Source organism: Ruegeria atlantica, from assembly GCF_947495585.1.
GTDB lineage: Bacteria > Pseudomonadota > Alphaproteobacteria > Rhodobacterales > Rhodobacteraceae > Ruegeria > Ruegeria atlantica_G.
Genome location: NZ_CANLZK010000007.1, coordinates 1 through 115,343, shown reverse-complemented (window position 1 = coordinate 115,343; position 115,343 = coordinate 1). Strand labels below are relative to the sequence as shown.

101 protein-coding genes and 1 tRNA gene (1 of these 102 running past the window's edge) are annotated in these 115,343 nt (G+C 54.9%); 61 read left to right on the top strand and 41 right to left on the bottom strand.

From position 1 onward, the window contains the following. From QMP16_RS13610 to QMP16_RS13580, 7 genes are all read left to right on the top strand, one after another. Positions 1-96: the 3' portion of a hypothetical protein gene (locus QMP16_RS13610; RefSeq protein ID WP_282152821.1), read on the top strand. 783 nt of this gene lie to the left of the window's left edge; 96 of the gene's 879 nt are visible here — the last part of the coding sequence; its start codon lies off the left edge, out of view; its stop codon occupies positions 94-96. Positions 97-105: 9 nt separating this feature from the next. After that, positions 106-276 (top strand): hypothetical protein, encoded by a 171-nt coding sequence (locus QMP16_RS13605; protein ID WP_282152820.1) that lies wholly within the window; start codon positions 106-108, stop codon positions 274-276. Between the two features lie 164 nt (positions 277-440). After that, positions 441-1,031, top strand: a complete 591-nt coding sequence (rimP, locus tag QMP16_RS13600) for a ribosome maturation factor RimP (protein WP_058272983.1) — start codon at positions 441-443, stop codon at positions 1,029-1,031. Beyond that, positions 1,031-2,638, top strand: a complete 1,608-nt coding sequence (gene nusA / locus QMP16_RS13595) for a transcription termination factor NusA (RefSeq protein WP_282152819.1) — start codon at positions 1,031-1,033, stop codon at positions 2,636-2,638. Before rimP ends, nusA begins: the two co-directional genes overlap by 1 nt. A 22-nt stretch (positions 2,639-2,660) precedes the next feature. Next, complete coding sequence (locus QMP16_RS13590; RefSeq protein WP_058272981.1) at positions 2,661-3,284, top strand: RNA-binding protein; 624 nt, start codon at positions 2,661-2,663, stop codon at positions 3,282-3,284. An 8-nt stretch (positions 3,285-3,292) separates the two neighbouring features. Next, positions 3,293-5,776 (top strand): translation initiation factor IF-2, encoded by a 2,484-nt coding sequence (gene infB / locus QMP16_RS13585; RefSeq protein WP_058272980.1) that lies wholly within the window; start codon positions 3,293-3,295, stop codon positions 5,774-5,776. A 270-nt stretch (positions 5,777-6,046) separates the two neighbouring features. After that, positions 6,047-7,384: a metal-dependent hydrolase family protein gene (locus QMP16_RS13580; RefSeq protein ID WP_282152818.1), complete on the top strand. Its 1,338-nt coding sequence runs from the start codon at positions 6,047-6,049 to the stop codon at positions 7,382-7,384. A gap of 154 nt (positions 7,385-7,538) precedes the next feature. On the opposite strand, the gene QMP16_RS13575 is transcribed toward QMP16_RS13580, so the two are convergent. The 5 genes from QMP16_RS13575 to QMP16_RS13555 all read right to left on the bottom strand — a co-directional run bounded on the left by QMP16_RS13575 (position 7,539) and on the right by QMP16_RS13555 (position 12,212). Continuing rightward, positions 7,539-8,366 carry an alpha/beta hydrolase gene (locus QMP16_RS13575; RefSeq protein WP_282152817.1) on the bottom strand — a complete coding sequence of 276 codons (828 nt, stop codon included), beginning with the start codon at positions 8,364-8,366 and terminating at the stop codon, positions 7,539-7,541. A gap of 3 nt (positions 8,367-8,369) precedes the next feature. After that, positions 8,370-9,248, bottom strand: coding sequence for a tryptophan 2,3-dioxygenase (locus QMP16_RS13570; RefSeq protein ID WP_282152816.1), 879 nt, complete (start codon positions 9,246-9,248; stop codon positions 8,370-8,372). Positions 9,249-9,311: 63 nt separating this feature from the next. Then, entirely contained in the window at positions 9,312-10,340 is a 1,029-nt protein-coding gene (gene tdh, locus QMP16_RS13565; RefSeq protein WP_282152898.1) for an L-threonine 3-dehydrogenase, read from the bottom strand. 14 nt (positions 10,341-10,354) lie between these two features. Then, positions 10,355-11,539, bottom strand: coding sequence for a glycine C-acetyltransferase (locus QMP16_RS13560; RefSeq protein ID WP_282152815.1), 1,185 nt, complete (start codon positions 11,537-11,539; stop codon positions 10,355-10,357). Positions 11,540-11,648: 109 nt separating this feature from the next. After that, on the bottom strand, positions 11,649-12,212 hold the full coding sequence (locus QMP16_RS13555; RefSeq protein ID WP_058272976.1) for a helix-turn-helix domain-containing protein: 564 nt from the start codon (positions 12,210-12,212) through the stop codon (positions 11,649-11,651). Between the two features lie 118 nt (positions 12,213-12,330). On the opposite strand from QMP16_RS13555, the gene QMP16_RS13550 reads away from it, so the two are divergent. Then, positions 12,331-13,506 (top strand): acetyl-CoA C-acyltransferase family protein, encoded by a 1,176-nt coding sequence (locus QMP16_RS13550; protein WP_282152814.1) that lies wholly within the window; start codon positions 12,331-12,333, stop codon positions 13,504-13,506. 95 nt (positions 13,507-13,601) lie between these two features. On the opposite strand, the gene ubiB is transcribed toward QMP16_RS13550, so the two are convergent. Both ubiB and ubiE read right to left on the bottom strand, forming a co-directional pair. After that, positions 13,602-15,131, bottom strand: a complete 1,530-nt coding sequence (ubiB, locus tag QMP16_RS13545; RefSeq protein WP_282152813.1) for a 2-polyprenylphenol 6-hydroxylase — start codon at positions 15,129-15,131, stop codon at positions 13,602-13,604. Beyond that, positions 15,131-15,883, bottom strand: coding sequence for a bifunctional demethylmenaquinone methyltransferase/2-methoxy-6-polyprenyl-1,4-benzoquinol methylase UbiE (gene ubiE, locus QMP16_RS13540; protein ID WP_282152812.1), 753 nt, complete (start codon positions 15,881-15,883; stop codon positions 15,131-15,133). Before ubiE ends, ubiB begins: the two co-directional genes overlap by 1 nt. Before the next feature lie 86 nt (positions 15,884-15,969). Between ubiE and mutM the strand changes: the two genes are divergently transcribed. From mutM to recF, 6 genes are all read left to right on the top strand, one after another. Next, positions 15,970-16,821: a bifunctional DNA-formamidopyrimidine glycosylase/DNA-(apurinic or apyrimidinic site) lyase gene (gene mutM, locus QMP16_RS13535; RefSeq protein ID WP_282152811.1), complete on the top strand. Its 852-nt coding sequence runs from the start codon at positions 15,970-15,972 to the stop codon at positions 16,819-16,821. A 66-nt stretch (positions 16,822-16,887) separates the two neighbouring features. Next, positions 16,888-17,664 (top strand): enoyl-CoA hydratase, encoded by a 777-nt coding sequence (locus QMP16_RS13530; protein WP_058276503.1) that lies wholly within the window; start codon positions 16,888-16,890, stop codon positions 17,662-17,664. Positions 17,665-17,896: 232 nt separating this feature from the next. Next, positions 17,897-18,160, top strand: coding sequence for a 30S ribosomal protein S20 (rpsT, locus tag QMP16_RS13525; protein WP_058272970.1), 264 nt, complete (start codon positions 17,897-17,899; stop codon positions 18,158-18,160). Positions 18,161-18,700: 540 nt separating this feature from the next. After that, the gene (dnaA, locus tag QMP16_RS13520) at positions 18,701-20,086 is read left to right on the top strand and encodes a chromosomal replication initiator protein DnaA (protein ID WP_282152810.1); all 1,386 of its coding nucleotides are present in this window, start codon (positions 18,701-18,703) and stop codon (positions 20,084-20,086) included. A gap of 228 nt (positions 20,087-20,314) precedes the next feature. Further along, positions 20,315-21,436 carry a DNA polymerase III subunit beta gene (gene dnaN, locus QMP16_RS13515; RefSeq protein WP_113789128.1) on the top strand — a complete coding sequence of 374 codons (1,122 nt, stop codon included), beginning with the start codon at positions 20,315-20,317 and terminating at the stop codon, positions 21,434-21,436. Between the two features lie 59 nt (positions 21,437-21,495). Further along, entirely contained in the window at positions 21,496-22,593 is a 1,098-nt protein-coding gene (gene recF / locus QMP16_RS13510; protein ID WP_282152809.1) for a DNA replication/repair protein RecF, read from the top strand. Here the strand turns inward: recF and QMP16_RS13505 are convergent. After that, complete coding sequence (locus tag QMP16_RS13505) at positions 22,590-23,156, bottom strand: carboxymuconolactone decarboxylase family protein (protein WP_282152808.1); 567 nt, start codon at positions 23,154-23,156, stop codon at positions 22,590-22,592. The two genes, recF and QMP16_RS13505, sit on opposite strands and share 4 nt — an antisense overlap. Positions 23,157-23,255: 99 nt before the next feature. Between QMP16_RS13505 and QMP16_RS13500 the strand changes: the two genes are divergently transcribed. Further along, positions 23,256-23,828: a TetR/AcrR family transcriptional regulator gene (locus QMP16_RS13500; RefSeq protein WP_282152807.1), complete on the top strand. Its 573-nt coding sequence runs from the start codon at positions 23,256-23,258 to the stop codon at positions 23,826-23,828. 125 nt (positions 23,829-23,953) lie between these two features. Beyond that, the gene (gene gyrB / locus QMP16_RS13495; protein WP_058272964.1) at positions 23,954-26,371 is read left to right on the top strand and encodes a DNA topoisomerase (ATP-hydrolyzing) subunit B; all 2,418 of its coding nucleotides are present in this window, start codon (positions 23,954-23,956) and stop codon (positions 26,369-26,371) included. A 298-nt stretch (positions 26,372-26,669) separates the two neighbouring features. Here gyrB and QMP16_RS13490 read toward each other — a convergent pair whose 3' ends face one another. After that, complete coding sequence (locus tag QMP16_RS13490; RefSeq protein WP_282152806.1) at positions 26,670-27,089, bottom strand: DoxX family protein; 420 nt, start codon at positions 27,087-27,089, stop codon at positions 26,670-26,672. Next, a complete protein-coding gene (locus tag QMP16_RS13485) occupies positions 27,038-28,063 on the bottom strand; it encodes a helix-turn-helix domain-containing protein (protein ID WP_282152805.1) in 1,026 nt (341 codons plus the stop codon). Before QMP16_RS13485 ends, QMP16_RS13490 begins: the two co-directional genes overlap by 52 nt. A 180-nt stretch (positions 28,064-28,243) precedes the next feature. Between QMP16_RS13485 and QMP16_RS13480 the strand changes: the two genes are divergently transcribed. The 7 genes from QMP16_RS13480 to QMP16_RS13450 all read left to right on the top strand — a co-directional run bounded on the left by QMP16_RS13480 (position 28,244) and on the right by QMP16_RS13450 (position 36,519). Further along, positions 28,244-29,635, top strand: coding sequence for a metal-dependent hydrolase family protein (locus QMP16_RS13480; RefSeq protein WP_282152804.1), 1,392 nt, complete (start codon positions 28,244-28,246; stop codon positions 29,633-29,635). A 62-nt stretch (positions 29,636-29,697) separates the two neighbouring features. Next, on the top strand, positions 29,698-31,050 hold the full coding sequence (locus tag QMP16_RS13475) for a metal-dependent hydrolase family protein (protein WP_282152803.1): 1,353 nt from the start codon (positions 29,698-29,700) through the stop codon (positions 31,048-31,050). 72 nt (positions 31,051-31,122) lie between these two features. Then, positions 31,123-31,524: a hypothetical protein gene (locus QMP16_RS13470; protein ID WP_282152802.1), complete on the top strand. Its 402-nt coding sequence runs from the start codon at positions 31,123-31,125 to the stop codon at positions 31,522-31,524. Between the two features lie 62 nt (positions 31,525-31,586). Then, positions 31,587-32,810, top strand: a complete 1,224-nt coding sequence (locus tag QMP16_RS13465; RefSeq protein WP_282152801.1) for a carbohydrate porin — start codon at positions 31,587-31,589, stop codon at positions 32,808-32,810. A 151-nt stretch (positions 32,811-32,961) separates the two neighbouring features. Further along, positions 32,962-34,284, top strand: coding sequence for a mechanosensitive ion channel family protein (locus QMP16_RS13460; RefSeq protein ID WP_282152800.1), 1,323 nt, complete (start codon positions 32,962-32,964; stop codon positions 34,282-34,284). After that, a complete protein-coding gene (locus QMP16_RS13455; RefSeq protein ID WP_282152799.1) occupies positions 34,281-35,894 on the top strand; it encodes a mechanosensitive ion channel family protein in 1,614 nt (537 codons plus the stop codon). The genes QMP16_RS13460 and QMP16_RS13455 overlap by 4 nt, the downstream gene beginning before the upstream one ends. A 148-nt stretch (positions 35,895-36,042) precedes the next feature. After that, entirely contained in the window at positions 36,043-36,519 is a 477-nt protein-coding gene (locus QMP16_RS13450; RefSeq protein ID WP_282152798.1) for a hypothetical protein, read from the top strand. 11 nt (positions 36,520-36,530) lie between these two features. Here the strand turns inward: QMP16_RS13450 and QMP16_RS13445 are convergent, their stop codons facing one another. After that, positions 36,531-39,275 carry an AsmA-like C-terminal region-containing protein gene (locus tag QMP16_RS13445; protein WP_282152797.1) on the bottom strand — a complete coding sequence of 915 codons (2,745 nt, stop codon included), beginning with the start codon at positions 39,273-39,275 and terminating at the stop codon, positions 36,531-36,533. Positions 39,276-39,387: 112 nt separating this feature from the next. Beyond that, positions 39,388-41,013 carry a L,D-transpeptidase family protein gene (locus QMP16_RS13440; protein ID WP_282152796.1) on the bottom strand — a complete coding sequence of 542 codons (1,626 nt, stop codon included), beginning with the start codon at positions 41,011-41,013 and terminating at the stop codon, positions 39,388-39,390. Between the two features lie 228 nt (positions 41,014-41,241). Here QMP16_RS13440 and QMP16_RS13435 point away from each other — a divergent pair, with 228 nt between their 5' ends. Continuing rightward, complete coding sequence (locus tag QMP16_RS13435; protein ID WP_282152795.1) at positions 41,242-41,937, top strand: alpha/beta fold hydrolase; 696 nt, start codon at positions 41,242-41,244, stop codon at positions 41,935-41,937. 969 nt (positions 41,938-42,906) lie between these two features. Here QMP16_RS13435 and QMP16_RS13430 read toward each other — a convergent pair. Next, entirely contained in the window at positions 42,907-44,214 is a 1,308-nt protein-coding gene (locus QMP16_RS13430; RefSeq protein ID WP_282152794.1) for a tetratricopeptide repeat protein, read from the bottom strand. Between the two features lie 211 nt (positions 44,215-44,425). Between QMP16_RS13430 and gntH the strand changes: the two genes are divergently transcribed. From gntH to QMP16_RS13415, 3 genes are all read left to right on the top strand, one after another. Next, positions 44,426-45,754: a guanitoxin biosynthesis MBL fold metallo-hydrolase GntH gene (gene gntH / locus QMP16_RS13425; protein ID WP_282152793.1), complete on the top strand. Its 1,329-nt coding sequence runs from the start codon at positions 44,426-44,428 to the stop codon at positions 45,752-45,754. 127 nt (positions 45,755-45,881) lie between these two features. Continuing rightward, complete coding sequence (locus QMP16_RS13420; RefSeq protein ID WP_282152792.1) at positions 45,882-47,642, top strand: hypothetical protein; 1,761 nt, start codon at positions 45,882-45,884, stop codon at positions 47,640-47,642. Next, the gene (locus QMP16_RS13415; RefSeq protein WP_282152791.1) at positions 47,639-48,886 is read left to right on the top strand and encodes a HupE/UreJ family protein; all 1,248 of its coding nucleotides are present in this window, start codon (positions 47,639-47,641) and stop codon (positions 48,884-48,886) included. Before QMP16_RS13420 ends, QMP16_RS13415 begins: the two co-directional genes overlap by 4 nt. 362 nt (positions 48,887-49,248) lie before the next feature. Here the strand turns inward: QMP16_RS13415 and QMP16_RS13410 are convergent, their stop codons facing one another. Further along, positions 49,249-50,217, bottom strand: a complete 969-nt coding sequence (locus tag QMP16_RS13410; protein WP_282152790.1) for a hypothetical protein — start codon at positions 50,215-50,217, stop codon at positions 49,249-49,251. Between the two features lie 122 nt (positions 50,218-50,339). Between QMP16_RS13410 and QMP16_RS13405 the strand changes: the two genes are divergently transcribed. Beyond that, a complete protein-coding gene (locus QMP16_RS13405) occupies positions 50,340-50,909 on the top strand; it encodes an EamA family transporter (protein ID WP_282152789.1) in 570 nt (189 codons plus the stop codon). Positions 50,910-51,353: 444 nt separating this feature from the next. Here the strand turns inward: QMP16_RS13405 and QMP16_RS13400 are convergent, their stop codons facing one another. Further along, positions 51,354-51,965: a GNAT family N-acetyltransferase gene (locus QMP16_RS13400; RefSeq protein WP_282152788.1), complete on the bottom strand. Its 612-nt coding sequence runs from the start codon at positions 51,963-51,965 to the stop codon at positions 51,354-51,356. Between the two features lie 198 nt (positions 51,966-52,163). Then, positions 52,164-53,042, bottom strand: a complete 879-nt coding sequence (locus tag QMP16_RS13395; RefSeq protein WP_282152787.1) for a LysR substrate-binding domain-containing protein — start codon at positions 53,040-53,042, stop codon at positions 52,164-52,166. A gap of 103 nt (positions 53,043-53,145) precedes the next feature. Between QMP16_RS13395 and QMP16_RS13390 the strand changes: the two genes are divergently transcribed. After that, the gene (locus QMP16_RS13390; protein ID WP_282152786.1) at positions 53,146-53,370 is read left to right on the top strand and encodes a hypothetical protein; all 225 of its coding nucleotides are present in this window, start codon (positions 53,146-53,148) and stop codon (positions 53,368-53,370) included. Between the two features lie 389 nt (positions 53,371-53,759). Beyond that, entirely contained in the window at positions 53,760-54,530 is a 771-nt protein-coding gene (locus QMP16_RS13385) for a lysophospholipid acyltransferase family protein (protein WP_282152785.1), read from the top strand. 155 nt (positions 54,531-54,685) lie between these two features. Here the strand turns inward: QMP16_RS13385 and QMP16_RS13380 are convergent, their stop codons facing one another. Next, positions 54,686-55,579 carry an AraC family transcriptional regulator gene (locus QMP16_RS13380; RefSeq protein ID WP_282152784.1) on the bottom strand — a complete coding sequence of 298 codons (894 nt, stop codon included), beginning with the start codon at positions 55,577-55,579 and terminating at the stop codon, positions 54,686-54,688. A 168-nt stretch (positions 55,580-55,747) separates the two neighbouring features. Here QMP16_RS13380 and QMP16_RS13375 point away from each other — a divergent pair, with 168 nt between their 5' ends. Then, complete coding sequence (locus tag QMP16_RS13375) at positions 55,748-56,701, top strand: SDR family oxidoreductase (protein ID WP_282152783.1); 954 nt, start codon at positions 55,748-55,750, stop codon at positions 56,699-56,701. 222 nt (positions 56,702-56,923) lie between these two features. On the opposite strand, the gene QMP16_RS13370 is transcribed toward QMP16_RS13375, so the two are convergent. Next, positions 56,924-59,296: an autotransporter domain-containing protein gene (locus QMP16_RS13370; RefSeq protein ID WP_282152782.1), complete on the bottom strand. Its 2,373-nt coding sequence runs from the start codon at positions 59,294-59,296 to the stop codon at positions 56,924-56,926. A gap of 559 nt (positions 59,297-59,855) precedes the next feature. Between QMP16_RS13370 and QMP16_RS13365 the strand changes: the two genes are divergently transcribed. Next, positions 59,856-60,824: an SMP-30/gluconolactonase/LRE family protein gene (locus tag QMP16_RS13365; protein ID WP_282152781.1), complete on the top strand. Its 969-nt coding sequence runs from the start codon at positions 59,856-59,858 to the stop codon at positions 60,822-60,824. A gap of 324 nt (positions 60,825-61,148) precedes the next feature. Next, positions 61,149-62,906: an adenylate/guanylate cyclase domain-containing protein gene (locus QMP16_RS13360; RefSeq protein ID WP_282152780.1), complete on the top strand. Its 1,758-nt coding sequence runs from the start codon at positions 61,149-61,151 to the stop codon at positions 62,904-62,906. Between the two features lie 146 nt (positions 62,907-63,052). Here the strand turns inward: QMP16_RS13360 and QMP16_RS13355 are convergent, their stop codons facing one another. Beyond that, on the bottom strand, positions 63,053-63,985 hold the full coding sequence (locus QMP16_RS13355; protein ID WP_282152779.1) for a LysR family transcriptional regulator: 933 nt from the start codon (positions 63,983-63,985) through the stop codon (positions 63,053-63,055). 366 nt (positions 63,986-64,351) lie between these two features. Between QMP16_RS13355 and QMP16_RS13350 the strand changes: the two genes are divergently transcribed. Next, entirely contained in the window at positions 64,352-66,031 is a 1,680-nt protein-coding gene (locus QMP16_RS13350; RefSeq protein WP_282121420.1) for a BCCT family transporter, read from the top strand. Positions 66,032-66,364: 333 nt separating this feature from the next. On the opposite strand, the gene QMP16_RS13345 is transcribed toward QMP16_RS13350, so the two are convergent. Genes QMP16_RS13345 through QMP16_RS13335 form a run of 3 tightly spaced genes read right to left on the bottom strand, consistent with a single transcriptional unit; the run spans position 66,365 to position 69,155 of the window. Further along, positions 66,365-67,042: a GntR family transcriptional regulator gene (locus tag QMP16_RS13345; RefSeq protein WP_282152778.1), complete on the bottom strand. Its 678-nt coding sequence runs from the start codon at positions 67,040-67,042 to the stop codon at positions 66,365-66,367. Further along, positions 67,039-68,070, bottom strand: a complete 1,032-nt coding sequence (locus QMP16_RS13340) for a Gfo/Idh/MocA family protein (RefSeq protein WP_282152777.1) — start codon at positions 68,068-68,070, stop codon at positions 67,039-67,041. The genes QMP16_RS13345 and QMP16_RS13340 overlap by 4 nt, the downstream gene beginning before the upstream one ends. Further along, complete coding sequence (locus QMP16_RS13335; protein WP_282121324.1) at positions 68,067-69,155, bottom strand: isocitrate/isopropylmalate dehydrogenase family protein; 1,089 nt, start codon at positions 69,153-69,155, stop codon at positions 68,067-68,069. Before QMP16_RS13335 ends, QMP16_RS13340 begins: the two co-directional genes overlap by 4 nt. Before the next feature lie 135 nt (positions 69,156-69,290). Here QMP16_RS13335 and QMP16_RS13330 point away from each other — a divergent pair, with 135 nt between their 5' ends. From QMP16_RS13330 to otnC, 7 genes are read left to right on the top strand one after another with little or no spacing between them, the layout of a single operon-like run. Beyond that, entirely contained in the window at positions 69,291-70,298 is a 1,008-nt protein-coding gene (locus tag QMP16_RS13330; RefSeq protein WP_282152776.1) for a Bug family tripartite tricarboxylate transporter substrate binding protein, read from the top strand. A gap of 57 nt (positions 70,299-70,355) precedes the next feature. Then, positions 70,356-71,105 carry a hypothetical protein gene (locus tag QMP16_RS13325; RefSeq protein WP_282152775.1) on the top strand — a complete coding sequence of 250 codons (750 nt, stop codon included), beginning with the start codon at positions 70,356-70,358 and terminating at the stop codon, positions 71,103-71,105. Between the two features lie 4 nt (positions 71,106-71,109). After that, positions 71,110-72,621, top strand: a complete 1,512-nt coding sequence (locus tag QMP16_RS13320) for a tripartite tricarboxylate transporter permease (RefSeq protein ID WP_282152774.1) — start codon at positions 71,110-71,112, stop codon at positions 72,619-72,621. Then, positions 72,621-72,908, top strand: coding sequence for a putative quinol monooxygenase (locus QMP16_RS13315; protein ID WP_282152773.1), 288 nt, complete (start codon positions 72,621-72,623; stop codon positions 72,906-72,908). The genes QMP16_RS13320 and QMP16_RS13315 overlap by 1 nt, the downstream gene beginning before the upstream one ends. Next, the gene (locus QMP16_RS13310) at positions 72,905-73,702 is read left to right on the top strand and encodes an N-acyl homoserine lactonase family protein (protein WP_282152772.1); all 798 of its coding nucleotides are present in this window, start codon (positions 72,905-72,907) and stop codon (positions 73,700-73,702) included. Before QMP16_RS13315 ends, QMP16_RS13310 begins: the two co-directional genes overlap by 4 nt. After that, entirely contained in the window at positions 73,699-74,976 is a 1,278-nt protein-coding gene (gene otnK, locus QMP16_RS13305; RefSeq protein WP_282152771.1) for a 3-oxo-tetronate kinase, read from the top strand. The genes QMP16_RS13310 and otnK overlap by 4 nt, the downstream gene beginning before the upstream one ends. Continuing rightward, positions 74,973-75,614 carry a 3-oxo-tetronate 4-phosphate decarboxylase gene (otnC, locus tag QMP16_RS13300; RefSeq protein ID WP_282152770.1) on the top strand — a complete coding sequence of 214 codons (642 nt, stop codon included), beginning with the start codon at positions 74,973-74,975 and terminating at the stop codon, positions 75,612-75,614. The genes otnK and otnC overlap by 4 nt, the downstream gene beginning before the upstream one ends. Before the next feature lie 533 nt (positions 75,615-76,147). On the opposite strand, the gene QMP16_RS13295 is transcribed toward otnC, so the two are convergent. The 7 genes from QMP16_RS13295 to QMP16_RS13265 form a co-directional block, all read right to left on the bottom strand. Further along, positions 76,148-77,704, bottom strand: coding sequence for an ATP-binding protein (locus QMP16_RS13295; protein WP_282152769.1), 1,557 nt, complete (start codon positions 77,702-77,704; stop codon positions 76,148-76,150). Then, the gene (locus QMP16_RS13290) at positions 77,698-78,381 is read right to left on the bottom strand and encodes a response regulator transcription factor (protein WP_282152768.1); all 684 of its coding nucleotides are present in this window, start codon (positions 78,379-78,381) and stop codon (positions 77,698-77,700) included. Before QMP16_RS13290 ends, QMP16_RS13295 begins: the two co-directional genes overlap by 7 nt. 153 nt (positions 78,382-78,534) lie before the next feature. Then, the gene (locus QMP16_RS13285; RefSeq protein WP_282152767.1) at positions 78,535-80,619 is read right to left on the bottom strand and encodes a VIT and vWA domain-containing protein; all 2,085 of its coding nucleotides are present in this window, start codon (positions 80,617-80,619) and stop codon (positions 78,535-78,537) included. Beyond that, the gene (gene xrtT / locus QMP16_RS13280) at positions 80,616-82,070 is read right to left on the bottom strand and encodes an exosortase T (RefSeq protein WP_282152766.1); all 1,455 of its coding nucleotides are present in this window, start codon (positions 82,068-82,070) and stop codon (positions 80,616-80,618) included. The genes QMP16_RS13285 and xrtT overlap by 4 nt, the downstream gene beginning before the upstream one ends. A 222-nt stretch (positions 82,071-82,292) precedes the next feature. Further along, positions 82,293-83,465 carry a saccharopine dehydrogenase family protein gene (locus QMP16_RS13275; RefSeq protein ID WP_282152765.1) on the bottom strand — a complete coding sequence of 391 codons (1,173 nt, stop codon included), beginning with the start codon at positions 83,463-83,465 and terminating at the stop codon, positions 82,293-82,295. Beyond that, positions 83,462-84,163 (bottom strand): DUF4166 domain-containing protein, encoded by a 702-nt coding sequence (locus tag QMP16_RS13270; protein WP_282152764.1) that lies wholly within the window; start codon positions 84,161-84,163, stop codon positions 83,462-83,464. The genes QMP16_RS13275 and QMP16_RS13270 overlap by 4 nt, the downstream gene beginning before the upstream one ends. Before the next feature lie 40 nt (positions 84,164-84,203). Next, positions 84,204-84,767 (bottom strand): GbsR/MarR family transcriptional regulator, encoded by a 564-nt coding sequence (locus tag QMP16_RS13265; protein WP_113790432.1) that lies wholly within the window; start codon positions 84,765-84,767, stop codon positions 84,204-84,206. A 479-nt stretch (positions 84,768-85,246) separates the two neighbouring features. On the opposite strand from QMP16_RS13265, the gene QMP16_RS13260 reads away from it, so the two are divergent. From QMP16_RS13260 to QMP16_RS13235, 6 genes are all read left to right on the top strand, one after another. Further along, a complete protein-coding gene (locus tag QMP16_RS13260; RefSeq protein WP_282152763.1) occupies positions 85,247-85,423 on the top strand; it encodes a hypothetical protein in 177 nt (58 codons plus the stop codon). 326 nt (positions 85,424-85,749) lie between these two features. Next, positions 85,750-86,673: a hypothetical protein gene (locus QMP16_RS13255; RefSeq protein ID WP_282152762.1), complete on the top strand. Its 924-nt coding sequence runs from the start codon at positions 85,750-85,752 to the stop codon at positions 86,671-86,673. Beyond that, complete coding sequence (locus QMP16_RS13250; protein WP_282152761.1) at positions 86,670-87,545, top strand: ThiF family adenylyltransferase; 876 nt, start codon at positions 86,670-86,672, stop codon at positions 87,543-87,545. The genes QMP16_RS13255 and QMP16_RS13250 overlap by 4 nt, the downstream gene beginning before the upstream one ends. Continuing rightward, complete coding sequence (locus tag QMP16_RS13245; RefSeq protein ID WP_282152760.1) at positions 87,542-88,726, top strand: hypothetical protein; 1,185 nt, start codon at positions 87,542-87,544, stop codon at positions 88,724-88,726. The genes QMP16_RS13250 and QMP16_RS13245 overlap by 4 nt, the downstream gene beginning before the upstream one ends. Next, positions 88,723-89,829: a hypothetical protein gene (locus QMP16_RS13240; RefSeq protein ID WP_282152759.1), complete on the top strand. Its 1,107-nt coding sequence runs from the start codon at positions 88,723-88,725 to the stop codon at positions 89,827-89,829. Before QMP16_RS13245 ends, QMP16_RS13240 begins: the two co-directional genes overlap by 4 nt. Further along, a complete protein-coding gene (locus tag QMP16_RS13235) occupies positions 89,829-90,803 on the top strand; it encodes a hypothetical protein (protein ID WP_282152758.1) in 975 nt (324 codons plus the stop codon). The genes QMP16_RS13240 and QMP16_RS13235 overlap by 1 nt, the downstream gene beginning before the upstream one ends. On the opposite strand, the gene QMP16_RS13230 is transcribed toward QMP16_RS13235, so the two are convergent. Both QMP16_RS13230 and QMP16_RS13225 read right to left on the bottom strand, forming a co-directional pair. After that, positions 90,800-91,090: a YiaA/YiaB family inner membrane protein gene (locus tag QMP16_RS13230; RefSeq protein WP_113790425.1), complete on the bottom strand. Its 291-nt coding sequence runs from the start codon at positions 91,088-91,090 to the stop codon at positions 90,800-90,802. The genes QMP16_RS13235 and QMP16_RS13230 overlap by 4 nt on opposite strands. A gap of 47 nt (positions 91,091-91,137) precedes the next feature. After that, positions 91,138-91,839 carry a PspA/IM30 family protein gene (locus QMP16_RS13225; protein ID WP_282152757.1) on the bottom strand — a complete coding sequence of 234 codons (702 nt, stop codon included), beginning with the start codon at positions 91,837-91,839 and terminating at the stop codon, positions 91,138-91,140. A gap of 113 nt (positions 91,840-91,952) precedes the next feature. Here QMP16_RS13225 and QMP16_RS13220 point away from each other — a divergent pair, with 113 nt between their 5' ends. From QMP16_RS13220 to QMP16_RS13205, 4 genes are all read left to right on the top strand, one after another. Next, on the top strand, positions 91,953-92,546 hold the full coding sequence (locus QMP16_RS13220; RefSeq protein ID WP_282152756.1) for a TetR/AcrR family transcriptional regulator: 594 nt from the start codon (positions 91,953-91,955) through the stop codon (positions 92,544-92,546). Between the two features lie 114 nt (positions 92,547-92,660). Continuing rightward, positions 92,661-93,650: a TRAP transporter substrate-binding protein DctP gene (gene dctP / locus QMP16_RS13215; protein WP_282152755.1), complete on the top strand. Its 990-nt coding sequence runs from the start codon at positions 92,661-92,663 to the stop codon at positions 93,648-93,650. Positions 93,651-93,723: 73 nt separating this feature from the next. Next, positions 93,724-94,242: a TRAP transporter small permease gene (locus QMP16_RS13210; RefSeq protein WP_282152754.1), complete on the top strand. Its 519-nt coding sequence runs from the start codon at positions 93,724-93,726 to the stop codon at positions 94,240-94,242. Positions 94,243-94,245: 3 nt separating this feature from the next. Further along, positions 94,246-95,517, top strand: a complete 1,272-nt coding sequence (locus QMP16_RS13205) for a TRAP transporter large permease (protein ID WP_282152753.1) — start codon at positions 94,246-94,248, stop codon at positions 95,515-95,517. Positions 95,518-95,644: 127 nt separating this feature from the next. Here QMP16_RS13205 and QMP16_RS13200 read toward each other — a convergent pair whose 3' ends face one another. The 3 genes from QMP16_RS13200 to QMP16_RS13190 all read right to left on the bottom strand — a co-directional run bounded on the left by QMP16_RS13200 (position 95,645) and on the right by QMP16_RS13190 (position 98,119). Next, a complete protein-coding gene (locus QMP16_RS13200) occupies positions 95,645-96,010 on the bottom strand; it encodes a cupin (protein ID WP_282152752.1) in 366 nt (121 codons plus the stop codon). A gap of 73 nt (positions 96,011-96,083) precedes the next feature. After that, positions 96,084-97,616, bottom strand: coding sequence for a phospholipase D family protein (locus QMP16_RS13195; protein WP_282152751.1), 1,533 nt, complete (start codon positions 97,614-97,616; stop codon positions 96,084-96,086). Between the two features lie 287 nt (positions 97,617-97,903). After that, positions 97,904-98,119 carry a hypothetical protein gene (locus QMP16_RS13190; RefSeq protein ID WP_282121307.1) on the bottom strand — a complete coding sequence of 72 codons (216 nt, stop codon included), beginning with the start codon at positions 98,117-98,119 and terminating at the stop codon, positions 97,904-97,906. A 241-nt stretch (positions 98,120-98,360) separates the two neighbouring features. On the opposite strand from QMP16_RS13190, the gene QMP16_RS13185 reads away from it, so the two are divergent. Beyond that, the gene (locus QMP16_RS13185) at positions 98,361-99,290 is read left to right on the top strand and encodes an autotransporter domain-containing protein (protein ID WP_282152750.1); all 930 of its coding nucleotides are present in this window, start codon (positions 98,361-98,363) and stop codon (positions 99,288-99,290) included. Positions 99,291-99,357: 67 nt separating this feature from the next. On the opposite strand, the gene QMP16_RS13180 is transcribed toward QMP16_RS13185, so the two are convergent. Next, positions 99,358-100,374: a Fe(3+) ABC transporter substrate-binding protein gene (locus QMP16_RS13180; RefSeq protein ID WP_282152749.1), complete on the bottom strand. Its 1,017-nt coding sequence runs from the start codon at positions 100,372-100,374 to the stop codon at positions 99,358-99,360. 266 nt (positions 100,375-100,640) lie between these two features. On the opposite strand from QMP16_RS13180, the gene QMP16_RS13175 reads away from it, so the two are divergent. The 3 genes from QMP16_RS13175 to QMP16_RS13165 all read left to right on the top strand — a co-directional run bounded on the left by QMP16_RS13175 (position 100,641) and on the right by QMP16_RS13165 (position 103,614). Continuing rightward, the gene (locus QMP16_RS13175) at positions 100,641-101,852 is read left to right on the top strand and encodes a GTP-binding protein (protein WP_282152748.1); all 1,212 of its coding nucleotides are present in this window, start codon (positions 100,641-100,643) and stop codon (positions 101,850-101,852) included. Then, positions 101,849-102,430 carry a DUF1826 domain-containing protein gene (locus QMP16_RS13170; RefSeq protein ID WP_282152747.1) on the top strand — a complete coding sequence of 194 codons (582 nt, stop codon included), beginning with the start codon at positions 101,849-101,851 and terminating at the stop codon, positions 102,428-102,430. Before QMP16_RS13175 ends, QMP16_RS13170 begins: the two co-directional genes overlap by 4 nt. 317 nt (positions 102,431-102,747) lie before the next feature. After that, on the top strand, positions 102,748-103,614 hold the full coding sequence (locus QMP16_RS13165) for a hypothetical protein (protein ID WP_282152746.1): 867 nt from the start codon (positions 102,748-102,750) through the stop codon (positions 103,612-103,614). A gap of 321 nt (positions 103,615-103,935) precedes the next feature. Here the strand turns inward: QMP16_RS13165 and ykgO are convergent, their stop codons facing one another. Next, positions 103,936-104,061, bottom strand: coding sequence for a type B 50S ribosomal protein L36 (ykgO, locus tag QMP16_RS13160; protein ID WP_005648635.1), 126 nt, complete (start codon positions 104,059-104,061; stop codon positions 103,936-103,938). 90 nt (positions 104,062-104,151) lie between these two features. Then, positions 104,152-104,226 (bottom strand) — tRNA-Val (locus QMP16_RS13155). 149 nt (positions 104,227-104,375) lie between these two features. On the opposite strand from QMP16_RS13155, the gene QMP16_RS13150 reads away from it, so the two are divergent. Beyond that, positions 104,376-105,236: an N-formylglutamate amidohydrolase gene (locus QMP16_RS13150; RefSeq protein WP_282152745.1), complete on the top strand. Its 861-nt coding sequence runs from the start codon at positions 104,376-104,378 to the stop codon at positions 105,234-105,236. Positions 105,237-105,238: 2 nt separating this feature from the next. On the opposite strand, the gene QMP16_RS13145 is transcribed toward QMP16_RS13150, so the two are convergent. Beyond that, on the bottom strand, positions 105,239-106,492 hold the full coding sequence (locus QMP16_RS13145) for a DNA polymerase IV (protein WP_282152744.1): 1,254 nt from the start codon (positions 106,490-106,492) through the stop codon (positions 105,239-105,241). 88 nt (positions 106,493-106,580) lie between these two features. On the opposite strand from QMP16_RS13145, the gene QMP16_RS13140 reads away from it, so the two are divergent. Next, positions 106,581-106,988: an NUDIX domain-containing protein gene (locus QMP16_RS13140; protein ID WP_058271371.1), complete on the top strand. Its 408-nt coding sequence runs from the start codon at positions 106,581-106,583 to the stop codon at positions 106,986-106,988. Positions 106,989-107,296: 308 nt separating this feature from the next. Here QMP16_RS13140 and pyrF read toward each other — a convergent pair whose 3' ends face one another. Beyond that, positions 107,297-108,016, bottom strand: a complete 720-nt coding sequence (gene pyrF, locus QMP16_RS13135; protein ID WP_282152743.1) for an orotidine-5'-phosphate decarboxylase — start codon at positions 108,014-108,016, stop codon at positions 107,297-107,299. Positions 108,017-108,162: 146 nt separating this feature from the next. Between pyrF and QMP16_RS13130 the strand changes: the two genes are divergently transcribed. Continuing rightward, the gene (locus tag QMP16_RS13130; protein WP_170564848.1) at positions 108,163-108,483 is read left to right on the top strand and encodes a hypothetical protein; all 321 of its coding nucleotides are present in this window, start codon (positions 108,163-108,165) and stop codon (positions 108,481-108,483) included. Positions 108,484-108,610: 127 nt separating this feature from the next. After that, positions 108,611-111,229, top strand: a complete 2,619-nt coding sequence (clpB, locus tag QMP16_RS13125; RefSeq protein WP_282152742.1) for an ATP-dependent chaperone ClpB — start codon at positions 108,611-108,613, stop codon at positions 111,227-111,229. A gap of 66 nt (positions 111,230-111,295) precedes the next feature. Here clpB and QMP16_RS13120 read toward each other — a convergent pair whose 3' ends face one another. Both QMP16_RS13120 and QMP16_RS13115 read right to left on the bottom strand, forming a co-directional pair. Then, the gene (locus QMP16_RS13120) at positions 111,296-112,222 is read right to left on the bottom strand and encodes a class I SAM-dependent methyltransferase (protein WP_282152741.1); all 927 of its coding nucleotides are present in this window, start codon (positions 112,220-112,222) and stop codon (positions 111,296-111,298) included. A gap of 130 nt (positions 112,223-112,352) precedes the next feature. Then, positions 112,353-113,168, bottom strand: a complete 816-nt coding sequence (locus QMP16_RS13115) for a cyclase family protein (protein WP_282152740.1) — start codon at positions 113,166-113,168, stop codon at positions 112,353-112,355. 336 nt (positions 113,169-113,504) lie between these two features. Between QMP16_RS13115 and msrP the strand changes: the two genes are divergently transcribed. Next, positions 113,505-114,407: a protein-methionine-sulfoxide reductase catalytic subunit MsrP gene (gene msrP, locus QMP16_RS13110; protein ID WP_282152739.1), complete on the top strand. Its 903-nt coding sequence runs from the start codon at positions 113,505-113,507 to the stop codon at positions 114,405-114,407. Between the two features lie 4 nt (positions 114,408-114,411). Continuing rightward, complete coding sequence (msrQ, locus tag QMP16_RS13105) at positions 114,412-115,026, top strand: protein-methionine-sulfoxide reductase heme-binding subunit MsrQ (RefSeq protein WP_282152738.1); 615 nt, start codon at positions 114,412-114,414, stop codon at positions 115,024-115,026. The last annotated feature ends 317 nt before the right edge of the window (positions 115,027-115,343 follow it).

Below are 115,343 nucleotides of genomic sequence, written 5' to 3'. Positions count from 1 at the left end.
GCGGATGCCGAGCGGTTTCAGGGCAGGGGCACTCTGTCGGTGATTATCTACCCGCGCAACACGCAGCCTGCGCTTTTTGCATCTTCGGCGGAATAGGAGCTTTCAATGAAAAAACTTGCTGTTCTGGCTGCCACTATAGCATTTGTGTCCGTCGCTCTGTCAGGCGTGGCACATGCCCAGGGACGTCAATGCCTGTTTGACGGCGAGGTCTACGAAGACGGGGACCGCGTTGGTCCTTACCTGTGTGAAAATGGCGAGTGGATTTTGTCAGACTGATATTGTGATTGCCCATCCTGGCGCTTGGGCTTGCAATCTTGCAGTCGCTTGGCTATATGGCCGTTAACAGCGGCGTGTCGGGCTTCGGTCCGGGGCTCCACCGGAAAAGATCGACGGGCCGCGCGCCCGTTTTTTTGTGCCCGACTGACAGGGTAGAGTACCAGATGACAAATGACCTGATAGCCAAAGCAGCCATCGACCGGCGACTGGCCGAGATCATCACCCCCGTGATCGAGGATCTGGGGTATGAACTTGTGCGTATCCGCCTGATGAGCGGCAAACAAACCACGCTGCAGATCATGGCTGACAAGCCTGATGGCGGTATCGAAGTGGATGATTGCGCCGAGATTTCGAACGCGGTCAGCGCCACGTTGGATGTTGAGGATCCGATCCTTGACGCCTATGCGCTGGAAGTGTCCAGCCCCGGCATCGACCGCCCCCTGACCCGTCTCAAGGATTTTGAGGCGTTCGAAGGATATGAGGCCAAGATCGAAACCGCCGAACTGATCGACGGGCGCCGCCGTTTCAAGGGTGAGCTGGCCGGGATCGAAGGAGATGAGGTCCTGATCAATCTCACCGAGGGGGACGAGACGATCACCATCGGTCTGCAATTCGACTGGCTAAGCGATGCCAAGCTGGTCCTGACCGACGACCTGATCAAGGAAATGCTGCGCCAGCGCAAAGACGCCGGTGCCCTGAACGAAAACGCTTTCGACGAGATTGAGACCGAAGGGTCCGAAGAGGAGACGAACTGATGGCAATCACCTCAGCCAACCAGCTGGAGCTGCTGCAGACCGCCGAGGCCGTGGCCCGCGAAAAGATGATCGACCCCGGTCTGGTTGTCGAAGCGATGGAAGAATCGCTCGCCCGCGCTGCCAAGAGCCGTTACGGCGCCGAAATGGACATCCGCGTTTCCATCGATCGCAAGACCGGCAAAGCGACATTCACCCGCGTACGCACCGTGGTCGAGGATGAAGAGCTGGAAAACTATCAGGCCGAGATGACCGTCGAGCAGGCCAAACAGTATATGGAAACGCCTTCGGTTGGTGATGTCTTCGTTGAAGAAGTGCCGCCGGTTGAAATGGGCCGTATCGCGGCACAATCCGCAAAGCAGGTGATTCTGCAGAAGGTTCGCGAAGCCGAGCGCGACCGTCAGTACGAAGATTTCAAGGATCGGGCAGGCACCATCATCAACGGTGCGGTCAAGCGCGAAGAATTTGGCAACGTCATCGTCGATCTGGGCGGTGCCGAGGCCGTTCTGCGCCGCAATGACAAGATCGGTCGCGAAAGCTATCGTCCGAATGACCGTGTGCGTGCCTATATCAAGGAAGTGCGCCGCGAAGTTCGTGGCCACCAGATCTTCCTGTCGCGCACCGCGCCGGAATTCATGGCCGAGCTGTTCAAGATGGAAGTGCCGGAAATCTATGACGGCATTATCGAGGTCAAGGCCGTGGCCCGTGACCCCGGTTCGCGCGCCAAGATCGCCGTGATTTCCTATGACGGTTCGATTGATCCCGTTGGTGCTTGCGTTGGTATGCGCGGAAGCCGCGTGCAGGCCGTTGTGAACGAGCTGCAGGGCGAAAAAATCGACATTATTCCGTGGAACGAAGATCAACCGACCTTCCTGGTGAATGCGCTGCAGCCTGCTGAGGTTTCCAAGGTGGTTCTGGACGAAGAAGCCGGCAAAATCGAGGTTGTGGTTCCCGAGGAACAGCTTTCGCTGGCCATCGGTCGCCGCGGTCAGAACGTGCGTCTGGCCAGCCAGCTTACCAATCTGGATATCGACATCATGACCGAGGCCGAAGAATCGGCGCGTCGTCAGAAAGAATTCGAAGCCCGCACCCAGCTGTTCATGGACAGCCTGGATCTGGATGAGTTCTTTGCCCAGTTGCTGGTGTCCGAAGGCTTCACCAACCTCGAAGAGGTAGCCTATGTGGAAATCGAAGAACTGCTGGTGATCGACGGCGTTGACGAAGGCACCGCGCAAGAGTTGCAAACACGGGCGCGCGAATATCTGGAAGCAAAGGCAAAGGCAGCTTTGGAAAGCGCCCGCGCGTTGGGTGCCGAAGACAGTCTTATTGAATTCGAAGGCCTGACACCCCAGATGGTTGAAGCGCTGGCCAAGGACGATGTGAAGAATCTGGAAGACTTCGCCACCTGCGCTGACTGGGAACTGGCCGGTGGTTGGACCACGGTCGACGGCCAGCGAATCAAAGATGACGGTGTTCTGGAACCTTTCGGTGTAACGCTGGAAGAGGCGCAGGATCTGGTCATGACAGCTCGGATCATGCTGGGCTGGGTCGATCCTGCTGAGTTGGAGCAGGCCGAAGAAGAAGTTACCGAAGAGGAGGCCGAGGCCTGATCTCAGGCTTCGGGTGGCGCAAATGGGTCGCGGTGGCGTCCATAAGGATCGGTCCGAAGGACCTGAACGCAAGTGCATCGCCACGGGCGAGGTTCAACCTAAATATGGGTTAATCCGCTTTGTGACGGGGCCGGATGGTCAGGTCTTTCCGGATGTCGCGGCAAAACTGCCGGGACGTGGCGTCTATGTCGCGGCGGATCGCAGCGCGCTGGACAAGGCCGTGGGCAAAAAGCTGTTTGCACGTGGTTTCAAGGCGCAAGTCAGTGTGCCCAACGATCTCGCGGATGAAGTTGAGCGTCAGATTGCGCGCCGTGTGATCGAGTTGGTGAGCCTTGCGCGCAAATCCGGTGATGCGATCGCCGGTTACGAAAAGGTCAAGACGTGGCTGGACCGGGAAGAGGCCCAGGTACTGATACAAGCCTCTGATGGATCAGGGCGCGGCAAGTCGAAACTGAGTACGCCGCACTTCGGAACATACATCGGCTGGCTGACGGCGGACGAGCTGGGACAGGCATTTGGGCGCCAAACCGTGATTCATGCGGCGCTCGCCTCTGGCGGACTCGCCAAACGTGTTGTAGAGGAAGCGCAGCGCCTGCGTGGCTTGCGCGAAACGGATGACGGCGGCAGGGGCCGCGCGGAAGGGTAAGAAGCTTTATGAGCGATAATGACGGCAAAAAGACATTGGGTCTTCGTGGCGGGGCACGCCCCGGAAATGTGAAACAAAGTTTCAGCCACGGACGTACCAAGAATGTCGTGGTGGAGACCAAACGCAAGCGCGTGGTGGTTCCCAAGCCGGGTGCCGGCAAGCCGGGTGGCGGAGCAACGCCCTCGGGTGATCCGTCGCGCCGCCCTGCCGGGATTTCCGATGCGGAGATGGCCCGCCGGATGAAGGCGCTGCAGGCTGCCAAAGCCCGCGAGGTCGAAGAGGCCGCCGCCCGCGAGGCAGCTGAAAAAGCGCGTGAAGAAGAACGCGCCCGTCGTCGTGCGGAACAAGAGGCTAAGGAACGCGAACAGCGTGAGGCCGAAGAACGTGCACGTGCCAAGGCCGAAGAAGAAGATCGCAAGCGCAAAGAGGCTGAAATTGCGGCCCAACGCGCTGCTGCTCCGGCTGCACCGGCGGAGCCCAAGGCGGCTGCTCCGCGCAGCCCGGCCAACAAGCCTGCGCCGGCTGCAACGCCGCGGAAAAACGATCGCGAGCGTGAACAGCGCGGAAATCGTGGCAAAGGCCGTGATGACAACCGCCGGTCCGGCAAGCTGACACTGGGTCAGGCCACGGGCGGCGAAGGCAATCGTCACCGCTCTATGGCGGCGATGAAGCGCAAGCAGGAGCGGGCGCGTCAGAAAGCCATGGGTGGTACGGTCGAGCGCGAAAAGGTAATCCGCGACGTACAGCTGCCCGAGGCGATCACAGTGTCAGAGCTGGCCAACCGTATGGCCGAGCGTGTGGCAGACGTTGTCAAATCGCTGATGAACATGGGCATGATGGTCACGCAGAACCAGACCATTGACGCCGATACAGCCGAGCTGATCATCGAAGAATTCGGTCACAAAGTGACCCGTGTCTCTGATTCGGATGTCGAGGACGTCATCAAAGAGGTCGAAGACGACGACAAAGATCTGAAATCGCGCCCTCCGGTCATCACCATCATGGGTCACGTTGACCACGGCAAAACCTCGCTTCTGGATGCGATCCGCGATGCGCGGGTTGTGGCAGGCGAGGCGGGTGGCATCACCCAGCACATCGGTGCCTATCAGGTGACAACCGATAGCGGCACCACGCTGTCTTTCCTGGATACGCCGGGTCACGCGGCCTTTACCTCGATGCGCTCGCGCGGTGCTCAAGTCACGGATATCGTGGTTCTGGTTGTTGCCGCCGATGACGCGGTGATGCCGCAGACGGTCGAAGCGATCAACCACGCGAAAGCGGCCGGAGTGCCGATGATCGTGGCGATCAACAAGGTCGACAAGCCGGGCGCGAATCCGGACAAAGTGCGCACCGATCTGCTGCAGCACGAAGTCATCGTCGAGAAAATGTCGGGTGAAGTTCAGGACGTCGAAGTCTCTGCCATCACCGGTCAGGGTCTGGATGAGCTGCTGGAAGCCATCGCGCTGCAGTCCGAGATTCTGGAGCTGAAAGCCAACCCGAATCGCGCCGCCCAGGGTGCCGTGATCGAGGCACAGCTGGACGTGGGTCGCGGACCCGTCGCCACTGTTCTGGTTCAGAACGGCACGCTGCGTCAGGGCGATATCTTCGTCGTGGGTGAGCAATACGGTAAAGTCCGAGCGCTGATCAATGACAAGGGTGAACGCGTCAAGGAAGCTGGCCCCTCGGTTCCTGTCGAGGTTCTGGGTCTGAACGGCACGCCCGAGGCTGGCGACGTTCTGAACGTGACCGAGACCGAAGCGCAGGCCCGCGAGATCGCGGAATACCGCGAACAAGCCGCCAAGGACAAACGCGCTGCCGCTGGCGCCGCAACGACCCTTGAGCAGCTGATGCAGAAAGCCAAGGAAGACGAGAACGTCAACGAACTGCCAATTCTGATGAAAGCAGACGTTCAGGGCTCGGCTGAGGCCATCGTTCAGGCGATGGAGAAGATCGGCAACGACGAGGTGCGCGTGCGCGTGCTGCACTCGGGCGTTGGTGCTATTACCGAAACCGATGTCGGTCTGGCCGAAGCATCCGGTGCGCCGATCCTGGGCTTCAACGTGCGTGCCAATGCGTCGGCGCGGAACACGGCGAACCAGAAGGGCGTGGAAATCCGCTACTACTCGGTGATCTACGACCTGGTCGATGACGTGAAAGCCGCCGCATCGGGCTTGCTGAGCGCCGAGATCCGCGAAAAATTCATCGGTTACGCCGAGATCCGCGAAGTCTTCAAGGTTACCGGCGTCGGCAAGGTTGCTGGCTGTCTGGTCACCGAAGGCGTGGCGCGTCGTTCCGCAGGTGTCCGCCTGCTGCGCGACAACGTGGTGATCCACGAAGGCACGCTGAAGACGCTGAAACGCTTCAAGGACGAAGTGGCCGAGGTTCAGTCGGGTCAGGAATGCGGGATGGCGTTCGAGAACTACGACGATATCCGTGCAGGCGACGTGATCGAAATCTTCGAACGCGAAGAGGTCACCCGGACGCTGGATTGATCCGGTAGTACAGTAAAACAAAAAACAGCGGCCCACTCGGGCCGCTGTTTTGTTTTTGTGAATGGTTGCGAACCTTCGATTGTACGTATGAGATTTTCTGAATCCAGTCAGTACGGTTCGTTTTGCGATCCTGCCCTAATTATGAGATGAGTCTGACTTCAATGTTGGCTGTGCGGACGAAGCCGACCTTGCAGAAAAGTGACGGAATCCTTGAAAAAGCTTGTTTCCGCTGGGATGATGTCTCCGACAGAATTTTCTGAGGAATTGAAAATGCATTTCCCCAAACTAGCGGCGGTTTCGTCGATTGTTCTTGCAATAACCAGTTCGCAAGCGCTCTCCCAGGATGGGGGACCGATACTGTTCACAAACGTCAACGTGTTTGATGGTGTGAATGAGGAAATGATTGCAAATGCCAATGTCGTTGTAACCGACAATCTGATCACAGATGTGTCCTCAGAACCCCTCGCCGTCGCCAATGGTATCGTCATCGATGGCGGCGGGCGCACGTTGATGCCGGGCCTGATCGACGTACACTGGCACACGCTTTACTGTTGCAATCCGCAGAGTGTGGTTGTGACCGGCGATATTCTTGAGGTCGCGGTGCGGGGTGCCATCGGGTCCGAAGGCACGTTAATGCGCGGCTTTACAACGGTGCGCGACGTTGGCGGCAATTCATTTGCCATAAAACGGATGATTGACGTAGGCGAGATCGAAGGCCCCCGTATCCTGCCGTCCGGCCCACCCGTGACACAAACCGGCGGCCACTTTGACTATCGCCCCTACCAAGCGGTTCCGACGAACGGCGCGGATTCGCAATGGTACTGGTACAGCGTTGGTTTGATGGCGCAGGCTGATGGTGTTCCGGAAGTGGTCAAGCGCGCGCGTGAAATCATGCGCATGGGCGCAAGCCAGCTTAAGATTTCCACCGGTGGCGGGGTGTCATCCACTTATGACCCACTGGATGTACGCCAATACACCAAGGCCGAAATCGAGGCTTTCGTAGAGGTGGCCGACACCTACAACACCTATGTTGCATCTCATGTCTTCACGGACGAGGCCGTGGAAATTGCCGTTGCCGCAGGCGTTAAGTCCATCGAGCATGGCTTTTTGATGAGCCGCGAAACGATGGAACTGATGCGCGACAATGAAGTTTGGTTGTCAGTGCAGCCCCTGCTGGATGACGAGGATGGCTTTTCTTTCGACGACCCTGTTAGCCAGCAGAAATGGATCGACGTCACCAACGGTACAGATTTCACCTACAAAACGGCGAAAGAAGTTGGCGTGAAAGTCGCTTTCGGCACCGACATCCTGTTCGATCCCAAACTGGCCGAACGTCAAGGCGCGTTCCTTGCCAAATTGCAGCGCTGGTACACGCCATACGAGGTGCTGAAAATGGCGACTTCAACCAATGCTGAAATGCTCAAACTCTCAGGCCCGCGCCACCCCTATCAACAAGGTGATTTGGGTGTAATCGCAAAGGGCGCTTATGCCGACTTAATCCTTGTGGACGGCAATCCGCTGCAAGATATCGACCTGATCGCAGACCCGCATGAGAATTTCGATCTGATCATGAAAGACGGCAAAGTCTACAAGAACACGCTGGACTGAGTTCCAGATGAAGTCCTTTGGCCAAAGCCAATTTTGTAACAACTGCTTTAGGCTCGAACCGGGCGTTCGAAGCTTGGCCACATATGTAAGGTTTGTAATGGTCGTGCTAATTTCCAGGGAAAATACCAAATCAGTTGATTTTCAATGCCTTTGACTACCGATTTGCCGGCAAAAACGTCCCTCGATGCATGATGATATCGAAGTGCTGCATGCCCTTTAGCAAATCGAAGCTGACCGAATGCCCGCCTTTGCGTAGGGCTTCTGCATAATCACGGCTTTGGCGGATGAATTCCGGCGTGTCCCGTTCCGCCACTGTCACGTGATAGCGAGGACCGGGGGGTGGCAGGTGCAGGATCGGGGACAGATCGTGCACTTCGACCGGGGTCAGCTGCAGTGGGTCATTCACCGAGGTCAGGCTGATCGGTTCCAGATCATAGACGCCGCTGATCAGGATAACATCGCGCACGCGCAATCCCGCGCGGGCCAACGCATCCGCCGAGGTCGCCATGACCATGGCCACCAGATGCGCGCCAGCACTATGCCCCGATAGGGTGATCCGCGACGGATCAAAGCCCAAATTGAACGCGTTCTCTGCCAGCCAAAGCAGGGCATCGCGGCATTCGTTGACCATTTGATCCAGCCGCGCATCCGGGGCCAACGTGTAATTCAACGTGGCAAAGGATTGCTCGGCCTCAAACAGTGCAGGGGCCATCATCGCCGATTCGCGCTGGCTGAGCGCTTGCCAATATCCGCCGTGAACAAAGACGTGCAGAGGCGCGCCTGCTCCTTTCGCGGGAAAGAAATCCAGCACGTGCGCCGGCGAATCGCCATAGGCGACGTTTTCCTTCACGTCCATCCTCGCCCGGTGCTGCGCGCTGAGTGCGGTATAGCTGTCTAGATAGGGTGTCAGATCGCCACCGATCATCGAACTAGGGGCGTATTCACGCTCCAGCTCATCCTGAGAGAACCCTCGATACAGCATCGCCTACTCCTGCCCCGCATACATCAATTCGGTGCGCACATCGTAGAGGTCGTGGAAGAAGCGTAAATCCAGGGCCTTGCGCAGAAAGGACACGCCGCTGGATCCACCCGTGCCGGGTTGGTTGCCGATGACACGTTCCACAGCCGTGACATGGTCAAAACGCCAGCGTTGGAACAGGGATTCGACGTCCATCAGCTTTTCGGCTAGCGCATAAAGATCCCAATAACGGTCCGTGTTGCGGAACACCTGCCCCCATATCTTCACCACGCGGTTGTCGCCGGAATAAGGCTGCGCATAGTCCCGGTTCAACAAGTCATCCGGCACATCGAAACCCTGACGGGACAACATGTGCAGCGCCTCGTCATACAGCGACGGTTTTGTCAGTGCGGCGTCTAGCATTGCCATCACTTCGGGATCATGTGCGTGAACCTTCAGGGTCGAGGCATCCTTGTTGCCCAAAATGAACTCAATCTGACGATAGCCGTAACTTTGAAAGCCCGAAGAACTACCAAGCGCCTCGCGGAAGGTCATGTAGTCGGCTGGCGTCATGGTCAGCAGCGTTTCCCAAGCCGAGATCAGTTGCCGCTGAATCGCCTTGACCCGGTCGAGGTTCTTCATCGCGGGGCCGAATTCATCCTGTTGCAGGAACCGGCGCACCTCGACCAGTTGGTGATGCATCAGTTTCAGCCACAGCTCGCTGACCTGATGGATGATGATGAACAGCATCTCATCCGGCTGCGCAGGGTCCTGAAACGTTTTTTGCAGGTTCAACAGGGTCTTGAGCTGCAGGAAGTCGCCATAGCTCTTGCGATGGGTTTCCGCAAAATCAGTGACCAGAGTGTCCTCGATCCCGCGTTCCAGATACCGGTCCTTGTCGCCCATGTGCTCCTCCAAACGCCCGAGTTCACCCCTGTTTAGGGTCTGACCCCGCGCAATTCCAGAGCGTTAAGTCCAGTCCAGAACAACTTTGCCGGACTGACCTGATTTCATCGCGTCAAAACCTGCGGCGAAATCGTCGACCTTCATCTGGTGCGTAATGACCCGGCTGACGTCCAGACCGTTCTGCAACATGGCGATCATCTTGTACCATGTTTCGAACATTTCACGCCCATAAACACCTTTGATGGTGATGGCCTTGAAGACGATACGGCTCCAATCAACTGGGGATTTTCCGGGGGGAATGCCCAGCAAGGCGATTTTACCGCCCATCACCAGCGCCTCGACCATCTGGTCCAGTGCAGCTTGCGAACCGGACATCTCCAAGCCAACGTCAAACCCCTGCTGCATTCCAAGCTCGGTGATGACGTCTTGCAGGTCTTCCTTGCTGACATCCACGGACCGCAGGGTGGGCACGACGTGTTCGGCCAGCTTTAGACGATCCGGGTTGATATCGGTTATCACCACATGCCGTGCGCCTGCATGCCGCGCGACAGCGGCTGCCATGATACCGATAGGGCCTGCGCCCGTGATCAGAACGTCTTCGCCCAGCAGGTCGAAGCTGAGCGCAGTATGAACGGCGTTGCCCAAAGGATCGAGAATGGCTCCGATTTCGTCAGGTACGTCTTCAGGCAAGGGTACCACGTTGAAGGCAGGAAGTTTCAAGTATTGGGCAAAGGCCCCCTGTTCATTCACACCAATGCCCCGTGTACCAGGATCCAGATGGAACTTGCCCGCGCGGCTTTGGCGACTGTCGGTTGTGATCAAATGACCTTCGCCAGAACAGCGCTGGCCGATCTCCAGACCGGTGACATTACGCCCGATTTCGACGATCTCACCCGCGAATTCGTGGCCCGTGATCATCGGGATCGGCACTGTGGCCGCAGCCCAGTCATCCCAGTTCCAGATATGAATATCCGTTCCGCAGATGCCGGTCTTGTTGATGCGGATCAGAACCTCGTCCGCGTCGATTTCGGGCACAGGGGCCTGCACCATCCACAGGCCTTCCTCGGGTTTGGATTTCTCCAAAGCTTTCATTGTGTTGGGGCGCATCAGATCACTCCCAGTTCTTTGCCGACCTTGCCAAAGGCGGACAGCGCACGGTCCAAATCGTCCTTTGTTAGAGCCGCATTCATCTGTGTTCTAATCCGTGCCTGACCACGTGGGACCACTGGGAAAAAGAAGCCCGAGACATAGACGCCTTCGTCGAACAGGCGCGACGCCATATCTTGCGCCAGCTGCGCCTCACCCAACATGACTGGAATGATCGGGTGTTCGCCTGGCAGGAGGTCAAAGCCCAGATTTTCCAATCCTGCACGCCAGTACTTCGCGTTGCCGAACAGTTGCGCGCGCAGCATGTCGCCCTCTTCGACCAGGCGGATTGCTTCCAATCCGGCGGCGACGATGGAGGGTGGCAGCGAGTTTGAGAACAGATAGGGCCGTGCCCGCTGCCGTAGCAGGTCGATCACTGGCTGCGGCCCGGCGATGTAACCGCCGATAGCCCCCCCAAGTGCCTTGCCCAAGGTTCCCGTCAGAATGTCCACGTCGACACCGAAGTGATCCGGCGTGCCCGCCCCGCTTGGCCCCATGAAGCCGGTGGCGTGGCAGTCATCCACCATGACGATCGCATCGTATTTGTCCGCCAGCTCGCGAATTTTTGGCAGGTTGGCCAGATAGCCATCCATTGAGAACACGCCATCGGTCGCGATCATGATGTGCCGAGCACCATCCTCGCGCGCTTGTTTCAACCAAGCCTCAAGATCGTTCATGTCATTGTTCATGTACCGATAGCGCTTGGCTTTGCACAACCGCACACCGTCGATGATCGAGGCGTGGTTCAGGCTGTCCGAGATGATGGCGTCTTCAGGCCCTAACAAGGGCTCAAAGAGGCCGCCGTTGGCATCGAAACAAGCTGCGAACAGGATCGAATCGTCCTTGTTCAGGAATTTGGCCAGCCTCTGTTCCAACTCACGGTGAATGTCCTGCGTACCGCAGATGAAGCGGACCGAAGCCATGCCGAACCCCTTGGGTTCCATCGCGCCTTTGGCGGCCTCTATCAGAGCAGGATGATCGGCCAGGCCAAGATAGTTGTTGGCGCACAAGTTGATGACCTTCCGGTCGCCCACCGTAATCTCACCGCCCTGAGGCGAGGTGATCATTCGTTCGCGCTTGTACAGACCCTCAGATTCGATCTGCGCGAGGGTGTCCGTAATGTGGGACAAGAATGCATCTGCCATGGCGGTCTCCGTTTATCTGAGTCGCATATCTAACATAGCGGACATAATTCCCAAATAGGGGAATGACAATATACGGGAAAAATTTCCGTGAATACGGATTTTGCAGGTGTCAGGCGTTTTTAACGATCAGGAAGACCCGCGCTGCCCCGTTAGCAACAATCGAATGCGCGACATCCGCCGCATAGCGTGCGGTATCACCCTTCTGCAGATCACTGACAGCCGTACCGGAGGTCACACGAACGGCACCTTCCAGCACGGTCAACTGCTCTCTGGCTCCACGGGCGTGAGGCTGGCTGTTTAGTGCGCCGTCTTTGTCAAACTCAATATCGTAGACCTCGTGACCACCGGCTTCCTCGGGCGGTGAAAGAATGCGAATCCGGCAGTTTTGGCCCATGTTGTCGATACTGGGCACCTCGGATTTCCTAAGGACTTCGATCTGGTTCGTGCTGTTCGCTTCCTCCAGAAGACCCGCGAAATCCACCTGTAGCGCACGGGTCAGGTTCCACAGGGTCGAGATCGTTGGGCTGCTTTCGCCCCGCTCGATCTGACTGACCATCGATCTGGATACGCCGCTAAGATTTGCCACGGCTTCAAGCGACAGGCCCTTGGCTCTGCGCGCCTCTTTCAGGCGTGCGGGCAGGCGTGTCAGGATATCATCTGGGTTTTCCGTCATGACGGAATCTCATGCGCGTTTGTCCGTCATATGTCAATTCTGCTTGTGACGGTACGTTCCATGGGACAGCCTGATGCCGCAGATGCATAGTGCCGTCAAATTCCGGAGGAGTAGAGACATGAAAGACATCGTGATTCTTGATGGTGCCCGCACCGCGATTGGTACGTTTGGCGGGGCGCTGGCATCAACCGCGCCGATTGATCTTGCGACCGTGGTGACAGAAGCGGCGATGGAACGTTCAGGGGTCGAACCGACCCAGATCGGCAGCGTTGTTTTTGGCCACGTGATCAACACCGAGCCACGCGATATGTACCTGTCGCGCGCCGCTGCAAAACAAGCGGGCATTCCGAACGAAACACCTGCGATGAATGTGAACCGCCTGTGCGGGTCCGGGGCGCAGGCGATTGTGTCCGCTGTGCAGTCTCTGATGTTGGGTGATGCAGAATTTGCCGTGGCTGGAGGTGCCGAAAGCATGTCGCGCAGCCCCTACATCGTTCCTCAGGCCCGCTGGGGTGCGAAGATGGGGGATGTTAAATCGCTCGATATGATGCTGGGTGCCCTGAATTGTCCCTTTGGCACCGGTCATATGGGTGTGACAGCCGAGAACGTGGCGGATGAACATCAGATCACGCGTGAGCAAATGGACGAATTTGCCCTTGCCAGCCAGACCCGTTCGGCAGCGGCGATTGGTGCCGGCTATTTTGAAAGCCAGATCGCGCCGGTTCAGGTCAAAGTCAAACGCGACATGGTCGATTTCACGGTCGACGAACACCCCAAGCAGACCTCGGCCGACGCGCTGGCAGGACTGCGCCCGGCGTTCAAGAAGGACGGTCGGGTGACTGCCGGTAACGCATCAGGGATCAACGACGGTGCAGCCGCGATGGTTCTGGCAACGGCAGAAGCTGCCGAAAAGGCTGGCTTGAAACCCAAGGCGCGCATTCTGGGATACGGTCACGCTGGTGTCCGTCCCGAGGTTATGGGGATCGGACCGGTTCCGGCTGTACAGAACCTGTTGGCGCGTACGGGCCTGTCGATCGAGGATTTCGATGTGATCGAAAGCAACGAGGCCTTCGCGTCGCAAGCCTTGGCCGTAAACAAAGAACTGGGGCTGGATGCAGCCAAGGTGAATCCGAACGGGGGGGCGATTGCTTTGGGGCACCCGGTGGGCGCTACAGGCGCGATCATCACCCTTAAGGCGTTGTACGAGCTGGAACGCATCGGCGGATCGAAGGGCCTGGTCACGATGTGCATTGGTGGCGGACAGGGTATCGCCATTGCCTTCGAGCGGATCTGATCCGGATCGGGCAGAGGGGGGGCTGTCTGCCCCCCATCGCGCTTGCGCGATTCGCCCCGAGGATATTTTGGCCAGATGAAGCTGACGGATATGCCTTAGGTGAAGGCTGTCAGGATCAGGACAATTGCGGCGCCAGCAGCGGCGCCGATGGTTGCTGGAAGAATGGCCGCCGATAGGCCTTTGTTTTGAGTGTCGTCCTTTTGCGTCTGCGCGATCAGCGCATTTTCCACCAAAGCGGGCAGGCGCGGGCCAAATCGGGCCAGCACCATGGCGGTTTTGCCAAAATCCCGTAGTGCTGCGCGGGGACCGATGGATTGCTTGATGTAATCTTCGACAACCGGGCGCGCGACTTCCCAGATGTTGATGCGCGAGTCCAGTGACCGCGCCACGCCTTCGACGACCACCATTGTCCGTTGCAGCAGGATCAGTTCCGTGCGGGTTTCCATGCCGAACCGTTCTGTCACCTCGAACAGGTAATTCAGTAGGCGTCCCATCGAAATATGAGTGGCATCCATGCCAAAGATAGGCTCTCCGACCGCGCGCAGGGCGCGGGCAAACTCGTCGACGTCCCTGTCGGCAGGGACATAGCCAGCTTCGAAATGCACTTCGGCCACGCGCTTGTAGTCGCGGCGAATAAAGCCAAAGAGAATCTCGGCATAAACCCGGCGGGTATATTCGTCGATATGACCCATGATGCCATAGTCGTAGGCAATGATGTCCCCATTTGCCGCGACCTTCAGGTTGCCCTGATGCATGTCAGCGTGGAAAAAACCGTCACGCAGCGCGTGCAACAGGAACAGGCGCAGCACACGTTCCGCCAGATCGCCGCGGTCGTGCCCCGCAGCATCCAGCGCGGTGTTGTCGCCCAGCGGAACGCCGTCGGCCCAGCTGAGCGTCATCACCCGGCGGGCAGACAGGGACCAGACGACCGGGGGCAGCCAGAAGCCTGCGTCGTACTTGGTGTTGGCCGCATATTCCGACGCGGCAGCGCTTTCCAGCCGCAGGTCGAGCTCGCCGCGGACCACGCCGTCGAAATGTTCGATCACCTCCATTGGGCGGAGGCGGCGCGCACCGGGGGCGAATAGCTGCACGATGCGAGCGGCGAAATAAAATGCGTCTACATCCTTGCGGAAGGCGCGTTCAATGTTTGGGCGCAGAACTTTGACGGCGACGTCTTCGCCGGTACTAACCAGCTTGGCCTTGTGGACCTGAGCAATCGAGGCCGCGGCAATGGGTTCACTGAACTCGCTGAATATTTCGGAAACCGGCTGGCCCAGTTCCTTTTCAACCTCGGCCATGGCTTCGGCTTTGGAGAATGGGGGAAGCTTGTCCTGCAGCACGCGCAATTGTTCGGCCAACTCATCCCCGACCACATCGGGACGGGTCGACAGTACCTGACCAAACTTGATGTATGCCGGTCCAAGCGCCGTCAGCGCCCTTGTGGCGGGGGGCATGTCAGGATCGCCTTTGTAACCCAGCCATTGGAACGGTTTTCCCAAAGCATGCGCCAGAAACCGCAGTGCGCGCGGAGCCTCGAACGCGTCAAGCACAACGTTCATGGCGCCTGTGCGCTCAAGAGTGGCGCCTGTGCGGATCAGGCGAATGATGTTGTGTGGTCCGCGCATCAGATTTTCCAGCCGGAATGCAGCGCGGCGATGCCCATGCTCAGGTTGCGGTACTTGGCATTTTCAAATCCGGCCGCACGGACCATGCCCAGAAACGTTTCCTGATCCGGGAAATTGCGGATCGATTCGACCAAGTATTGATAGCTGTCGTAGTCATTAGCGATGAGTTTCCCCATGCGCGGGATGACGTTGAAGCTGTAAAGATCGTAGAGCTTTTGCAGCCCGTCATTGGGCAATTGGCTGAATTCCAGCACCATCAGGCGGCCTCCGGGTTTCAACACACGGAATGCTTCGTTCAGGGCCTCTTGCGGGCGGGTCACGTTCCGGATGCCAAACGAGATGGTGTAGACGTCGAATGTGTTGTCGTCGAAGGGCAGAGCCATCGCGTCGCCGACCACCCAGTTCAGGCTGTCGGCCATCTGGTCGGCCTCGGCACGCTGTCGGCCTTCGGCCAGCATCGGTTCGGTCAGGTCCAGCACGGTAGCATGGCCATAGCCCGCGCGTTTCAAAAAGCGGAACGAGATATCTCCGGTGCCACCTGCGACATCCAGCAGGCGCTGGCCTGGGCGCGGCGCAAGCCAGTCCATCATCGCGTCTTTCCAGACCCTGTGAATGCCCATCGACATGACATCGTTCATCACGTCATATTTCGAGGCGACCGAGTTAAACACGCCCTGTACACGCCCGGCCTTTTCAGCCTCACGTACGGTTTCGAACCCAAAATGAGTGGTCTTGTCGCTGTTGTCGGACATTAGCCTTGCCGTTTTTCGAATTTCGCCTCTGTTATAGGGCTCTGGAACCGGGGCACAATGCGGCCCTTTGGAATAGGAGCCGTGTAATGCCGGAATTGCCCGAGGTCGAGACAGTAAGACGCGGCCTGAGCCCAGCGATGGAAGGCGTAGTGATCAACCGGGCAGATGTGAATCGCCCCAATCTGCGCTGGCCTTTCCCTGAACGGATGGCCGAGCGGTTGACCGGGCAGACGGTTCAAAAATTGCGTCGTCGGTCGAAATACATCCTTGCCGATCTCAGCAGTGGTGAAACCTTGTTGATCCATTTGGGCATGTCAGGCCGGATGACCGTATCCGGCGATCCGCTTGGACAATTCGTGCATGAACATCCGATAACCCAAAAACATGACCATGTGGTCTTTCACATGGCCAATGGCGCACGTGTCACGTTCAACGATCCGCGCCGGTTTGGTGCGATGGACCTGTTGCAGACAGCAACTGCGGACGATCACAAGCTGCTGTCTGTCCTCGGGCCTGAACCCTTGGGTAATGATTTTCACGAACAACATCTGATCGACGCGTTTCGGGGAAAGAACACTCCGATCAAATCGGCGCTGCTGGATCAGGGAATCGTTGCCGGCCTGGGCAATATCTACGTGTGCGAGGCGCTATTTCGAGCCGGAGTGTCGCCACGTCGCAAAGCCGGCCAAATTTCTGCGACCCGAGTCGCAGCACTTGTTCCCATCATCAGGAAGGTATTGCAGGACGCCATCGAAGCAGGTGGATCTTCCCTACGCGATTTCCGTCAAGCCAATGGAGAACTTGGATATTTTCAGCACGGCTTTGACGTTTATGGCCGTGAAGGAGAACCCTGCAGAACTGACGGTTGTGGGGCTCCAATCAAAAGAATCACCCAGTCCGGTCGCTCATCCTTCTACTGTGCGCAATGCCAAAGATAGCTTGATCCAGCGAATGCGCGTGGTAAGGAATCGTACCTGAACGGAACAACCGGAAGCTTTCACCTCATGGCTTTTGAGACGATCATCGTCGAAATCGAAGACCACGTCGCCCTTATCAAGCTCGACAGGCCCGATGCGCTGAACGCGCTGAACTCACAACTGGCGCAGGAATTGTGCTCGGCATTGGAAGATGCGGATAGCAACGACAAAGTGCGCTGCATCGTCATCACCGGGTCGGATAAGGCGTTCGCTGCGGGCGCGGACATCAAGGAAATGTCCGAGATGAGCTTTGTGGATGTCTACAGCTCGAACCTTTTTGGTGCTCTGAACGACCGCGTGTGCGCGATCCGCAAGCCCATCATCGCTGCCGTTGCGGGCTATGCGCTGGGCGGCGGGTGCGAACTTGCGATGCTGTGCGATTTCATCATCGCTGCGGACACAGCCAAGTTCGGCCAGCCCGAGATCAACCTTGGCGTCATTGCCGGGCTTGGGGGCAGCCAGCGCCTGACGCGGTTTGTCGGCAAGTCCAAATCCATGGACATGAACCTGACCGGCCGTTTCATGGATGCAGAAGAAGCTGAACGTGCTGGCCTTGTCAGCCGCGTCGTTCCCGCCAAGAAGCTGATGGATGAGGCGATGGGCGCAGCCCAGAAGATTGCCGAGAAATCCCAACTGTCCGCTATGGCAGCCAAGGAGTCGGTAAACCGCAGCTATGAGCTGCCGCTGAGCGAAGGCATGCTGTTCGAGCGCCGCGTGTTCCATTCAATGTTCGCGACCGAAGATCAGAAAGAAGGCATGGCCGCGTTCCTGGAAAAACGCGCCGCGCAATTCCGCGACAAGTAAGCGGTGCCCTGATCAAATCGAAACCGGCGGGCCTTTGCCCGCCTTTTTCATACCGGCTATGCGCATCAAAAGAATCGGCTTGGCAAACACGGCCAACTTGGGTAGTAACCGCCACCATACATGCGCGTGCGGCCCGCTTGGCCCGACTCACACTCGTGATTTCTGATCCGGTGCGGATTTTCCGTGGCGCGCAACCCTAGACAACGTACCGAACCAAAGGTCAGAGACACACATGGCTAATTCGCCCCAAGCAAAAAAACGCGCTCGTCAGAACGAGAGCCGTTTCGCAATCAACAAAGCACGTCGCTCGCGCATCCGTACCTACCTGCGTAAGGTAGAAGAAGCGATCGCATCCGGCGACAAGGACGCTGCAACCGCAGCACTGCGCGCAGCTCAGCCTGAACTGATGCGCGGCGTCACAAAAGGCGTTTTCCACAAGAACACAGCGTCGCGTAAAATGTCGCGTCTGTCGGCTCGTGTAAAAGCGCTGGGCTAAGGCCCGGGTTGACCTTGGGTCAACCAAACAAGGTGAAATGATAGAAAATGCGCCGCGTCCTGCGGCGCTTTTTTTTTGCTGTTGCCGGAAAGCCGCGCCTTCACAAACCCGAGAGATTCTTTCGGCGAAAGATACGAGTCAATATCAGAGTTTCGTTGCCGGATGCCTTGGCCTCTTGCTACCACTGTTACAGCGATTCACTCGCTTGGGGGGACAGGCTGTTCCAGCGACTAGACTGACGGGCATCAGGACGGTCAGGAACGAATGTTGGCAACTGGTTTGCTAATCTGCTGCGGTCCTTGGGTCACCAGGGAACCAAGCCCTGTCGAATATGAGATTGCGTTGCGCAACCTTGTTTTCAGGGCGTTCCGGGCATGGAGCGCTGGCAAATTGGGATGTGCGGACTTTCTAAAACACACCCGCCAAACTTCTGCGGTTTGGCGTAGGTTACCCCTTTGCGTGTGAAAGCTTAATCTGGGCAACCGGAAAATAGCAATAAGGCCGACAGGCCAATAAAGAATGGGATGCGTGAGGCGCTTAATGACACAAGAGAAATGGGGACTACTACGTAACAAGTTGCTCAAGGCTATCGGAAAAAACAACTACACGACCTGGATCGAACCTCTTGAATTCCAAGAGTTGCAGGACGGCGTAGCGGTGTTTTCCGTGCCGACAAACTTCATGGGCAACTATGTCAGTCAGAACTTTGCGGATCTCATATTGTATGAGATGAACACCGCAGGGGAAACGGTTCAACGACTGGCCTTTCGCGTCGCTGCCAACTCACCGACGCGCCCTAAGGTAGACACCGAATCCGAGCCGACAGTTGTGCGGGATGCACCTGTTGCGCCGCAGATGGAAGCCGCGAATGGCGCATTTGAGTCCTTGCAGGCCGCGCCGCTGGATTCCCGCTTTACCTTCGACAGTTTTGTTGTCGGAAAACCCAACGAACTGGCCCATGCCGCGGCGCGTCGTGTGTCAGAAGGTGGTCCTGTGACCTTCAACCCGCTGGTTCTTTACGGTGGCGTTGGTCTGGGTAAAACGCACTTGATGCACGCCATTGCATGGGAGTTGAAAACAAAGCACCCCGAGTTGAACGTGCTCTATTTGTCGGCGGAACAGTTCATGTACCGCTTTGTGCAGGCCCTGCGCGAACGCCGGATGATGGACTTCAAACATCTGTTCCGGTCAGTTGATGTGTTGATGGTGGACGATGTGCAGTTCATCGCCGGCAAAGATTCGACACAGGAAGAGTTCTTCCACACCTTCAATGCTCTGGTGGACCAGAACAAACAGATCATCATCTCGGCCGACCGCGCCCCGGGTGAGATCAAGGACCTTGAGGATCGGGTGAAGTCCCGTCTGCAATGTGGTCTGGTGGTCGATCTGCACCCAACCGACTATGAACTGCGCCTGGGAATCCTGCAAAACAAGGTGCAGCAATACAGCAGCACATATCCCGACCTGACAATTGCCGATGGCGTTCTGGAATTCCTGGCGCACCGGATCTCGACCAATGTTCGCGTTCTGGAGGGTGCCCTGACCCGCCTGTTCGCTTTTGCCTCGTTGGTGGGACGTGAGATCGACATGGAGCTGACGCAGGACTGTCTGGCCGATGTGTTGCGCGCATCCGAGCGCAAGATCACTGTCGAAGAGATTCAGCGCAAGGTTTCGGACTATTACAACATCCGCCTGTCCGACATCATTGGACCTAAACGCCTGCGGTCTTATGCCCGCCCGCGTCAGGTTGCGATGTATCTGTGCAAGCGACTAACCAGCCGATCCCTGCCGGAAATCGGGCGCCGCTTCGGAGGACGTGACCACACGACAGTCATGCACGGCGTAAAACGCATCGAAGAGTTGAAAACCACAGACGGCCAGATTGCCGAAGATGTGGAAATGCTGCGGCGCGCGCTGGAAGCTTGAGCTCCTACCCATATCACTTGAGAAACGCCCCGGACCCTCACGCTCGGGGCGTTTTCTTGTGCGCTATTTTCCACGGTTGGAAATGAACTGTGCCCACTGGGCCACGCGGCCCTTGACGCTTTGGGCAATCCGACCGAGAAATCCATAAAAAATCCTTGTGCCTCAGGGCGGAACCGCTAACGTGCCAGTCCCGCCCATTTCGGCACGCAAGTCAGAGGAATTAAGGGTATGAAGATCAGCATCGAACGCGGCACCCTTCTCAAGGCCGTTTCCCAGGCCCAATCTGTTGTCGAACGTCGCAACACCATTCCCATACTTGCCAACGTTTTGATCGAAGCCGAGGGTGATCAGGCGATGTTCCGGGCGACCGATCTGGATATCGAAGTTGTCGACAAGGCGCCTGCGCAGGTCGAAAAAGCCGGGGCCACAACGGTCGCCGCGACGACGTTGCACGAGATCGTGCGCAAATTGCCCGATGGGGCGTTGGTGACACTGACCGCCGACAGCGCCGCAGGTCGTCTGACGGTTGAAGCAGGCCGGTCGAATTTCTCATTGGCGACGCTGCCGAAGGAAGACTTCCCTGTGATGGCGTCTTCGGAATACCAGTCGAACTTTACCGCCTCGGCAGCCTTGCTGCGCCGGTTGTTCGATAAGTCGAAATTCGCCATCTCGACCGAAGAGACGCGGTACTATCTGAACGGCGTCTATATGCATGTGGCCGACGGGTCCGAAGGCGGCAAGGTGCTGCGTTGTGTGGCCACCGATGGCCACCGCCTGGCGCGCATCGACGCGGATCTGCCGGATGGCGCTGCAGACATGCCCGGTGTGATTGTGCCGCGCAAAACCGTAGGCGAAATGCGCAAGCTGCTGGACGACGATGAGATGGATATCGCCGTGTCGGTCAGTGAAACGAAAGTGCGCTTTGCAACCCCGGACATAACGCTGACCTCAAAAGTGATCGACGGGACCTTCCCGGATTACACACGTGTGATTCCGCAGGGCAATACGCGCCAGCTGGAAGTCGATGCGGCCGAGTTCGCAAAGGCGGTAGACCGGGTTGCAACCGTGTCCTCTGAGCGGTCTCGAGCGGTAAAGCTGCAGCTGGATACAGATAAACTGGTGCTTTCCGTCAACGCCCCGGATAGCGGCGCGGCCGAGGAAGAACTGGCCGTGGCCTATGGCGACGAGCGGCTGGAGATCGGGTTCAACGCCAAGTACCTGCTGGAAATCGCCTCTCAGGTGGATCGTGAGAACGCTGTGTTCCTGTTCAATTCAGCGGCTGATCCGACCCTGATGCGCGAAGGCAATGATCTGAGCGCGGTATACGTCGTCATGCCGATGCGCGTCTGATCGCACGGACGTGCGATGCCTCCGGCGGGAGAGATTTTGAAAAGATGAAGGGAGGGGTCATGGGTTTGGCCCTGACCGAGCTTACCGTCTCGCATTTTCGGTCCCACAAGCTGGCGCGACTATCTTTGGATGGTCGGCCTGTTGCGATTCACGGACCGAACGGGGCGGGCAAGACCAACATCCTGGAAGCGGTGTCCCTGTTTTCCCCCGGTCGCGGAATGCGGCGGGCCAGCGCGGCCGAGATGACCCGACGCCCCGAGGCGCTGGGTTGGAAACTGTCCGGGTTGCTGCAGGCGCAGGGGCGACAATACGAGATAGAAACCTGGTCCGAGGGCGGTGTCGCGCGGCAGGTTCGCATTGATGGCAAGGCGTCCAGCCAGATTGATCTGGGCAAGCTGGCGCGAATTGTCTGGTTGATCCCGTCGATGGACCGGATTTGGATCGAGGGGGCCGAAGGGCGTCGGCGTTTTCTGGACCGGATCGCGCTGAGTTTCGACCCCGCCCATGCTGAAGCATCTTTGACCTATGAAAAGTCCATGCGCGAACGGAACCGTCTGCTGAAAGAGCAGGTGCGCGATGCGCATTGGTATGCAGCACTTGAAGCGCAGATGGCGGAGACGGGGTATCGTATTCACGCTGCGCGGCTTTCGGCGCTTGATCATCTGCGCGCGGCGCAGGATCAGGCGGAAACTGCGTTTCCATCTGCGGAATTGGAGCTGGTACAGACTGAAGGTGCGATGCCGGAAACGGAAGCGGATCTGCGCGAAGCGCTAAGTGAAAGCCGGTTCCGCGATCTGGCGGCCGGGCGGACGCTGGTGGGTCCGCATCGGTCGGACGTGTACGGGGTGTTCGCTGCCAAGGGCGTTCCGGCCAAAGATTGCTCGACGGGTGAGCAGAAGGCTTTATTGGTCTCATTGATCCTGTCGAACGCACGAGCCTTGGCGAGTATGATCGGCGCGCCCCCGATCGTGTTGTTGGACGAGGTGGCGGCGCATCTGGACGCGGATCGGCGCGCGGCGCTGTATGATGAGATTTATGCGCTGGGCGCTCAGGCCTGGATGACGGGCACCGGGCCTGAGCTGTTTGCGGAACTGGGCGACCGGGCCCAAACGTTGATCGTGAGTGATGGCTTTGAGGGCTCGGTCGTGTCCGCTTAGGCCGGCTCGCCGACCTTACGTTCCCACAGGAAGCCGCGCATGACTTCGTCGACCGGGGTTTTTGCCATGTGGTTCACGTAGTTCGACATGGTTTTTTGCGCCAGGCCGAGAACCACATCCAAAACAGCGCGGTGAGAGTAGCCCGCATCAAAGAATGCCTGCAGCTGTGCTTCGGTCGGGTTGCCGCGGGTTTCCATCATTTGCAGGGTGAAGGTGCGCAGTGCTTCAAGCTTGGCCGAAGGTAGCCGGGTTTCATTGCGCAGGGCTTCGGTGATTTCGTCGGAAACCTTCATCATTTTGGCGATGCCGGTATGAGCGGGCACGCAATAGTGGCATTCGTTCTCCACATTTATGGTCTGCCAGACGACGGTTTTCTCATCATTGTCGAAATCGGTCTGCATGAACAGGCCATGCAGCACCTGATAGCCTTCCAGATGCTGGGGGCTTTCGGCCATGACCTTGTGCAGGCCGGGCAGGCGGCCAAAAGCGGCTTGCGATTTTTCCAGCAGCGGTTTGGACCCTTCGGGGGCGGATTCGAGATCATGTGACGGGAAATTGGCCATATCGGAACTCCTTTTCTGGCGCGTTCAGGCAGAAATAGTCTTTCTTGAGCGATCACTCAAGTATATATTTGAGCAATCGTTCAAGAATTGGTGAAGGTGATGCCTCGCAAACCCGAATATGTCCGTGATGACCTGATTGCCCGGGCCAGGGATATCTTCTGGCGTCAGGGTTGGGCTGGCACATCCCTGAAAGACCTTGAGCGCGAGTTGAAGTTGAAACCCGGCAGTTTCTATGCGGCATTTGGGTCCAAGGATGCACTTTACGGGCTGGCGTTGGACCGCTACGCGCAAGAGGGTGTGGCGCGGCTGAGGGCATTGGCTGACCGGGTAGGTCCGCTCGAGGCTTTAAAGGCGCAGCCGAATTTGGTTATCGAGTCAAGCGGAGCGCCCGCGAAGGCTTGTATGTTGGCCAAGACCTACGCTGAATTGCAGGCCAAGGATCACGAGCTCGCCGGTCGGGCGGGTGTTCTCATGTCCGAGATGAAGGCCTGCTTTGCAGATCTGTTCCGTCAGGCGCAAGAGGCCGGGGATATTGCCCCAAGCCACGATCCGAACCGACTGGCGACGCGTTATCAATCTGACCTTTTGGGGCTGCGTTTGTCGGCCGAGCGCAGTGATGTCGACGCCCATGAAATCGCAGCGGATATAGCGGCCGATATCGACCGTTTGTAGGGATTCGGCAGTCAGCTGCAGAAAGAAACTAAATCACGCAAGACCGACACAAAATGTTGGGGTAGCGCGTGACAATCCCCCCCAGAAAACGTATAAGTTACCAAAATAATATAGGTACTGACGGCATGTCCGAAGACGCACAGGCACCCCAGGAATACGGTGCAGATTCCATTAAGGTTCTCAAAGGGTTAGAGGCAGTTCGAAAGCGCCCTGGTATGTATATCGGGGATACGGACGATGGCTCGGGTCTGCACCATATGGTGTATGAGGTCGTTGACAATGGGATTGACGAAGCGCTGGCCGGTCACGCGGACCATGTAACCGTCAAAATCCACGCGGATTCCAGCGTTTCTGTCAGCGACAATGGCCGCGGAATTCCCGTCGATATTCACCCCGAAGAAGGTGTGTCCGCAGCAGAAGTGATCATGACCCAGCTGCATGCTGGCGGCAAGTTCGACAGCAATTCCTACAAGGTGTCCGGCGGTCTGCATGGCGTGGGCGTTTCGGTGGTGAACGCACTGTCCAATTGGCTGGAATTGCGTGTCTGGCGCAATGGTAAGGAGCACGTTGCGCGGTTCGAAGGTGGTGAGACGGTCGAGCATCTGAAAGTTGTCGCTGAATGCGGTGATCGGACCGGAACCGAAGTGCGGTTTCTAGCGTCGTTGGATACGTTCTCAAACCTGGAATATTCATTCGAGACGCTGGAAAAGCGTTTGCGCGAACTGGCCTTCCTGAACTCGGGTGTACGGATCATTCTGATTGATGAACGCCCGGCTGAACGGTTAGAGACCGAATTGTTTTACGAAGGCGGCGTCAAGGAATTCGTCAAATACCTGGACCGCTCCAAGACCTCCGCGATGCCCGAACCGATCTATATCAAGGGTGAGCGCGACGATATCGGTGTCGAAATCGCCATGTGGTGGAATGACAGCTATCACGAGACAGTCCTGCCCTTCACCAACAACATCCCACAGCGCGATGGCGGAACCCATATTGCCGGTTTCCGCGGTGCGCTGACCCGGACCATCAACAACTACGCCCAGACCAGCGGGATCGCGAAAAAGGAAAAGGTCAGCTTTACCGGCGACGATGCGCGCGAGGGTCTGACCTGTGTGCTGTCGGTCAAAGTCCCAGACCCTAAATTCTCGTCCCAGACCAAGGACAAGCTGGTGTCATCCGAGGTACGCCCTGCAGTCGAAGGTCTGATGAACGAAAAGCTGGCTGAATGGTTCGAAGAAAATCCGAACGTGGCCAAGATTATCGTTGGCAAAATTATCGAGGCCGCTCTGGCCCGTGAAGCGGCTCGCAAGGCGCGCGAGCTGACCCGCCGCAAAACAGCGATGGATGTGAATTTTCTGGCTGGCAAGCTCAAGGATTGTTCGGAAAAGGACCCGACCAAAACCGAAGTCTTCCTGGTTGAGGGTGATTCCGCGGGCGGCTCAGCGCAAACGGGCCGCGATCGGCAAACTCAGGCAATTTTGCCTCTCAAGGGTAAAATCCTAAACGTTGAACGTGCACGGTTTGACCGGATGTTGTCATCTCAGGAAATCGGCAACCTCGTCATGGCGCTGGGCACTGGGATCGGGCGAGACGAGTTCAATATCGAAAAACTGCGCTATCATAAAATCGTCATCATGACCGATGCGGACGTCGACGGTGCGCATATCCGAACATTGCTGTTGACGTTTTTCTACCGGCAAATGCCTGAGCTGATTGAGGGCGGTTATCTCTACATCGCCCAACCGCCGCTTTACAAAGTGGCGCGCGGAAAATCCGAAGTGTACCTGAAGGATCAGGCGGCGATGGATGAATACCTGGTCAACCAAGGTGTCGAAGGGGCCGTGCTGAAGCTCGGTTCTGGCGAAGAGATCCTGGGTCAGGATCTGACGCGCATTGTCGACGAAGCGCGTCAGTTGAAGCGCGTCTTGGACGCCTTCCCAACCCATTATCCACGTCACATCCTAGAACAGGCCGCCGTTGCAGGTGCTTTTGTGCCAGGCGCGGTCGATGCGGACTTGCAGGGCGTGGCAGACAAGGTCGCCGCGCGTCTTGACCTCATCGCGCTGGAATACGAACGCGGTTGGCAGGGCCGGATCACACAGGATCACGGAATTCGTCTTGCCCGTATTTTGCGCGGCGTGGAAGAGGTGCGTACCTTGGACGGTCCGATGCTGCGCTCGGGCGAGGCGCGCAAGACCGGCAGCTTTACCCAAAGTCTGCAAGAGATCTACAACACCCCGGCAACGCTGGTCCGTCGCGACCGGTCGCAGGCAATTCACGGCCCGCTGGATCTGTTGCGCGCCATTCTGGAAGAAGGTGAAAAGGGCTTGTCACTGCAACGCTACAAAGGTTTGGGTGAGATGAACCCGGATCAGCTCTGGGAAACAACGCTGGACCCGGACGCACGTACGCTTTTGCAGGTGCGGGTGGACGACATGGTTGAAGCGGATGACCTATTCACCAAACTGATGGGCGACGTGGTGGAGCCTCGCCGCGAGTTTATCCAACAAAATGCTCTGAGCGTCGAGAACCTGGATTTCTAGGATTTTGTAGGTTTGCGCATAGCACTTCGCACACCCCATAAGTTTGCGTAGTTCGCCCATAGTTTTGCGCTGCGCGTTTCTCTGCATTAGGACGAATTCAATCAGTGTATGGCTTAGTCGTTGCGGTTATGGCCCTTTGCATTGCTCAATCCCGCAAAGGGCCTCCCTAAGGAACCTGGGATTCTCGCGAAGGTCTGCGATGCGCAGAAAGCGGACTTTGCAAAGTCGAGAATAAAGGTCCGTTATGGACGTTCCATCGCTGTCCTGGGATTTCCTGGTATCGGTCGGGTGGCCGTTGTTACAGTATGTTTAGAAGCTTTGAATACCCAGCGTTCAAAACAAGAGCCGCAAGTGTCCCTGTTATCGTCGCCGGTATACCCTGCTTCCAAGTATCGAACACTAGATGGCAGAATATCGCTCCAACAGATGTGCAGAGCAACGCAAGTGCTCCTAGCGGCCCGATCCACGACGATTGAAACCAGATGGCAATTGCCCCGAAAAGTTCCCCGCATCCGACGAGGAACATGATCTGCCTGTTGAGACCGTAGCTTTCGAACATGCCCAACTGGATTTCAAAGACCTTCTTTTGCCACCCAAAAATCTTGATGGATGAAGCAAAGAGAAAAAATGCAGATAGAAGACCGATGGCGATGTTCAGGAGCAATGCTAGTCCTTCCGGTTTGATATCTTGTAGGCTGCCGGAGATACGCCCGTCCATTTACGAAATGCTCTGGAGAAGGCGGTTGGGTCGGCATAGCCAAGCCTTTGCGCTGTCTCGCCGACGGATTTATTGTTTTTTGCCAGCAGGCGTTCGGCTTCTTCCTGCTTAATGCGCGCGATCACTTGGGACGCCGTTTGACCGTAAGGTTCCAGCCGGTTGTTCAGTGTTTCCTGATGAAAGCCGCAAAGGTCCGCAAGCTCATCCACACCAAATCCTGAATCCGCAAGATGGACCCTGATCAGGCCTTTCAGTCCCGCAAGGAAATCCTGCGGGGCGGCCAGATCCTCATCCATAACCCTGTAGTCTGGGGGGTTTTCCAGTGCCTCTGGCCGTAATCTGAAACTTAACCAGCTGGAGGGAAACCTGATCGAAAAACCTTGAGGATTGCACTTGATTGCCCGAACGCCGTGAAATTGACCGGGCAGCGCATCGGGGTCACTGACGCGAAGAATGACCTGGTTGGGGTCCCACCTGAAATCCAGGACACGGTGCAACAGGGATATCCATATACTCGTCAGAAACGCATCGGTCTGGCTGGGAGAAACCGAAATTTGGAAGTTCCTTTTGGCACTGAAATACGCGTGCTCTCCTTCAACAAAGAGGGATTGCGTAACGGCATTGGATTCCTTGGAAACCGCTTGTGTGAACCTGGTAAAGAAGTCTCCCAATGTAAGGGCTTCTGCCAGCATATCGCCGAGCGGGAGAAATTTTACAAGGTCAACGGATTGCCCGACCCGTGCGCAAAAATCCGTTGAAGTGGCTTCTGCCACGGCCTGATAGATCTGGTAGACGGTATCGTGGCGCAGGAAGTTCTTCGGGTCCATTACCTGCGCTTCGTTCAACCCCAGAGGATCAAGAACAAACGCGGGTTCGACCCCCACGCTGCGAAGCGCTGCGACAACCGGACCCGCAACTGAAGCCCTGACGAGTGGCAGCGACTGATCCGTGTTATTACCAAGTCTTTTTGTCATCTCTTCTCCAGAAATTCGCAATATTCCCGAGTGTAGGAAATTCCCACAATAAAATTATGAAACCTTGCAGTTTCCCAAAACTATTTTTCTCGAACCGGTAATCTGTCAGGCATCAAGTTATTCGAATTCTATAATGACTCCTAATTGTGCCTTTTGCGATTCTTGATGATAGGAGCCCTGATGAACGGATGTCTGATGCGCATACTTGTGCCCGCAGTACTGGCTGCGAGCTATCTGTTTCCAACTCATGCCGCTTCACAGGAAGAAAGTTTCCCGGTCCTTTTCACAAATGTTCATGTCTTTGACGGGGTGAACGAGGCACGGATCGAGAACGCAAATGTTTTGGTCGTCGATAACCTGATCGCCGAGGTCTCGACTGAGCCGCTTGCCGTCGCCAATGCGCAAATCATCGACGGCGGTGGGCGCACACTGATGCCCGGAATGCATGATCAACACGTGCATCTTACGGTGTTCAACCCTCTCAGCGATGGTTTGCGCCAGAATATCACACCCTTTCATCTTGGCGGCGTCGCGACAATTCGGTCTGAACGCATCCTGATGAATGGGTTCACCACTGTCCGGGACCTGGGCGGACCAGCAAAATCCATCGCTCGCATTATAGATTCCGGCATGTTTCCCGGGCCGCGCATTTACTCCTCTGAAGCCTTCATCACCCAGACATCCGGGCACGCGGACTTCCGTAAACTGAACGACCGGCATCCCACACTGTCTGGGCAAGGACCATCACATTGGGTCGAAAGTGAAATGAGCTTTATAGCCGATGGGCCGGATCAGATCCGGATGGCTGTACGCGAGAACCTGCGCCGCGGGGCAACCCAGATCAAAATTATGGTCAGCGGCGGTGTTACGTCCGAGTTCGACCCCCTGCATTCGCTTCAGTACCAAGCCGATGAAATCCAGATGGCAGTCAAAACCGCCGAACAGTGGGGCACTTATGTGACCTGCCATGTGTTCACTGAACAGGCGATCCGAAACTGTATCGACAATGGCGCGAAAACCGTCGAACACATCCCGTTTCTGACTTCGGAAGTGGCCGAGGTCATGGTTCAAAAACAGATCATGTTTGCGACCGCCGTGGCTCCGGTCTACTCGGTCTCCACCGAGCAGGCCGAAGCTTTTTACACACCAGCGTCGTTTGCGAAGTGGAAGACGGTGCGGGATGCCGCGGCCAACATGATTGAAGTAATTCAAACCACGCCCGGCATGATCGACCTCTATACCCTGGGCACTGACCTCATCAACAACTGGGACCAAACGCTAGAGCAGGACAAGAAGATGAGCGACGAGTTCAAATACCTGCTTGAAGCGAATTTCACACCCTTCGACATATTGCGCATCGCAACTTCAAACGGCGCGCGCATGAACCGTCTTACTGGTTTGAACAATCCTTATCAGGACGGCCCGCTTGGTGTGGTCGAAGTGGGTGCATACGCCGATCTTCTATTGGTCGACGGGAACCCGCTGGAGGACATCCTGCTGCTATCCGATCCCGACACCAATCTGAAGATCATCATGAAGGATGGCGTGATCTACAAGAACACACTCGACTGAGTGTCGCGTGGGGTGAACTTACCTCGGCACCCCGCGCACTAAATTTTAAGGGAGAGAAGGACATGAGTATTTCGACAAAGACGGCTGCCGTCGCGAGCCTCGTTTTTTGCACGGCCACTGCCGCATTTGCACAGGATACCTTGCCGCAAACCCTGTTCACCAACGTCCATGTCTTTGACGGAGTAAATGAGGCGCGGATCGAGAACGCCAGCGTTCTGGTTGAAGGCAACTTGATCAAAGAAGTGTCCACCGAGGCCATCGACGCGCCTGGCGCGACGGTTGTGGATGGAGGTGGTCACACATTGATGCCGGGGTTGATTGATGCGCATGTGCACATGGCGATCACGGAGCCGGTTGCGGATCTGAGGGACAATTTTGATTGGATGTACTGGGGGGCCGTTTCCACGATCGAAGCAGAAAAGATGCTGTTGCGCGGCTTTACTTCCGTCCGTGATGCGGGTGGGCCGGCGATGGGGCTTCAAAAAGCCATCGACCGGGGTAAAGCAATTGGCCCCCGTATTTACCCGTCCGGGCCAGTGATCTCACAGACGTCCGGGCATGGTGAACATCGGCACTACACAGAACCGCACCCAAACTTCGAAGGTGCCTCGCCCTCATTCTTCAACCAGCACGTAGAGTTTCTTGCTGACGGTGTTCCAGAAGTTCTGCGGGCGACGCGGGAAGCGCTGCGTCTGGGCGCATCGCAAATCAAGGTCATGGCCGGCGGAGGTGTGTCTTCCAGCGTAGACCCATTGCACACCGTTCAATTCTTACCGGAAGAACTGGAAGCTGCAGTCAAAGCTGCGGCAGATTGGGATACTTACGTTCTTGTGCACGTCTACAACGACGAGAGCATTCTGCGGTCCATCGAGGCAGGTGTGCAGAGCATCGATCATGCACAATTGATGACCGAGGTGTCGGCGCAGGCGATCAAGGACGCGGATGTTTGGGTTGTGCCATTCTTCTCGCTGCTGGGGCTGGATGCCGAAACAGTCACCAAAGCGCTTGGTCCGTTGGCTGCGCCCAAGTTCCTCGAGGTTCAGGGCGGGGCGAGAAACCAGATGCGGTTGCTGAAAGAATTCGGGATCGAAAAAGTCGCCTTTTCAACCGACATTATTGGGGATCCTGTCGCTCTCACCAAACAGAACGATGAGTTCAAGTACCGTCTCGAACAATGGTCATCCTACGAAGTTCTAATGCAAGCAACCTCTAAAGCCGGTGAATTGTTGGCCCTGTCAGGCAAACTCAACCCCTATCCCGAAGGCCCGCTCGGTGTGATTGCAGAAGGTGCGTATGCCGACATTCTACTGGTCGATGGAAACCCCGTCGAGGATGCCCTGATCATGACGGATTACGAGAACAACTTCGATCTGATCATGAAAAACGGCGTGATCTACAAGAACACGCTGGAATAAAAGGAAAGTGGGGTGGTCTATCTTTGATAACCCCACACGTCAGCCAAGAAACCTTCCCTGAAAGGAAAGACTGTGAAACATCTCAGCCTTGGCGTCTTTATGGCGATCTGTGGTTCAATTGTTGCTGCTGAAGATGCCGAAAGCATGCGTACGTTTTTGTTCATTGGCACGTCCAATAGCGCCGCTTGGGAAATGCAGATCGCCAATCCGGGGGATCGCGCAGTCTCGGTGAAGGGCGGGATCGAAGCGCTCGGTGGAGAGCTTTTGAGCTATTACTGGGGGCTTGGAAACGGGAAGAACTACATCACTGTTTCCCTGCCAGACGATCCAACCTTTATCCAGGCCTTCTATGTCAGCCGCCTCGGCGACGGCCTGTTGGATGACTACCAAATGATCGAATTGATGAGCAGCGCCGACATGGCTGTGGCACTGGAACGTGTTCCCGAAATCAAAGCTGTGGATGACGTAAAGTGATTGGAGGTTCGTCGCACCAGAGATCGTATCTTCCACCACGACCGACCCTTGCCACCGCATTATTGAGCGCCTTTGCACTATTTGGTGGTGCTGCTGATGCCCAGGAAAATGCTGCTCAGGCGAAACTTGAGGCCGCAGCCCAGGTATCGTTGGGTGGTCCGGGATCAGCCAGCGCGCAGCAGGAGCAAGACAGGTTGCGCCGGCTGGAAGATTCGCGTTGGCCCGGTTTGGACCGTGCCATTGATCCAACCGAAACCGCTTTGGGTCGATTTCGGGAAAACACCGGATTGGCGCTCAGCTTTGATTACCAAGCGCTATACCAACGCAGTTCTCACAGCCTGACCGGGCAGGACGAATCTGCATCCGGTCAGCTCAGGATGGTTGGGACGTGGGAATTGGCAAACCGGGGTGGTGAAAACCCGGGTAGCCTTGTCTTTATTCTGGAGAACCGACACCGGTTGGGCCAGTCCATTGCACCCTCAGCACTGCCTGCGCAAATTGGATATCAAGGGGCAACCGCGGTCACGTTTGGGGACACAAACACGACCTTGTCGGTAGCTTACTGGCAACAAGCCTTCGCAAACGGACGCGGAGGAGTGGTGGCGGGTCGGATCGATCCGGGCGACTACTCCGACATTCTTGGGTACGTGAACCCACGAACGACCTTTTCGAACTATTCAATCCTGTTTAGCCCTGTACTGCCAATCCCAGATCCAGGCTTTGGCGTCACGGTCGGCGGCTATCTGACGGATCAGATTTACGCGTTAGGGGTGGTCAGCGACGCCAATGGGTCTCTCACAGACATAGAGTGGTTTTCCGGGGGTAGCGAATTTTACAAATACGCCGAGATCGGCTGGACGCCCGAAAAATCAAAACGATTTTTGACAAACGTTCATCTGGGGATGTTTCACACGGATGCGCGCCAACAAGTTGGCGTACCGGAAACATATGGAGCCACACTTTCTGCCAACCATACATTCGACAACCAACTGATGATCTTCGGACGGCTGGGATGGTCCAATGGCGGCGGTGCGTTGGCCAGGCGTGCAGTCAACGCAGGCTTGATGTGGCGACCTGGCACCTATGATGATCTCCTTGGCATAGCGGCCACTGTTGCCGACCTGACGACACCAGGATTGCCCAATCAAACGACACTTGAAGCTTTCTACCGTTTGGACTTGGCCGACAATCTGGCACTGACGGCAGACGTGCAATACCTGAAAAATCCCGGATCAAACTCGAACGACCCGCTGGTCTTGGGACTGAGACTGAGGGTCAATCTTTGATGAATGCCGGGTAGCAGTTTCCGTTCGGGCTTCATTTTGGCCGGAACGGGCGGGGGCGGCAAGTGAGTGGGCCGCCCCCAACTATTTTTGATGGCAGACCTTTTCGGTCTCCTTATGATCTCTTCAGTCTTTATGTGGGAGCTTTAGTGTCATGACGCGATACATCTACGGTTTGGTTATTTTGCTCTTTGCTGCGGCGGTTTCGACGTCAAACGCTGTTCCAGCGTACGCACAGAACGCGGCGAGTGAACAGGAACCTGCCGAGGTACAGCAAGAAGATCTCTTAACTCAGGTTGCCGACAAATCAATTTCTGCCGGTGACCTGGAGATACTGCTTGTTCCGCTGACGACTGATGAGCTTTCAGAAATTGCTGTTGCCTGGCAAGACCATGTTCGCAACCAACTTGAAGAAATTGCCCGTATCAATCTTAGCCTTCAGGACGGAAACGAAGCGCAAGAAGATGACCTGAGATCACAGCTTTCTTTGATAAACGACACTGGCACTGTAATTTTGGATAATTACACACTGGTCTTGAACGAATGGGCCCTAAAGGGTGCCGCCGAAGAAGACCTGAAACCGCACACCGATTATCTTTTAGCGCTCAAAACTGGCGTGCTTAAAACAACGGATTTACAGACGTTATTTCACAACGCTCTCCAATGGTTGGTTTCCTGGGAGGGAGGCGCTGGTCTTCTATTGGCTGGGTTGGGTGTTTTGGCTGCTGTTTGGGTTATGATGTTTGTAGCCAAAATGGTGCGTCGTTTAACTGAGCGCGGTCTTGAAAAAATACCAACAATATCGCGGATGCTTAAGAAATTCATTGCGACCGCAGTGTTTTGGGCGGTCTTTATTCTCGGCATTCTGGTTGTACTTGCCTTGTTTGGTGTGAACGTCACTCCTTTGTTTGCAATATTTGGTGGTTTGTCTTTCATTCTTGGCTTTGCGCTTCAGGAAACGCTAGGCAATCTCGCCAGCGGTCTGATGATCATGGTTTTGAAGCCATTCGATACCGGAGACTATATTCAGGTTGGCGGGTCATCTGGTTTTGTTGACGAGATGTCGGTCGTTTCGACAAAAATCCGAACCTTCGACAACCAGATCATCATTGTGCCGAATAGTAAGATCTGGGGTGACGTAATCACAAATGTCAGCGCATCTGATGAGCGTCGCGTCGATCTGGTTTTTGGGATCGCGTATTCAGACAACGCTGCTCACGCAATCGATGTTCTGAAGGAATTGGTCGCAAGACATGAACTATGCCTGAAGTCGCCTGATCCAGAAATATTTGTTGGTGAACTTGGCGACAATTCAGTCAATATCTTTTGTCGACCGTGGTCCAAGTCTGACGACTATTGGACTGTCTATTGGGACCTCACAGGACAAGCCAAGGAGCGGTTTGACCAAGAGGGAATATCAATACCGTTCCCGCAGCGCGATGTTCACCTGATCCCAGTGGAAGGAGTAAAGACATGAGAGCATTAGTAATATGGATGATGTCCTTTCTGCTTCTTTGCAGTGTAGCCTCGGCTCAGTCAGAAGAAGTTTTGCTGCCACAGCAGGAGCGAGAAGATCCCGAATTCATAGCACCGGTCATTGTCGATGGGGATGAGCTTTTTGTCGTCCGCGGATCCAGCGCATTGCCCGCAACGGACAGGGCCGCAAAGATTGAAGAAAGAATTGCTCAAGTTGCGGATAGATCAGAGAGCAAAACGGTCGACATCCAAATCACCCGGGCTGAATTTGGACAACTCGTACGCGTCGACGGCCATATGGTCACTATTACCACTCAGGCTGACGCCGACCACGAACAGATGGACATTGAAGTTCTGGCCGGGCTGCAAGCAGAGGCCATCGAAAATGCCATTTTAAAGTACCGGGAAGCGCGATCCAGCGAAGGCCGCGTTGACAGCGCCTTGGCCGCTGTCGCTTGGACGGCGTTGTTTGCACTGGTGTCATACTTCTTCTTTGCCAAACGGAAGAAGTTTCTGGGCTACGTCAGAAACAACTTGGAAAAGAGAGCGGAAAGCGTCGAGGAAGCTACAAAGTCAATCCTACGAAGCAGGGCAATCGCGTCTATCATCGTTTATTCAATTCATGCTTTGATGTGGGTGCTGTTTCTGTTTTTTCTTTATTACTACCTGTCCTTGGTTTTGCTGTCTTTCGCGGAAACTCAGGCCATCGCTCAAGTTCTTCTCAAGTACGTCAGTGAGCCATTGATAAATGTTGTGCTGGCTGTCGTTGGGTACATCCCAAACCTGATCATGCTGGTGATTATTGCAGCCTTATGTCGATTTGCGATCCGCGGCCTCGATCTGTTCTTTGACAACCTGGAGAACGGTGCATTCGAAATCAAAGATTTCGAGGCGCACTGGATCGCGCCAACGAACATGCTGTTCAGGGCTTTGATCATCGTGATCGCACTGGTGTTCGCCTACCCATACATTCCGGGCTCAGGTTCCCGGGCGTTTCAAGGCCTGACAATTCTTGCCGGTATCATGGTCTCGTTGGGATCTAACACAGTTGTATCGAACATGATGGCAGGTCTGTTTGTCATCTATCGGCGCAGCACGAATGTTGGTGATCGAATAATGGTTGGCGACAAGATAGGGGACGTAACCGAAATCAAGCTTATGGAAACACTTATCAAATCCATCAAAAACGAAATGATCAGTATTCCAAACGCTCAGTTGTTGAACTCAGAAGTCGTGAATTATTCGCGCAAAGTCGATGGTCGAGGCCTTCTCGTTCACACAACGGTCGGGATCGGGTACGAGGAGCCGCCAAAAAAAATCACGGCAATGTTGATAGAGGCGGCTCATCGCACACAGGGTTTGAAGAAAAACCCGGAGCCTTTTGTACTTTGGACACAGTTGGCTGACTATGCCATCAATTACGAAATTAACGCATACACATCTCGAGGATCGAGTTTGCCTAAGATTCTGTCTGATCTACACCAAAACATCGTGGAAGTGTTCAACGAGAACGGTACGCAAATTATGACACCGTCCTACATGGCCGACCCGCCAAGTCCTAAGATTCCCACCGAAGAATGGGATGGAAAGCTTGCTCATATAGCGGAGTAAAAGAATACCACGTCCACTCTGGGTCCACTAAACCCTTCCATTGCAGGTTGTCGGATTAGTTTGATTGATCCAGAGCAATGGGTAGGATTAATGAAATAGTTTTCAGGACGTTTTGAGGTTCCAGATGATCAATTGGGCATTTACTGCAATGGTAACGCTTCTCGCGAGTGGCGCTCTTGCCGCTGGTATGGAGCGGTGGGGTGAGTCTGGCGACTGGACAATTTTGATCGACCTCGAGAAAGGAAACGGCTGCCTCGCGTGGAAGCCCTTCGAAGACGACATGACAGTTGAAATTGGTGTCGCACCCAATCAGGCTGGCGGTTTCTTTGCCGCCTACAATCCGGCCTGGCTTCAGATTGAGGACGGATCAACCGGTATCGTGAACTTCGATTTTGGTGACGCAAAGTTTGAAGGCGAAGCCGTAGGTGTTTTTAAAAATGGCGTCCCCGGGGGTTACGCCTTTTTCGACAACCCTGCGTTTGTAACCGAATTCGGCAAGCGCCAAAGCGTCACGATAATTGGTGAAAGTGGAGCCGAAGTAGAACTTGATCTAAGTGGGTCCTCAAAAGCCATCGAGGCCGTTTTGGCATGCCAGGCAGAACAGCCTGAACCACTAAAGAACTAGGTCGTGACCGGCTATTTCAGTTGATTGATGTCTGGCACGCAAGGTTGCCTATCTGCTGGCATCGCATCAGCACCTTCCGGAGCCTTGTTTCTGGATCCACCCACATCCAACTTGAACTTCGGTGACGAAAGTTGGCCAGTCACGTCAAACGGCCACGCGCTACGGGATAACGGATTGCCAACTCGACGAGGTTCTGCCCTGATCGCAATAGTATCTTTGACCCAATCCACTTGGCCCTTGGCCACCAATTGAACAGAACCCGTTTCAACCACGATGGAGTCTGAGCTTACCCGGCCGGCTTCGATGTTAATTGGTGCCACAACGCATGTTATGTCCGTGTAACCTTGACGGAGTTCCTCTGAAAACAGCCAAGGGAAAACACCAAGCCCTGCCAACTCCAGAAGGCTGGTGCTGACATAGCCTTGCGACATCGACAAAGAAGCATTGCCGCGCATGGAATTCACAAACGCATTGCCAGACGCGGTACTGCCTGAAACGTTGAACTCACCACTCAATCGCCCATATGCATCTATCCCGATACCCAGTTCATCGAGAATCTCTCCGAATTCCCATCCTGAGGTTGACCCCGACAAGGAGAGCCAATCAGGTGAGTCAATCAAATCCATCACTGCCCGTAGGCTGAAGTTTCCACCGCCATATGCCAATTGGAGCGGGCCAAAATCTACGGTCCCTTCTTTTGCAGACAATTGGCTGGAAACAGAAGTTACGCCTTGTTGGCCAACAATCTCCTTAAAGTCGATTTGTACCTCGACGTCAGCCTCTCTCAGTACGCGCTGCACATCCAGAAGATCGGCTGGCTTTCCTTTCTCCTTTGGTAAAACCAAGGGTTGTACGTTGGTTTCCTTCGGTAGAACCAAGGGCTGTACGTCGGTTTCAGGATCTTTTGAAGCGTCGCCTACCAAGCTTTTAAGCTGGTCCAGCGTGGCGGTCAGGTTTTTTAGATCGTTTAAATCGAGCCTTTTACTCGCAACGTTTCCGCGAATTACAGAAGCGCCATCGGGAAATTTTGCATCCAAAGCGGCCAGAAGGTGTGACGAACCGGCTTCAAACTCGATTGAGGCAGTGAAGTCCTCGCCCTGCTTCGACGTCTCTGCATCGACGGCAAGTGCGCCGATCTCGACAGATTGCAACTTGAGCGCAGTCAGAAAACTAGCTCCGTCGCTGACATCTAGTTCCACGTCAAAATCAAGGCCTGACAGTCCTTTCAGTTCGCTGACCGATAGCGCGAGGTCAAGCGCCCAAAGATCTGTGCCATAGGTGGTTGCATTAAACCTGTTGAGCGAAACAGGCCCTCCTTCATTGGACAAGCTGAAGTCGGCATTTATGCCACCGAGCTGATTGACAAAATCTTCATCCATATTTGGCAAAATCAACTTGGCCGGCCCGTTGAGTGTGCCATCGAAGGTCACGTCCTGAAGCTGAAGCAGGTCGAGAATTTCGCCGTCGGCCTTTAGAATTGGGTCCTCGACGGGTCCAGCCTGTAAGGCGATGCCCAGCATCGCAAGTCGACCATCGGGCATGCGGCGAATGCGTTCAATAGAGGCTGGCCCGATCACGTCCAGGCCTTGGTCAAATGCGTTAGTTTGGAACAGAAGCTTCTCGAACTCGAAAGACGCAAGGGATCCCACCATGTGCATTTCAAAGGCTGTGAACTTCAGCTCCTGGAAACTCTTTGCTGCGTTCGGCGGCTGCCCCTCAGGATATAGCCGCGCGTCGAATAACAGATCAACGCCCCGAGCTGTGTAGAGGTCTTCTATCGATCCTTCAGCAGTAAGTTGCTGTCCGTCCTCAAGGTTTACGGTGGTCGTAAAGGTCTCGATTTTCAGAGCATCCTGAGAAACAAGCTCTGCTTGCAGCTGGCCATTCCCTTCCAGAACTCGCTCCAGCCCAATGACTTCAAGAAAGTCACCGAATTCACCAGTGTCCATCTGCAAGACAGCACGATAGCCGCCTCCCTCGTTTTCCGAAAACGGTTCGCCGTCATAGCTCACCGTCATTTCGCCAAAATTGGCGCGCGTCGTAAACGGTGCGCCATGAGGATAGTCACCCTCGATTTCGAAACTTTGACCGTTGACGAAGCCGGTCCCCGATACCTTTGTTCTTTGCCCTTTGTCTACCTGTTCCAGAGCGAGAGACTGGAGGTCAAACACGAACGAAAAGCCAGAGGATTGATCATCAATGTTCAACCCAATGGATGTGAAAGTTACATTCTTGTCGCTCAGGAATGAGAGGATCCCGCTACCTTCTGGGTCGCCCTCATCGGACCCGCCTGTCTCAGCTATAGCCTCTTGATTGTCCTCTTCCGTGGCGTTTTCGGGTTCAGGTTTTGGCGTCGGTCGGCCTTTTCGCCAACTTGTAGTGCCGTCAGCGGCTGTAAGGAAATTCGCCTGGAGACCGTCAACGACGAGGTTGTCAAAGTGCAGACGTCGATTGGCCAAAGCAGCGACATCCAATTCCAGTTCCAGAAGGTTCAATTCTGCAAGAGATGTTTCCGGCATTGTTTGGCTCGGGATAACCACACCACCGACGTAAATGCGGGTAATGCGTCCAAGCGCGACACTTACATCGTCGTTGACCACAATCGGTTGTCCGATTTGTTCAGAAAGGACTTTTTCGACCAGGTCACGTCGCATCTCCGAGAATAGCGGCGCAGCAAGTAGCAACCAAACAAGTGTGATTGTTGCAAACACAAGTAGTACGACAATCCCAATTGTTCTAAACAGCCAAGTCCTCATGCATCCCCCTGTCGTCGCCTACGCCGTTTTGTCTATCTTCAATTCGGCGTTCGCCAATCTGCTGGACTAGATGGGCACATAATTCGGTTCGCGCGCGCCGCGCATTTCGTGCTCATCGGTCCAAAGCCGCCAGGATACGGGCATCCCGTTCGTATGGGTCCTCGCGGAAATGAACGACCCCGTCTTCGACCCACGCTGTCCAGTATGTCAAAAGAACTGGCATTGGCTCAGGTAGATCAACGCGCGTCGTCTTTCCGCTATCCAAAATGGACTGCATCTTCTGTCGGCTCCAATCTGGCTCTCCCTCCATCAGAAGGCTCGCGAACTCGAACGGATACTCAAGGCGAACGCAGCCGGAACTGAGATTTCTCTCGTTTCGGTCAAAAAGGGTTTTGTCGTTTGTGTCGTGCAAGTATACAGCGTATTTGTTTGGAAACATGAACTTAACCAAACCCAGCGCATTGTCCGGGCCCGGTTGCTGAACCAGGGTCACGCCGGGGTTCTTCGCCCCCCAGTTTACAGCGTTTGCGGGGATTGTCTGTCCATCCTTGTTCCGTACGACATAGTTGTTGCGTGTCAGATAGGCTGGATCGCTGCGGATGCGCGAAAGTTTGTCTTTACGAAAAATAGAGGCGGGAACGGTCCAGGTGGGATTGAATTCCATGTACTTGATTTCGTCTCGGAACACTGGGGTCTTTCGATAGGCTGACCCTGTGATTGATCTAGTGGTCCAAAGCGTGCCATCCGATGTGACCAAATATGTGCGGGCCCCTGCAATGTTCACCAGCACGAATTCGTCGTCGACTTCCCGCATAAGCCAGCGGCCACGTTCCAAGCTGAGACGCAGCTTGTTAATGCGATCTTCCACCGGTTTGTTTAGCGATGCGAACGTCTTACCGCCAATGACCCCATCGGCTTCTAATCCATGCCGACTCTGAAAAGATTTGACTAATTTCACCAAGTTATCGTCGTAAACCCAAGCTGTGTTTATGCCGTTTTCGCCATCTTCAGAAGAACTGCTTGTTTCAACGTAGCCTTCTGCCGCCAGCCTTACGCGCAGCTCAGCGACAGCAGGGTCCACCATCTCTGGTTTAAGAACGGTTTCATCCGAAACATTGGTCCAACCGCCCTGCAAAGCAATGGCCCTATACTTACTCAGTGCTTCGACAAGCATCGTATACTGCGCATTGTCGATATCGATGCGTTCGATTAACGCGCTAAAACCTTCACCCTGAAGAAACTGATTCAGGGCAACGGCTGGGTCTTGTTGAATTACCGGTTTTGAGAAGTTCCAATCGTCGTCCAGTGCATTTGGGTCGACTTTCCCAAACACCAAATGATGAACCAGTTTCACAGCAGCGTCAGTTGCTAGAATATCGAACAATGCTTGATTAAGGACATCCCCACTTTGGGCGGCCTTAAATGCGGCTTGAAGCTCCGCTAAGTCAAAGTCTTCTGGTCTGAAACCCTGTTCTATTGCACTATCCAACTCATCAAAGAGTTCGTCTGACAATTCATCGCGTGTCCACGCAGGAGTAAAGTCCCTCTCTTCGTAGAAACGCGGCACTAGGATTTCAGCATCCAAGCTCTTTCTGTCAGGTAGCGTGCTACTCACGTCCAACTTGGCACCGAGTAGAGAAGCAATCTGCTCTGATATCTCGTTTGCGACACTTGGGTTGGGGAATATTGTTACCAATGCAGTTAGCGAAATCGCGACTAACGACTTAACGTGACCCACCAATACCTCCTGCGGTTTCGCGCTATATGCTGTCTCTATGTGGGAGGATACTCATACATAATGTATAATCAAATCGTAATTTATGATTTTAGTATGGCCATTTGATTGGAGGGTTCGAGTGCTGTGTGTATATGCAGGGGATTGACGCTGAACGTCCAAACGATGCTGTGGACGAGGCGGCCCTGTTGAATCTACTGTCATTGCAGTATCGACGGAGTTGGGCGGGTTATGGCGACATTTGTATTGGTCCATGGAGCGTGGCAAGGGGGATGGTGCTGGGCTCGCGTAGCCGCCCTTCTGCGTAGGGACGGCCACGACGTTTTCACCCCGACACTGACAGGGGTGGGTGAACGTGCGCACCTCGTGAGTGACGAAACCGATCTGGCCATGCATATCGAAGATGTTCTCGGGGTAATCAAGTGCGAAGAACTCTCTGACATTGTTTTGTGCGGTCATAGCTATGGCGGCATGGTTGTCACCGGAGTGGCGGATAGAGCGCCCGACCACATTCGCTCACTTGTATACCTCGATGCTCTCGTACCGGGCGATGGGCAGGCGGCCTTGGATGTTTTGCCTGCGGATATCGCGGCAGGGCTTCGTGACAGTGCCGTCGATGGTAAAGTCGCGCCGGGCCCAGCGGAGGCTTTTTCGGTGAATGGAGCAGATTGTGCGTGGGTGGACCGCCGAAATGTCGCGCAACCACTCAAGACATTTGAGCAACCGACGCAACTGGTGAGCGGCGGAGCCGAGCTGTCAAAGCGGACCTACATCTATGCCACCGGCTGGGTCCCAGGGCTTGGCCAACCGTTTTTTGAGCGATACCAGCATCAGTCGGGGTGGACAGCGATTTCGGTGCCATTCGGGCACTACGTGATGATCGATAGGCCTGACGAGTTGGCCCGAATGCTAATGTCCGCGATTTGAATTTGGCCGCCGGATCCTGCACGAGCGCGCGGACAGCGAAATCGCCCGCGTAAGAATAGTTATTGCTTCCATCCCGATTGTCCTACTTCAACCAGCGCTTTGGGCGAGATGCGCCGCAGCGCCGCAAGTGAATCCGCGTCTCGACTGATCAGTTGGCATTGATCTCAAACCGAAGCTTCAGCTTCAATGGCAGGGAACCGATCTCGGCGCCGTCACTTTCGGATGCTCGATAATGAGTATGCGGTACTAGCTAGGAAAATAAGATCGGCTCAGACAAGGCGCTCGACGTTATCTTGGCCAACTAGTCTCTCACAATTGCCTTAGAACTGTTTCCCACTGACTAGGGTTGAATTTTTCCGGCCAGAGTGCACTCTTGATTGTGGATGAGCGTCGAAAGTCGATTGAGTTATGCGAGGACTACTATATATTGAACGAATTCTACGCGCCGCGCAAACTTATGGGCAAAAAATGCAAACTTATGCGCAAATCTCGCGCAAGGTTATGGGCGCAGACTCCGTAATTTTCTGAATGTAATCAGTGTTGCGCGCGCAGCGTTATGAGCACACCTACAGATTTTGTAGGTTTGCGCATAAGACTTCGCACACCCCATAAGTTTGCTTGGTTCGCCCATAGTTTTGCGCTGCGCAATTGTCTGCCTTAGCGATGAATTCAATCAGTTTTTGGCATAGTCGTTGCGGTTATGGCCCTTTGTGTTGCTCAATCCCGCAAAGAGCCTCCCTAAGGAACCTTGGATTCTCGCGAAGGTCTGCGACGCGCAGAAAGCTGACTTTGCAAAGTCGAGCCATTTACCTCTTCGGATCAAAACGCATCCAACAAACCTGACTTTCAGGATCTTCTACCAATTGCCGAAAGGCTCGCGTCACAGCATAAATAAGCAGGGCCTGGCGCACGATCACTGCCTGACTTACAACTTTCAGAAGCGCTTAAATGTTACTTCTAGGCGTGAAATCAGTCCGAACTGTTATCCAGGCTTCTCATGCTTCTCATGACTTTCTCAACATGTGATGGATCGCTAAAAATTCCAACCAGCATCTTTTCAACGTCGGCATCAGGCCAAGATTTCCTTAACTCGGCGTATTTTCGAGCGGCTTCTTTGGTATTACCCAACTCATACAATGCGGCTGTTTGATAGGCGAAGGACGGGGCGCTGATCGGGTCTCCGTACTCTGCGGCCGCCGAAAAGGACTCCAGAGATTTCTCGTAATTTTCCAAGTGGAAATTCGCAGCACCAAAAATGTTTCGATTGGCAAATCGCTGGTTGCTTCGTCCTCCGTTCATGGCTTTGGCCGCAGAGCTTGCAGCTTCGGCAAAATGGCCTGAGAACAGCGCGATTGAGCCATGTATGTCCAACACATGCTCATCATCTGGTGCAAGTGTCGCGGCTCGTGTTGAGATTCTCATGGCCTCATCAAATTCTCTGTTAGCAAATTTAACCCAAGCCTGAGCTGACTGGGCCCATGGATCTGTCGGAGCAAGGCGGCGTGCTCGATCAGCCATGGTCACTGCTTCGTCGAGCAGTGCATTTTTTTCCGGGCCTGGCGGGGTTAGGATTGCCAGATTTCCGAGCGCCTGAGCCGCACCAGCATAGCCACCATGGTAATCGGGGCCAAGTTCGATGACCCTGCGGAAAACTTCAGCCACCAACTGTTGGCGCGGCGCATCAAATATGGGAAACATCATGCTTCTTGCCTGATTGGCCAGATTCATGGCCTGCAATGAAGACGCCGATTGTTCGATGACGGCCTGACGCTTTAGCGTGTCTTGTATTGGAAACTCGGCTCGGGTTTGGCCGGTATCAGACGGATTGTTCTCGATAGTGATGGTAGCAACGGCGATGCCGATAGCGGTTCCCGTGACGAAAGACAGGCCAGCCCAACCGAACGCGCGACGGGAACTTTCTTGCCTGGATGCGGCAACTTCGACCCGTTCAAACCTTGGTCTGTAACCCCCGGTGTCCACGAATATTCGGACGGGATCGGCGGTTCCCGCCGTGTCATAGTAGTGTTCAAGATTTTGCCTCAGACGCCGCGCATCCACCCTGACAACATTGTTTGCATCTCCTTCTTCAGTCGGATCGCGATCATAAACATCCTGAGCGATTGTTTTGCCCATAATGAGCTCACCGCGGCCTTCCAATTCTTCGGTCACGATGTACTTCAAAAAAACACAAAGCCGATCCAAGTGAGAAAACAACTCACTTTTGCACACCGCCTCCAAAGCATTGCTCTTGTCGATGTCCTTAATGTCTGAAGGCATTTTTACCCTTTAATTTCAAGGTTACACCAATCGTATTCAGATATTATAATGCACTTCTGACCTGCGTGAGTCACCCCTGTGTCACAGTGAGTCCGTTACTCAATTGAAAATCCTGAGGAACACTAACCCTGCATCGCAACCGATGTCCCGTCGGTGACGGCCTCTTCGAATTTCCGGAGGCGTCTCCGAGTTTTGCAAGGGAGTGTAAATCATGAATAGACGAAAACGACTATTGAAGTACTCAGCCTATCTGGTGGCCGGGTTGACGTTTGGGTTCTGGCTGGCCGCCCCGAACGGAGGGCTGAAGATCCTAAGTTATACCTTCGGCCCTTCGATGGCCTTGGCTCAGGAAACGCCAGAAGTGTCCCCGGTCAAGGCGAGAGAGAGAGATACATATTACCCAAACAGTGAGGACCTGAAACCTGACGAAATGCGGGTGATTGCCTGCGGTACCGGGATGCCAACCACCCGAGCAGCACAAGCTGCGGCCTGTTTTCTGGTCGAGCTTGGAAACGGCGACAAGTTTCTGTTCGATATCGGTTCGGGATCAGCCGAGCGGATTTCGTCGCTGCAAATCCCCTACAACTACCTCGACAAAGTGTTCATCGGGCATTTGCACACCGATCATTTCGGTGCGCTGCATGACCTGTTCATCGGTGGTGCTTTGATGGGACGCAATGTTCCTCTTCGGGTATGGGGACCCAGCGGCGCAGTGCCGGAGCTTGGCACGGCCTATGCCTTGGACCGCATGCAGGAAATGCTGTCGTGGGACTTGGCAGGCCGGGCCGGAAACGTGGATTTCCGCGGCTATGTTATGGATGTGACCGAATTCGATTACAAGCTTGAGAATGAACCGATCTACGAGGCAAACGGCGTTGTCATTCGCACATTTCCCGCGATCCATTCCATTGATGGCTCGGTCAGTTATGCGCTGGAGTGGAATGATTTGAAGTTCGTCTTCAGCTCGGACACCTACCCCAACAAATGGTTCGTCGAATATTCCAAGGACGCCGACCTGGTCATCCATGAGTGCTTTATTGCTGTGCCCGAACTGGTCAGTAAAATGAAGTTCACACCGGAGTCAGCATTGCAGGTGGGCACACAGGTTCACACTGCACCAGAGGCGTTCGGCAAGGTCATGAGTGAGATCAAGCCACGCATGGCAGTCGCGTACCATTTCTTCAATGACTTTGACACCGTCAATGGCGTGTATGAGCGTATACGGTCCACCTATGACGGCCCCCTCAGCATGTCCGAAGATTTCATGGTCTGGAACGTGACTAAGGACGACATCGTCGTGCGCATGGCTGCAACCGAAGAACGGACCTGGGCACCGCCATTGGCGGCCCCCGCAGAGGCGCCAAAAGTAGAAGACAAAACTGCGATGGCGGAACAGCTCGGGGTGGAAACCCTCGATTTCAGTGACTTTGTCGCCAGTGGGGTCTGGGATGTCGAGGATGTCTTGCGCCCGATCTACGAGGAGGCCAGCGAAGCTATGGGGCAAGAGTTTCCATACCCGGAGAAGTCTGAACCCAAATAAGTCCTGAAAACAACCCGGTGCCTTTTGGCATGCCATCCGGCACCGGCCTCTGTGCTTCTTTTTTCAGGCTAAACCTCGGGTTTGGATCAGGAAGCACAGAACAGGGCCTGCAAAGGAGTGTTCTCTCATGATGCCTTTTAAACCTTTGATCATTCTTGCCGTCTTTTTACTCTTGCGCCCGATACCAACGCAAGCCGACTTGCTGCCAGCGAATGGTGCGGAAACTGCTGCTAACTTCGCCGAAATTTCTGTTCTGGAAGACCGAGTCCGGGTCGCGTTGGAGATCGACCTTGATGATGTTCACGGCTTTCTGGCGAAACCTGCCGAAGGTGAAAACCTGGTCAGCAGCCTGACCGAAAGAACAGGCAAGGCGTTTGAAGTTCATGCAGATGGCACTGCCCTTCTACCCGAAACCTATCAGCTTGAAGTGCGCCCCAGAAAACCGAGGGTGACAGCGTTCAGGCCAAGCTACGGCCTGCCTTCAAATGACGAACGATCAGCGCAGGTCGTTTCCGTCGTCCTTGACTATCCTTTTACTGACCGACCAACGGAAATTGAATTCAAGCCGCCCCTCACATCTGACGGAATTCCAACCGCGGCAATCGGGGTGATCTTCGATCACCTTGGTGTGGCCGTCACAGACTATCGATATCTTTCCCGGTCTGAGGTGTTTTATCCCAACTGGAACGACCCCTGGTACAGTCGGTTTGAGAACCCGAACCTGACCAGGCACCACAAATCAGCGCTCATGTCCTTCGTGTCTGTTGAACCGCGAGAAGTTCGACACGAGGTGATCTTTCGACTGCGCGATTTAGAAGCCTGGATTGACCTAAATCTTGGGGACATGACAGTCCTTGATACCGCTGCGATGGCCAGGGTCCAGCAACAGGCCATCGACCTGTTTTCGAGCAGCAATCCACTAACAATTGACGGTCAGATTCTGCTTCCTGGCACTGCAAAAGTCGAGCAATTGTCCGTTGGTGTAGAAGGTTTGAAAGTCCTTGAAAGCCCACCGAAAACAAACCGGGATACTGCCCTGCTTGGCATAGTTTTGTCCTATCCCCGCGATGGATTGCCCAAAGAGTTTTCATTGAAATGGGACTTGTTTACCGAAGAAACGGAAACCATTCCCGTTCAAATCTCGGACCCCGCCGGGGCTGTGCCTGGACAGGTGACTCGAGATGTGCCCGATATTTCATGGAAAAACTATATTCAAAACTGGAGTGATCCCAGAACTCAGCCGGTGATCGTAGCCACTTCTCGCTCTATATCGGTGCCAGTCTTATCACTTGGACTTGTTATCTTTGCGGTGTCTCTTGTGGCATTTGCCTGGCGAAACCGCTCGGGTCAGTGGCAGGGCTGGGCCGTGGGCGCCGTTTCAATCTGTCTTGCCGCCACCGCTTTAAGAACGGCGACGGTCGAGATAACCCTGCCAACCGATACGCTGGCCAAGACTGATGCAGCAGCCGAGGTTGCCGAGAAGATTGTATCAAACCTCGCAACTGCGCGATTGGAAACGCAAAGCCCCCAGATGTCGGAAGCTCTTAATGCCTTTGTTACCGCAGAGGCTTTAAATGACGTTGGGGCAGAAATCCGGCGCGGGCTGTCTGTGTCCTTGCCATCTGGTGCCTCCGCTCAAATCGAAGCCACTGAAGGGCTGGTGGTGGAAAACGTCGATTCCAACAACGCAGATGGCAGCAATCAGGTATTGGCCCGCTGGAACGCCACGGTCAGTGGCGGTCATTGGGGCCACTTGCATCGTCGCACCGTGTCGTATCGCGCATTGCTGAATGTCGAGCTTTCAGAAGGCGCGTGGTCTTTGTCAGGCCTAACAATTCTCGAAGCGCAGCTGAACCGTCAGCCCTTGCCTGAAGGAGGTAACTCATGAGACGTATTTTTATTTATTTTGCAGCCTTCATCAGCTTTCTCGGTCAGCCCGCACTGGCTCACTTCAAGCTGAATCAGAACGTACGAGTACACCACGTTTTGCATTCAGAAGAAGGTCTGGACGTTTATCTGCGTGTGCCGATGCCCTTTGTGGTAGCCGAATTGGTCGGACCTGAAGGTGCAGACGGTTTACCAAGCCCCGCGCCCTACACCTACAATCAGATCGAAGCCGGCGTGTTGATGCACTATTTGGATCAAAACGCTCTGCACAGTGATCCGGGCGGATTGGCGGAACTGACAACCGGTGGCCTCAATCTTTACGTAGAGGACCAGGCCCAGAAGCCATCAGTAGTGGCCATAGCCCTCCATCCATTGGGGTTGGAACCGGGATTTGCCACCCTTGCAGAGGCACAAGCCGCAATGGCCGATGGCACTGTGTTTCCCGAGATGGGTGAGACCTATGTCGGTGACGTTATGATCGACTTGCATCTTCGCTACGCCATCGGGCCAGTCAGTGTTTACAGCCTGTTCTATTCCACTAATCCCGGTCTACCGGGGCAAGAGGACACTGCGAACCTGATCCTCGATTTTAACAACAACGAGGTCCGCACCTACCGCGCCACGGGCTTGATGCACGAACCGGTTAATGTGTCAGGGTCTGCAAGAGCGGCGGCATCGACTTTTTTTGTCGAGGGCATCCGCCACATACTGGAAGGCCCAGATCATGTGCTGTTCGTGTTGTGCATGATCATCGGAGCGCTAAACCTGCACAGCCTTCTGGCACGGGTAACTGGTTTCACGCTTGGCCACACGGTCACATTGATCCTCGGTTTTTTCGGCTTTGCTCCAAGCGGTGCGTGGTTCATCCCGACGGTCGAACTGGCGATTGCTCTGTCGATCATCTACGCCGCCGTACTGGCCGTCCGACCGCCTGAACGGGAACACCGTGATCTGAAAGCCTTTGCCATCACCTCGGGCATCGGATTGCTGCACGGGTTTGGCTTTTCCTTCATGTTGCATCAGATCCTGCGCGTCGATGCGCCAAATGTCTGGCACAGCCTGCTGGCCTTCAATGTCGGCGTAGAGGCTGGACAGTTGATGATCGTGCTACTGGTCTGGCCGCTGGTGCTGCTCCTTCGTAAGCAACCCGGTCGCATCTGGACCGGTTCACGCACTGCTGTGGCGTTATGCGCGAGCCTTGTCGCGATGGTCTGGGTTGTCGAGCGGGCAGAGTTCTTCCTGTGATGCACCATTGGCGACAACTCTGAGGTTTGACATGCTGTTCATTCTTGCGATCTATTTCGGGCTTCTAACCATGTTTCCCTTAGCAGAGACTGGTCCGGTTTTACAAAAGTAACGCGGAAGCTCGTTACATTCTGCTGGTACGCTACTAGAGCCGCGCCATGTTCCGAATTACACAATGGTTTACGAAGCCAGCTTGCTGCTTTGCGAGCCGCCATGTTGCCTGTCCAAGTCCGAAACTCGTTTGGTCTTCGAACTTCAATCGTCAGTGATCATCTGATCTGAGATGGTGCCTTCGACAAAGCTAAAATCTTGCGACGGTCGCGTTTCTGAGACCGCAGTCAAGATGCTTGGACCAGATTCCTTTAATGCATGTTCTCGGCCACTATCGTTTTTGATCCAATCCTGAATCTGAAGATACGTTTGCAGGGTGCCGAAGCTCGCCGCTTGGTCGGATTGCGCCGCCACCGCGATGCCATCTCGGACCCATTTTGTGGCAAGGCAAAAACGTAATCGGATGACTGTTCGTAGGCATAACTCTCAACGACACCTTCTGCGGCATCCACAACCATGACACATAAAATGAACCTGTCATCGGTTTGCGCAATCGTGGTTACCCAAACGCGTGCTTCAGCAGTACAGCGTTCTCGCGATAACGAAACTGGTTGATGATTAGGTGTACCCCAGAGGAACCCAATAACTGCTTCTGGAGACGCATCTTGGTCATTGACGCCATCAAACCCATCAGGTTTCTCGGCGACAACACGGCAGCCCACATAATTTGAATAAGCGAGCGCGAGGTCTTTATCGTTGGTCAGTGCTTCGCCACGATGCGGTTCTAAACACGAATTTCCTATGATGGGCGAAACATCGGGGTGTTGGGGTAAGTCAGGGCGCATTGTTTCGCGCCAGAGGCTCTGGGGATTTTCACCTACAAGTTTGAAGTCTTCAAGCATCCGTAACTGGTATGAATACTCCTGAGTTCCTTTGCCACTCGTCCGATAACGTACATATGCGATTAGATGCGGGTCAACTTTTCCGGCAACTGGCTGGGCTCCGACCTCGATAACTGTATTTGCAGTAGTTGTAGTGCTGGAGTTTTCAGCGCCCATCCAATTCGCACGAATGGGATCGAAGAACAAAACCAACGTGAGAATGAGACCAACGACACAAATTAAGACTGAGATCGAAGCCGAATGTTTTACGAACATAAAAAAACACCGAAATGTACTTGTTTTCATGCCCAAGTAATATTGCCTTGCAAGACAATCATCCTTTGGGTGTGCTGCTAAATCCACTCGGATTGAAGCGGACATTGGTGCTGCATGCAGCATCGGTTAGTTTGGGCTCGTTCAAGACTTTAGCTGCAAAGCGTTCGGATCGCGGCAAGGCGGACAAAGCAGTCGTTCGTAGAAACTCTAAAGACGAAGATGCAAATGCATGATAGCTCCAGATTATGGCCAAGACATCTGCGCGAAATCGAACGCCCATCCCTTACGCATTTGCGGTTATTGGTGTTCTTTTTGCTTCAATCTGTTTCGGGCTGGTTCCCTACTTCAGCCGCAGCCTGACCGAACAGGGTGTTGCACCCTATGCGGTCGCATTCTACCGCTACATTGTTGCGGCTCTTCTTCTGCTTCCTGTTCTCATCGTGCACCGAAAAGAATGGCGAGAGATCACTTGGGGTCTTTCCGCCGGAGCCGTAATGGGTCTTGGTTGGATCGGATATGTAACGGCGCTGGAGAAGCTGCCCGCATCGACAGTGGGTGTGCTTTACATGACCTATCCGGTGTTCACCTTAGTTATTGCTTGGGCTGTGTTTGGCGATGCACCCACGAGACGCGCCATGTTGGCCGCTGGTCTGATTGTGGTGGCAGCTGTCATTGCTGGCTCGCCTGCGTCAGAGGCTGCGGAACACCTACCAGCGCTGCTGCTATCCCTTGCCGCCCTATTTGGGTTTGGCTTCGGAATTTGTGTCTTGGTACACAGGTTGTCACGGATTGCGCCGTTGGCACGTATCGCGTAAGTTTCTCTGGGGTCTGTACTGGGCCTCGCACCGCTCATCCTTGGTGCTGAGGTTGGAGAACTTCTCCCAAGGGAACAATCCAATTGGCTTTTCATTGTTGGTATTGGTCTGGTTACCGCTTTCGTGCCACAGCTTATCTACACGATATGCTCACCTGTTATTGGGGCTTCCCAAACTGCGGCCGTCGGAAGCATCGAATTACCCACGATGTTTACTGTGGGATATCTTGCCTTTGGCGAAGCAATCTCTTTACCTCAAGCTTTGGCATGTGCCTTAGTGCTGGGCGCAATCGCGATCACAAGAAGTAGAAAGTCGCGCACCGTATCTACCGTGCTCGCAAAATCACCAAGGCGGTAGTACTGGGCTCGGTGCTGCCGTGCTCTGACGTGAGCAAGCTCTGCACGGGTGCTTATCGAGATGACGACGGAGCGGTGCGGGTAGTTTTTACGTCGAAAGATCGAGTTGCATTAGCACACAAGCCCCTTCGTCCTTGATGTCCAGAAAAGGTCGCTGCCCGTTGAGTTCGAAGTCTTCGTAGTCAATCGAATGAGTGCTGGTGAAGCCCGCTTTCAAAAACATGCTTTGTGAAAACCGGTTTGTCGCTTCGGCGAAAGCAATCCGGTAGCCAGATCTTTCAGCTTGGCTGAGACAAGAGTCCAGCAAGCGTTGCGCAATTCCTCTTCTTGAGAAATCATCACGCACGGCGATCATGAATATATGAAGAAACCTCTCTTCCTGAATGTCGTGCGTCTTTGAAAAAAAGCCTTCCAGCTCTTCAATTAGCTTGATGACTGGCTCAGAGTCCAATTCCACTGCATCAATCTCATCCGGGGGCGGTTGACCGAAGTCATGTGCCAGAACTGCGCCTACTATTTCACCAGAAGCTTCATCGAGAGCAACAGACGACAAACCCTCCTTTGCTGATTTTGATCCAAATAGTTCGGCGATCTTTTCGAGCTTTTCAAGCGAGAACTTAGTTGAAACGGCGGGAGGATCACGCCTGCTAAAAACATCACCAAGCAGTTTAGACATTGCATCATTGTCTGTTTCTGACATTCGTCGAACTACGATCTCTGAACTAGTCATTCGGCAAATCTCTTAAAACCAGTGGCGTAAATACCTGGCACAATGTTAGCTTTTGGCGCTTGATGATTGTGTTTGAACAGGGACAAAGTAGTAGCAGTCGACGGGATCGTCTCAATCTTTTGCGAATTGCGATAAATCAATAGCACGGGCTTTCAGCCTTTCGTTTCCTCAATTACTTGCGCATTCATCGATCAGCCATTGGCAGACGGCGCGAACGGCTTTGCGGCGCCCGGCGCGATTGTTGACTGCCAGGTAATACCCGCCGAATGGGATTTCGATGTCCGCGAGTTCAACCAAAACGCCCGATTGAAGTTCAGGTCCACATAAATTCTTGTCCATCAGCACTGCTCCTAGACCGGCGACTGCCGATTGGATTGCCAATAATGCGCCAAGTGGATGGGGCAATTTGAGATCAGGGACCTCATTAAGTCCGGCCCGCTTGAACCAATCAGTCCACAGGCTGAACGTAGCTTCTTCAATCAAAGGGCCGCGAGCAAGCGCCTCGATATCCAACTTGCCATCTGAAATCGGCGCAAAACCGGGTGCCGCATAAGCCCGAACTTCAGATTGAAACAGCAGATGGTATCCATCAACCGATCCGGTTCTCAAATATCTCACCCCAATGTCGAAATCATGGGCCTCAATATCCATGACTTTAGTAGTTACGGACAGTTTCAGATCAATTTCGGGGTGACGGGTCTTAAGACTTGCAAGCCGAGGGATTAGCCATTTCTGGGCAACTGTGGTTTCTGTAGTCAGCGTAACGGTGCCTTTGGGAGGAACCGAAAGTACCTCCGTAGCCAGAGCGATCCGGTCAAAGGCCGGAGTAATCTCAGTCAGGTATGTTCGACCTTGATCGGTCAGTGCAACACCGCTGTTCCGGGTGCGGAAGAGATTAACGTTCAGACGCGCCTCCAGCCCTCTTACATGTCGGGAAATGGCGGAATGGGAGACGCCCAACTCTGCGGCGGCCTTGGTGAAACTGCCCAATCGACCCGCCGCTTCAAAGGCGCGCAATGCGTTTAGGGGGGGTAAAAGTCTCGGCACGACCCTTTGTGACTTTTTGGAACAATAGGTGTCAAGTATCAACGTTTGAGGGCGAAGGTCGCAGCGTTGCATGGTCGAGGAAAGACAATTTCTGGAGGCGACTATGAAACCCATTGATAAAAACGAGTTTGAGATTCACGAAACTAAGGCAGCTCCAAAGCACTTTGGCCGATTTGATTTGATGGGATGGCTTCTGGGCTTTCTCAAGCCGTCGATACAAACAGGTCGCGACCCGGTCCACCTGACGCATCGACTGCTTAGAGATGCAGGAATCGACGAGTTGGAAATTGAGAGAAAGAAGATAATGAGTGCGCCTCTGATCCGCTGAACCCTCACGGACTATGAACGCCTGCTCCATGTTCTCAGCACAAAAACTTCGCGGAACTGAATTGCGATTACGTGGAGTGCGACTGGATTGGCGGTATCTTAGCATGGCTTGCAAATGAATCCCGCTGCGGAGCTCAATCCGGTCATCTGACGGTTTGCCGATTTACTAAGCCAAGGCCGGTCAGTTGGTACTCAAGTCACACTGAAGCATCAAGATACATTCCCCTATGTCGTCTTTTCTCATTGATCTGGCATCGACTTCGACAGATAGAGAGGTGTGCGGTGGCTGTCTTACTTCTCAAGTGGCGCATGTCAAAGCGCTGCCGGAGGACCTCCGGTGGCTTCTATTCATGGCTTACGCACCTGCCACAGGCCCTATCAGAGGACGTCATGCCCCTTTCACCTGACGGTCAAGACCGCGCTACTCGCGCCATTGACCCATTGCCAATACGCCTTATCAAGCGCGCTATACTGGTTCTTATCGGCCTGTTTTATTTCCTCTTCGTGGCCTTTGCCCCTCTTCTTTGCGTTCGGCACAGAGGGTTTCGGGGTTGGTATTGGCGCCTGGTGAAACGGTCATGTTCACGCCTGCTGTGGCTCCTCAGCATCCGCGTTGAGATGCGTCCTGAGGAAAAGAATGCCCTCGCCGCCGACACCAACAGCATCATCGTGGTCAACCACCGTAGCCATCTCGATGGCTTCAGTCTCATGCACGTGGTGCCCGACACCAAATGGTTCACTTTCGCGGCGAAGTCAGAGTTCTGGAACAGCAAACTCCTGCGCACTGGTTTTGATGGAGCGGGTCTGGTCCCTATCAACCGAGACTCCGGCTCAACGGCCATGGATACGCTGATAAAGGCTGTCAGGGAAATGCCTGCCCGCTGTTCCATCGTACTATTCCCAGAAGGCACCCGAGCCAAAACAGAATCGCTAGGGGATTTTAAAGCGGGTGCTGTCTTAGTCGCCCGAGAAACCGGTCGCACGATCACCCCAATTGTCATCCACGACAGCGATAGTCTACTTCCACGCGGCAAACATTTACCTCGCAGCGGGACGATCCGTGTGGAGGCATTGCCAACATTCGCGTGCGATCCTGCCGCTAGTGTGGATGAGGATCTGGCGCGATTGCGCCGGCAGATGATGGCTGTGTTTGAGCGGTGAAGTCTGTTTGACAGAAATATGCAGAAGGGTTGCACAAATGGCCGCTTTGGGCTCGGTGGGGTCATTCAGTGAAATCTGCTCAAAGTCTGCTTTGCGGACAAAGCCCCATTTCGTTGCGGTGGCTCCGAGGTCTGCTCTCCTCACGAAAGTCAGCTTTAAGCAACTCTGACCAGTAGTTTCTGTGCGTCACCCCATTGCTTGGGAGATTGTCCATACATTCGCTTGAACTCGCGACTGAATTGAGACGAGCTGACATAGCCAACGTCCATTGCGGCTTCGTTGACAGGCATCCCACCCGCGATCTTCATGGCGGCGTTGTTGAGGCGCATCGACTTAACGAACTGAATTGGTGCCATCGACGTGACCTGCTTGAATTTGCGATGGAAGACTGCCCGGCTCATGCCCGCTCGGCTTGCCATATCGTCAATCGAGATTGGCGTATCCAGGTGAGAGGACACATGCGAAATTGACCGCGCAATGGCGTTACCTGCACCGAATGCCCGACGGGCGAAGGTGCCAGCTCCTCCCTTCAGGATCGAATAGAGCATCTCACGCAATCGCGCCTCGCCGAGAACCGCCGTATCCGTCTCGCTGTTTCCGAGCTGCAGTAGCCGCAGCAGCGCTTCAGTGAATCCATCGTCCCATCGTGCAAACCTAATTCCTGGCTCCCGCAGTTCTCCTTTGACCGAAGGCAAAACGCCCCCGGCATTTTCCATCTCCATCACCAGCTCGGTCATAGCGCGTTGCTCAAGAGTGATCATGACTCCGTAGAGTGGGTGGTCATGCGAGGCCAACGGCGTCCCCGCCTTGACCGGCATCGACATTGGGCAGCAGAGATATTGACTGTTGTCGTATTCGTATCTTCGGCCATCCAGTACGGCTTCCTTCACCCCACTCACGATGGCCACGATGCAGGGCTCGTAAACGGCTGGATCACAGGGTATTGAACGCGTGGCGCGAAACAGCCGTACACCCTTGATGCCCGTCTCGGTCAAGCCGTCCGTTTCGGTTCGGTCTGCGATGATTTGCTTGATCTGATCCTTGCTCATGAGAGAGATGTAAAGGCTCCAGATCGATGCAGGCAACTACCTTGATACAATCGGGCAAGTATTTGCGATGATCTCGCCTGTTTCTGCATTCTGGTGAGAGCTATCTGCATTTCCAAGCCGAAACACAATTCACTCGGTCCCCGCGCCAACGCAGATAGGAGACAAAAGATGCCAGATACCACATTCGGACCCAAAGGCTGGATGCCCGAGCGCCTCGGCGACCTCTCCGGCAAGACCTACCTCATCACGGGTGCCAACGCCGGTGCCGGGTTCCAGGCCGCGCGGACGCTCCTAAAAAAGAACGCCAAGGTCGTGATGTTGAACCGCTCGGTTGAGAAGTCTCAGGCAGCTGTTGCGGACCTGAAAAGTGAGTTCGGCAGCAAGGCAGAAGTGAGCTTCATTCGCATGGATCTGGCCTCGCTGGCAAACGTACGCGAAGCTGCGGACGAGGTTCTGAATTCCGTTCCCCGGATCGATGCGCTCATCTGCAATGCTGCCATCGCGCAGGTGCCAACCCGCAAGCTGACAGAGGATGGGTTCGAGAGCCAGCTCGGCACCAACCATTACGGCCACTTCCTACTCTGTGGTCTTCTGTTTGAGCGGATCGAAGCTTCGAAAGGTCGGATCGTCGTTGTCGCCAGTCTCGGTTACAATATGGGTCTGAAGACGATCAAGTTCGACGACATGAACTGGGAAGAGGGTTATGGGCCGAATACCGCCTACTCACAAAGCAAGTTGGCGCAAATGATGTTCGCTTATGAATTACAGGACAGGCTTGCCGCCGCAGGGCGCACCGAGGTCGAAGTCTACGTCTGCCATCCCGGCTCGTCGGCAACGTCACTGATCAGCACAAGTGGCAGCCGGACGATGCGGTTCATCTGGTGGCTCATGACCAAAACACCGATGGTTCAGACCGCCGAGCAAGGGTCCTATCCCGAAGTCATGTGCGCCGCCGAAAAGAATTTGACCGAACAACGCGCGCTCTACGGACCAACGGGCCGCCTTGAAGCCGTTGGCCCGGTTGGCAGGGGCACATTGAATCCGCATGCATATGTTAAGGATGTCATGGTTAAGCTGTGGAACCTGTCCGAAAATGCGACTGGCTTCAGCTGGGAGGTCTGAGTTGGTGGGTTGTGTCACTTGCGGCAGTGTTCCGCCACCAAAGCTGACATCCGTGCGCCGCGCAGCATCCGGAAAAATGGGCTCTAAGCAGTCCTTCGCTGCGTATTACATCAATTACTGCTGTGCGGACAAAGCCGTCGTCCACAAGGCTCATTGAAAAATGTTCCAACAATGCTGGTCGACCAGTTTCATGCCTAAAGGAAAAACAACCGTACTACCAAATCAGAACCGAACGCTTAAGTTTGCACCGAGGCCATGTTCTTGACCATTTGAACGTACCGAATAGCCGTATCCTGCTGTTAGTCTGGCTTGCTCGGATATTTGATACCCTAGCCCTAGCCCGAGAACGAAGCCGTTGGCTCCTCGGTTTTGCCCGACTTGTGTAAATGTCCCAAATATCGGGCTTGTAACCGTGACTTCATGCTCACCATCCTTGTTGGCAAAAAAGTCGTACTCGTAGCGAGCAAAGGCAATTGGCGTCAGCACGCCATTGTCACTCAAGAAGTCCCGTTGATAGTCGACGCCAATAGAAGCGACCAAAGACTCTGCATCCGCTTTTTCAATTGAATAGTTGAAATCGCCGCCTCCGGTTTCTGTTCCAGAGCCTTGTTGGATGCGCCCGTAGTTTAGTCCGAAAACCGTGGAAACTCTTGCGCCACTGTCCAGGTTAAACAGCTTCCGTGCCTGGATACCTGCGTGAATGCCTTCTTGGTCCAAATCCGACTTTGCCTCGCCTCCCGTAAACCCATCTACAGACGGGTTATTCCGCTTGGCGTCAGTTTCACCGAACATGTAACCGATCAGCCCGGAGAACTCCCACGTTCCGGTTGTCGTACGCCCGTAGACGCCCGCGTGATAGCTGTCTGTCGAAAAGTCCTGATCGACTTGATCGTGCTCATCCATGGAGGACGTCCCAAATCCTGCGTACACGCCAACGACCCCTCTTTCCGAACTGAAGACATCTGCGCCGACCAAAATCGTGCCGAGCGAATAGTCGAATGTCCCGAGGCCGTTACTTCCATCAACGTCCCCGCTCACATACGCTGTGTCGATCCACCAGCGCCGATCAGAGCAGTCGACTGCGCCACTAGGGCTGTGGTCCGTGTCGATGCCACCTGATGCAACGGGTCTGTTTTGACTGTTGAAACCAACTGCTTGATATTTGCGGCAGTCAGCATGGCTCAGAACCGTGTTTGTTATCAGATCTAGTTGCTCAAGCCCAATAGTCAGGTTGGAGGAATAGGGTTCCGCATGCACGCGATTAAACCCAGCCAGACCTGAATTGGTGAGCGTGTTGACAGCGGCACCAATTGTTGAACCACTACTGAGCCTCGTCCCCGGTGATGTGTTTGTGGTATTAGCAACCGCTCCAGCAAGGTTGCTGGCATTTGGCGAACTGGTAACTGCCGGGTTCTGCGGTAAGCTTGAGGCCGGTTGTGCAGTGAATGCAATGTCGACCGTACCATCTGCGGTGGGCGTATTGGCTATCGTCAGATTAGACAAAGCCGGTAGAGATCCACCTGCAACGAGCGTCGGTGAGTCCCCATCAATACTCGAGGCTTGAAGAACCGTGTAATTGTTGCCAGCAGCATAGTCTTGCGCAGTCAGACCGGGCTGAGCAGCCTCTACTTGGATTGTGGCGCTGTTAATTCCTGTCACCGGCCCACTAGATGACACCAAGTCCGCTTTCTGCGCTGCCGTCGGATCGACTTCACTTAAGAGCCTTGACCCAGTTTCAAAGGCGATTCCGCCACTATTATTTAGTGTACCAATTGAAAAGCCCGGCGAAAGCACCCCCCCGTTCTTAACTGTGAAGTTGAATGCGTTCACGGTTCCCGTACCGACCAAAGTGCCAAAATTCTCAAAGTTTACGGTGTTCAAACTGCTTGCTGCATCAAGCCGAACAGTCGTGCCTGCCGCTATCGCCAGGTCACTGGTTGAAGAAATCGAACTATTCGTCAGTGTGAAATCAGAAGCCTCAGCAACCCGAGTCTGAATATAGTAGGCCCCAAAAACTACTTCGGTCGCTCCCAAAACGGTAAGGTTGTCATAGGTTAGCGGGCGGTCGGACTGGAAGTAGACTTCAGTGGGGTCGATATTCGCGCCGTTGAAGGGAGCGAACGTGATTGATCTGCCGGAACCAATTGAAGTTCCAATGAGGTTCACTCTGAGCTTCCCGTTGATGTTTGTTGCCAACGCTTCCCGGGATACAAAGTCTCCGCTGCCTGCGGCGACATCAACATTCAGAAGAGTTAAAACTGATGCATTGCTTGGAACGGTATTTTGGCCAGGAACATACAACTCAATTTCACCTGAGGACGTGATCGAGGAGTTTCCAATTGTAAGTCCTGTAATGGGTCCGTTTGGGATCGGCAGGCACGTGCGTTCCGTCGCTGAGATTGTTTGATTAACGCGAGTGCTTTCAGATCCGGATGAATACTCTATCCGGGGAGAACCCAATTCTATGCAGGCTTGCGAGCTTTGAGCTTGTGCGTGGCCCGGCAGTAGCAAAAAAGCTAGGGCTCCCAGTGTTAAATTAATGAAGACTAAACGCTGAGAGTAAGGTTCTGCAGATACCGAGCCAACTATTTCCATCCGATTGCTCCCCTAACTTCACTAGCGAGAGTACACCCTATTGTGAAACACAGCGAGTTTTTTTGAGTGCTTTAAGAAATTGAACGATTGACTGATTTGGGCTCGGTGCCGCCATTCGATAAATCACATCGCATGTCTCATTTGGAGGTTCAGGTGTGCAATGGTTGTCAACTAGTTCGCAGTAGTTGTTTTGCCTCCTGAATATTTTGACCTACTTAGTTATCAAGTGTTGCACCACCAACACTCCGCCCCACCCAAGTTTCAGCAATGTTGCTGATCCCCGGCAGCTTGCTAGTAAAACTTGGTGGGGTTTTCCTACCGAAATGTAAATTTCTCATTTCCATCCTTTCAGCGACCGCTCCGAACTTGGTGCCGATGTTCAGTGAGTTACACTCAATGACTGCTTGGCGGAAGACGCAGACCAAGTCGAATAGCCGCGATGATCGCAACTGAGATTTGCACTTGCTTCCTTAGGGGCTTTGCCGATGGCGATTAACGCGCCCTGTTCAATTCAAGACCGGTCACTTAGCTTGAGCAGACACCACAATGAGGATGATTTATGACGGACAAATATGACTTCGAAAACAGCTGGCAACCCTCCCAGCGGTATCCAGACCCATCCGTTATGGCGCTCGATCCGCGCTTTGATAAATACAGGCTGCCGTTGGCCGGCGTCGAACGATTGGCAACTGGTTGTCGTTGGTGTGAAGGGCCAGTGTGGTTCGGTGACGGGCGATATCTGCTATGGAGTGATATTCCGAATAACCGGATCGTGCGCTGGGACGAGGTTACCGGACAGTCATCGGCGTTTCGTCAGCCCTCGAATTTCGCTAACGGTCAGACCCGGGACAGGCAAGGTCGCCTGATAACGTGCGAGCACGGTGGACGAAGGGTCACGCGTACAGAATATGATGGCTCAATCACTGTGCTAGCCGAGAGCTTTGACGGAAAGCGACTCAACTCGCCCAATGACGTGATCGTCAAATCCGACGGCAGTGTCTGGTTCACCGATCCACCGTTTGGCATCTTGGGCAACTACGAAGGTCATCGCGCCGAACCAGAGTTAGGCCAGAACGTATACCGACTGGACCCCGACACCGGAAAACTAAGAGTAGTAGCCGATGACATTCTAGGGCCAAACGGCTTGGCCTTCAGCCCCGATGAGACCGCGCTGTACATTGTTGAATCGCGCGGTGAGCCGACTCGAAAGATACTGGCCTATGACGTGAACACGGATGGTGCCTCGATCCAGAACAAGCGTGTGCTAATCGATGCAGGTTGTGGCACACCAGATGGATTCCGCGTGGATGTGGATGGTAATCTCTGGTGCGGTTGGGGCATGGGTGATGCCGAACTGGACGGAGTCATGGTCTTTGCCCCTGATGGAACTCCAATAGGTCGCATCGCTTTGCCCGAACGATGTGCCAATCTGTGCTTTGGCGGTCGTGCCAATAGCCGGCTTTTTATGGCAGCAAGCCATTCTGTGTATGCCCTATATGTCAACGTCGCCGGCATGGCGGGAGGATAACGCTGCTCTCTGGAGGGCTTCTGCGCGACAAAAAAACGGTTTCTCCAATGGGCTCTAATATCTCAGCCCGCCCTTTTTTGAGTGACTACAATGGGCTCGTTGCTGAAGTTCACTGCACCCTGTAACAGTGACCGATAGGCAGTCCAAAGCGGTCTTTGATTTCGAATCCCCAAAGTTGAATTCAGGCCGTACGGAGCCTTGGTGGCCATATTATTATTGGCTTCAACAAGGGTCTTCGCGATAAAACAGCAGACGTTAAGGGGTGGCACGAATGTAGACCGCGACGGGTATTACCTCTAACGTGTTTTTCGCGGAGGGCTGACTGTGAAGCGGAAACTTGCGGCGATATTGGCAGCCGATGTCGTCGGCTTCTCACGCCTCATGGGGCGCGATGAAGAAAACACAATTCGGCGTCTAAACCTTCTGCTTTCTGAATTGGTTCAACCCCAAATACGCGATTCCAATGGGCGAATTGTCAAGCTGATGGGCGATGGTCTGTTGGCCGAATTCACAAGTGTGGTCGACGCGGCGGACTGCGCTGTCGCCATTCAACGGGCTATGCAGGACCGAGAACCTGACGCCCCCCACGGGCAACCCATTCAGTTGCGGATCGGTATTCATCTGGGAGATGTGATTTCCGAAGGCTCCGATATTTTTGGGGAAGGCGTCAACGTGGCCGCAAGATTGGAAGCAATCGCAGAACCTGGAAGCGTCTGCATTTCCGAAGATGTATACCGTCAGATCAAAGGAAAGGTCTCTGGCAGTTTCAGGGATCTGGGCGAGCAAAACTTAAAAAACATCGAACATAAGATTGGGGCCTACAGCATCGATCTCGACCCGGCGCGCCTGTCACCTGAGTTCTACGAAGTTCTGACGGGTGAGCGGTTGGAGTTGCCGGACCAACCGTCAATCGCTGTCCTGCCGTTTCAAAACATGTCAGGCGACCCAGAGCAGGAATACTTCGCGGACGGAATTACCGAAGACATCATCACTGCCTTGTCGCATATCAATGGTCTCATCGTGATGGCGCGCAATTCGACATTTGCCTACAAAGGAAGGTCTGTCGATGTAAGACAGGTCGGACGGGAATTAGGTGTTCGTTTCGTCCTTGAAGGGAGTGTCCGAAAGGCGGGGCAGCGGGTTCGCATCACCGGGCAGCTTATTGAATGTCAATCCGGCTCGCATTTATGGGCCGACCGGTATGACCGTCAGATTGAAGATATTTTTGCAGTTCAAGATGAAATCACACGCGAAATCTCCGTTTCATTGGCAGTCAACCTTACACACGGACAAGAGCTCAGACTTTGGGCTGATCAAGCGCCTAACTTTGAGGCGTGGGACTTGATGATGCGTGGCATCAGTGAACAATACAAATTTACAAAAGAAGGGAACCTTTCCGCGATTCAGCTTTACCGGAAAGCTGTTGAGCTTGACCCCGAGAATTCGTCATTCAAAACGGGCCTAGGGTGGGCGTTGCAAGCTGGTGCCCGCCTTGGGTTCCATCTAGACCCAAAGGCGTCAACTGACGAGGCCCAGTCAATTTGCGATGCATTGTTAAAGAGGAACGATGTCTCAGCTGATGTCTATGCGCTGCAAGGGTATATTTTCACAAACCAATCTCGTTTTGATGAAGCCAAAGCCTTCTGCAACGAAGCTATCGAACGGCAACCGAGTGTCTCCCTTTCTCATGCCATGCTGGCAATTGCGTACAATAGTTGTGGTGAATTTGAGGAAAGCCTGAACAGCATGCGAAAGGCTATTCGGCTGTCGCCCTATAGCCCAGACTGGTATTTCAGCCATTTGGGGGATGCCTATCGCGGGTTAGGGCAGCTGGAGCAGGCAAGAACGGTTTACCGGCACTTGGAAACCCGCCTGCCTGGCACATTGTTATGCCAAGTCCGTTTGGCCGCGATCCATGCTGATTTTGATGACACGGAAAACGCTAGAAAAGCGGTAGAGGCCATTCTTTCAATCGATCCGCAATTTTCAGTTCAAACCTATACCGGCCACACCGTCTACAAGACTGACGCCCTGCGCAAGTTCTGGGCGGATGCTATGCTAAAGGCGGGTCTACCAGAATAACGTCGCAGTATTGCATTGAGTTGCAGCGATCAGAAGATTGCTTAGGCTGCCACGAATTTGCGCGGCGCTTTCATATGTAAATCGGAAACTTGGATCAGGCACAGTATCGACTAAGATAGATGTGATTTCACTGCCGATGCAGGGCACTATGCCGAAGGCGATGAGAAAACCTGATCCGCGATCCAGTCGAAAACCATGCGAGGACCGCGACCCAAATTGGCCGGGTCCCGCGACATGACGTAGCCAGCGTCGCTTATGACTACGTCATTTGTGACTTTCACAAGCGAACTATTGTTGAGCAAGTCATCAATTAGGCCGATCCAACCCAACGCGACGCCATCTCCTGCCAAAGCAGCCTGTGTGACCATGTCGTAGTTGTTAAAGCTGATGTAGTTTTTCTTTCTTTCGCCTGTAATGCCCAGGTTATCAAACCATCCCTGCCAGGTTTGCCACTCGGCGGTGGCGGGTTTTGACAAACTTAGAAGTTGAACATCCAGTAGGTCTGTCGAAGATCGAATTGGTGTTATCTTTTCTAATAGCTGGGGGCTGCAAACTGCCGCGACGATTTCTTCCAACAATAGAATTTCACCAGGTTTGATCTGACTCCTGGGTGCAACATGGATCTGTATATCGCAATCCGGGTCGTCCACGCCAGGAGGCACAGTAGATGCCAGAATTTGAATTTCAATCTCATCCCCCAATTCTTCGCGCAGGTAAGCCAGGCGTGGCAAAAGCCAGAACGTAGAGAAAGCGAAGTCGGCTGAAATCCGAACCCGTGGTTTGGATTTACGTTCCAGTAATGAACCAACCGCATAGCCCATTTGTGTCATCGCAGGTTTGACCACGTTGAGAAGCCTGAGCCCTTCATACGTTAGCGAAACGCCTCGGTGTTCTCTTTTGAAAAGTACTACGCCCAGATCGATCTCCAAGCCTTTGATCCGTTGAGAGATCGAGGATTGGGTCAAGCCAAGCGCTTCTCCAGCACTTGTGAAGTTCCCGTGTTTTGCGACCGTCTCAAACGCATAGAGCGCAACAAGGTTACGGCTGAGGTTGATATTAGCATGATTAATGTCACTCATAATTACTGAGCTACTGCAAAACCACTCGAATATGTACCAAAAACTTTGTCAAAGGGTGATTTTCCGACCCGGTTAGAAAAACATGGGACCGAGTTATGACAGACCGCAGACGCAACCGGACAGTTCAGCCTGCAATGGCAATGCAGGTGGGTAGGGTTACTGACTGCACCTTTGGATGGGGTGTCTCGTCTGCACGGTGGGGCGATTGCCATTTAACAGACTGTGCATGCAGAACCTAATTCGCCGCTTTTCTTTGGCTTCGGTTGGGCGACACGGATTGTGGCTGCTCCAAGCGCAGCATGGACATTCATGGCAGAGCAATCTGATCTTGCAATCTGCTTGATCAGCAATAGGGAGAAAATGAATATGGCAGTTAAGCCTCCACTATCGGAACTTCCGATCAAAACCGCTGACAACGGTTTTTATCGGGGGTTCAGCGTCAACGTGACGGTAATCAGTAAGATCATAATCAGTTTGTTGGTGGTTTGGTGTATTGTGTGGCCTACACAAGCTGGCAGGGTCTTGGGCGATTGGAACGCGGCCATTCTGGCTCAATTTGCCGCTTGGTACATCTGGGTCGTAACAGCTTTTGTCATCGTTTGTATTGGGCTGGCAATCTGGCCCACAGCAGGGCGGCTAAACCTGGGTGTGAAAGGTGAAAAGCCCGAATTCTCGAACTTCTCATGGTTTTCGATGATGTTTGGCGCCGGGATCGGGGTCGGAATGCTGACATGGGCCGTTGCGGAACCTGTCGCGCATTTCAAGAATAACCCATCAGTCATTCAAGGCGTCACAACCGCCCTCGAGGCGGATAATGTTCGTACCGCTTACGTCTGGTCCTATCTCCATTGGGGCCTCGGTGCTTGGGCATGTTACGCCATTGCAGGCCTCGCGCTGGCGTTCTTCAGCTATCGCCGCGGGCTGCCATTGACGATCCGATCATCGCTAACGCCGCTGTTTGGCAAGGCGCTGTCCGGTAACCTAGGTCATCTAATCGATATTGTGGCTGTTGTTGCCACGATCCTCGGCGTTGCTCAAACTCTGGGTTTCGGGGTTGAACAGTTCGTTGCGGGCCTGACGCGGATCGGTATTGGCGGGTTGGCACATGCTGATGGCTCGGCGACGACGCTTGGGATCATTGTTGCGCTTTTGGTCATCATGGGGGCCTCGACATTGTCGGCGTTGTCCGGTGTTGGCAAAGGCATCAAATGGCTGTCGAACATCAATATGGTGTTGTCGATCTTCCTGCTGGGCTTCTTCATCATCTTCGGTGCCACGTTCTTTGGCGCAAGTGCTTTCTTCGTCGGGATTTGGGACTATCTGGTCGCTCTGCCGTGGCTGAGCTTCAACGTTTATGCATCTGATGGCGTCGAAGGATCGGAATCCTTCCTGCTTGCCCAATGGCAAGGCTGGTGGCCAGTGTTCTACTGGGCCTGGTGGATTGCGTTCGCACCTTTCGTTGGACTGTTCCTGGCCCGCATCTCTCGTGGTCGTACGATCCGAGAGTTTGTGTTGGGTGCAATGATCGTTCCTTCTCTGATGTGTTTTGTCTGGTTTGCATGGGCCGGTGGCACAGCGATTGATCTGGAATTGAATGGCAATGCGAACGGCGTGATCCTGGATGCAGCGAATGGCGACAAAATCTTTGCCATGACAGAATTCATGCTGGCTCCGATTGCTCAAGCGCTGGCTTGGGCTATGGCGGTGGTCATCGTTGTTCTACTGATGACCTTCTTGGTCACCTCGGCTGACTCTGCCGTTTTGATTGTGAATACGATCAACGCTGCAGGCGACGAAGGTCCCAAGGCACGCCCGCACATCATGTTCTGGGGTGCTGCACTGGCTCTGGTTGTTGGAGGGTTGCTGATTTCAGGCGGCACCGGTGCCATTCAGACTGCAATGGTGATTGGGGCATTGCCGTTCTCGATTGTGATGGCTCTTATGTGCATCGCTTTGATCAAGGCAATCTGGAATGATGGTCGGCGCGAGGCCGCAGGCGTTGCTTCAACAATTGATCCGGAAACCTCGACGATGCCAGCTGAATAGGCATCGCAGAAAGTTATGAGGCCCTGGTTAACATCTGGGGCCTCAATTTCCACGACCCCCTTATCCATTTTGAAATTTGCTATGCGATCATATCTGTGAGACAGAAGGTGGCTTTTCCAGCTGGGGCACTATGATCGCAGAAGCTTGAGCGTTTCGGGACAAAACACTGAACTTTCTGGGAATTAGGATAACTCACATCGAGCTGTGCAATCGGCAACCCCAAAGCCAAGATCTTCAGTGAATTTTGCCAAATGGCTGCAACGGGCCAGAAAGCAGCAATTTCGCCGGTGGTCGTCGTGATTAATTGAACTTTCAAAAAACCGTCCAAGTAGATCAAAGGCTGTTAAGGCGATGTTTCTCTAGTATCCCGCAAAGCATAGCCTGCGCTTGCAGTCTGTGTTCTCGATGACGTTCACGGGCGACATCCGGACGACCTTTGCTAATCGCTTGGAAAACAACCCGGTGATCGTCATTGGATTTGACGGGCAGGGGCCTGATGAACAACGTCGTTGCGCGCGCGCGACGTACCTGGTCGCTCATCATGGCGACAATCGCTTCGACCCGTTTGTTGCCGCCCAACCGAACAAGCTCCTGGTGAAACAACTCGTCGGCCTCGGCCCAGGCTTCAAGGTCTTCGGCTTCGATGGCTTGGTCCATCTTTGCAATTGATCCGGCAAGTACCGCCAGTTCATCTTCTGAATAACCCGCTTCGGCGGCGCGCTGTGCTGCGAGACTCTCAAGTTCCGTTAGTATGTCGTAAATTTCACGCATATCGTCTGATGAAACGGGCAGTATCCGTACACCTTTGCGGGGCCGCATTTCCAGCAATCCCTTACTTTCCAACATCAGCGCAGCTTCCCGTATCGGGGTGCGCGACATACCCAGAGTTTCAGCGAGTTCCGACTCCAGGTGGTCAGTCCCGGCTGCAAGTTCGCCGGACAGGATCATCTTTCGCAAATCCCTAACAGCGCGTTGCGTATTGGAAAGAGTTCTGTTGTCCTGATCCTTCACGGCGTCTCCAGGTTGATCTTTCGTCCCTCCGCGGCCGAGAGATAGATGTTCTCTTCGATGCGGATCACGTCCAAATAGTCTCGAGCCGTGTTCTCCAACGGCGTGCCTCTTAGAAGGCCTGAAACGACGTGACTTTGCAAGGCGTGGACGCAGTCTCCTCCAAACCCATCATGATCGCTGGGAGGTAGAATCTGCTGTCGCTCCTGTTTTCCAAAAAAACGTAGTTCTACTGAACCGTCGCCGTTAAGAACTAGTGATCCTTCCGTTCCTTCGATGAGCGCTTCGCCCATGGTCTGACGCAGGTTTTCGGCGCTGTGGTCAAGGCATCTGTTGCCATCGAACAGAGCTCTTAAACCGTTGGCGTGGTCAAACAGGATGTAACCTGCGTCCTCGCCCGCGATAACGGGGTTAACTTGGCGCAAGTCCGCATAAACTGCGCTGGGCGCATCGAATAGAAACTTGAACGTGTCTACCCAGTGAACCGCTGTTTCGTGAACAAGGAAACGTTGCATGTCCTGAAAGTACGGCTGCCGGTCAAGGTAGGCTCGTGGTCCCTGTCCGTCGCCGGGCCGAAGCCGGAAAGTCGCTTGTAGAGGTGTTCCAATTCGACCCTCGGTCATAGCCTCTTTGATTGCGCGATACCAAGGCTGGAAGCGGAAGTTCTCGTGTACAACAATCGTTGCGCCTACCGCTTCAGCCTCGGAGGCGATTTTCTCCGCTTCATCCAGAGACATGCAGAAAGGTTTTTGGCAGATCAGCCATTTTATGCCCGAATGCAGCGCAGTTCGAATGGCGTCGGCCTGCGCCACAGGTGGAAGGATGATGTCCACGAGATCTGGTTTTTCCGTCTCCAGCATTTTTGACAGATCATCGTAAGCGGCCAGTCCTGTTTCTTTCGCCTTGTTGATATCACGGTTGCAGGATGCAATCGGAACCGCTCCGGGCATTCGGGACCAGCTTTCGTAGTGGAATTTGCTGAAGTATCCCGCTCCAACACACGCAACCCTGATGGCTTGTTGAGTATTCATGCCCGCAATGCTTCAGATACCGACGCGGCTGCATCCTGCGTTCCGGCGGTACCACCTAGGTCACGGGTCAAGTTCTGTCCGTTCGCCGTCACCTTTTCCACGGCTTCACGCAATCGTTCGCCGTCGCTGGACAGGTCTGGATGATCATGGGTGAACCCCAACCATTCAAGCATCATTGCTGCGGACAGGATCATCGCAAACGGGTTGGCAATACCCTGTCCAGCAATGTCCGGAGCGGAGCCGTGGCAGGGTTGGAATACAGCGTGGTTCAACCCGATATCCGCTGACGGAGCCAGTCCAAGACCACCCATGAGACCCGCACCAAGGTCTGAGAGGATGTCTCCGAACATGTTCTCAGTCACCAAGACATCAAATTCCCAAGGCTTCTGGACCATCCACAGAGCGGTAGCATCAACATAAGCATGGTCTGCTTGTAATTCGGGATGGTGGGCGGCTTCTGCATCAAACATCGATCTGAAGAACGCAAAGGCGCGGAATACATTGGCTTTGTCGACACATGTAACTCGACCCCGACCGCGCCCGGTTCTTTTGCGGTTCTGGGCGAGTTCAAACGCGAACCGGAACAGTTTTTCGGACACCTCACGAGTGATCAGCAGAGTTTCACGTGCTTCGTCATCGGTAACTTCGCCAGCGCCTTGGGTGAAGAACAGCCCTTCTGTGCTTTCGCGTATCAAGACAAAGTCGATCTCTTTTCCACTGGGGAGCGACAAAGGGGTCATTTGTCCGCTGCTTACCTTTACTGGCCGCACACCAGCAAAAAGTCCCAGTTGCTTTCGCAGATCAATCTGCGGTGAAATCTCGGTTCCGTCAGGATATCGAACATCCGGCAAGCCCATTGCAGACAGCAGAATTGCGTCAGCATTGCGTGCAGTTTCGAGTGATCCAGTCGGAAACGATTCTCCTGTTTTGGCGTAGTGGCCTGCGCCTGCCGGCGCGTCTGTAAACGCCAGCTCGTAGCTGGGACTGTTGCCCGAGAGCTGGCGCAGGATTTCAAGCGTAGGGGCCATAATTTCCGGGCCGATCCCGTCCCCGTGGAACACCGCAACATCGTACATTTTTTTCATCTTGGCCCGTTTCCTTCCCGTTTCGCATTCATAGCGCGATAGCAGCTTCCACTACAGTACGTTGACAATGCATTCTTTAATGTATACACAAATAAATGCAATAATAAACGCAAAGATGTTTGGGAGGACTTGGAAATGAAACTAAAGCTAGGGCGGTTGGCGGCCGCAGCCGTGATGGCGACCGGGATTACAGGGGCAGCTGCTGCGCAGGATTATCCCTATCGTGATATCACCACAGCTGTGGTCTGGGGGGCCGGAGGAGGTACGGATACGATCAACCGGATGATCATGGCCGAGATGGAAAAACACCTTCCGGTCTCGATCAATGTGATCAATCAAACAGGTGGTGTCGCAGGCTCCAATGGTATGGTTTACGTCATGAACCAACCAGACGATGGCTATACATTGGTTGGTTTGTCAGAGTCGAACGTCACCGCTGCTGTGCAGGGTGGTTGGGATAAGAAATTTGATTTTTGGTATCCGTTCATTGTTGGCGGATCACCTGATCTGATCTCGGTCCCGGCGGACAGCCCTTACAATACGCTGGAAGAACTGGTCGACGCTGCGAAAGCCGCTCCTGGCACTATTCCCGCGGCGGCTTCCGGCGCAGGTTCAATCCACCACTTGAACCTTCTGGCCATCGAAAAAGGGTCCGGCGCAGAATTCAAGTTTGTTCCCTACAAAGGCTCGGCGCCAGGTCAGGAAGCAGCGATAGCGGGTGAAGTTGCGTTGGTTGTGACCTCACTGGCTGAACAAGCTCCGCTGATCGAAGGCGGTCAGTTGAAGCCGCTCGCGATGCTGGCGCCCGAAGATGCGCAGATTGCAGGGGCAACAGTGCCTTCTGCCTTTGGCATCTATGACGGTCTTGATCAGTATTTGCCGCTCAAACAGGCCATCGGGTTTGCAGTTCACAGTTCAGCCGGGGACGATGTAAAGGCCGCGCTTGGTGATGCCTTCGAGCAAGCTATTGCCTCCGACACCGTCGCCGAATGGGCCTCTGCAAACAACTATGATGTCGGTGGTCAACACGGTGAAGAAGCTCAAGAACTGTTTGCGAACCTCGAGGCTACTTTTGCCTACACCTTGCAGGACCTTGGCGCTGCCACAGTGGATCCGGCCTCGCTGGGTATCGAGCAGCCCTAATCCGATCAATTTTGAAGGGGCGCGCTTGATCGCGCCCTTTCCCTCAGGAGGCAGGCAATGGACAAACCTGACGAAACACTGGTCATGCGGTCGCGCGACTTTTGGGCAGCAATTGTTCTTATTACAGTGTCCGTCTTTTTTCTTTGGAAGACATCGGACATTCCACTTTGGGGCGAAAACCGCGCAGGTGTAAGTGGATCGGATTGGTACAACTCGGCTGCAATTGTACCGCTGTTCATCTTCGGTGGATTGCTTAGCTTGTCCTTCGTTTTGCTGGCTATTTCAATCCGCTCAGGTGGGGCCCAAAACGCGCTCAGTGCCTTGGGCATCGGATGGGATAAGTCGGAAGCCTATCGAGCTTCTACAATAGGCCTGATCCTTCTTGCATATGTCGTCGGACTGGTTCCCAGAGTGGACTTCATTCTGTGTTCTGGGTTGCTGATTACAGCTCTGACTTACGGCTACTACGGGGGTCATGCGCGGCGTGCTTTGGTGGCCTGTAGCGCGGTTGTCTCTGCCGGGCTATTTGCGTTTGCTGTATTTCCCGCGCAGGCGGACTGGAACGCACACAGTGATGATTGGTTTACACTGGCCTTATGGGTCTCGCTCACACTTGTGGTGTTGAGCAAGGCGGTTTCCGAACGCGTTTTGCGATTCGTTCCGTTGGTGGCAGTACTTGCCCCGTTCATTCTGGTTTGCGCGATGGCCTTTGTTTTCCGACAGAACGTGCCCGCGCGCGGCGGGCTGATCTTCGAGCAAATCGAATACCACTACTACGCGACGCTTCGTCCGCTATGGAAAGATTGACCGGATGGACTTTATCCTTTCGCAACTGGCTGGATTTGGGACCGCATTCGTGGGCCTGGCAGTAGACCCGCTGACCTATCTGTATTTGATCGCATCCGTGTTCCTGGGCATCACATTCGGCGCATTGCCCGGCCTGACCGCAACGCTGGCAGTGACGATCCTGACGGGTTTCTTCGGCAACAAGATCCCATTGGACTATTCGCTTATCGCTTTGCTCGGGGCCTATGTCGGCGCGATTTACGGTGGCTCTTATCCGTCAATCCTGCTGAACATTCCGGGCACGGCGGCCAGCGCGGCGACAGCCATGGATGGATACCCTCTGGCCAAAGCGGGTCGAGGGGGCGAAGCACTAGGGCTGACCACAACGGCCAGTTTCATTGGCACAGTTATCGGGACCATCACGCTTTTGATTTTCGTGTGGGCGCTGCTTTTGGTTTCAAAGAACATCGCAAGCCCGGAGAAAGCGTTGCTGGCCCTTTTCGGCATTCTGCTTTCTGGCACTTTGATGAGCGAAGACCTGGTGATTAAGGGATGGATCGCTGGTTTGATCGGGCTTGCGATGTCCATGGTGGGACTCGACCCTTTGTTGTCTGAGCCGCGCTATACCTTCGGCTGGTCTTACTTGATGAGCGGGTTTCAGGTCGTGCCAGTTTTGATGGGGGCCTTCGCCATTCCCCAAATCATCGACGGTTTAAGGCACGTTGAGGCCGGGAAAGTTCTGGCCCTGAAAGGTCGCATCCTTCCGAACCTACGCTCCATCCGACGATACCTGCCCACCATTGGCCGGTCAGGAGTGATTGGGACCGGGGTAGGAGCGCTTCCCGGCGTGGGCGAAGATGTCGCCGGTTGGGTCAGTTACGGTGTCGGCAAGACCTTATCTGCCGAGGGCGACAAGTTTGGAAAAGGGTCATTGGAAGGTCTGCTGTGCTCTGAAACAGCAAACAATGCCTGCATTGGGGGCGCGCTAATCCCGCTTTTGGTGTTGGGCATTCCCGGTTCACCACCCGCCGCGGCTTTGATGGGGGCTTTCAAGATCAACAACGTGATCCCAGGTCCGACGATAGACCCCGAGATCATTCTGCGCGTGGTTGCAATACTTGTGTTGGCCTCCCTGACAATGTTCCTTATGGGCCTGTTCACTGCTCGGGTTTTCATCAGAATACTCGCCATCCCGCAGACTATCTTCTTGCCCGTCGTTATGGTTCTGACAACAATCGGGTCTTTCAGCGTCGGTGGTGGCATCAATGATCTTTACCTGATGCTTGGCGTCGGCACCGTTGCCTATTTCATGAACCTGATGAAGTACCCGATCGCGCCATTGGTTATCGGGGTTATTCTGGGCAGCCTGTTTGACGAAACCTTCCGCCGGTCGCTGTTCTTGTCGGACGGGGATCTTTCGGTCTTCTTTTCACGACCCGGTGCGGCCATTCTGCTGGTGCTCAACATTGGTCTGATCCTCAGCCAGCTGCCCGTTGCAAAGCGCGCTTTCTCACGTCAGAAAGGACTTTCTGTCTGATGTTTGTAGTCACTGTCACTTTCACTCTCAAACCCGGTACGAGAGACACTTTTTTACCGCTGATGGTCGCAAACGCTTCAACCTCTTTGCGTGACGAAGCCGGATGCCAGCAGTTTGACGTTTGCCTCGGCGACGATCCCGAGGCAGTTTTTCTCTATGAGGTTTATGATGACAGCGCGGCCTTCTCTGTACACCTAGAAAGTGCGCATTTTCGGTCCTTCGATACGGCTGTGGCTGATATGATCGCCACCAAGGTGGTTCACCAGTATTCCGAGGTCATCCGATGAACGATTGGGAAATCCATGCCGTGAAATACGCGGATCGCAACGCCCGGACGCGAGCTGATAGTTTCATCATCGATGATAATCACGACGCGCCTCATGCGATGGATTATTTCGTTTGGGTGCTCAAACGGGGCAACAAAGTCATTTTGGTGGATACTGGTTACGATACCGAAGAGGCCGCCGCCCGTGGTCGTCCTATCGCGATGGATCCTCGCGAGGCTCTGCGGCCCTTAGGCATTTCGCCGGAAGCGGTAACCGAGGTTATCGTGACCCATCTTCATTATGATCACGCGGGGGGGCTGCATATGTTCCCGAACGCGAAGTTGCATATGCAATCGGCGGAGATGGCCTTCGCCACAGGCCCCTGCATGTGCCACGACCATCTGCGCGCACCTTTCACGGCGGGCCATATTTGCGAGGTCATAAAGCGTCTCTATTCAGGCAAGGTCGTGTTCTACGATGGAGATGCCGAGATTGCAGATGGGATCACGGTGCACTGCATCGGTGGGCATTCGCGCGGGTTGCAATGCGTTCGCGTGAGAACGGCAGCCGGGTGGATGGTACTCGCCTCTGATGCCTCGCATTACTATGAGAATTTTATGGCGCGCAAAGCCTTTCCCATAGTCGTCGACCTGCAGGACATGATGGATGGATTTAAGACGCTCGAGAGGCTGGCCTCGCATCCTCGACTTATCGTGCCCGGCCATGATCCACTTGTGCGTGAGGTTTATCCCGTCGGTGCGGCACCGCATATCCATAGGTTGGATTTCGGGCCAACCAGGGACATCAAATTATGAAAATCGGCGTCATAGCGGACGACTTTACCGGTGCGAGTGATATCGCGAACACCTTGGCAAAGGGCGTTGAGCCTGAAGGTGGATTAAGAACCGCGCAGTTTCCAGGTATTCCGGATCTCCCAGCCGGCGAGGAGATCGAAGCGGGTGTCGTATCGCTCAAGAGCCGCACTGCACCGGTCGAGGAAGCTGTTGCAGACAGTCTGAGTGCCTTGCGGTGGCTCGTGGACCAAGGATGCCAGCAGTTCATCTTCAAATATTGTTCGACCTTTGATTCCACGACGGCGGGAAACATCGGTCCCGTTGCGGAAGCGCTGGCCAACGAACTGGGCGCGGAAAAAGTGATTTTCTGTCCGGTCTTTCCGACAACGGGGCGTACTATCTATTACGGTCATCTCTTTGTGCTTGGTAAGCTGTTGCACGAGTCTGGGATGGAAAATCACCCTCTTACTCCGATGACGGATGCCAATATCAGGCGATGGTTGCAGCATCAAACCGACGAAGTGGTTGGGTTGGTGCCAATTGACACTGTGAAGCAAGGTTCAAAGGCGATTGCTGATGCTTTGCAGAAAGCCGACGAACGATTTGTGATCGGCGATGCGATTTCGGATGAAGATTTGTTGGCCTGGGGCGAAGCTCTAAAGGATGCCAAGCTCATTACTGGGGGATCGGGTATAGCGCTGGGTCTACCAAGAAACTTGCTGAGAGAGACTTCATCCAAAAGTGCTGGCAGTGCGTTCACTGGTATCGCAGGGCCTGCCGCGATCCTTGCGGGTTCTTGTTCAGGTGCGACCCGCGGGCAGATCGATGTTCATGCGAAATCCCATCCAACCTTCGCCATTGATGTTCCGGGTGTCATGTCCGGGGATGTGACCACGCAAACGCTTCTGGATTTCTTTAAAGCGCATCCGGGTCAGGCGCCGCTCGCATATTCATCGGGAAGTCCGGATGATGTGCGAGCGATCCAAAATCAATTTGGTCAGGAAGCTGTAGCGAACAGGCTGGATAATCTCTTTGCAGAAACTGCACGGGAACTTGTCCAAACGGGTTATGAGCGCCTTGTCGTGGCCGGAGGAGAGACGTCGGGAGCTGTCGCCCAGGCTGTCTCTGAGGCACTGGGGTCACCGGCCATGTCAATTGGGACAGAGATTGACCCGGGCGTACCTGTCCTGAGCGTTGGAAAAACTGAACCCATTGCGATGGCTTTGAAATCCGGAAACTTTGGCGCTCCGGATTTTTTCGCGAAAGCGCTGAGAATGATGGAGTCGGGCAAATGAGCTCTGAAGAAATGGCGCTGCGGCAACAGATGTCGGAGCTGTGTGCCTCGCTGTTTGTGCGTGGCTTTTCCGTTGGCACTGCGGGCAATGTCTCTGCGCGTTTACCGGACGGGATTCTCATGACGCCAACGAATTCGACTTTGGGCAATGTTGACCCCGAGCGAATTGCCAAGATTGATTTGGATGGCAACCACGTTTCCGGAGACAAGCCGACCAAGGAGGTCTTTCTGCACCAAGCCTTCTATGAGACGCGGCCGGAAGCTGGTGCAGTGGTGCATCTGCATTCGACCTGGGCCACCGCACTGTCGTGTCTGGAAGACACCGATCCCAATGACTGTATTCCGCCGCTTACACCATACGTGGTCATGCGAGTAGGCACGGTTAAACTGGTTCGATACGTTAAGCCGGGTGATCTAAAATCCGGTGATTTGATCCGCGAACTGGGCGGCAAGTATAGTGCTGTTCTGCTGGCTAATCACGGTCCCGTCGTATCAGGAAAGAATCTCTTTTCAGCGGTCTGTGCAGCGGAAGAGTTGGAAGAAACAGCCAAGCTGTTCGTGGCACTGCGGGGTATGCCAACCCGGATGTTGGATTCAGAACAAGTCGCTGAACTCAAAGAGACTTTCGGAAGGATGTAGTTGGACACCGATAGGGGGAGAGTGCAAACTTTTGGGTAAATCGTGCAAAAATATGCGCAAATACCACGCAATGTTATGGGCAAGAACACCTGAATTTAATGATTGAAATCAATAGCAGAAGCGCAGCGTTATGTGCGTCCCTACAGATTTTGTAGGATCACCCATAATCGTTCGCGACGCCCTTAAACATTCGCGAACGACCCCAACCGTTTGTTTAGGAGAATTTGACGGAATTCCAGGACTCGCGATAAATGTCACCGCTAGATTAAATACCACTTTCCGAAGAAGCGGACATAAGAAGAGCCGTCAAGCATCTTTCTATAGGCCTCACTTCCCACCGCTCTTAAGTTCACTATTGTGTTGAATGTGGCTGTTGGTCTTGAACTCAACGCCCCTCCAACTGGTTCGTAGTCGCTTAATGATGTGGAGATGCATGAAGTAGCACCGCTTTTGCCAAGTGCAGGTGAAACGAATAGCGACGTTTTTCTCTCAAGTGTCTCAAAGCTATTCTGCGAACTGTTTCCAGCAAAGGTTCAAAACTTGATCCGAAAACTGGCGCCTTGCTTTGGGGTCATTGTTTCAATCGCTACACCTGCCTGTTTCAAAACAGCGGTAACAATGGATAGGCCCAAACCAGTGCCGCCTTGGTCCCGTCTGGTTGTGAAGAATGGTTCTGTGATGCGTGCACTGTTTCGCGGGGAAATGCCCGCACCATTGTCGGAAACGATCAGGCTGTTTGAAGCCGCGTCAAAACTGATGTCGACACGTGTTGCGCCGTGTTGAAACGCGTTTTGAAGAAGGTGATGCAGAACGATATGGCCCTGATCTTTGGACAAAGGCAGGTACGTTTCTGGCGGCGCGTGCAACTCGACAACCTTTTCTGAAAACACGGCAGACGCCGCCTGGACCATATCCACCAGTGACGTTGGGGTTGGGTCAGTTCGAATACTGGCCCGGGCCAGTTCACGAAGACGGCCCAGCAAGGCGTTCATACGCAGACCTTCTTGCTGAATGTTATGAACCAGTTTCTGGTTGCGATCACCGGATACCGCTGACGGCCCATCAGACAACAGCTCTGCCGCACCCAAAATTGCCGTGACCGGCGATTTCAACTCATGGGTTACGTGGCTTGTGTAAGTCTCGATCGCAGTCGACCGCTCTGATAAGGTTGCAGCCATCGAAACGACGTTGTTACCCAGTTCCGCCAGTTCCTTCACGCCATAGTGCTGCACGGGATCGGGGATCGGTTTCAATCCGCTGGCGACATCTTGGCTTTGACAGCTGAGATCGCGAATTGGCTTCGAGATCAGCCGCCACATCATCCAACCGACCACAGCTGCAGACACCAGCATGAACACCACGACAGAGCCAAGCGTGAACCGTTCCTGAAACAGGAATTTTCGAAGGTCCATTGGCGTGCGCGACAGGTAAACGGCCCCGATGACCCTGTCATTCAACACCACCGGGTGGGCGACAAACACGCGGTATGAGGTATCGCGACTGATCGAGTTCAGCAGGTGCCGCTTGGATGTGTCATTCCGGTGCCGCAGCAATGAAACGGTTTCACCATGCAGCGCTTGCGACACTTCGGGTACATGCAGAAAAGACCCGCTGGCTGATCCACTGCTGGCGATGATCCGCCCAGAGTGATCCATGAAAACATACCCCGACAGAGTGGTTTTCTTAGCCGACCTCGCCAGCTGTGACAGTGATTGCGAGATCTCCGAATACGGCGCGTCCAGCGGTTCATCACTTGAAACCGGGTCGGGACGCGGCGGCGAGACCTGACCGCGAAACAGGTCCAAACTGGCTGGGATGGGATGAAAGTCCTGAGTAAGGCGTTCCATCTGCTCAGTGGACAAACTGTGGCCGACATCGGGTGCGGCCTGGATCTCAGAAAAGGCCGTGGCATAGATTTCGGCAAAGATAACGGCCTGAGACAAAAGACTGCGTTCGGTTTCGCGTGCAAACTGGTTGCTGGACAGGCGGGCACCCAAAACACCAATGATCGGAAGGGTCACAAGGGCGATGCAGACCAGCGAAATCACCAGCGCAAGCGGCGGTCGCCATTTTTGCGTTACGGTCAGCACTGGCAAACGCCCAGCTTCACCCCGACCCCGTGCACGGTTTGAATCAAATCTGGATATCCCAAAGTGCGCGCCTTCTGACGGATATTACGGATATGGCTATCCACCGTGCGACCAGACAGATAGGTGTTGTGGCCGTAAACTAGCTCGATCAGTTGCGCGCGCGCATAGACGCGGCTTGGTGTTTTGGCCAGGATCGACAAGACCGCGAATTCGATCCCGGTCAGCTGGACCTCGGCCTCGGCAAGGGTGCAGCGATGCGCGCTATGATCCAGTTGCAGATCCTGAAAGACCGTCACGACGTCGGGCGATTTTGTGTCGGCCGAGCGGGCAAGGATGGCCTTGATCCGCAGCACCAGTTCGCGCGGGCTGAAGGGTTTGGTGACATAGTCATCGCCACCAAGCTGAAACCCCAGAATGCGGTCAATCTCATCATCTCGTGCCGTCAGAAACAGGATCGGCACGGTTGAGCTTTTGCGCAATTCCCGGCAGGCCTCCAACCCATCCATTTCGGGCATTCCGATATCCAGCACGACCAGATCGGCCGGGGTATTGCTAAAAACCTCCAATGCGTCCTGACCAGTGGATGCTTCGGTTGTTCGAAAGCCGGAATCTTCCAGCGCAAAGCGTACGACATCGCGAATACGGGCATCATCATCTACGATTAGGATGTTGTTCACTGTATGCGTCCGCCGTCGAAATATTACCGAAGTCACGATCAGAGATCATACAGCCATTGTCCGGGTCAAGTGGAGCTTGCACCAGTTGTCTGCGCCAGGTGAAATCATCCCCCAGCCACCAGGCATCGGTGCGCAGTTTGTAGGGTATCGCTCTCATGCCGAAACCCGCCGGCCTCGGTTCAGGCGCAGCGCGCCCAAAGCCATCAGCATAATCAGTCCGAAAATCGTTTGAGGCTCAGGCGTCGAAGACCCGCTGAACGCTGTTTTGGGATATGCTGCTGGGCCAACGCCCGCCACCTGCGGCAAGGCCACCGGCTTGGTATCTGTTGGCGCGTCGTCGGGGTTTACGACCATTTTTGAAACCGCAACAAATGAGGTGAACTGCGTCTGAAGATTGAATTTCAGCCCTAGATCGGTGATTTGCGCTTCAATCTTTCTGGGATCGCCAGCCTGCACCGCCATGGCGCGGTCAAGATCTGCAATTTTGGAACGTGCCCAGGTCAGTGGGATCGCAGTGCCCTGATGCGTATCACTTTCTGGACCGGATTCTGTTGGCAGGACTGTCGAGAGTGGCATCTGTGCTTTTCTACCTTGCACCAGGCCATTGATCGTGATGTCCGCAGGCCCGCCACCTTTGTACCGAGCCATAACCCGGATTGAGCCGCCATCGAACAGGTCGGGAATATGTTGTGGCACCACTTCGGTGACATTCAACCCGCCCCAATCAATGGACACATCCGTCAGCACCGGCGATTTCAGATCCCGGGCCAGTGTGTCGGCGACATCCGAGGCGTGCTGGGTCGGATCAACGTAGCGGGCATAACCGCGCCCCTCTTCGGCCATCGCGTCCAACAGATAGCGGTTTACTGCAGTACCCACGCCAAAGGCATAGATACGCGCATCGCCGATCTGTTGCCGGATTGTGCGCAACACGCGGGATTCCTGCCCAATATACCCATCGCTAAGGAAGACGACGATGCGCAATGTGTCGGCAGGTTGCCGCGTTGCAAAGGCATGACGGATTGCGTTGTCGATTTCTGTACCACCCCCGGCGCGTAGACTGCGCACGTAGCGCAAACCGGACTGGATGTTACTGCGTGTGGCAGGAACGGCTTGGGACGCGAACTCGGACGCGCCTGAGGAAAACCGGATCACGCGGAAATAATCCTCGGGGCGCAGACCTTTCAACGCGGCCTCCATAAACCGCTTGCTGGCATCCAAAGGCGCGCCGCCCATTGATCCCGAGGTGTCCAGCACAAAGACCAGCTCTCGTGCAGTTATCTGATCCGACTGCGGGATTTTTGGAGGCTCAACCAGCACCGATACAAAGCCACCCCGGTCATCATGGTGGGCCAGCACTCCGGCTGTCGCTTCATCACCACCAAGCACGTAGCGCAGAACAAGATCGCGGTTGTCGATCACCCGCCCGTGCTTAAAAGAGGCGCTGATTACCCCCTCTGTCTCCTGGACTTGCAGATCATGCGTGGCGCTTGTCAGATTGGAAACGGGAACTGCTCCGCGCAGATTGAGGTTCAGCGAGACCCGAGCGGGTTCAATTGTATCGGGGTTCGTCAGGCGCGGAACCAGAGGGTATTGCGGTAGCTCGGAAACCGTCCAGCCATCGACTTCGGTTACGGTAGAAGTGACCGGTTCTTCACTATGGAAATCAGCCAACTCAACGCCCTGAGACGTTTGGTCAAAATTCACCGCCCCTTGATAGCGCGGCCCGACGATCAGAGGGAGTACCAGCTCAAAAGCCTCGTCTATCTTAGGGACGGCCTGCACATAACTCAGCGTCACAGTAATCGGCTGCCCCGGCATCAGATTGGCGACGTTCTGCGTGAACATGTTGGGACGATGCTGGGTCAAAAGGGCAGCGGCTTTGCCCTCTTGCTTTGCTATCTCAAAGGTTTGTTCGGCCTCGTGCTTTTGTTGGATCTGCGCCTCAATAACTTCGTCGCCCACCTGCATCTGCATCGCGTAGACGGCGGCTTTTTGGTTGAGGGGGAACAGATACTCCGCCGACATCGGACCGTCCGACGGGTTTATGAACACCTGCCGCACCTGAACGGTTGCCATATCGCCCTGAATATCAACGGAAAGGTCTGATTTCAGCAGGGGCAGGTCCAATTGACCAGCCGTTCCATTGCCGATCAATCGACCCGCGATGTCGTCTTCGGGTTGGGCGTACGCAGCCGCGGGGAATAGCAGAAAAACAAAAGCAAAATGCCGTATCATATGTCCGTTCCTTTGATTGTGTGTATGTCGAGCGCTGCAATCGCGGCAGCGTCGAGTTGGGCGCGCAAGCTCGTGTCTAAGGCCCATGGGGTTATCCTTTGCACGCTGCTCCAGGTGCCGCCTGATCCGTTCAGCCAGCGCCAGATCGCTTCGCCCACGCTGGGTGTGACTTGCCCGTTTTGTGAGACGTAGCTAACCGCAACCAGCCATTGGTCCCCGTCCGGGCCGGTGGCCCGGTAATAGGCGCTGGGCGCGCCGTCATAGCGTGTGCCCAGAAACCGAACCTTGTAGCCAAGACCCCGCAGGCAGATTTCAGGGGCGTGCAGATGTCGCAGCGGCGCGCGCGTGCTGACCACATTCAGCCCCAGTGGACCGAATTGAGCCTTTTGCGCGTGTCCGCCATAGGCTTCGAAGTAATAAGCTTCCATCTGTGTCAGGGGCACTTTCTGCCCCAGATATCCTTGGATTTGTGCGGGCAGATTCGGAGTTACGACACTGCCTGAAACATCCACTGGGTTTGCCTTGAGAGACACGATCGCAATGCTGCCGATCAGGCATGCAAACCCCGCCAGTGCCCTGATGGGTTTGGGCAGAATGAACTGCTTGGGATGTGCGTGGCTTTTGTGCGTGTTTCTGGTGCGGGGCCGATAGAACAAGGCAAAAGGCGCAACTGTCAGGCCAAGGGTCACCACCCCGATAAGGCTGTGCCAAGGCTCGGCCATAACATCCAGACCACGTGCAAGCCCAATCGCCAGCAGCGAAATGCGCAGGCTATTGCCCAAGGTGGCGCATCCGATCACGGCCAACAGGCTAAGGCCACCGACATGCCATCGCGGGCGCATAACTGCGTTCTGCGTAACCACGAAGGCCAGCGACAGCAAAAGCCCCGAGGCTCCGGAACACGGCAAGTCCACCAGAATATCTCTCTGTTCCAAGGTGATGCGCACGCCGTCGCAGACAACATTCGAGAACAGTGCACTGAGCATGTGGCAGGACAGTTCCGCGGAAACCATCTGCAACGGGAACCCAAGTGTGCGCTGCAAGACCATTTCGGTCGGCAAGGAAAACAAGAACAGCGTGGCCATCCAAAACGGCGACAGCGCAAAAGGGCGCCGATTCAGCTGCAGCAACCCGACCAGCGCAAAAACATCCAAAGCAAGCGCAAGAGCGCTGAGAATATTGATCGCCAAAACCTGCCCCAGAAACCGGATCAAAGCCGCCAAGAGCAACAAGGCAATCGCTGGAACGTCAGAGCCTGCCTCTTTCCGGCGGCCGCTCAGCAAGCTCATCCCGGCCAGGCTCAAAATCAGTAGGACATAGACATACCCAAAAGACCCATAAGCCGGGCTAAGCCAGCTTCGAACAAGCCATTGCAAAGGTTGCGCGGCCAGAATTGCAGAGGCAATCGCGAAGGCGCCCCATGCCAGCGTATCTGCGGTCAAGTGTTTCATGCCGCCAGAAGTGACGGGTGAATGCGCAGTTCCCCTGCCCAAGATGTGCAGATTTTGATGAGGTCCTCTTAGCTGAGGTCCTTGCCGCGATTGTTATCTAGGCTGAAATACAAGGTTGCGGACCAGCCTATTAGCCAATGCGTCAAATCTTGAATTAAGTGAACTGTATGGCGTATCGCAAAACGCCACTATTTGCCGTTTTTGATTCGAGTTCAGGTTCTTTCAAGGTGCTGCTGTGTTTAGGCGCTGCCTGTCCGAATTGCCTGAGCGTTTGCTCTTTTGCACGTCGCCTCTTGGGTCAGTTGTGCCATGATCCTTCAAGTCGACGATCTCAGTACGAATTTCCAGATCCGCCATTGCGCCTTCAACCAGGGGCCTTGTCAGCTCTGCCAGGCAGGGTCGCGCACCAGCATTCACGTTGTCATGTTCTCGCAGGATCGCGCGGCACATGACACCGGGAACAAAAGGACCGTGCCCCTTTTCCGCGATCAGCTTCCATTTTCGGGTCAGGCTCTGCCCGGCGCGCTTGCCGGAAACACTTACCTGCATACCGCCTCGGTCACTTCCGAAGGCATAAAGCGCTTTTGAAAGAACGTAGAGCGCAGAATAGGCAATGGCCGGTAATTCAAAGTGCCCGTACTGCCTGAGTTTAGCCAGCAGATGTAATGCCCAGTTCATCAACGGAAGTTCCAGACCCGCACGAAACATGACGCTCTTCGCGCCTGTCTTTTCCGGCAGCAGTGCGATGTCGGGAACGTCGACGCTGTATCCGGCGCGCCTCATACCCGGTTCCAACTCATACAACTTGCGATCCGTCCATCCGCTAGTTGTTTCCCAGGCACCATTGCGCCACACCTGATGCCGCCGTCCGACACCGCTGACAATACTCTTGATAACGGACATGCCTCGCGGTGCCCGGTTACCTGGCAGGATTGCGATGTCGATAACATCAACTTCATCCAGATCTTCGATCAAGTCTTCGACGATACAGGAAGACAGACCGGGTACGCTGGACGCACCGGAAAGGGCAAAAACACCTGCGGTTGTTGCTTCGGTGTTCAAAGCACCAATACCCTTCGTGAACTTGGCGCTGTCAGACAGATCAAGATAGTGGCAGCCATGAGCGATACAGAGTTTCGGGACTTTATACGAATCATCACCATAGTGTTGGAACGGTCCTGCCGCTTCAATCACAACGTCTGGCTTAACGTCGAAAACGGCCTCTGGTGCTTTGCCAATGTCCAACTTCAGGGTTTGTGCCCCGAGTTCCTGAGCCAGAGCGCGGCCCTTTTCAGGGTGTCGCCCGGCCAGCCAAAGCTGATGCCCATCACGTGCCAGCAATCGGGCCGTCAGGGATCCGAAAACACCGTATCCGCCGATAATCACGACCTTCATGACGGGACACTCCCGATAACCTCAGCATCATGAAAGGTTGCGTCCTGCCAGATCAGCTGACCAAAAAGCGGATGCATCAGTTCCAGAGTGAACCGGAACTGTCCACCCCCAAGTTCTTCGTGACCCACCACAAGCCCCCCAGGACAGACCCACCGTGGCAGAGGCAGTCGGTTTTGCCCCAGTTTAAGGAAGTAACGGTCGCTGACGAAATAGAGACCGTTCGCTGTGCTTTCGAGCTTTAGCGAGATGCCGATCCCAAAGCCGATATATTCTTCCAATCCGGTTGGCCCGGCAAAGCGTTTTGAGCTGCCGACCATCTGTGGAAACCCGGCCGCCCGACCATATTGCCGGATCCAAAACTGCCCGCCCGTTGCCGCATCTTCGGTGACGGTGACCACGGCGGATCGACCGACCGAGGTGCGATCAAACGGCAGCGGTGCCCCGATCACGCGCAGGGCAAAGGCCAGCGCACGCCCTGCGTGGTTCATCCGCATTTGGGTCACGCGGCCCTGATAGGCAAGGCTGGCATCCCCCAGCAGACGCTTGCTGAACCGGCGCTGAATTGCTTTGGGCAGGCGAGACCATGCCGAAGCCCCCAGCAAGTTTTTGAACCGATCATCCAGACTGCTGACCGCATCGGATTGCGGTTGAGCCGGCTTCGGGCCTGGCGGCGCTATCTTTTTGCTAATTTCGATCATTCTGTTTTTTCCGTCAAAAGAGAAATTATGGGACAAATTTTTAGCTGCTTTTTTTGCCTCCGGTGAAGCTGAGCAGGGAAACGACTTTGGTTCCCATTTTCATCAACATTACCAGTTTCGGACGGGGCACAGTAAGCATATCGCTGAACCACGTATCGGCGGTGGCCAGAAATTCTTGCATGTCCTGCATGCGCCGCAACGCTGTTGGGTCAAGACTGCTTTCGGTTTCAGCCTGGGCCACGCACGCGCGCAGGGCTTGTGTCGCCGGATCAATCTCGCGTTCCTTGCGCCCTTGGGCGATGCGGATCCCCATTTCCCAGACATCCACTTCGGCCTCATAATGCTCGCGCCGGTCGCCTGGCACCGGAATGCGGCGAATGAGGCGCCAACTCACCAATTCTTTGAGCGAGTTGGACACGTTGGATCGCGCAATGCCCAACGACTCGGCGATCTGCTCGGCATTAAGGGGTTTGGAGCTAAGATAAAGCAGCGCGTGAATCTGCGCCACAGAGCGATTGACGCCCCATTGATTGCCCATATCACCCCAATAGAGAATGAACTGGCTTGCAGCGTCTGATTTCGTTATGTCATAAATTTCTGTCATGACAGAAATATCAGATAAGATTGAGCGAAAATCAAGACCTTTGTTGATTCAATGACACCTAATCTCGTGCTGGCGCGACGGCCCAATGTCCAAAGGCGATCGAACAGCTGATTTAATGAGATTTCTCCTCATAGCATTCATGCAGCCGTTCAGCGTTAAAACCTGCGCCGGTAAATCTCAGGAATATGTATGGCAGCCATCAACAAGAAATGACATGGAAAGCAACCGACATGGGCGTCGAAGAGCTTTATCAAGTGATCTTGAATGATAGGGTCAGGCGCGCAAAAGAATAACATGTGGATGCACCGGAACGCTCGCTTGATCAGATCGACCGGCTTGGAGCGCCCGCGGGTGACACGCAATCTGTGCAAGATTTGACGCGTTTCAAAACAGCCAGCCGACAGTAGTCTTGGGTGCAAGGCAAACAACTTGATCTGACATTTTCGCCCTTCTGGTGCGCAAGCAAGGCGAGGCGATCAATGACAAGCATTCCGGAAAAGACCATCGATCCGAAACTCGGGTTGCTGGAATTGGTAGGGCAGGTTAGCAGTGTCTCGCAGACCTATGAAGCAATGGGATACAGCCGGGAAATTTTTTATCCGGTTCAAGGAGCTCCCAATGCTCAAATTGTACTTTGTCAGGGTAGCGAGGTTTGAGCGCGACCCGACAATAAAAGTGACATTCGGGCGTTCGGCTTTGGCAGAAACATCCCCGCCGACTTCCTTTGCTATCCTGGGGTACAAGCGGCGGATATGTCGACCACCTTGCTGACGGCGGAAAGAGAAGTTGGTTGGACGCTGGCGGAATTCAGGACTTGCGCCGAAAAGAAAAAAACCGGTTGATGACGAAGCGATGCGACTGCAGGCAAGGTTGATTTCAAACGTTGGCTTTACCGAAACATAGTTCGGATCCGGAATTGAGCAGATATTAACGGGAACGGAATTTGATAAGTGCCATAGTTAACGCGGCTTCACAGCGTTACATGGATATTCGTCTGGGTATTCCGGGTGGATACCACGTACGCATTGTCGAACGCCCCGGCCTCTGGATGCCGAGCGAGGAGCTGGACAACCTTGTCGCGGATTTGCGGAGCGTGGCGTCGAAAACGCTGCCTGCCGGGGAACTGGCGTATGGCGTCTTCGCCGGGGATCGCGACCGGCTTGGGCATTCGGTAATCACTCTGATTTCGCGCCGGGATGACAATACGCCTGTTGCCTTCAATGCCTTGGCCCTGATGGATGTCGATCTCGGGCACCGGTCCGAACAGGTGTTGCATCTGGGATTGGTCATGGTTGATCCGGATCTTCGCAACCAGGGCTTCAGCTGGGTTCTCTATGGGCTGACCTGTGTTCTGCTCTTGTTTCGAAATGGTATGCGCCCGCTTTGGGTTTCGAATGTGACACAAGTCCCTGCAGTTGTGGGGCTGGTTGGTCAGGGCTTTGCCCGGGTTTTTCCTACGGCACAGATGGGGCCGCAGAACCGACGCAGTCTTCTTCATCTGCATTTGGCGCGAAGTATCATGAAAGATCACCGCCATGTTTTCGGCGTCGGACCTGATGCAGGGTTTGACGAAGACCGCTTTGTGATCACCAACGCCTATACCGGCGGGTCGGATCATCTGAAGAAAACCTTCGAGGATGCGCCGAAACATCGGGATCAGGTCGTCAATGCGTTCTGTGAGAACCAGCTCGATTATGATCGGGGCGATGACATCCTGCAATTGGGGCAAATGGATATGCCGACCGCCCTGTCTTATGTCGGGCGCGAAGTTCCGCGCGGATCCGTTGCTGCCCTCGCCCTTGCCGTCATAGCTGCGGTTTTGCAGCGACTGGCGATGCCACTTTGGCAATGGGCGGACACGCGGCACGAATTCGGCATCCTCAGGCCAAGAGAGCAGAATAAATGACGGAATTTACCTATCAGGACTTCACCACCCGCAACCTCGGTTTTGTGTCCGGGGATGAACAATCACACCTGCGCAACGCCTGTGTGTTCGTCTGTGGTACCGGAGGAATGGGGGGCAGTGCGATCATGACCCTGATCCGCGCCGGGGTAGGCCGGTTGATCCTGGCCGATTTGGATGCATTCGAAGTGTCCAACCTGAACCGACAGCTTTTTGCGACGCTAAAGACAGTCGATCAGGACAAAGCGCAGGCAACGCGGGATCAGTGTCTACAAATCAATCCCGACGCTGAGATTGAGGTGCTTGGTGCGGAATGGTCCGACCATGTGGATCGTCTGGTTCAAAGCGCGGATGTCGTGATCAATGGCACCGACGATCTTGGTGCCAGCTTGCTGTTATATCGCACGGCGCGGGCCAAAGGGCGCGCGTTGATCGATGCCTATGCGTCCCCGTTGCCGTCAGTCTATGTCACAACCCCCGACGACCCCATGCCCGAGGAGCGTCTGGGCTACACCACACGCGGCACCAGCTGGAACGCGCTGACCCCCGAGTTGCGGGATGCGGCGGCCAAAGCTGAGGCCGAATATGTGCTGACCCATTCCTCATCCCGGCATCACGTTGATCTGGCTCTGGCAGGTGAGGTGATTGCTGGAACCCGCAGCCGCATGTCCTTTGCGCCGATGGTCATCATGGCGGGGACATTGATGGGAGGAGAGGCGCTTCAGTCTGTTCTGGGCCGCCCGCACGGCGCGGATTATCGCGGTTGGTTTCTGAACCCACACACTGGCAAGGTTGAGCGGCCTTTACCGCGCTTTCTTGCCGCGCTGATGCGTCCGCTGGTTCGACGGCAGATGAACAGGTTGCTGGCGTCATGATGGATACTGCGGCTTTTCTGGCGGATGCCTGGGTTTCGCTCTGTGCGGCGCTGGGTGCGGCAACTGTGTTGCTGCATCTTCAGGACCTGGTGCAGAGGCCGGAAATCGCTAAACGGTTTCAATTCTGCTTGTGGGTTCTGGTTGTTCTGATGCTGGCGCGGGTTGGTCACTGGGGCGGCTGGGGCTGGCTGTTTTCGGCGGTCACAAATATCTGCGCGGCACTGATTCCTTTGGCTGCACTTGTTCTGTCCGAAGGGCTTACGCGCCGCCACGCGCCGCCGGTGCTGAAACAATTTTGTGCTTGGGGGGGCGTGATCTTCGGGCTGTTGGGTCTTTTCCAGTTCAGCAGTATCGAGATCACCCGGCTGGCCGGTCTACTGCTGTTTCAATTGTTCGGTTTGGGCGGCGTCGCTCTGTTCGTGTTGCGGCGTGACAAAGAAGGCCTGTCATCGGCGGAAAACAGAACCATCAATTGGATAAGCCTGTCCTTTCTGCTGATCCTGCCGTTTCTGGCAACAGATTTCATGCGAGGTACGGCGCTTGACCTGCCGGTCAGACTGGGTGGCGTGGCCGTGCTGGGATTGTGCTGGTTGTCGATCGGGATGAACCGTTCCGGATTGCGGCCGTGGGATACGCTGAGAGGTTTCGGCATCGTTATTGTCATGGCCGTTCTGCTACCGCTGATCTTTTCGGGGATTGTGCCGGTGGATATGCGGTCTGGCGTGCAGGTAATGGCGATCATTTTGTCCACGCTCATGCTATTGGCAATTTGGCAGGCGGCGATTGCCTTGCGGATTGAGGATCGCCAGCTGATCGCCCTGCGCGAGATTGCCGATGTCAAAGGGCAGGGACCACAAGCCAGCCTGACATTGCTGCGCCGGGCTGCCGGATCTCCGGACGTGATACTGGTTGAAGAAGCAGATTTGATGGACATGAATCTTGATGATTTGCGCGTCAGCCTCAGCGCAACACCTGTTCAACAACTGGGGGCAACGGATGACGAACAGGTCAATTGGCTGTTCGCCCGTTTTGATGCGACACATGCGGTGTTCCTGTCCGGCACCCCGATGCGGGTGGTCATGCTCAACAGCCCTGAAATCGCGACACTGGACAGTACCGGTGCGGCCTTGCGCGCCGTACAGCGCATGGCGCGCGTCTTGCTACATGAGGGGCCAGTATGATTGAGCTGCTCGAACGGGATTTTGCAAGTTTCTTCGCCGCCCCGTTTCACGCCTATGGTGCCGACACTCCGTATGTTTCTCCCATGAAGGCGGATCTGAAACGTTTCCTGTCGATCAAGAATCCGTTGTTTTCCGATTCTTCGGATTTCACCTATTTCTCGGTGAAACGCCAAGGCAAGCCTGTGGGTCGCATCACGGCCCATCTGCATCGGGGATCGAACGACCTGCATCATGAGGCGCGGGGATGCTTTGGTTTTTTCGATTGCGCAAATGATCCCGAGGCCGCTGCGCGATTGCTGCAGGCGGCGGAAAACTGGGCCCGCGCGAAAGGCATGACCCGGTTGACCGGCAATTTCAACCTGACCGCGATGCAGCAGGCCGGGATCATGACGGATGGTTTTGACCGGGCCCCTTTTACCGATCAGATCTGGGGGCCTGCACACCTACCAGGGCTGCTTGAGGCGAATGGATATCAGCCACACTTTCCGATGACGACGTTCGAGCGGCGTCTGGACTCAAACCCGGCCCCGCAGGTTTTGCCCGACGAGCAGCGCGCGCAATTGTTAGAGCAAGGGTTCTCTTTCGCGCCTGTCACCCGTGCGACCATCGCCGAGCGGCTAGAAAACGCCCGTGCCATTCTGAACCGCAGCTTCAAAGACAACCCAATGTTTGTTCCGGTGACGGCGGAAGAGTTCCACTTTCAGGCCAAAGACATGAAGTGGATCATGGACCCGCGGATTTCAAAGGTTGTGCATTTTCGTGGTCAACCTGCGGGCGCGGTGATTGCCATTCCCGATCTCAACCCGTTGCTCCGGCGGATCGGATCGCGGGCGCGCATGTCGTTGCCGTATCACTACCTCAAATACAAGGCCCGCCGTGACCGCGCAGTGGTCATCTTTCAGGGCGTAATGCCCGAGTTTCAGGGTCGTTCGATCAATCCATTGATGCTGAGCGAGATGACACGGGACATGATGGCCGCCGGATACAAAACGGTTGGCGGCACGTGGATTGCTGACGAAAACGCGGCCAGTTTACGCCAAACCGAAAAGGCGGGAGCCGTGCCGCTTCACAGATTGCACCTGTTTTCCAAGGAGCTGACGTAGTGGATCGCACAGAATTTGAAGCAATTGTTGCACAGGCGATGCTTGCCCCTTCGGCGCATAACACGCAGCCAGCGCGATGGCGGCTGGATGGCGCGTGTATCGAGGTCCATGCCGATCTGTCGCGGCGCCTGCCTGTTGGTGATCCGGACGACCGTGATCTGGAAGTCTCCTGTGGTGCGGCGGTCGAGGGCACGGTGTTGGCCATGGCGGCGCGCGGAGTTGGTGCTGACGTAACCTTGTCAGAAGGGCCGGTAGAGGCGGGATTGCGCATGATTGCCCGCATTGCCCTCAAGACAACCGCCGATACTGGTGACGTTGAACTGGCCAACGAAGTTTCAAATCGTCTGACGCATCGTGCGGGTTTTGCCCCTTCACCGCAAGAAACCTTGCGGGATTGGCGCGCTGACCACATGACATTGGTTCAGGATGCGTCCCAGATCGAATGGCTCGCCGGGCAAATCGACATCGCCTCGGCCCGTGTCATGCGATCCAGGGACTTTCGGTCCGAGTTACTGCACTGGGTGCGCTTGCGCGAGGGCGATCCCAACTATCACACCGACGGTCTAAACCGAGAGGTGCTTGTAATGGATGCGGCTACCGCAAGGTTTGCACCAACCATTCTGGGTGGCAGGCTTTATGACATGTTGTCGTTTCTGGGCCTCGGCCCGCACCTGTCGGGCGAGGCTGCGCGCAGCTGTGGTGCAGGTGCAGTCGCGCTGTTTCACTGGCCTGAAAATGAATCGATGGTCGCGGCTGGCCGGGCGTTTTACCGGTCCTGGTTGCAAGCCACCGCACGTGGGTTGGTGGGGTGGCCTGCCGCGGCACTAGCGGATGACCCACTTACACGCGCCGCTGTTTCGGATCGTTTTTCCATACCAGCCGACAGGGTTCTCTTTAACGCGTTAAGACTGGGGGTCGCCAACGGTGCCACCCCCAGTCGAAAGCGCCTGTCGGTGCGCGAGGTTATCGTTTAGGCAGCGATGTTCTCGCCCACCTCTTTCAGCAGCTTCTCGGTCTTTGCGTCTTCAATCCGATTGTGCAGACGTTGCGATTCCTCACGGTCGCGGAGGGTTTTTGTGATCGAAACGGTGGTATGTACCAACATCAACGCGGACATGGAGTAGAACCCTTTTGCCGCAAAGCTGGCTTCCAGGAAGTAGATGCCGCCAGCCATCATCGCTGCCGCGACAATGAACGAAATAATGGTGAACATGTTCCAGGCGTTGGATTGCGGCAGGTTCAGGTTTTCTTCGGTATTCATGGATCAATTCCTTTCAGTTTCTCTGTTGGTTCAATTCGGTTTGGGCGTCAGCTCGATTTCGATTTGTTGGATTTCTGGGCCTTCTTTTTCAGGCGATCGAGAACGTCGTCAGCGTTTGACCGCAAAGGCTTGCCGCACCCGGCTTCGGCCAACTTGTCGCGAATGTGCTCGGCCGAACCCGTTGCTTCCAGCTCGGTCATGGCGCGCGCGGTGGCGTCCATCTCGCTTTGACGCTCTTGCAAACGCTGCAAGGTGTCTTCCGCCTCGCGGAGTGTGGACAACCCACTGTCGGGCGCGACTTGCTGAAGGCGCTGCGTCTTGTCCGTGGCTGTAGCAAGGCGCTGACCACGCTGTAACTGCCTTAGCCGGGTTTCGGCCTCGCGCAGGACAGTGCGTAGGCGGCTGATCTCGGTTTCAAACCGGGCTTGCGCCTGCGTTGACACGTCACGCTCTGCTTCAAGATGGGCGATTGTCTCGGCTGCGTCCCGGGCCAGATCCTCGCGGTCTTGTTGCAAGGCATCCAGCGTGCGCGTTTCAAGGTCTGCGATCTGTTGGGTCAACCTTTTGTGCTGTTTGATCTCTTGTTCGTTCTGCGCCATTGCGACGGCAACCGCCTTGCGCGACACCTGAATGGCATGGGCGCAATCCCGGATTTGCTGACGTAAAATGGGCAGAGCGTGACGATCCGTAACAACGGTTGCCGCCTCAAAGGCACGGCCTCTTAACAAAGTGGCAAACTGTTTGAACATCTTTGGCTCCTCGTTTATGAACGTTGTTCATGGGGTGACTATGCGATGATTCTGAACATCGTTCAACAATAAAAATGAACATTGTTCATAAATTCTGAGCTTGCGAGGATTAAGTGGCAGAAAGTAAAAGAGAAATTCTGAAGAAAAAGATCTTGGATGCTGCGGAAAAGCGTATTGAATCGCAAGGTTTGGCCGCGCTGCGCGCACGTGACATCACAAAAGATGCCGGGTGTGCGCTGGGCAGTCTTTATAATGCGTTTGAAGATCTGGACCTTCTGATACTGGCGGTGAACTCGCGCACACTGGCGCGTTTGCACGTCTCACTACAAAACGCCCCCGCATCGCAGGAGACGCCCAAGGAAAAGCTGCTTGCACTTGCGTTGGCTTACCTGGATTTCGGTACCGAGAACCCAAACCTATGGGCCGCTTTATTCGATCACCGGATGCAGCCGGGCGTACCGGTCCCGCAATGGCACCTTGAGGAACACGCGGTGCTCATCGCCGAGATCATCGCTCCGTTATCGCAATTGAACCCTCAGTTGGACGACGACACCTTGGCTTCGCGTGCACGAACTGTGTTTTCTGCCGTGCACGGCATAGTAAAGCTATCGCTGGAAGGTCGGTTCGTCGCGTTGGACCCGGATGCGGTACAAGCTGAATTGTCCGAGTTCATGTCCCAATATCTGCAAGGGTATCAGCCAGGGTAGATTTTTCGATTTCCCGAATTTGGATGCATATGGAATTGACATTAATGCCATCGCATTGCGACGCTGCCAAACAAGTTAAGAAAGCGGAAAATCCGAATATTCGACGGAGGAATCATGCGTAACATGTTTAAGGCGGCGTTGGCTGCAACGCTCATCGTGTCGGCTCCGATCATGGTGCAGGCCGAAACAATCATCCGAGTCACGTTACAGTTGCCTGAGACCCATTCGCTTGGACAGAACTGGATCGCGTTCAAGGATATCGTTGAAGAGAAGTCCGGCGGTGAGCTAACGGTTCAACTGTTCCCGTCAGCGCAGCTTTACAAAGATAAGGAAGTTCCAGAAGCAGTGGGTACAGGCGCTGTCGAGGCCGGTTCGGCGTTTCTTGGCCGATTTACTGGGGCGGTCCCGGCAGTAGACGTTGTGAACCTGCCTTTCTTTTTCCGTGATGAAGACCATCTGCGGGCGGCCGTTGCCACTGGATCACCGATGCGCAACATTCTGGATGCCGCTGTGCTTGAGGAAACGGGGGCCAAGGTTTTGTGGTGGCAGGCGTTTGGGCGTAATGTCTATTTGTCGAACGGGTCTGCCATTCGAACACCCGCCGACCTCAAGGACCAAAAAGTCCGGACCTACGGTAAGGTGATTGGTTGGACGGTCGAGGCGCTTGGTGGCGCACCCACGCTGATGTCGGGGTCCAAACAGTTTCTGGCCTATCAGCAGGGTGCTGTAGATGTGGGCATGACAGGTGCGTCTGCCGTGAAGTCGCGAAAACTGCACGAAGTGATGGATCACATGACATTGTCATATGACAGTGCCATCGAATTTGTTGCCGTCATGAACAACGACTTTTTCGAAAGCCTTTCGCCCGATCATCAGCAGATCATTCTGGACGCCGCCGCTGAGGTCGAACAGCAACTGCGTGACGCGATTTACGCAGAAGAAGATGCAACGATCGACGAAATGCGTGGCCTGATGACCGTGGTCGACCTGACCGATGAAGAGCGTCAGCAATGGATTGAGGCGACCTCGAGCGTTTCTCAGCGTTTTGTCGATGACGCAGGCGATACCGCCGCCGAAGTGATTTCAGCCGTGTCCGGAATGTAATCCCTTCTTCATATTGTCAAAGCAAGCGGACATCCCAGGTTCGGTTGCTTCTTCTCTTGGCGAGGCGCCCCGAATGCTGCAAGCCCTGACCAGAACCGTCGATTGGCTGTCTGAACTCTTCGGTATTGTCGCCGGATGGATGTTCTTCGCCATAGGTATATTCGTGGCTTACGAGGTCTTCATGCGCTACGCGCTCACCAGCCCGACGGTCTGGGTGGATGAGATCGCAAGGATCTTTCAGGTGTGGGCTACTTTTGGCGCGACAGCCTATGTTCTAAAGCACCGCCAGCACATCGTCATTGATTTGGCGTTCCGGGATGCGAACACGCTTAGGCGCCGGATTGTCGAGACGTTTTCGTTGCTTGTTATCGTGTTCTTCGGATGCGTCGCCGCACGGTATGGATGGGACATCTGGCTGAAATCCACGCTCGCCGGGCACACGACGGACAGCTACCTTGCTGTACCCAAGGCCTATACACAATCCGCGATCTGGGTCGGGTTTGGTTTGCTGTCGCTTCAGGCTTTGGTGGAAATCTACCGGGTGTGGACGGGTCAGGCGAACCTGCAAAGCCATGAACTCGGGGGTCACTGACCCTTGGAAACCATACTGATCATCGGGGCCCTGCTGGGTTTACTGCTTTTGCGCGTGCCCGTCGCCTTTGCCATGGGCGCACTTGGCGTTGTGCTGTTATGGCTGAAAGGGCTCCCACTGATTGCCGTGCCGCAGCGCCTGTTCGGGACGATGGACAGTTTTGAACTTTTGGCCGTGCCTTTGTTCCTGCTCATGTCAAACGTTCTGTTGAAAGGCGGCGTCGGACGGGATCTCTTTGCCAGCGTGCAGGCTTGGGTCGGGCATTGGCCCGGGGGATTGGGCGTCGCTACGATCAAAAGCTGCACGCTTTTTTCGGCGATTTCGGGATCCTCGGTGGCAACGGCGGCCACAATTGGCACCGTCGCCATCCCCGAGATGGAAAAGCGCGGCTATGACCGTCCGTTCATCTTGGGACAACTCGCCGCCGGAGGAACCCTGGGCATTCTGATCCCCCCATCGATCCCGCTGATCATCTACGGCGTCATTACCGAGACTTCGATTCCAACGCTTTTCCTTGCCGGAATTGGACCGGGTTTGTTCCTTGCCACGCTCTTTATCATCTACGCCATGCTGTATGCGCGCGGCAAAGAGAGCTTAAAAGTCGAGCGCATGCCAATGAAACAACGGTTTCTGGTGACGCTAAGTGCGCTTCCGACTGTCGTCTTGGCCATAGCAATCATTGGATCGATCTATGCAGGAATAGCCACGCCATCAGAAAGCGCGGGCATCGGGTTCGTGATTGCGATGATCATGACGTTCGCGATGGGAAGAATGACCTTCGCAAAACTGCAAGAAGCCGTGCACGATTCACTGATAACCACTGTGATGATTTTCATCATCGTCGCAGGGGCCAAGGTCTTTTCCTATGCCATTACTCTGTATCTGATTCCGCAATCGATCAGCAGCTTTCTCACTGAAAACATCTCAAACCCGACGATATTTATCTTCGCGGTCGGGCTCGTGTTGCTGATTATCGGCTTTTTCCTCGAAGCACTTTCCATGATGCTGATTATGGTTCCGGTGCTCTTCCCTGCGCTTGAAGTCATGGGAATTGATCCGATCTGGTTCGGCATCTTTTTCGTCGTCCTGATCGAGACGGCGCTAATCACTCCGCCGGTCGGATTGAACCTGTTTGTCCTTCAGGCTGTCGGAAAGGCGCGCCTTGAAGAGGTTATTCAAGGGGCCATCCCATTTGCATTCATAATGCTGGCAACGGCCGTGTTGTTGTGGTTTTGGCAGGATTTAGCGCTTTGGATTCCTTACAAGCTGTTCTGACGGCAAAAGCGGCGCACTCTATGGGTTCATCCAAGCAGCCATACCCGGAAACCGCCAGGTCGAAACGGTGCCGTCCGACGGTGAATATTCCGCCTGGGGTTTCGTATACGGCCTCGGATCGCCGAAGTTACTCGAGCTGAATTATGACGGCTTCAAAATCCTGATCGCTTGTGACCCTGGTGTGGTGACCCTTTCCCACCTTGTCTTCCATGTGCCACACGTCGCCGGGGCCGATTTCACGATAGTTTCCATCGCTTGCAGTGACGCGGATTGTGCCTGCAAGGCATATCAGCCTTTGCGCCACCGGGGTCGGATGGATAGGCTCGTTCCAACCGGATCGAAGCCGCAGGAACATTGTCTGTTTGACGCGCTCTGGCTCGGATACCTCGATGGCCTGCGCGGGCGGGGCGAAACTCCGTTCCTCGAGGTTGACGTCAATGTCATCCCAATGGCTTTCGCCAGCAGCATCGGCATAAAGCTTGCAATACTTCACGGTGAACGTCCTTTCAGCTTTTCGCAGCGGTAAACCTAAGAATGATCGGTCGCGTTAGTCATGACTTGCGGGCCTAAAGCTGTGACCCGATCGGTAAAATACCCAGAAAACCAGAGACGATGTGATCCCAGACCGACCCCGTGGGCTCGGAATCGTATTCCAGTTTTTCCCCTTCCGCTCCTCGTGTTCTCCATTTAAGCTGGCCTGCGCGTTCCAACGTCACCTGGTAGGTGTAGGCGGGCAGGGCCGCGTCCAATGCACCCATCGTTTGAACGGCCATCGCGGGAGAGTCGATCAGAATGCCCATTTCGGTATTGATGTTCACAGACCGCGGGTCCCAATTGAATGAGCCAACAAAGAGGTAACGGTCGTCGATGGCAAAAGCCTTGGAATGCAGGCCGGATCGGGATTGTGCCCAGTTGATACCGCGACGTTGAACCTGATAGGCATCTGGCCGCAATTCATAAAGCTCAACACCACCGCGCAGCAACGCTCTGCGTTTCTTGGCGTAATGCGCATAGACCGGCACGACGTCATTTGACCCTAAGGAATTGGTCACGACCTTGACGTCCACACCGCGATTTTCCAACTCGGTCATCCATCGGACGCCATTGTTGCGCGGCACGAAATAGGCCGAGATGATATTTACCTCGCTGCTGGCAATTTCAAAATACGGCAGCAATTGCGATGCAAGAATGGGGTCGGACGTTTCAACGCCCGCAGCTTTTGAAGGCGGGTCCGCATACAAACGCGCAGGAACCCAATTCAGCCGCAGCGCGCCGTCGGCAAAATTCTCTTGCGCGGATTTCCTGAGCGCAGCGCCGTACTGGGTCTGTTTTGCTTCCTCCACCAACTCATTCAGCCTTGTGCGCGCATCGTTCAGGTCAAACGATTCCGGTTGTCCAACAACCACACGTGCGGGAACGGCAAATTCACTGTTCCAATAGGCGTCAAAGCTTTGGGAAACCTCATTTACGACGGGGCCTGCCGCCAGCACGTCCAGATCGGCATAGTTCATTTCTTCCCGGGCCAGGAAATACTCGGCCCCAATGTTGCGCCCCCCGACGATCGTGAACATGTTGTCTGCGGTCATAGATTTGTTGTGCATCCGACGATTGATGCGTTTGAAGTCTGTTAGACCTGCAATCAGCAGGCTTTGATCCCGCCAAAAGGGATTGAACAGCCGGATCTCGATATTCTCGTGATAGTCCAGCGCTGCGGTCATAGCGTCGTAGCTGGACGTGTCCATGTCATCCAAAAGCAGCCGGACACGAACGCCCCTGTCCGCCGCCTGCAAAAGACTGGCCGCAAACAGGTGGCCCGTGGGGTCATTGTGCAAAAGGTAGTACTGCGTGTCGATGGTATGCTCGGCTGCAGCGGCCAGCAAAAGCCTTGAAACCAGCGCTTGTTCCCCATCACTGATCAGTTTTACCCCGGACCGCCCATCCTTGGGATCGCCAAGCCGGTCGGCTGCGCGCACCAGGGCGCTGTTTGCGGGGGCCGCAAAGGACGACGAAACGGTCTTTTCGTAACTGCGCGTTTTGGGGGCGCATGCAGCAAGAGCCAGCGTACAGCACATACAAACCACGATAGCCCATGGCTTCATCGACATTCTCCCCCCCGTTCCATCTCAGGTGACTACGCTTGTAGGGGTGATTGCAAGTTTGTTTCCGGATTCGCCGGGCCGTTTCCCAAGCCTGTGTTGTTTGGGCGAAACCCTAGAAGGCTCGGGCAGCGGTGTTTGCTGACCGTGTCGTTTTCAATTGAGGACGGAGTCTCGGATACCGAAACTGGAGGAGTGTCGCGGGTTATTGCAGGTCCGATAGGCCCCCTATTCTGATCATAAGGCACCTAACAGAGTCATGGCACTGTCCCACAGATGGGCGACGAGCATCAGGTTCGAGGTTTTCGGCTCAGCAACCCGTATTTCATGGCCCAGGATCGGAATGAACGACGTTTGCGTCTTTCTGATTTCACTGCGCGCGTGGACTGTGCGCCGCCTTGTCGATTGAATTCGAACACATCAATCACCCTCTCGGCACAGCCGCAGGCTTCACCCATGCCAACTTTGGCAAAGTAGAACTTTTCGAAACTTTCCGGGTTTTTCATGACAAATCTCCTGACACGATTGAACCCGTTTCGGGGGAAAATACCAAATCACATTCGGGATGGTCGCTGAAAACGTCATCGCGACCGAGTGTTTCCAAAATACAAGTCCTCAGAATTCATGGCCGCGAATTCGTTGTTTTAGTTTTTCGTAAACAAAGACTGGGTTACGATCTGTCAAACGCATTGCGCGTCGATAACGATGTGCTTGGCAGTCGACAAAAACCGACAGGCGAACCCGCAATTGAAAAGACTTGTTGCGTACACATCGTTTTTGATCTGGAGTTTCGCCCAGCCTGCCACCGCGCAAAACCTTGATCCAGACGCCTCTGAAGCCGCCGCCCGCGCCGCGCTTGCGGTGCTGAGCGTCGCGGCCACACCGAACGAAACACTATCGTCCCTGTCCTTTCTGAGCGCATCTGGTGACGCGAGAAATCTGCGGTCCACGCAGCTGCGCGGCGGATTCAAACCGTTGGGCAATGGCCTTTATCTGGAAGGACAGTTTGCCTATCAGAACTATAACCCGCTGGTGATTTTTCCCGAGATTGGGTCTGATACCGAGCTGGATGTTACATGGTCAAGCATCGCCGCGACCCTTGGCGTCGGGTGGGAGCTTCCGCTTACCAATAACTGGTACATCCGGCCAGTTGCGCATCTGTCGCTTGGCCATGTCACCACGGATGCGGTGTTTTCCAATTTTCCGCTGTTTCCGTCCCGTTCGAACGGGGCAGGCGCAGTGGACGGTAACCTTAACGCCTTTGGTATCGGGGCGTCCCTGAGCGTCTTTCGCGAGGCACAATTCGGCCGTTGGGAGGCCGAGTACAGGTTACGTCAGACGTTTTTAGAGTTCTATCCGATAAACGAACCGCAAGCGGGGGATGCTCGCGCAAATTCGAACCAGACGACGTTGTTTTCGCGCTACCGTTATCCACTTGATAAGGTCAAGCTGCTGGGCCGTCCGTCCAAGTTGGTTTTGGATGGGGGCGTTGTGCTTTATCACGGCGACAGCGCGATGGTGTTGGATACGGATTGGCTGGCGACGATCGGTGTCGGAATTGAGGTCGAAACCACAAAGATTGGGCTGCCCGCCGTCGAGGGCGCGCGCGTCATGCTGAACGGCGTTATCGCCGATTCATTTTCCGGGTTTTCAGTTGGGTTTGGGGTGCGGTTCTGAACCAGCCACCAAAGGAAAAGGGCGCAGAAAACCTGCGCCCTTCATACTGCTCTGGTTCTTGCCTGGATTATTTCCAGCCGGCTTCGTTAAAGATCTTTTGTGCTGTCGGCAGGTTTTCGGCGACGTCGGACAGGACGACCTCATCCGCTTTGAACTCACCCAGCGATTTCACCGAGTCCGCCAGTGCGACGCCTTCAACCGCGGGGAATTCGTCATTCCCGGCGGAAAAATATTGCTGGGCGCTGTCGCTTGCCAAATATTCGAGGAAGAGAACGGCATTTTCTTTGTTCGGTGCATTTGCGGCAACACCTGCACCGGACAGGTTCATATGCGCGCCATAGCTGTCCTGGTTCGGGAAGACCCAACCGATTGCGTCGATATCGGCCGAAACACCTTTGACATCTTTGCGGATTGCACGGGCAAAGTAATAGGTGTTTGAAACCGCGATGTCGCATTCGCCGGATACGATACCCCGCAGCTGGTCGGTGTCACCGCCCTGTGGTTCACGGGCCATGTTGGCCACGATGCCTTCGGCCCATGCCTTGGCGGCCTCGGGACCTTCATGGGTGACGATCGAAGCCAACAAGGTCTGGTTATACGTATTGCTGGACGACCGGATGCAGACCTGACCCTTGTATTCGGGCTTGGCAAGATCGGCATATGTCGCCGGCGGGTTGGCGACGTTTTCCTTGTCGAAGAAAATAATGCGGCCACGCTGCGAGAAGCCGAACCATTCATTGTCGCTATCCTGAAGGTTGTTCGGGATGCGCTCTTCCAGAACGGCGCTTTCGATCGGTTGCAAAATGCCTGCATTCTTGGCCCGTGAAAGGCGCGAGGTGTCGACGGTCAGCAAAATGTCCGCGGGCGAGTTCGCGCCTTCGGCTTCCATCCGCGCGATCAGCTCGTCGGCTTTGCCTTCGATGCGGTTGATGGTGATGCCGGTGGCCTTTTCGAAATCGCTGTACAGGTTTTCGTCGGTGTCATAGTGGCGCGAGGAATAGAGGTTCAACTCACCCTCAGCAGCGGCAGAAGTGGCGATCAAGGCCGACAATGCGGCGGCGAAGCAGGTAGAGGATTTGAGCATCATAACTCCCAACATTGAAATGTGCGGCGTAGTAATCCGACTGAAATTGTCAATTAAACGATTCCCGAGAGGATGCAAGGAAATCTGACAAAATTAGTTGGTCAAATGATCGCTGTTTTATTCCGCGTATTCTCAGGTTGCCCTGATGTGGCACCATATCTATTGACAAAATGTAATAACATAACGATAGATTGCACGCCGTATCAGAGGTTTTCGCCCAAATGATGCGCCTTTTCACCTGAGTCCTTCAAATAGGTAGACACCCAATGACCGACACCCGCCTTCCCGTAACTGTTCTGTCCGGATTTCTTGGCGCAGGCAAAACGACATTGTTGAACCGCGTTCTGAACAACCGGGACGGCCGTCGCGTTGCCGTGATCGTCAACGATATGTCCGAAGTGAACATCGACGCTGACTTGGTGCGTGCCGACACTGAACTATCCCGCACGGATGAGACGCTGGTTGAGATGTCAAATGGCTGCATCTGCTGTACCCTTCGCGACGATCTGCTGGACGAAGTTCGGCGATTGGCCGGCGAAGGCCGCTTTGAATATCTGCTGATCGAATCCACCGGAATCTCTGAGCCTTTGCCAGTAGCCGCGACGTTTGATTTCCGGGATGAGAACGGGGTAAGCCTGTCGGATGTTTCGCGCTTGGACACAATGGTCACGGTGGTCGATGCGGTTAACCTGTTGGAGGACTTCTCTAGCCACGATTTTCTGGCCGATCGCGGAGAAACGCTCGGTGAAGAGGATGAACGCACGCTGGTCCATCTGCTGACCGATCAGATCGAATTTGCTGACGTGGTTATTCTCAACAAGATCGCCGATGCCGGAGCAGAAAGAGTAGACGCCGCGCGGAAAATCATTCGAAGCTTGAACGCTGACGCAAGGATTATCGAAACGAACCACTCGGACGTGGCAGCCGATGAAATCCTGGATACCGGCCTGTTCGATTTCGAAAAGGCGCATGAACATCCGATGTGGGCCAAAGAACTGTATGGGTTCGCGGATCATGTGCCCGAAACTGAAGAGTATGGCGTTACCAGCTATGTATACCGCGCGCGACAACCCTTTGTGCCAGAGAAGATTCTGACGATCCTGAATGGCGATCTGCTGGGCGTCATCCGTGCAAAGGGGCATTTCTGGATCGCGACGCGCCCCGATTGGGTTGCCGAATTCTCATTGGCCGGTGCGCTGTCCTCGGTACAGCCACTTGGCACCTGGTGGGCGACAGTACCCGAAGAACGCAGACCGGATCACGAAAGCGCGCAGGCCTATATGCAAGCGCATTGGCAAGAGCCCTGGGGCGACCGGCGACAAGAGATCGTCTTCATCGGCAGCGGAATAGATTGGCCCCTGCTCAAAGCCCGGCTTGATTCTGCATTAGTTCCTGCCGCAGCCGCGGGACGCCTAGAAGATCTTCCCAATCTGCCCGACCCATTCCCAGTTTGGCGTCGGTCAGAGGCTGCGGCATGAATTTGGTGCGTGAAGTCGTCAAAGATGCCGCAATAGGTGTCGGCATAGCAGAAACGCCCGGGGACTTGTCGGTCATTCACAACCCCGGTTGCGCCGCAGCGATTTGGCGGCGCGACCCCTTGCCCGGATTTCAGAACTGGATCAACAGGTTGGATCCCGCACACCTGCCCAAAGCGCGCGTGATCCTGCGCCCCGAGACAGTGCGCAGCGCGATGGTTGAGCTGAGCGACGCGCATGGTACGCCCGAAGGTCCGGAACGTGATCTATTGGTGGATGATGTTGCCGCGATGGCAACCTTGTTTGCTGGTCTTATGGAATCAAAATGGCTTCGGCTGCGTTTGGATGTGGTAACCACAAATGCCTGCCGCAGGTTTCACATCGACGCAGTCACGTCGCGTTTGGTCTGCACCTATCGAGGGACTGGAACGCAATACGGAATTTCAAACGATGGCAACGAGCCGAAACGTGTTTTCACCGTACCAACAGGTGCGCCGATACTGTTGCGCGGAACGCTTTGGCCGGAAAGTCCGAAGTCCGGGCTTTTGCATCGTTCGCCACCAATCGAGGGAACGGGTTAAACACGGCTGGTGCTTGTTCTTGATCCTTTGACGGACCCAGAAAGCGAACCGGATCGTATGTTCCCACACTGACACAAAGAACTGTCCTCGGGCTATGTTCGGCAACCCGCTTCAAAACAGTGTACCAATTGCTTCAACAAAAAGAGCCGCAAGGTTGCACATTCACTGCTTTCGACTAATCTAGCAAAAAAAGAGTCAAAATAGACAATATTTTATGAAACAGATCGAGGTTTTGAATGTCGGATGTCTCAAACATAGGCACAAGCTTTCCGACTGCCTATTTTGGCCACCAAATATTGCCAATTGCAGCTTTGTTCATGAGGAACCTGAACCTCACAGCTACCCCGCGGATTGCCGATGTCGGGTGTTACAAGCGACCAATTGCAGCGTTCACTAATAAGATCTTGCCGGAGGCTCTCTTTTTTGGGGTTGATGAAGATTTAGAAGCTGTCGAATGGCTAAACTCCAACAATCTGAATGGAGGAAATTTTGCCGACTACCTTGCGCAGGAGCCATTTGATTTGTCGTTCTTGCTAGAAGTGTACGAGCATATAAACCCGCAAGACAGTCGAAAATTTTTGGACACGATCTTTAAACGAACCACCAGCGCAGCTTTTCTTACTATGCCGAATTTCGAAGGTTGGGATGCTGCCGGAGTGGAGCAATTGGCCATCAGAGATTCGTTCAAAGAAATGCGCTATGTGCCTGATCATCTCAAGGCGTTCGATGGGCGTTCAAAAGATCCTCACACACACAAACAGGTCGTAACCGAAGAAAGATTGTCAGACGACATCGCTTCTGTTTTGCCAAATGGGTGGGAATATAGAGTCTTTTTTGCATGGCCGTGGTCAATTAAAGATCGTGCAAGAGGCTCAGTATTTGATCACAGCTTCAAACTCTTTGCGGTGGTTTGGAACCCGGCCTCGTTTTCCGGAGACTTGGTTCCTCTACTAGAGGCAAATTTATCTCCTATGGACGCTGGCTCTGAAACTGCAGAATTAAGTGAAGCAATTAGGGGTCGCGATTCCGCACAAACGGAACGCGCAGCCTTGAACCTTGAGCTTAAGAAGACACAAGCTGAATTAGAGCAAACGCAGGCCGAGTTGAGCTGTGTTCTCAGGTATCCCTGGAAGCACGTTAGATCATTCATCTCGCGAGGTCGCGATCCTAAACGAAAAAACTAAACTATACTCAAACGCGAATTTGGGCTTTGTCGTTTTACCGATTAGCCTACGAAGGCGCACCGGCGCAAAGGCAGGGTCTAATTAATATGAGGGTTAAGTGAAAAGAGCCTCTGGTGCTTCGCAAAACCAATGACATTTATACGTATTTGTTGCAGCTAATACTTTTTGCCCATCCAGTGCGTCAAATGCCCATTTCCAACTAGATCAGCAAAGTTTTATTGCCAGTACCCAGGGCTGAGGCGCACGCAGAACACGTTCAATTACAAAACAAGAAAAACCGCGTTAAAAAGCGCGGTTTTTCTTTAACGGTATGTGCAGTTCTTAGCCCTGGCGAGCTTTGAACTTGCGCTGCGTCTTGTTGATCACGTAGACGCGGCCTTTGCGACGCACAACACGGCAATCACGGTGCCGGTTCTTGAGCGAGCGGAGCGAGTTCTTGACCTTCATGGGTCTGTCTCCAATCTGCGGCGCCTTCATCAAGGACGTGGCCAGCGCCTGGGTTAGCGGGTGCCCCGGAAACCCGGAACAGTGAAACGATGGTGGGCGGTACAAGGATCGAACTTGTGACCCCTTCGATGTCAACGAAGTGCTCTACCGCTGAGCTAACCGCCCACGTACCCTTTGCGTTGTCCTGCCCCATAACGAAATGGGGCGCGGAACCCCGCGCCGGTAGCGGGGTCTATAAAAGGAGTCGCAAAGGGGTTCAAGGGGTTTGGTAGAACTATTTTCCGGTCTATGTTCAATGCGAACAAGGAGTCACCATGAAGAACGCTGCTTACGTATTGGATATGCCCGTCAAGCGCACGTCTTGCGTTGTTTTTTCTTCTCCTCACAGTGGCCGGAACTACCCTGAAGCGATGCTGAACCGGACGGTTCTGAGCCAGAATGTGATTCGATCTTCGGAAGATGCATTCGTGGATCAGTTGTTTTTCGCAGCGACTGACCATGGTGCGCCCCTAATATCCGCAACAAAATCAAGAGCCTATCTGGATCTTAACCGCAGTGCTGAGGAGCTGGACCCGGCTTTGATCCAGGGCGCGCGCCGCCACGGCCATAACCCGCGTGTCGCTTCGGGGCTGGGCGTGATTCCCAGGGTCGTCGCCAATGGGCGCGCAATCTATCGCGGGAAGCTGACGATGGATGAGGCGCGTTTGCGCATCGACACCTGCTGGCGTCCTTATCATGCGCGTCTCAAGTCGCTGCTGGCCGAATCGCACACCGCTTTTGGTCAGGCCATTTTGATTGATTGCCATTCGATGCCGCATGAAGCGGTTTCGATGGCCAGTACGACCACGTCCCAGCGCCCGCAGATCGTGTTGGGTGACAGATTTGGCGCTTCGGCTTCGACCGAGATTGTGGACCGGATCGAATCCGCGTTTGCCTCGGCGGGTCTGATCGTGGCGCGCAACGCGCCCTTCGCCGGCGCATACGTTACGCAGACCTACGGGCGGCCAGGGCGCAATCAGCACGCTATCCAGATTGAGATCGACCGATCTCTGTATATGGATGAGGTCAAAATCGCGCCGAACGGCAATTTCGCAGCGTTTCAGGACATGATGCAGCAGGTCATACGGGAAATCTCGGGTATTGGCCGCGATCCGTTGCGTCTGGCCGCCGAGTAACCTCAGCGCAAAGCCCGGCCTTTGACAATCGCATCCGTTCCGAATCTGCGCCGGATTTCATCCGTTGCGCGTTCCGCCTGAGACCGCCTTGACGCGTCGGGATCCAAAAGGTCTCCCGAGATGTCCGCCTGATCTTCGGGGCACAGATCGGATATTCCGCAACCCAACAGACGATATGGCCCTTTGTCGCCGACCTGATCGAATAGCCCACGTGCGGTGCGGTAGATGCGGTCCGCGATCTGCGTGGCGTCCCGCAACGAGACACGTCGGGTGATGATCTTGTGGTTTGCTTGTTTGAGTTTCAGGGTTACGACCCGTCCGGCCAGCCCTTTGGCTTTGGCGCGATCCGCAACTTTTTCGGACATGCGCCACAGATGCCCGTCAAGGATGTCCAGGCTGGCTGTATCCTCGAAAAACGTGGTTTCGTTGCTGATCGACTTCATTGGCTCGTGCGAAGACACGCGCCGTTTGTCCTGACCGCGCGCCAGATGCCATAGCCGATACCCCATAGATCCGAAGCGGGCTGTCAGTGCCTCCTGATCCCAGCGTAATAGATCCGAGAAGGCGCGGATGCCGGCACGATCCAGCGATTCCTGTGCCGCCGGGCCGATACCCCAGATCAGGCGCACCGGTTTGTCATACAGAAACTCGGCGGTCTCAGCTTCTCCAATAACTGAAAACCCACGCGGCTTGTCCAGATCTGAGGCGACTTTGGCTAGAAACTTGTTGTGCGACAGACCGATCGAGCCTGTTACACCCAGTTCGTCCTTCATCCGCTTAACCAACCTTGCCAGCATGGCCGCAGGTGGCGCGCCATGCAGTCGCTGCGTACCGGACAGATCCATGAATGCTTCGTCCAGTGACAGCGGTTCGATCACGGGAGTCAATTCGTCCATCATGGCTCTGATTTGGCGTGACACCTCGGCGTAGACCGACATGCGAGGCTTGATGACAACGGCGTCCGGGCACAGTTGCAAGGCTTTGAACATTGGCATCGCAGAGCGGACGCCGCGAATACGCGCCACATAACAAGCGGTCGAGACAACACCGCGTTTGCCGCCTCCGATGATCACCGGTTTGTCGGCCAGATCGGGATTGTCCCGCTTTTCAACCGAGGCATAGAATGCGTCGCAATCCATATGCGCGATGGACAGGTCGAACAGCTCGGGGTGTGTCTTGATCCGCGGGCTGCCGCAGGAAGGGCAGCGCGCTTCCTGTTCCAGAATCGAAAAGCAGTCGCGGCATAAAGCGGGCATTACATTTACTTCTCAGTTTTATGCGCTTTGTCATATCAGGCGTTACTGGCTAAAATTTATCTGGTCGGGCAGCAAAGAGAAAGCGCTCATGCAGTTCACGGGGGCGAAGGTCGCACTGTTTCTTGGGTCAGACCTTTTGGTCATTCAAAGGGACGATAAGAAGGACATCCCGTTCCCGGGCTATTTCGACTTTCCCGGCGGCGGGCGCGAAGGGGCCGAGACCCCGTTGCAATGCGTCAGGCGAGAAACACTGGAAGAAGTCGGTCTGCACCTCGCCAAGGCTGATTTCGTCTGGTCGCGCATGTATGGGCAAAACTGGTTCTTCGCAGCACACCGGCCACCCAGCGACGTCAACCTGATTAGATTTGGCGATGAGGGGCAGGGATGGTGTTTGATGTCGCCGGACATTTACCTTGAGAATGCATTGGCGGTGCCGAATTTCGCGATCCGCCTACGTGACTATTTGGTCCAAGGTAGGCCGTCTTTTGATATGTGAGGTTTTCAGAAGAAGACCCCCCGCGATTGGCGGGGGGAGGTGACGGACCTCAGGAAGAGATGGTCCGCGGGGAGTATCACGTCCCCAGAATCGCGCAAATCTCGGGATTTAGATAGGACCCAGGTCACACAACGAAAACTCGCATATTTCATGTGTGTTTTGGGGCACAGGGACGATTTGGCGCGGAATTGGCAAAAAGTGACGTTGGGTCAACTGCTTGAGCCGCAGAAACCGTCAGAAATTGTCTGCGCGGACGCGACCACCCGGCATCAAGCCCTAAAAAATTTTAGCCTGCAATGCGTCGAGAATTAAGCCCTGTTCGGTGCTTTTGCCTGCGGCGAGGACAATTCGGCAAGGATTGACTCGGCAGCAGCTTTAGGGTCGTCGGCCTGATAGACAGGTCGGCCCACGACGATGTGGTCCACGCCATCTGCGACGGCATTTGCGGGTGTAGCAACTCGTTTCTGATCGCCAAGCGCGGCACCTGCGGGGCGGACGCCCGGGGTCACGATCAGACGACCTTCGGCCTGGGGCAGGGCACGGATTAGCGCGGCTTCTTGCGGGCTGGCGATGACGCCGTCGGCACCAGCCTCAAGCGCGCGTGCAGCGCGTTCGACAACCAGATCCTGAACGTCGCCCTCTTTAAGAAGGCTGGCATCCAGGTCGTTGCGGTTCAGCGAGGTTAAGATGGTAACGGCCAAAATCTTGAGGTCTTTGCCAGCGGCCCCTTCTTTCGCGGCCCGAACCACATGGGGATCACCATGCACCGTCAGGAAATCCAGATCGAATTGCACCAGCCCGCGAACGGCGTTTTCGACGGTGTTACCGATATCGAACAGCTTCATGTCCAGAAAGATGCGCTTGCCGTGTTCCTGTTTCAGTTCATTGGCTAATGCCAACCCGCCACCGGTCAGCATCCCCAGCCCGATCTTGTAAAAGGAAACGCTGTCGCCCAGCTGTTCTGCCATGGCCAGACCCTGAAGGGCATTGGGAACATCTAGGGCTACGATCAGGCGATCATCGGACATGGTGCGGGCTCCTTTTTGGCAAACGTCTGCGTCCTAGCGGTTTCAGGCCGCCGTGTCCATGCAGCGCGCGTGATCCAGATCACGCAGCTTTGGCCGGACTGTGATATGGTGCCGGTCATTCCTAAGAATTTTTCGATGGGGGGACTATGAAACAGGTATTTAGTGTTGGGATACTTCTGGCTCTGATGGGATGTCAGGATATGCCATTGGAAAATGAGGCCGCGGATACGGTCATCAAATCCCCGACCAATGACAATTTGCGTCTGGTGGGGGGATATCGCTCGACCGACGATGATTGCCAATTGACCGGCGAGACGTCATTTACAGTCAATTTTCTGGATGATGCAGCAGACCTTGTTTCTTGCCCGACGGGCAGCGACGCCGCACAATCATTGGTGGAAATGTACCCTGCGCGCGAGGTCGCACAGACGGGCGGATATACTGTCTACACCGTGCCCCGACGATAAGTCTGAATCTGCGCTCCAGCCTCTTGAACAAACAAAGATATTTCCCAGATTGAATGTGAGGCCCAGACCGACGCGTGCCGCCAGGCGGGCGCATCATATTCAGGGCGCTTAGGAAAAGGAGAATACTATGGACTTGAACAAGTTCACCGAGCGGGCACGGGGATTCGTGCAGGCGGCGCAGACGATTGCGATGCGCGAGGGGCACCAGCGACTGATGCCCGAACATCTTTTGAAAGCATTGATGGATGACGATCAGGGGCTGGCCAGCAACCTGATCACGCGCGCCGGCGGCGCGCCGACCCGCGTGGTCGAAGCGCTGGACGCCGCGCTGTCTAAGATTCCGAAGGTCAGCGGTGATGCGAGCCAGATTTACATGGATGGCCAGACCGCCAAGGTTTTTGCAGAAGCCGAGAAAATCGCGACCAAAGCAGGCGACAGCTTTGTGCCCGTCGAGCGCGTTCTGATGGCGCTGTGCATGGTGAAATCCAAGGCCAAAGAGGCGTTGGAAGCCGGTGCCGTATCTGCGCAAAAGCTGAATGAAGCGATCAATGACATCCGCAAGGGTCGTACGGCTGATACCGCATCGGCGGAAGAAGGCTATGACGCGCTGAAGAAATATGCGCGTGACCTGACCGAAGCCGCAGCTGAGGGCAAGATCGATCCGATCATCGGGCGCGATGAAGAAATCCGCCGCTCGATGCAGGTTCTGTCGCGTCGCACCAAGAACAACCCGGTTCTGATCGGTGAGCCCGGCGTCGGTAAAACTGCGATTGCCGAGGGCATGGCCCTGCGCATCATCAACGGTGACGTGCCGGAGTCGTTGAAAGATAAAAAGCTGCTTGCGCTCGATATGGGTGCGCTGATCGCCGGTGCGAAATATCGCGGTGAGTTCGAAGAACGCCTCAAGGCTGTTCTGACCGAGGTCACCGAGGCGGCCGGTGAGATCATCCTGTTCATTGATGAGATGCACACGCTGGTCGGAGCAGGGAAATCTGATGGTGCGATGGACGCCGCCAACTTGATCAAGCCTGCGCTTGCCCGGGGTGAGCTGCACTGTATCGGTGCGACCACGCTGGATGAGTATCGCAAATACGTTGAAAAAGACGCGGCCCTTGCGCGCCGGTTCCAGCCGGTTGTGGTACAGGAGCCGACTGTCGAAGACACGATCAGCATCCTGCGCGGCATCAAGGAAAAGTACGAACTGCACCACGGTGTGCGCATCTCGGACTCGGCGTTGGTATCTGCAGCGACCTTGTCGCATCGCTATATCACCGACCGTTTCCTGCCCGACAAAGCCATCGATTTGGTCGATGAAGCGTCGGCTCGCTTGCGGATGGAAGTGGACAGCAAGCCCGAGGAACTCGATCAACTGGATCGTCAGATTTTGCAGATGCAGATCGAGGAACAGGCGCTGAAGCTCGAAGATGATGCGGCCTCCAAGGACCGTCTGGAAACCTTGCAAAAGGATCTGGCCGATCTGCAGGAGAAATCTGCCGAGATGACCGCCCAGTGGCAGGCTGAACGCGACAAGCTTGCTGGCGCGCGCGATCTGAAAGAGCAGCTCGACAAGGCGCGCGCTGATCTCGAGATTGCCAAGCGTGAAGGCAACCTCGCCAAAGCGGGTGAGCTGTCTTACGGCGTCATCCCAGAGCTTGAGAAAAAGCTGACCGAGGCCGAAAATGCCGAAAGCAGCCAGATGATGGCCGAGGAAACGGTGCGTCAGGAACAGATCGCTTCGGTGGTTGAACGCTGGACTGGTATCCCGACCTCGAAGATGCTGGAAGGCGAGCGCGAGAAGCTACTGCGGATGGAAGACGATCTGCATTCCCGCGTGATCGGTCAGGATGCGGCGGTCACTGCTGTGGCCAATGCTGTACGTCGTGCGCGTGCGGGCCTGAACGACGAAGGCCGCCCGCTGGGCTCGTTCCTGTTCCTCGGGCCCACGGGTGTCGGTAAGACCGAGCTGACCAAAGCTGTGGCGAACTTCCTGTTCGACGACGACAACGCGATGGTGCGTATCGATATGTCCGAGTTCATGGAGAAACACGCGGTTGCCCGTCTGATCGGTGCCCCTCCGGGCTATGTCGGCTATGACGAAGGCGGTGTGCTGACCGAAGCCGTGCGGCGCAGGCCCTATCAGGTCGTGCTGTTCGATGAGGTCGAAAAGGCGCACCCGGATGTGTTCAACGTGCTTTTGCAGGTTCTGGATGATGGCGTGCTGACCGATGGTCAGGGCCGCACCGTGGACTTCAAGCAGACGCTGATCATCCTGACGTCGAACCTCGGCTCTCAGGCGCTGAGCCAGCTGCCCGAAGGCGCGGACAGTGCGCAAGCCAAACGCGACGTGATGGATGCGGTCCGGGCGCATTTCCGACCCGAGTTCCTGAACCGTCTGGATGAGACGATCATCTTTGATCGGCTCAAGCGGGAAGATATGGATGGCATTGTCGATATCCAGATGGCGCGTCTGCAAAAACGTCTGGCCGCCCGCAAGATCGAGCTGGTCTTGGACGGCGCCGCCAAGGAATGGCTTGCCGACGAGGGCTATGACCCGGTCTTCGGTGCCCGTCCGCTCAAGCGGGTGATCCAGCGTGCCTTGCAAAACCCGCTGGCCGAGGCGCTGCTTGCTGGTGAGATTAAGGACGGCGAAACCGTCCCTGTAACCGCCGGACCCGATGGCCTGATTATAGGCGATCGGCTGGGCACGTCCGAGCGTCCGCGCCCTGATGATGCCGTGGTGCACTAAACCGAACAAAGGCCCGCTTAATTGGCGGGCCTTTTATTTGCGATTGTAGCCCCAAAAGTATGCTGTTCAAGCAGGTCGCAACTGAACCAGAGAAAACGAGGACGCATCCAGAGCGTTCATCTGAAAATCCATTGTCTCTGGACCCAACCCCAGCTCGGCCAGATAGCTTTCGGTCCCTTTGCGCCCAAATATATGCTCAAGCACAGAAAACCCTTGTTGGGTCGCGTAGGTGCCAACCTCATCAGGCGAGATGTTGAAACGAAATGGTTCACCGACCCCGGCCACGGCCTTCCCAATACTATCGACTTCTTGTTGTGCCTGCGACGCTGCAGCGGTCGAAGCGTAGGTCGTCAGAAATCGCGTTTGCTTCGCGCCATTTGACCGGATCATTGCGTATACGTCTGCAACTTCGGGCGGTGCCACATATTCCAGCGAAACCTCGGCAATAAAGACTGTGCCCATTTCGTGGTCGTAGCCGAGGGACTGCAACTTTTCGAGAGTTGCCTCACGGGAGAAATCAACTGCGGTGTATTGAACGTTCGGCGGTACGCCAAAATTGGCACTGACCAACGACCGCTTGGCTTCGATGGTTTCGGGGCGGTCGACCTCGAACACCGGAATGTGTCTATGACTGTTGGACAGTCTCAGGCCCAGCGTATCGAGGCCCGCGCCAAGTACAACGATCTGACGTGCACCATTCTTGATCGCAGTAAGCGCTCGGCTTTGCATGAACGTCTTGCGCCACAGGACCGACGCGACAAGGCGACGAGCCACCGAGCGATCATCGGCGAATTTCAGTACGGCGTCCCAATCGGTTGCCTGGTCCAGAACCTCGGGCCCTTCCACCGACCCGTTTCGAAATAGCTGTTCGGCAAATGGGTCGTAGAATACGCGTCGGTACGTTGGGTTACGGTTTACCAAGGCGCAAAAGGCGCAAACCCCAAGGGCGGTGCGGCTTAGTCCGGGGATTGAGCTTTGCGGAACATAAAACATATGAAACTCACGGTGGTTGCATTCACAGGAACAGAGTTTGAATACCCTGACAACCAGTAGAGTTCAGATCACCCCGTCAATGTAGCCAGCTTTCGGGAAATTGAGCCCGCCAGGCAGGCGGGCCACTTCATTAAATCATCGCGAAAATACGCGCGGGTCCTCCGGTGCCACCAGCGTGTTTCGGTGCACCAATCACAATCGTCGCGCCAGCGGCCGGCACACGATCCAAGCCTGCGATATTCTCAATTCCGAAACGGCCCGTGGGTAGCCATGCATAGTGAGTTGCGAAGTCGGTCGAGATGCCGTGGTCGAGGGACAGCGTGTCTGATGCAATAGAGCGCGCGCCGGTTTCTTCGATCAACATCATTGCGGCTTCGGGGTGAAAGCCGGGGTAATGTTGTGCCTGACCGTCGAAACCGCGATACGCGTCGCTGTCAGCTTTCGCGGCCCAACCGGAATACAAGGCCACGCAAGCGCCATCCGGAATGTCGCCGTTGGCAGACATCCACGCCTTCAGATCATCCGGGGTCAGCAGCGTATCAACATCCTCGGCGGCCCGGGCAGCGATGTCGATGACGCACAGCGGCGCGACAAGATCAGAGACTGGGATTTCATCGACCGAAGCACCGTCCGCCGAAAAGTGCAGTGGCGCGTCGATATGGGTGCCCGTGTGTTCATTGACCGTCAGGCGCTGCAGGTTAAAGCCGTGTTCGCCGAAATTGAAAACCTGTTCGGACGCATATCCCGGCTCACCAAAAAAAGTTGGGAAATCGGCGCTGAGCGTGTGGGTCATGTCCTCAACCTTGCCCACGCCAGCGGCCAGGGCAATTGGTGCACTGGCTCCAGTGGCGGCAACGGCTACACCAGAGGCGGCGGCGGCTTTGAAGAAGCCTCTTCTAGACAGCATACGGTCTTTGACCGCGTTCATCACGCAGATGTCACACATTCGTCTTCTCCCTTTAGTCTTGCCCGACAATCGGGTGGACAGCGGATCTAAGGGCCCGTTGGCCGATCCTGACGACAAGACTGCAAGTTGCGTGAAGCAGTTGTAAAGATTGAAGGTCCGGGTATTCCGCCCGTATTGGGCATGGCGCGATCAACTTGGCGTGACAGGCGCTAATGGTTTTGGCGCAATTCGCCCTCGGGGATGTCTGAAGTGGTTTGGTATGGACTTGGCGTGAATCGTTACAGTCTCTTCTCCCAATCGTGACGTATGTTGCCTTGGCGGTGTGGTATCAGCGGATTATCTGGAATCTCAGACTAGCTTACCAAGGAGACTTAAATGGCGCATCGCTGGACCAATACACTGACACATGCCGACGTCACGCCACAGGCGGCGTTTTTGAATCGGCGGCAGGTGATGGCCGGCCTGGCGGGTGTAGGATTGGCGGGGCTGGCCAGACCGGCAGCGGCGCAGGAAGCTCTTGAACCCAACACCTGGGAAGAGATCACCTCGTACAATAACTACTACGAATTCGGGACCCGCAAGGACGATCCCGCGAAATACGCGCATACCCTGGTGACCGAACCCTGGAGCGTCACGATCGACGGTCTGGTCGACAAGCCGGGTGAATATGACTTCAAGGACATCATGTCCGAGATGACGGTCGAAGAGCGCATCTACAGATTCCGCTGTGTCGAGGCCTGGTCGATGGTGGTCCCGTGGAATGGCTTTGAACTGGCGGACCTTCTGAATATGGCTGGCGTACAAGAAGGCGCCAAATACGTGGCCTTTGAAACGGCATACCGACCCGATGAGATGCCGGGTGTTCAGTTCCCGATCCTCGAATGGCCATACCGGGAAGGCTTGCGCCTGGATGAGGCGATGCACCCGCTGACGATCATGGCGACTGGTATCTACGACAAACCTATCCCGAACCAAAATGGCGCGCCGCTGCGTCTGGTGGTGCCGTGGAAATACGGTTTCAAGTCTATCAAGTCTATTGTCCGCATCACCGTTTCGGATGTTGAACCGCCCACCAGTTGGAACATGTCTGCCCCGCGCGAGTATGGCTTCTATAGTAACGTGAACCCCAACGTGGATCATCCGCGCTGGTCGCAGGCCTCGGAACGTCAGATTGGCGGCGGACTCTTTGCCAAGCGTATCCCGACGCTGATGTTCAACGGTTACGAAGAAGAGGTCGCCGGACTTTACGAAGGTATGGATCTGAAGGAATTCTACTAGGACCATGCAGACGCTGAATCAGATATTGCGCCGCATTCCGGTGTGGCTGGTCTACTTGCTGGGGGCGCTTCCGGCCCCCTGGCTGTTTTACCAGGGACTGACCGGCGGTCTGGGCGTGGATCCGATTGAGGCGTTGGAACACCGGTACGGCGAACTGGCGCTTCAACTGTTGATCGTCGTGTTGGCAATTTCTCCGCTGCGGCGGTTTTTTGGACTGAACCTGCTCAAGTTTCGCAGGGCGCTGGGCGTGCTGACCTTTGCCTATGTCAGCCTGCATCTTTTGGTGTGGCTGGTGTTGGACGTGCAGCTGCCCAGTCAGATCTGGGCGGATATTGTAAAGCGCCCCTATATTACAGTCGGCATGGCAGCGTTTATCCTGATGATCCCGCTGGCGGTAACGTCCAATAACTTGTCCCTGCGCAAATTGGGGGCCCGTTGGCGCATCCTGCAGCGGCTTGTCTTTCCCGCCGCGATTCTGGGCGGGCTGCACTATGTTATGCTTGCCAAAGGATTTCAGATCGAACCGCTGGTCTACCTGTCTCTGATCGTCGGCCTGATTCTGCTACGCATTCCGGTTTCCGGCCTGCTGACTCGGTTCCGCGCGGCCGATTCCGCCTGACTCGGTACCGAGTCTGTGGGTAACTCTGTCTAATACTCCAGATTCGCTGCCAGCCACTCTGTCGATCGCTTTGTTTGGAATGGTCGTCGCTTGGTAATATATTGTTTTTATGCAATAAATTAAGAAAATTCGGTTTTTTGTAAGTTTGTCTAATTTTCTGCTTGCGGACTTATGCGGTTATACTTAGAACCCCCTTCACCGGCGCTGCTGAGGCGGTGCTGACGGGTCGGAGAGACGGCCGGACGGGTTGGAGAGACAGCCGGACGCATCGGAGAGACGGTGGGCATCTTAGGGAATGATTTAGGCGGGCGCGCTGA

Bases quoted from the DNA above. Each gene is read 5' to 3' on its own strand.
- msrP (WP_282152739.1), top strand. From the start codon at position 113,505: ATGGCGCATCGCTGGACCAATACACTGACACATGCCGACGTCACGCCA.
- QMP16_RS13405 (WP_282152789.1), top strand. From the start codon at position 50,340: ATGGCCAAGACATCTGCGCGAAATCGAACGCCCATCCCTTACGCATTT.
- QMP16_RS13575 (WP_282152817.1), bottom strand. From the start codon at position 8,366: ATGCTGTATCGAGGGTTCTCTCAGGATGAGCTGGAGCGTGAATACGCC.
- QMP16_RS13500 (WP_282152807.1), top strand. From the start codon at position 23,256: ATGCCTCGCAAACCCGAATATGTCCGTGATGACCTGATTGCCCGGGCC.
- QMP16_RS13590 (WP_058272981.1), top strand. From the start codon at position 2,661: ATGGGTCGCGGTGGCGTCCATAAGGATCGGTCCGAAGGACCTGAACGC.
- QMP16_RS13255 (WP_282152762.1), top strand. From the start codon at position 85,750: ATGGATATTCGTCTGGGTATTCCGGGTGGATACCACGTACGCATTGTC.
- QMP16_RS13170 (WP_282152747.1), top strand. From the start codon at position 101,849: ATGAATTTGGTGCGTGAAGTCGTCAAAGATGCCGCAATAGGTGTCGGC.
- QMP16_RS13605 (WP_282152820.1), top strand. From the start codon at position 106: ATGAAAAAACTTGCTGTTCTGGCTGCCACTATAGCATTTGTGTCCGTC.
- QMP16_RS13320 (WP_282152774.1), top strand. From the start codon at position 71,110: ATGGACTTTATCCTTTCGCAACTGGCTGGATTTGGGACCGCATTCGTG.
- QMP16_RS13435 (WP_282152795.1), top strand. From the start codon at position 41,242: ATGGCGACATTTGTATTGGTCCATGGAGCGTGGCAAGGGGGATGGTGC.
- rpsT (WP_058272970.1), top strand. From the start codon at position 17,897: ATGGCTAATTCGCCCCAAGCAAAAAAACGCGCTCGTCAGAACGAGAGC.
- QMP16_RS13390 (WP_282152786.1), top strand. From the start codon at position 53,146: ATGAAACCCATTGATAAAAACGAGTTTGAGATTCACGAAACTAAGGCA.
- QMP16_RS13350 (WP_282121420.1), top strand. From the start codon at position 64,352: ATGGCAGTTAAGCCTCCACTATCGGAACTTCCGATCAAAACCGCTGAC.
- QMP16_RS13325 (WP_282152775.1), top strand. From the start codon at position 70,356: ATGGACAAACCTGACGAAACACTGGTCATGCGGTCGCGCGACTTTTGG.
- QMP16_RS13120 (WP_282152741.1), bottom strand. From the start codon at position 112,222: ATGTTTTATGTTCCGCAAAGCTCAATCCCCGGACTAAGCCGCACCGCC.
- QMP16_RS13240 (WP_282152759.1), top strand. From the start codon at position 88,723: ATGATTGAGCTGCTCGAACGGGATTTTGCAAGTTTCTTCGCCGCCCCG.
- QMP16_RS13330 (WP_282152776.1), top strand. From the start codon at position 69,291: ATGAAACTAAAGCTAGGGCGGTTGGCGGCCGCAGCCGTGATGGCGACC.
- dnaN (WP_113789128.1), top strand. From the start codon at position 20,315: ATGAAGATCAGCATCGAACGCGGCACCCTTCTCAAGGCCGTTTCCCAG.
- QMP16_RS13555 (WP_058272976.1), bottom strand. From the start codon at position 12,212: ATGACGGAAAACCCAGATGATATCCTGACACGCCTGCCCGCACGCCTG.
- QMP16_RS13420 (WP_282152792.1), top strand. From the start codon at position 45,882: ATGATGCCTTTTAAACCTTTGATCATTCTTGCCGTCTTTTTACTCTTG.
- QMP16_RS13380 (WP_282152784.1), bottom strand. From the start codon at position 55,579: ATGAGCAAGGATCAGATCAAGCAAATCATCGCAGACCGAACCGAAACG.
- infB (WP_058272980.1), top strand. From the start codon at position 3,293: ATGAGCGATAATGACGGCAAAAAGACATTGGGTCTTCGTGGCGGGGCA.
- QMP16_RS13530 (WP_058276503.1), top strand. From the start codon at position 16,888: ATGGCTTTTGAGACGATCATCGTCGAAATCGAAGACCACGTCGCCCTT.
- QMP16_RS13225 (WP_282152757.1), bottom strand. From the start codon at position 91,839: ATGTTCAAACAGTTTGCCACTTTGTTAAGAGGCCGTGCCTTTGAGGCG.
- mutM (WP_282152811.1), top strand. From the start codon at position 15,970: ATGCCGGAATTGCCCGAGGTCGAGACAGTAAGACGCGGCCTGAGCCCA.
- QMP16_RS13250 (WP_282152761.1), top strand. From the start codon at position 86,670: ATGACGGAATTTACCTATCAGGACTTCACCACCCGCAACCTCGGTTTT.
- QMP16_RS13285 (WP_282152767.1), bottom strand. From the start codon at position 80,619: ATGATACGGCATTTTGCTTTTGTTTTTCTGCTATTCCCCGCGGCTGCG.
- QMP16_RS13210 (WP_282152754.1), top strand. From the start codon at position 93,724: ATGCTGCAAGCCCTGACCAGAACCGTCGATTGGCTGTCTGAACTCTTC.
- recF (WP_282152809.1), top strand. From the start codon at position 21,496: ATGGGTTTGGCCCTGACCGAGCTTACCGTCTCGCATTTTCGGTCCCAC.
- QMP16_RS13430 (WP_282152794.1), bottom strand. From the start codon at position 44,214: ATGCCTTCAGACATTAAGGACATCGACAAGAGCAATGCTTTGGAGGCG.
- QMP16_RS13275 (WP_282152765.1), bottom strand. From the start codon at position 83,465: ATGAAGGTCGTGATTATCGGCGGATACGGTGTTTTCGGATCCCTGACG.
- QMP16_RS13130 (WP_170564848.1), top strand. From the start codon at position 108,163: ATGAAACAGGTATTTAGTGTTGGGATACTTCTGGCTCTGATGGGATGT.
- QMP16_RS13375 (WP_282152783.1), top strand. From the start codon at position 55,748: ATGCCAGATACCACATTCGGACCCAAAGGCTGGATGCCCGAGCGCCTC.
- QMP16_RS13195 (WP_282152751.1), bottom strand. From the start codon at position 97,616: ATGAAGCCATGGGCTATCGTGGTTTGTATGTGCTGTACGCTGGCTCTT.
- dnaA (WP_282152810.1), top strand. From the start codon at position 18,701: ATGACACAAGAGAAATGGGGACTACTACGTAACAAGTTGCTCAAGGCT.
- QMP16_RS13190 (WP_282121307.1), bottom strand. From the start codon at position 98,119: ATGAAAAACCCGGAAAGTTTCGAAAAGTTCTACTTTGCCAAAGTTGGC.
- QMP16_RS13270 (WP_282152764.1), bottom strand. From the start codon at position 84,163: ATGATCGAAATTAGCAAAAAGATAGCGCCGCCAGGCCCGAAGCCGGCT.
- QMP16_RS13315 (WP_282152773.1), top strand. From the start codon at position 72,621: ATGTTTGTAGTCACTGTCACTTTCACTCTCAAACCCGGTACGAGAGAC.
- QMP16_RS13570 (WP_282152816.1), bottom strand. From the start codon at position 9,248: ATGGGCGACAAGGACCGGTATCTGGAACGCGGGATCGAGGACACTCTG.
- otnC (WP_282152770.1), top strand. From the start codon at position 74,973: ATGAGCTCTGAAGAAATGGCGCTGCGGCAACAGATGTCGGAGCTGTGT.
- QMP16_RS13460 (WP_282152800.1), top strand. From the start codon at position 32,962: ATGACGCGATACATCTACGGTTTGGTTATTTTGCTCTTTGCTGCGGCG.
- xrtT (WP_282152766.1), bottom strand. From the start codon at position 82,070: ATGAAACACTTGACCGCAGATACGCTGGCATGGGGCGCCTTCGCGATT.
- QMP16_RS13580 (WP_282152818.1), top strand. From the start codon at position 6,047: ATGCATTTCCCCAAACTAGCGGCGGTTTCGTCGATTGTTCTTGCAATA.
- QMP16_RS13145 (WP_282152744.1), bottom strand. From the start codon at position 106,492: ATGCCCGCTTTATGCCGCGACTGCTTTTCGATTCTGGAACAGGAAGCG.
- QMP16_RS13150 (WP_282152745.1), top strand. From the start codon at position 104,376: ATGAAGAACGCTGCTTACGTATTGGATATGCCCGTCAAGCGCACGTCT.
- QMP16_RS13505 (WP_282152808.1), bottom strand. From the start codon at position 23,156: ATGGCCAATTTCCCGTCACATGATCTCGAATCCGCCCCCGAAGGGTCC.
- gntH (WP_282152793.1), top strand. From the start codon at position 44,426: ATGAATAGACGAAAACGACTATTGAAGTACTCAGCCTATCTGGTGGCC.
- QMP16_RS13550 (WP_282152814.1), top strand. From the start codon at position 12,331: ATGAAAGACATCGTGATTCTTGATGGTGCCCGCACCGCGATTGGTACG.
- gyrB (WP_058272964.1), top strand. From the start codon at position 23,954: ATGTCCGAAGACGCACAGGCACCCCAGGAATACGGTGCAGATTCCATT.
- otnK (WP_282152771.1), top strand. From the start codon at position 73,699: ATGAAAATCGGCGTCATAGCGGACGACTTTACCGGTGCGAGTGATATC.
- QMP16_RS13265 (WP_113790432.1), bottom strand. From the start codon at position 84,767: ATGACAGAAATTTATGACATAACGAAATCAGACGCTGCAAGCCAGTTC.
- tdh (WP_282152898.1), bottom strand. From the start codon at position 10,340: ATGAAAGCTTTGGAGAAATCCAAACCCGAGGAAGGCCTGTGGATGGTG.
- QMP16_RS13475 (WP_282152803.1), top strand. From the start codon at position 29,698: ATGAGTATTTCGACAAAGACGGCTGCCGTCGCGAGCCTCGTTTTTTGC.
- ubiB (WP_282152813.1), bottom strand. From the start codon at position 15,131: ATGCGCGGACCACACAACATCATTCGCCTGATCCGCACAGGCGCCACT.
- QMP16_RS13490 (WP_282152806.1), bottom strand. From the start codon at position 27,089: ATGGACGGGCGTATCTCCGGCAGCCTACAAGATATCAAACCGGAAGGA.
- QMP16_RS13310 (WP_282152772.1), top strand. From the start codon at position 72,905: ATGAACGATTGGGAAATCCATGCCGTGAAATACGCGGATCGCAACGCC.
- clpB (WP_282152742.1), top strand. From the start codon at position 108,611: ATGGACTTGAACAAGTTCACCGAGCGGGCACGGGGATTCGTGCAGGCG.
- QMP16_RS13370 (WP_282152782.1), bottom strand. From the start codon at position 59,296: ATGGAAATAGTTGGCTCGGTATCTGCAGAACCTTACTCTCAGCGTTTA.
- QMP16_RS13230 (WP_113790425.1), bottom strand. From the start codon at position 91,090: ATGAATACCGAAGAAAACCTGAACCTGCCGCAATCCAACGCCTGGAAC.
- QMP16_RS13480 (WP_282152804.1), top strand. From the start codon at position 28,244: ATGAACGGATGTCTGATGCGCATACTTGTGCCCGCAGTACTGGCTGCG.
- QMP16_RS13485 (WP_282152805.1), bottom strand. From the start codon at position 28,063: ATGACAAAAAGACTTGGTAATAACACGGATCAGTCGCTGCCACTCGTC.
- QMP16_RS13365 (WP_282152781.1), top strand. From the start codon at position 59,856: ATGACGGACAAATATGACTTCGAAAACAGCTGGCAACCCTCCCAGCGG.
- QMP16_RS13175 (WP_282152748.1), top strand. From the start codon at position 100,641: ATGACCGACACCCGCCTTCCCGTAACTGTTCTGTCCGGATTTCTTGGC.
- QMP16_RS13260 (WP_282152763.1), top strand. From the start codon at position 85,247: ATGACAAGCATTCCGGAAAAGACCATCGATCCGAAACTCGGGTTGCTG.
- QMP16_RS13415 (WP_282152791.1), top strand. From the start codon at position 47,639: ATGAGACGTATTTTTATTTATTTTGCAGCCTTCATCAGCTTTCTCGGT.
- QMP16_RS13140 (WP_058271371.1), top strand. From the start codon at position 106,581: ATGCAGTTCACGGGGGCGAAGGTCGCACTGTTTCTTGGGTCAGACCTT.
- QMP16_RS13560 (WP_282152815.1), bottom strand. From the start codon at position 11,539: ATGGCAGATGCATTCTTGTCCCACATTACGGACACCCTCGCGCAGATC.
- nusA (WP_282152819.1), top strand. From the start codon at position 1,031: ATGGCAATCACCTCAGCCAACCAGCTGGAGCTGCTGCAGACCGCCGAG.
- msrQ (WP_282152738.1), top strand. From the start codon at position 114,412: ATGCAGACGCTGAATCAGATATTGCGCCGCATTCCGGTGTGGCTGGTC.
- QMP16_RS13445 (WP_282152797.1), bottom strand. From the start codon at position 39,275: ATGAGGACTTGGCTGTTTAGAACAATTGGGATTGTCGTACTACTTGTG.
- QMP16_RS13180 (WP_282152749.1), bottom strand. From the start codon at position 100,374: ATGCTCAAATCCTCTACCTGCTTCGCCGCCGCATTGTCGGCCTTGATC.
- dctP (WP_282152755.1), top strand. From the start codon at position 92,661: ATGCGTAACATGTTTAAGGCGGCGTTGGCTGCAACGCTCATCGTGTCG.
- QMP16_RS13455 (WP_282152799.1), top strand. From the start codon at position 34,281: ATGAGAGCATTAGTAATATGGATGATGTCCTTTCTGCTTCTTTGCAGT.
- QMP16_RS13400 (WP_282152788.1), bottom strand. From the start codon at position 51,965: ATGTCAGAAACAGACAATGATGCAATGTCTAAACTGCTTGGTGATGTT.
- rimP (WP_058272983.1), top strand. From the start codon at position 441: ATGACAAATGACCTGATAGCCAAAGCAGCCATCGACCGGCGACTGGCC.
- QMP16_RS13165 (WP_282152746.1), top strand. From the start codon at position 102,748: ATGAGGAACCTGAACCTCACAGCTACCCCGCGGATTGCCGATGTCGGG.
- pyrF (WP_282152743.1), bottom strand. From the start codon at position 108,016: ATGTCCGATGATCGCCTGATCGTAGCCCTAGATGTTCCCAATGCCCTT.
- QMP16_RS13340 (WP_282152777.1), bottom strand. From the start codon at position 68,070: ATGAATACTCAACAAGCCATCAGGGTTGCGTGTGTTGGAGCGGGATAC.
- QMP16_RS13335 (WP_282121324.1), bottom strand. From the start codon at position 69,155: ATGAAAAAAATGTACGATGTTGCGGTGTTCCACGGGGACGGGATCGGC.
- QMP16_RS13385 (WP_282152785.1), top strand. From the start codon at position 53,760: ATGCCCCTTTCACCTGACGGTCAAGACCGCGCTACTCGCGCCATTGAC.
- ubiE (WP_282152812.1), bottom strand. From the start codon at position 15,883: ATGTCCGACAACAGCGACAAGACCACTCATTTTGGGTTCGAAACCGTA.
- QMP16_RS13115 (WP_282152740.1), bottom strand. From the start codon at position 113,168: ATGTGTGACATCTGCGTGATGAACGCGGTCAAAGACCGTATGCTGTCT.
- QMP16_RS13410 (WP_282152790.1), bottom strand. From the start codon at position 50,217: ATGCTGCATGCAGCACCAATGTCCGCTTCAATCCGAGTGGATTTAGCA.
- ykgO (WP_005648635.1), bottom strand. From the start codon at position 104,061: ATGAAGGTCAAGAACTCGCTCCGCTCGCTCAAGAACCGGCACCGTGAT.
- QMP16_RS13450 (WP_282152798.1), top strand. From the start codon at position 36,043: ATGGTAACGCTTCTCGCGAGTGGCGCTCTTGCCGCTGGTATGGAGCGG.
- QMP16_RS13355 (WP_282152779.1), bottom strand. From the start codon at position 63,985: ATGAGTGACATTAATCATGCTAATATCAACCTCAGCCGTAACCTTGTT.
- QMP16_RS13245 (WP_282152760.1), top strand. From the start codon at position 87,542: ATGATGGATACTGCGGCTTTTCTGGCGGATGCCTGGGTTTCGCTCTGT.